The 109,695-nt window shown below is 66.8% G+C and carries 106 protein-coding genes, 1 tRNA gene and 2 pseudogenes (2 of these 109 running past the window's edge); 47 read left to right on the top strand and 62 right to left on the bottom strand.

Annotated features, from left to right (window positions below; translation table 11 throughout):
* From urtD to urtA, 4 genes are all read right to left on the bottom strand, one after another.
* Window positions 1–629: the 5' portion of an urea ABC transporter ATP-binding protein UrtD gene (urtD, locus tag ACFOJE_RS00275; RefSeq protein ID WP_377812221.1), read on the bottom strand. The gene continues 202 nt to the left of window position 1, outside the view; 629 of the gene's 831 nt are visible here — the first part of the coding sequence; its start codon is at window positions 627–629; its stop codon lies beyond the left edge, outside the window.
* Complete coding sequence (gene urtC / locus ACFOJE_RS00280; protein ID WP_377812222.1) at window positions 626–1,705, bottom strand: urea ABC transporter permease subunit UrtC; 1,080 nt, start codon at window positions 1,703–1,705, stop codon at window positions 626–628. The genes urtD and urtC overlap by 4 nt, the downstream gene beginning before the upstream one ends.
* A complete protein-coding gene (gene urtB / locus ACFOJE_RS00285; protein WP_377812223.1) occupies window positions 1,702–3,273 on the bottom strand; it encodes an urea ABC transporter permease subunit UrtB in 1,572 nt (523 codons plus the stop codon). Before urtB ends, urtC begins: the two co-directional genes overlap by 4 nt.
* A 103-nt stretch (window positions 3,274–3,376) precedes the next feature.
* A complete protein-coding gene (gene urtA, locus ACFOJE_RS00290; protein WP_377812224.1) occupies window positions 3,377–4,645 on the bottom strand; it encodes an urea ABC transporter substrate-binding protein in 1,269 nt (422 codons plus the stop codon).
* A 268-nt stretch (window positions 4,646–4,913) separates the two neighbouring features.
* On the opposite strand from urtA, the gene ACFOJE_RS00295 reads away from it, so the two are divergent.
* Window positions 4,914–5,540: a pseudouridine synthase gene (locus tag ACFOJE_RS00295; RefSeq protein WP_377812225.1), complete on the top strand. Its 627-nt coding sequence runs from the start codon at window positions 4,914–4,916 to the stop codon at window positions 5,538–5,540.
* A 32-nt stretch (window positions 5,541–5,572) separates the two neighbouring features.
* On the opposite strand, the gene ACFOJE_RS00300 is transcribed toward ACFOJE_RS00295, so the two are convergent.
* The 5 genes from ACFOJE_RS00300 to ACFOJE_RS00320 form a co-directional block, all read right to left on the bottom strand.
* Window positions 5,573–5,965, bottom strand: a complete 393-nt coding sequence (locus ACFOJE_RS00300; RefSeq protein WP_377812226.1) for a globin — start codon at window positions 5,963–5,965, stop codon at window positions 5,573–5,575.
* A 72-nt stretch (window positions 5,966–6,037) separates the two neighbouring features.
* Window positions 6,038–6,253: a DUF2788 domain-containing protein gene (locus ACFOJE_RS00305; protein WP_377812227.1), complete on the bottom strand. Its 216-nt coding sequence runs from the start codon at window positions 6,251–6,253 to the stop codon at window positions 6,038–6,040.
* 284 nt (window positions 6,254–6,537) lie between these two features.
* Window positions 6,538–7,017: an Lrp/AsnC family transcriptional regulator gene (locus ACFOJE_RS00310; protein ID WP_377812228.1), complete on the bottom strand. Its 480-nt coding sequence runs from the start codon at window positions 7,015–7,017 to the stop codon at window positions 6,538–6,540.
* Between the two features lie 298 nt (window positions 7,018–7,315).
* Entirely contained in the window at window positions 7,316–8,209 is an 894-nt protein-coding gene (locus ACFOJE_RS00315; RefSeq protein WP_377812229.1) for a cation diffusion facilitator family transporter, read from the bottom strand.
* A gap of 99 nt (window positions 8,210–8,308) precedes the next feature.
* Complete coding sequence (locus ACFOJE_RS00320) at window positions 8,309–8,725, bottom strand: polyribonucleotide nucleotidyltransferase (RefSeq protein ID WP_377812230.1); 417 nt, start codon at window positions 8,723–8,725, stop codon at window positions 8,309–8,311.
* 109 nt (window positions 8,726–8,834) lie between these two features.
* Here ACFOJE_RS00320 and hrpB point away from each other — a divergent pair, with 109 nt between their 5' ends.
* Window positions 8,835–11,372 carry an ATP-dependent helicase HrpB gene (gene hrpB, locus ACFOJE_RS00325; protein WP_377812231.1) on the top strand — a complete coding sequence of 846 codons (2,538 nt, stop codon included), beginning with the start codon at window positions 8,835–8,837 and terminating at the stop codon, window positions 11,370–11,372.
* Between the two features lie 7 nt (window positions 11,373–11,379).
* Here the strand turns inward: hrpB and ACFOJE_RS00330 are convergent, their stop codons facing one another.
* Window positions 11,380–12,042 (bottom strand): YciC family protein, encoded by a 663-nt coding sequence (locus ACFOJE_RS00330; RefSeq protein WP_377812232.1) that lies wholly within the window; start codon window positions 12,040–12,042, stop codon window positions 11,380–11,382.
* A 27-nt stretch (window positions 12,043–12,069) separates the two neighbouring features.
* Window positions 12,070–12,900 (bottom strand): substrate-binding periplasmic protein, encoded by an 831-nt coding sequence (locus ACFOJE_RS00335; protein WP_377812233.1) that lies wholly within the window; start codon window positions 12,898–12,900, stop codon window positions 12,070–12,072.
* Window positions 12,901–13,029: 129 nt separating this feature from the next.
* Between ACFOJE_RS00335 and ACFOJE_RS00340 the strand changes: the two genes are divergently transcribed.
* Complete coding sequence (locus ACFOJE_RS00340) at window positions 13,030–14,367, top strand: DEAD/DEAH box helicase (protein WP_377812234.1); 1,338 nt, start codon at window positions 13,030–13,032, stop codon at window positions 14,365–14,367.
* Window positions 14,368–14,399: 32 nt separating this feature from the next.
* On the opposite strand, the gene ACFOJE_RS00345 is transcribed toward ACFOJE_RS00340, so the two are convergent.
* The 3 genes from ACFOJE_RS00345 to ACFOJE_RS00355 are packed head-to-tail and all read right to left on the bottom strand — an operon-like array spanning window position 14,400 to window position 16,895.
* Window positions 14,400–15,629 (bottom strand): TIGR03862 family flavoprotein, encoded by a 1,230-nt coding sequence (locus ACFOJE_RS00345; protein ID WP_377812235.1) that lies wholly within the window; start codon window positions 15,627–15,629, stop codon window positions 14,400–14,402.
* A gap of 59 nt (window positions 15,630–15,688) precedes the next feature.
* Complete coding sequence (locus tag ACFOJE_RS00350) at window positions 15,689–16,606, bottom strand: histone deacetylase family protein (RefSeq protein ID WP_377812236.1); 918 nt, start codon at window positions 16,604–16,606, stop codon at window positions 15,689–15,691.
* A 52-nt stretch (window positions 16,607–16,658) separates the two neighbouring features.
* Window positions 16,659–16,895, bottom strand: a complete 237-nt coding sequence (locus tag ACFOJE_RS00355) for a hypothetical protein (protein ID WP_377812237.1) — start codon at window positions 16,893–16,895, stop codon at window positions 16,659–16,661.
* A gap of 157 nt (window positions 16,896–17,052) precedes the next feature.
* Here ACFOJE_RS00355 and ACFOJE_RS00360 point away from each other — a divergent pair, with 157 nt between their 5' ends.
* Entirely contained in the window at window positions 17,053–17,910 is an 858-nt protein-coding gene (locus ACFOJE_RS00360) for a PA4780 family RIO1-like protein kinase (protein ID WP_377812238.1), read from the top strand.
* A gap of 154 nt (window positions 17,911–18,064) precedes the next feature.
* Window positions 18,065–18,529: a bacterioferritin gene (gene bfr / locus ACFOJE_RS00365; RefSeq protein WP_377812239.1), complete on the top strand. Its 465-nt coding sequence runs from the start codon at window positions 18,065–18,067 to the stop codon at window positions 18,527–18,529.
* Between the two features lie 70 nt (window positions 18,530–18,599).
* On the opposite strand, the gene cueR is transcribed toward bfr, so the two are convergent.
* Window positions 18,600–19,004: a Cu(I)-responsive transcriptional regulator gene (gene cueR, locus ACFOJE_RS00370; protein WP_377812240.1), complete on the bottom strand. Its 405-nt coding sequence runs from the start codon at window positions 19,002–19,004 to the stop codon at window positions 18,600–18,602.
* A gap of 93 nt (window positions 19,005–19,097) precedes the next feature.
* Here cueR and ACFOJE_RS00375 point away from each other — a divergent pair, with 93 nt between their 5' ends.
* Entirely contained in the window at window positions 19,098–19,295 is a 198-nt protein-coding gene (locus tag ACFOJE_RS00375) for a cation transporter (protein WP_377812241.1), read from the top strand.
* On the opposite strand, the gene ACFOJE_RS00380 is transcribed toward ACFOJE_RS00375, so the two are convergent.
* Window positions 19,286–19,972 carry a TetR family transcriptional regulator gene (locus ACFOJE_RS00380; RefSeq protein WP_377812242.1) on the bottom strand — a complete coding sequence of 229 codons (687 nt, stop codon included), beginning with the start codon at window positions 19,970–19,972 and terminating at the stop codon, window positions 19,286–19,288. The two genes, ACFOJE_RS00375 and ACFOJE_RS00380, sit on opposite strands and share 10 nt — an antisense overlap.
* Window positions 19,973–20,155: 183 nt before the next feature.
* On the opposite strand from ACFOJE_RS00380, the gene ACFOJE_RS00385 reads away from it, so the two are divergent.
* A complete protein-coding gene (locus ACFOJE_RS00385; RefSeq protein ID WP_377812243.1) occupies window positions 20,156–21,334 on the top strand; it encodes a Bcr/CflA family multidrug efflux MFS transporter in 1,179 nt (392 codons plus the stop codon).
* A gap of 25 nt (window positions 21,335–21,359) precedes the next feature.
* Here the strand turns inward: ACFOJE_RS00385 and ACFOJE_RS00390 are convergent, their stop codons facing one another.
* Window positions 21,360–21,536, bottom strand: a complete 177-nt coding sequence (locus tag ACFOJE_RS00390; protein ID WP_377812244.1) for a hypothetical protein — start codon at window positions 21,534–21,536, stop codon at window positions 21,360–21,362.
* Between the two features lie 348 nt (window positions 21,537–21,884).
* On the opposite strand from ACFOJE_RS00390, the gene ACFOJE_RS00395 reads away from it, so the two are divergent.
* Both ACFOJE_RS00395 and ACFOJE_RS00400 read left to right on the top strand, forming a co-directional pair.
* A complete protein-coding gene (locus ACFOJE_RS00395) occupies window positions 21,885–22,154 on the top strand; it encodes a PepSY domain-containing protein (protein WP_377812245.1) in 270 nt (89 codons plus the stop codon).
* A gap of 3 nt (window positions 22,155–22,157) precedes the next feature.
* On the top strand, window positions 22,158–22,685 hold the full coding sequence (locus tag ACFOJE_RS00400; protein WP_377812246.1) for a cytochrome b/b6 domain-containing protein: 528 nt from the start codon (window positions 22,158–22,160) through the stop codon (window positions 22,683–22,685).
* A gap of 331 nt (window positions 22,686–23,016) precedes the next feature.
* On the opposite strand, the gene ACFOJE_RS00405 is transcribed toward ACFOJE_RS00400, so the two are convergent.
* Window positions 23,017–23,802 (bottom strand): phytanoyl-CoA dioxygenase family protein, encoded by a 786-nt coding sequence (locus tag ACFOJE_RS00405; RefSeq protein ID WP_377812247.1) that lies wholly within the window; start codon window positions 23,800–23,802, stop codon window positions 23,017–23,019.
* A gap of 126 nt (window positions 23,803–23,928) precedes the next feature.
* On the opposite strand from ACFOJE_RS00405, the gene ACFOJE_RS00410 reads away from it, so the two are divergent.
* The 5 genes from ACFOJE_RS00410 to ACFOJE_RS00430 all read left to right on the top strand — a co-directional run bounded on the left by ACFOJE_RS00410 (window position 23,929) and on the right by ACFOJE_RS00430 (window position 27,957).
* Window positions 23,929–24,312 (top strand): VOC family protein, encoded by a 384-nt coding sequence (locus ACFOJE_RS00410; RefSeq protein WP_377812248.1) that lies wholly within the window; start codon window positions 23,929–23,931, stop codon window positions 24,310–24,312.
* 55 nt (window positions 24,313–24,367) lie between these two features.
* Window positions 24,368–25,231 (top strand): alpha/beta hydrolase, encoded by an 864-nt coding sequence (locus ACFOJE_RS00415; protein WP_377812249.1) that lies wholly within the window; start codon window positions 24,368–24,370, stop codon window positions 25,229–25,231.
* 53 nt (window positions 25,232–25,284) lie between these two features.
* Window positions 25,285–25,944, top strand: a complete 660-nt coding sequence (locus tag ACFOJE_RS00420; protein ID WP_377812250.1) for a glutathione S-transferase family protein — start codon at window positions 25,285–25,287, stop codon at window positions 25,942–25,944.
* A 7-nt stretch (window positions 25,945–25,951) separates the two neighbouring features.
* Complete coding sequence (locus ACFOJE_RS00425; RefSeq protein ID WP_377812251.1) at window positions 25,952–26,755, top strand: DUF4892 domain-containing protein; 804 nt, start codon at window positions 25,952–25,954, stop codon at window positions 26,753–26,755.
* Window positions 26,756–26,877: 122 nt separating this feature from the next.
* Window positions 26,878–27,957: an AI-2E family transporter gene (locus tag ACFOJE_RS00430; RefSeq protein ID WP_377812252.1), complete on the top strand. Its 1,080-nt coding sequence runs from the start codon at window positions 26,878–26,880 to the stop codon at window positions 27,955–27,957.
* A gap of 4 nt (window positions 27,958–27,961) precedes the next feature.
* On the opposite strand, the gene ACFOJE_RS00435 is transcribed toward ACFOJE_RS00430, so the two are convergent.
* Window positions 27,962–28,966 (bottom strand): patatin-like phospholipase family protein, encoded by a 1,005-nt coding sequence (locus ACFOJE_RS00435; RefSeq protein ID WP_377812253.1) that lies wholly within the window; start codon window positions 28,964–28,966, stop codon window positions 27,962–27,964.
* 113 nt (window positions 28,967–29,079) lie between these two features.
* Here ACFOJE_RS00435 and selD point away from each other — a divergent pair, with 113 nt between their 5' ends.
* Window positions 29,080–30,114, top strand: a complete 1,035-nt coding sequence (gene selD / locus ACFOJE_RS00440; RefSeq protein WP_377812254.1) for a selenide, water dikinase SelD — start codon at window positions 29,080–29,082, stop codon at window positions 30,112–30,114.
* On the top strand, window positions 30,114–31,226 hold the full coding sequence (gene mnmH / locus ACFOJE_RS00445; RefSeq protein ID WP_377812255.1) for a tRNA 2-selenouridine(34) synthase MnmH: 1,113 nt from the start codon (window positions 30,114–30,116) through the stop codon (window positions 31,224–31,226). Before selD ends, mnmH begins: the two co-directional genes overlap by 1 nt.
* Window positions 31,227–31,264: 38 nt before the next feature.
* Here the strand turns inward: mnmH and ACFOJE_RS00450 are convergent, their stop codons facing one another.
* The 8 genes from ACFOJE_RS00450 to ACFOJE_RS00485 form a co-directional block, all read right to left on the bottom strand.
* Complete coding sequence (locus ACFOJE_RS00450; RefSeq protein ID WP_377812256.1) at window positions 31,265–32,464, bottom strand: glycosyltransferase family 4 protein; 1,200 nt, start codon at window positions 32,462–32,464, stop codon at window positions 31,265–31,267.
* 211 nt (window positions 32,465–32,675) lie between these two features.
* Window positions 32,676–33,422, bottom strand: coding sequence for a sulfate transporter CysZ (gene cysZ, locus ACFOJE_RS00455; RefSeq protein ID WP_377812257.1), 747 nt, complete (start codon window positions 33,420–33,422; stop codon window positions 32,676–32,678).
* A 220-nt stretch (window positions 33,423–33,642) separates the two neighbouring features.
* Complete coding sequence (locus ACFOJE_RS00460; RefSeq protein ID WP_377812258.1) at window positions 33,643–33,993, bottom strand: HopJ type III effector protein; 351 nt, start codon at window positions 33,991–33,993, stop codon at window positions 33,643–33,645.
* Window positions 33,990–34,283, bottom strand: coding sequence for a DUF1244 domain-containing protein (locus tag ACFOJE_RS00465; RefSeq protein ID WP_377812259.1), 294 nt, complete (start codon window positions 34,281–34,283; stop codon window positions 33,990–33,992). Before ACFOJE_RS00465 ends, ACFOJE_RS00460 begins: the two co-directional genes overlap by 4 nt.
* Before the next feature lie 128 nt (window positions 34,284–34,411).
* Window positions 34,412–34,786, bottom strand: coding sequence for a dihydroneopterin triphosphate 2'-epimerase (folX, locus tag ACFOJE_RS00470; RefSeq protein WP_377812260.1), 375 nt, complete (start codon window positions 34,784–34,786; stop codon window positions 34,412–34,414).
* Window positions 34,787–34,831: 45 nt separating this feature from the next.
* Window positions 34,832–35,542 (bottom strand): dihydromonapterin reductase, encoded by a 711-nt coding sequence (gene folM / locus ACFOJE_RS00475; protein WP_377812261.1) that lies wholly within the window; start codon window positions 35,540–35,542, stop codon window positions 34,832–34,834.
* A 449-nt stretch (window positions 35,543–35,991) separates the two neighbouring features.
* On the bottom strand, window positions 35,992–36,927 hold the full coding sequence (locus tag ACFOJE_RS00480; RefSeq protein WP_377812262.1) for a LysR family transcriptional regulator: 936 nt from the start codon (window positions 36,925–36,927) through the stop codon (window positions 35,992–35,994).
* 174 nt (window positions 36,928–37,101) lie between these two features.
* Window positions 37,102–37,902, bottom strand: a complete 801-nt coding sequence (locus ACFOJE_RS00485; RefSeq protein WP_377812263.1) for a transglutaminase family protein — start codon at window positions 37,900–37,902, stop codon at window positions 37,102–37,104.
* A gap of 98 nt (window positions 37,903–38,000) precedes the next feature.
* On the opposite strand from ACFOJE_RS00485, the gene ACFOJE_RS00490 reads away from it, so the two are divergent.
* The 4 genes from ACFOJE_RS00490 to ACFOJE_RS00505 all read left to right on the top strand — a co-directional run bounded on the left by ACFOJE_RS00490 (window position 38,001) and on the right by ACFOJE_RS00505 (window position 42,336).
* Window positions 38,001–39,020 (top strand): Glu/Leu/Phe/Val dehydrogenase family protein, encoded by a 1,020-nt coding sequence (locus ACFOJE_RS00490; RefSeq protein WP_377812264.1) that lies wholly within the window; start codon window positions 38,001–38,003, stop codon window positions 39,018–39,020.
* Between the two features lie 103 nt (window positions 39,021–39,123).
* Window positions 39,124–40,212: a pyruvate dehydrogenase (acetyl-transferring) E1 component subunit alpha gene (gene pdhA, locus ACFOJE_RS00495; RefSeq protein ID WP_377812265.1), complete on the top strand. Its 1,089-nt coding sequence runs from the start codon at window positions 39,124–39,126 to the stop codon at window positions 40,210–40,212.
* Window positions 40,205–41,191 (top strand): alpha-ketoacid dehydrogenase subunit beta, encoded by a 987-nt coding sequence (locus ACFOJE_RS00500; protein ID WP_377812266.1) that lies wholly within the window; start codon window positions 40,205–40,207, stop codon window positions 41,189–41,191. Before pdhA ends, ACFOJE_RS00500 begins: the two co-directional genes overlap by 8 nt.
* Before the next feature lie 38 nt (window positions 41,192–41,229).
* Window positions 41,230–42,336, top strand: a complete 1,107-nt coding sequence (locus ACFOJE_RS00505) for a dihydrolipoamide acetyltransferase family protein (protein WP_377812267.1) — start codon at window positions 41,230–41,232, stop codon at window positions 42,334–42,336.
* On the opposite strand, the gene ACFOJE_RS00510 is transcribed toward ACFOJE_RS00505, so the two are convergent.
* Complete coding sequence (locus tag ACFOJE_RS00510) at window positions 42,333–42,608, bottom strand: DUF3509 domain-containing protein (RefSeq protein ID WP_377812268.1); 276 nt, start codon at window positions 42,606–42,608, stop codon at window positions 42,333–42,335. The genes ACFOJE_RS00505 and ACFOJE_RS00510 overlap by 4 nt on opposite strands.
* Before the next feature lie 328 nt (window positions 42,609–42,936).
* On the opposite strand from ACFOJE_RS00510, the gene ACFOJE_RS00515 reads away from it, so the two are divergent.
* Window positions 42,937–43,434, top strand: a complete 498-nt coding sequence (locus ACFOJE_RS00515; protein WP_377812269.1) for a phosphate-starvation-inducible protein PsiE — start codon at window positions 42,937–42,939, stop codon at window positions 43,432–43,434.
* A gap of 15 nt (window positions 43,435–43,449) precedes the next feature.
* Here the strand turns inward: ACFOJE_RS00515 and ACFOJE_RS00520 are convergent, their stop codons facing one another.
* The 15 genes from ACFOJE_RS00520 to yaaA all read right to left on the bottom strand — a co-directional run bounded on the left by ACFOJE_RS00520 (window position 43,450) and on the right by yaaA (window position 64,493).
* Window positions 43,450–46,068, bottom strand: a complete 2,619-nt coding sequence (locus tag ACFOJE_RS00520; protein ID WP_377812270.1) for a DEAD/DEAH box helicase — start codon at window positions 46,066–46,068, stop codon at window positions 43,450–43,452.
* Window positions 46,069–46,235: 167 nt separating this feature from the next.
* Window positions 46,236–46,526 carry a hypothetical protein gene (locus ACFOJE_RS00525; protein WP_377812271.1) on the bottom strand — a complete coding sequence of 97 codons (291 nt, stop codon included), beginning with the start codon at window positions 46,524–46,526 and terminating at the stop codon, window positions 46,236–46,238.
* Between the two features lie 109 nt (window positions 46,527–46,635).
* Entirely contained in the window at window positions 46,636–48,072 is a 1,437-nt protein-coding gene (locus tag ACFOJE_RS00530) for a mannose-1-phosphate guanylyltransferase/mannose-6-phosphate isomerase (protein ID WP_377812272.1), read from the bottom strand.
* Between the two features lie 92 nt (window positions 48,073–48,164).
* On the bottom strand, window positions 48,165–48,806 hold the full coding sequence (locus tag ACFOJE_RS00535; RefSeq protein ID WP_377812273.1) for an alginate O-acetyltransferase AlgF: 642 nt from the start codon (window positions 48,804–48,806) through the stop codon (window positions 48,165–48,167).
* Between the two features lie 23 nt (window positions 48,807–48,829).
* A complete protein-coding gene (locus tag ACFOJE_RS00540) occupies window positions 48,830–49,981 on the bottom strand; it encodes an alginate O-acetyltransferase (protein ID WP_377812274.1) in 1,152 nt (383 codons plus the stop codon).
* 12 nt (window positions 49,982–49,993) lie between these two features.
* Window positions 49,994–51,493, bottom strand: a complete 1,500-nt coding sequence (locus ACFOJE_RS00545; protein ID WP_377812275.1) for an MBOAT family O-acyltransferase — start codon at window positions 51,491–51,493, stop codon at window positions 49,994–49,996.
* Window positions 51,494–51,667: 174 nt separating this feature from the next.
* Window positions 51,668–52,786, bottom strand: a complete 1,119-nt coding sequence (locus tag ACFOJE_RS00550) for a mannuronate-specific alginate lyase (RefSeq protein ID WP_377812276.1) — start codon at window positions 52,784–52,786, stop codon at window positions 51,668–51,670.
* A gap of 8 nt (window positions 52,787–52,794) precedes the next feature.
* The gene (locus tag ACFOJE_RS00555) at window positions 52,795–54,237 is read right to left on the bottom strand and encodes an alginate O-acetyltransferase (RefSeq protein ID WP_377812277.1); all 1,443 of its coding nucleotides are present in this window, start codon (window positions 54,235–54,237) and stop codon (window positions 52,795–52,797) included.
* A gap of 13 nt (window positions 54,238–54,250) precedes the next feature.
* The gene (gene algG, locus ACFOJE_RS00560) at window positions 54,251–55,843 is read right to left on the bottom strand and encodes a mannuronan 5-epimerase AlgG (protein ID WP_377812278.1); all 1,593 of its coding nucleotides are present in this window, start codon (window positions 55,841–55,843) and stop codon (window positions 54,251–54,253) included.
* A 28-nt stretch (window positions 55,844–55,871) separates the two neighbouring features.
* The gene (locus ACFOJE_RS00565) at window positions 55,872–57,362 is read right to left on the bottom strand and encodes an alginate export family protein (protein ID WP_377812279.1); all 1,491 of its coding nucleotides are present in this window, start codon (window positions 57,360–57,362) and stop codon (window positions 55,872–55,874) included.
* Window positions 57,363–57,370: 8 nt separating this feature from the next.
* A complete protein-coding gene (locus ACFOJE_RS00570; protein WP_377812280.1) occupies window positions 57,371–58,750 on the bottom strand; it encodes an alginate biosynthesis protein AlgK in 1,380 nt (459 codons plus the stop codon).
* 13 nt (window positions 58,751–58,763) lie between these two features.
* Window positions 58,764–59,927, bottom strand: a complete 1,164-nt coding sequence (locus ACFOJE_RS00575) for a PilZ domain-containing protein (protein ID WP_377812281.1) — start codon at window positions 59,925–59,927, stop codon at window positions 58,764–58,766.
* Between the two features lie 33 nt (window positions 59,928–59,960).
* Window positions 59,961–61,442: a mannuronan synthase gene (gene alg8, locus ACFOJE_RS00580; protein ID WP_377812282.1), complete on the bottom strand. Its 1,482-nt coding sequence runs from the start codon at window positions 61,440–61,442 to the stop codon at window positions 59,961–59,963.
* Window positions 61,443–61,515: 73 nt separating this feature from the next.
* Window positions 61,516–62,826, bottom strand: coding sequence for a nucleotide sugar dehydrogenase (locus tag ACFOJE_RS00585; protein WP_377812630.1), 1,311 nt, complete (start codon window positions 62,824–62,826; stop codon window positions 61,516–61,518).
* Window positions 62,827–63,713: 887 nt separating this feature from the next.
* Complete coding sequence (gene yaaA, locus ACFOJE_RS00590) at window positions 63,714–64,493, bottom strand: peroxide stress protein YaaA (protein WP_377812283.1); 780 nt, start codon at window positions 64,491–64,493, stop codon at window positions 63,714–63,716.
* 151 nt (window positions 64,494–64,644) lie between these two features.
* On the opposite strand from yaaA, the gene dmeF reads away from it, so the two are divergent.
* The 5 genes from dmeF (at window position 64,645) to moaE (ending at window position 68,726) form a co-directional block, all read left to right on the top strand.
* Complete coding sequence (gene dmeF / locus ACFOJE_RS00595; RefSeq protein ID WP_377812284.1) at window positions 64,645–65,763, top strand: CDF family Co(II)/Ni(II) efflux transporter DmeF; 1,119 nt, start codon at window positions 64,645–64,647, stop codon at window positions 65,761–65,763.
* A gap of 301 nt (window positions 65,764–66,064) precedes the next feature.
* Window positions 66,065–67,462 (top strand): PhoH family protein, encoded by a 1,398-nt coding sequence (locus ACFOJE_RS00600; protein ID WP_377812285.1) that lies wholly within the window; start codon window positions 66,065–66,067, stop codon window positions 67,460–67,462.
* 78 nt (window positions 67,463–67,540) lie between these two features.
* Window positions 67,541–68,011 (top strand): cyclic pyranopterin monophosphate synthase MoaC, encoded by a 471-nt coding sequence (moaC, locus tag ACFOJE_RS00605; RefSeq protein WP_377812286.1) that lies wholly within the window; start codon window positions 67,541–67,543, stop codon window positions 68,009–68,011.
* An 18-nt stretch (window positions 68,012–68,029) separates the two neighbouring features.
* Window positions 68,030–68,278, top strand: a complete 249-nt coding sequence (locus ACFOJE_RS00610) for a MoaD/ThiS family protein (RefSeq protein ID WP_377812288.1) — start codon at window positions 68,030–68,032, stop codon at window positions 68,276–68,278.
* A 1-nt stretch (window position 68,279) separates the two neighbouring features.
* Entirely contained in the window at window positions 68,280–68,726 is a 447-nt protein-coding gene (moaE, locus tag ACFOJE_RS00615) for a molybdopterin synthase catalytic subunit MoaE (RefSeq protein ID WP_377812289.1), read from the top strand.
* Between the two features lie 48 nt (window positions 68,727–68,774).
* Here the strand turns inward: moaE and rhlB are convergent, their stop codons facing one another.
* Entirely contained in the window at window positions 68,775–70,211 is a 1,437-nt protein-coding gene (rhlB, locus tag ACFOJE_RS00620; RefSeq protein ID WP_377812290.1) for an ATP-dependent RNA helicase RhlB, read from the bottom strand.
* 148 nt (window positions 70,212–70,359) lie between these two features.
* Window positions 70,360–71,019, bottom strand: a complete 660-nt coding sequence (locus ACFOJE_RS00625; RefSeq protein ID WP_377812291.1) for an alpha/beta hydrolase — start codon at window positions 71,017–71,019, stop codon at window positions 70,360–70,362.
* Window positions 71,020–71,325: 306 nt separating this feature from the next.
* On the opposite strand from ACFOJE_RS00625, the pseudogene ACFOJE_RS00630 reads away from it, so the two are divergent.
* The 3 genes and pseudogenes from ACFOJE_RS00630 (at window position 71,326) to ACFOJE_RS00640 (ending at window position 73,570) form a co-directional block, all read left to right on the top strand.
* Window positions 71,326–72,177: pseudogene (locus tag ACFOJE_RS00630) on the top strand (OprD family outer membrane porin).
* A gap of 142 nt (window positions 72,178–72,319) precedes the next feature.
* Window positions 72,320–72,544, top strand: a pseudogene (locus ACFOJE_RS00635) (GIY-YIG nuclease family protein); the annotation flags it as partial.
* Between the two features lie 90 nt (window positions 72,545–72,634).
* Window positions 72,635–73,570, top strand: a complete 936-nt coding sequence (locus ACFOJE_RS00640; RefSeq protein WP_377812631.1) for a glutathione S-transferase family protein — start codon at window positions 72,635–72,637, stop codon at window positions 73,568–73,570.
* Window positions 73,571–73,592: 22 nt separating this feature from the next.
* Here ACFOJE_RS00640 and ACFOJE_RS00645 read toward each other — a convergent pair whose 3' ends face one another.
* From ACFOJE_RS00645 to ACFOJE_RS00660, 4 genes are all read right to left on the bottom strand, one after another.
* Window positions 73,593–74,411 (bottom strand): polyphosphate kinase 2 family protein, encoded by an 819-nt coding sequence (locus tag ACFOJE_RS00645; protein WP_377812292.1) that lies wholly within the window; start codon window positions 74,409–74,411, stop codon window positions 73,593–73,595.
* 81 nt (window positions 74,412–74,492) lie between these two features.
* Complete coding sequence (gene yejK / locus ACFOJE_RS00650; RefSeq protein WP_377812293.1) at window positions 74,493–75,500, bottom strand: nucleoid-associated protein YejK; 1,008 nt, start codon at window positions 75,498–75,500, stop codon at window positions 74,493–74,495.
* A 70-nt stretch (window positions 75,501–75,570) separates the two neighbouring features.
* On the bottom strand, window positions 75,571–76,884 hold the full coding sequence (locus ACFOJE_RS00655; protein WP_377812294.1) for a TAXI family TRAP transporter solute-binding subunit: 1,314 nt from the start codon (window positions 76,882–76,884) through the stop codon (window positions 75,571–75,573).
* Window positions 76,885–76,954: 70 nt separating this feature from the next.
* Window positions 76,955–77,869: a LysR family transcriptional regulator gene (locus tag ACFOJE_RS00660; RefSeq protein ID WP_377812296.1), complete on the bottom strand. Its 915-nt coding sequence runs from the start codon at window positions 77,867–77,869 to the stop codon at window positions 76,955–76,957.
* A 102-nt stretch (window positions 77,870–77,971) separates the two neighbouring features.
* On the opposite strand from ACFOJE_RS00660, the gene ACFOJE_RS00665 reads away from it, so the two are divergent.
* From ACFOJE_RS00665 to ACFOJE_RS00700, 8 genes are all read left to right on the top strand, one after another.
* The gene (locus ACFOJE_RS00665) at window positions 77,972–78,799 is read left to right on the top strand and encodes a DODA-type extradiol aromatic ring-opening family dioxygenase (RefSeq protein ID WP_377812297.1); all 828 of its coding nucleotides are present in this window, start codon (window positions 77,972–77,974) and stop codon (window positions 78,797–78,799) included.
* A gap of 18 nt (window positions 78,800–78,817) precedes the next feature.
* Window positions 78,818–79,612, top strand: coding sequence for an SDR family NAD(P)-dependent oxidoreductase (locus ACFOJE_RS00670; RefSeq protein ID WP_377812298.1), 795 nt, complete (start codon window positions 78,818–78,820; stop codon window positions 79,610–79,612).
* 46 nt (window positions 79,613–79,658) lie between these two features.
* Window positions 79,659–79,955 (top strand): DUF2218 domain-containing protein, encoded by a 297-nt coding sequence (locus ACFOJE_RS00675; protein WP_377812299.1) that lies wholly within the window; start codon window positions 79,659–79,661, stop codon window positions 79,953–79,955.
* Between the two features lie 85 nt (window positions 79,956–80,040).
* Window positions 80,041–81,261: an exonuclease subunit SbcD gene (gene sbcD, locus ACFOJE_RS00680; RefSeq protein ID WP_377812300.1), complete on the top strand. Its 1,221-nt coding sequence runs from the start codon at window positions 80,041–80,043 to the stop codon at window positions 81,259–81,261.
* On the top strand, window positions 81,258–84,683 hold the full coding sequence (sbcC, locus tag ACFOJE_RS00685; protein WP_377812301.1) for an exonuclease subunit SbcC: 3,426 nt from the start codon (window positions 81,258–81,260) through the stop codon (window positions 84,681–84,683). The genes sbcD and sbcC overlap by 4 nt, the downstream gene beginning before the upstream one ends.
* Before the next feature lie 64 nt (window positions 84,684–84,747).
* Window positions 84,748–85,290 (top strand): hydrolase, encoded by a 543-nt coding sequence (locus tag ACFOJE_RS00690; RefSeq protein WP_377812302.1) that lies wholly within the window; start codon window positions 84,748–84,750, stop codon window positions 85,288–85,290.
* A gap of 111 nt (window positions 85,291–85,401) precedes the next feature.
* Window positions 85,402–86,187 carry an alpha/beta fold hydrolase gene (locus ACFOJE_RS00695; protein WP_377812303.1) on the top strand — a complete coding sequence of 262 codons (786 nt, stop codon included), beginning with the start codon at window positions 85,402–85,404 and terminating at the stop codon, window positions 86,185–86,187.
* A 94-nt stretch (window positions 86,188–86,281) separates the two neighbouring features.
* On the top strand, window positions 86,282–86,521 hold the full coding sequence (locus tag ACFOJE_RS00700; protein ID WP_377812304.1) for a hypothetical protein: 240 nt from the start codon (window positions 86,282–86,284) through the stop codon (window positions 86,519–86,521).
* A 75-nt stretch (window positions 86,522–86,596) separates the two neighbouring features.
* On the opposite strand, the gene rlmF is transcribed toward ACFOJE_RS00700, so the two are convergent.
* The 7 genes from rlmF to ACFOJE_RS00735 form a co-directional block, all read right to left on the bottom strand.
* Window positions 86,597–87,592, bottom strand: coding sequence for a 23S rRNA (adenine(1618)-N(6))-methyltransferase RlmF (gene rlmF, locus ACFOJE_RS00705; protein ID WP_377812632.1), 996 nt, complete (start codon window positions 87,590–87,592; stop codon window positions 86,597–86,599).
* Window positions 87,593–87,667: 75 nt separating this feature from the next.
* Window positions 87,668–87,964, bottom strand: coding sequence for a winged helix-turn-helix domain-containing protein (locus ACFOJE_RS00710; RefSeq protein ID WP_377812305.1), 297 nt, complete (start codon window positions 87,962–87,964; stop codon window positions 87,668–87,670).
* 17 nt (window positions 87,965–87,981) lie between these two features.
* Window positions 87,982–89,343, bottom strand: a complete 1,362-nt coding sequence (gene nhaD, locus ACFOJE_RS00715; protein ID WP_377812306.1) for a sodium:proton antiporter NhaD — start codon at window positions 89,341–89,343, stop codon at window positions 87,982–87,984.
* Window positions 89,344–89,484: 141 nt separating this feature from the next.
* Window positions 89,485–92,316, bottom strand: coding sequence for a valine--tRNA ligase (locus ACFOJE_RS00720; protein ID WP_377812307.1), 2,832 nt, complete (start codon window positions 92,314–92,316; stop codon window positions 89,485–89,487).
* A gap of 161 nt (window positions 92,317–92,477) precedes the next feature.
* The gene (locus ACFOJE_RS00725) at window positions 92,478–92,840 is read right to left on the bottom strand and encodes a DNA polymerase III subunit chi (RefSeq protein ID WP_377812308.1); all 363 of its coding nucleotides are present in this window, start codon (window positions 92,838–92,840) and stop codon (window positions 92,478–92,480) included.
* 5 nt (window positions 92,841–92,845) lie between these two features.
* Entirely contained in the window at window positions 92,846–93,274 is a 429-nt protein-coding gene (locus tag ACFOJE_RS00730; protein WP_377812309.1) for a DNA polymerase III subunit chi, read from the bottom strand.
* A gap of 72 nt (window positions 93,275–93,346) precedes the next feature.
* Window positions 93,347–94,837, bottom strand: coding sequence for a leucyl aminopeptidase (locus ACFOJE_RS00735; protein WP_377812310.1), 1,491 nt, complete (start codon window positions 94,835–94,837; stop codon window positions 93,347–93,349).
* A gap of 139 nt (window positions 94,838–94,976) precedes the next feature.
* On the opposite strand from ACFOJE_RS00735, the gene lptF reads away from it, so the two are divergent.
* Both lptF and lptG read left to right on the top strand, forming a co-directional pair.
* The gene (gene lptF, locus ACFOJE_RS00740; protein ID WP_377812311.1) at window positions 94,977–96,101 is read left to right on the top strand and encodes an LPS export ABC transporter permease LptF; all 1,125 of its coding nucleotides are present in this window, start codon (window positions 94,977–94,979) and stop codon (window positions 96,099–96,101) included.
* A complete protein-coding gene (lptG, locus tag ACFOJE_RS00745; protein WP_377812312.1) occupies window positions 96,094–97,155 on the top strand; it encodes an LPS export ABC transporter permease LptG in 1,062 nt (353 codons plus the stop codon). Before lptF ends, lptG begins: the two co-directional genes overlap by 8 nt.
* A 67-nt stretch (window positions 97,156–97,222) precedes the next feature.
* Here lptG and ACFOJE_RS00750 read toward each other — a convergent pair whose 3' ends face one another.
* Both ACFOJE_RS00750 and ACFOJE_RS00755 read right to left on the bottom strand, forming a co-directional pair.
* Window positions 97,223–97,720, bottom strand: coding sequence for an RDD family protein (locus ACFOJE_RS00750; RefSeq protein ID WP_377812313.1), 498 nt, complete (start codon window positions 97,718–97,720; stop codon window positions 97,223–97,225).
* Window positions 97,721–97,819: 99 nt separating this feature from the next.
* On the bottom strand, window positions 97,820–98,032 hold the full coding sequence (locus ACFOJE_RS00755; RefSeq protein ID WP_012699820.1) for a cold-shock protein: 213 nt from the start codon (window positions 98,030–98,032) through the stop codon (window positions 97,820–97,822).
* A 469-nt stretch (window positions 98,033–98,501) separates the two neighbouring features.
* Here ACFOJE_RS00755 and ACFOJE_RS00760 point away from each other — a divergent pair, with 469 nt between their 5' ends.
* On the top strand, window positions 98,502–99,830 hold the full coding sequence (locus ACFOJE_RS00760; protein ID WP_377812633.1) for a ferredoxin reductase family protein: 1,329 nt from the start codon (window positions 98,502–98,504) through the stop codon (window positions 99,828–99,830).
* Between the two features lie 166 nt (window positions 99,831–99,996).
* Here the strand turns inward: ACFOJE_RS00760 and ACFOJE_RS00765 are convergent, their stop codons facing one another.
* Both ACFOJE_RS00765 and ACFOJE_RS00770 read right to left on the bottom strand, forming a co-directional pair.
* Window positions 99,997–100,545, bottom strand: a complete 549-nt coding sequence (locus ACFOJE_RS00765; protein ID WP_377812314.1) for a M10 family metallopeptidase C-terminal domain-containing protein — start codon at window positions 100,543–100,545, stop codon at window positions 99,997–99,999.
* Window positions 100,546–100,885: 340 nt separating this feature from the next.
* A complete protein-coding gene (locus ACFOJE_RS00770; RefSeq protein ID WP_377812315.1) occupies window positions 100,886–101,068 on the bottom strand; it encodes a hypothetical protein in 183 nt (60 codons plus the stop codon).
* A 352-nt stretch (window positions 101,069–101,420) separates the two neighbouring features.
* Here ACFOJE_RS00770 and ACFOJE_RS00775 point away from each other — a divergent pair, with 352 nt between their 5' ends.
* A complete protein-coding gene (locus ACFOJE_RS00775; RefSeq protein WP_377812316.1) occupies window positions 101,421–101,750 on the top strand; it encodes a four-helix bundle copper-binding protein in 330 nt (109 codons plus the stop codon).
* A gap of 431 nt (window positions 101,751–102,181) precedes the next feature.
* Window positions 102,182–103,204 (top strand): SEL1-like repeat protein, encoded by a 1,023-nt coding sequence (locus ACFOJE_RS00780; protein ID WP_377812317.1) that lies wholly within the window; start codon window positions 102,182–102,184, stop codon window positions 103,202–103,204.
* 168 nt (window positions 103,205–103,372) lie between these two features.
* On the opposite strand, the gene fnr is transcribed toward ACFOJE_RS00780, so the two are convergent.
* A complete protein-coding gene (gene fnr / locus ACFOJE_RS00785; RefSeq protein WP_377812318.1) occupies window positions 103,373–104,158 on the bottom strand; it encodes a fumarate/nitrate reduction transcriptional regulator Fnr in 786 nt (261 codons plus the stop codon).
* Between the two features lie 293 nt (window positions 104,159–104,451).
* Between fnr and ACFOJE_RS00790 the strand changes: the two genes are divergently transcribed.
* Both ACFOJE_RS00790 and ACFOJE_RS00795 read left to right on the top strand, forming a co-directional pair.
* Entirely contained in the window at window positions 104,452–105,339 is an 888-nt protein-coding gene (locus ACFOJE_RS00790) for an EamA family transporter (protein ID WP_377812319.1), read from the top strand.
* A gap of 350 nt (window positions 105,340–105,689) precedes the next feature.
* Window positions 105,690–105,920 carry a hypothetical protein gene (locus tag ACFOJE_RS00795; RefSeq protein ID WP_377812320.1) on the top strand — a complete coding sequence of 77 codons (231 nt, stop codon included), beginning with the start codon at window positions 105,690–105,692 and terminating at the stop codon, window positions 105,918–105,920.
* Window positions 105,921–107,047: 1,127 nt separating this feature from the next.
* On the opposite strand, the gene ACFOJE_RS00800 is transcribed toward ACFOJE_RS00795, so the two are convergent.
* A tRNA-Leu gene (locus tag ACFOJE_RS00800) sits at window positions 107,048–107,134 on the bottom strand.
* A gap of 109 nt (window positions 107,135–107,243) precedes the next feature.
* On the opposite strand from ACFOJE_RS00800, the gene queA reads away from it, so the two are divergent.
* The 3 genes in view from queA to yajC are tightly spaced (at most 38 nt apart) and all read left to right on the top strand, a layout consistent with a single transcriptional unit that may run on beyond the window.
* Entirely contained in the window at window positions 107,244–108,293 is a 1,050-nt protein-coding gene (queA, locus tag ACFOJE_RS00805) for a tRNA preQ1(34) S-adenosylmethionine ribosyltransferase-isomerase QueA (RefSeq protein WP_377812321.1), read from the top strand.
* 5 nt (window positions 108,294–108,298) lie between these two features.
* Window positions 108,299–109,414, top strand: a complete 1,116-nt coding sequence (gene tgt, locus ACFOJE_RS00810; protein ID WP_377812634.1) for a tRNA guanosine(34) transglycosylase Tgt — start codon at window positions 108,299–108,301, stop codon at window positions 109,412–109,414.
* 38 nt (window positions 109,415–109,452) lie between these two features.
* Window positions 109,453–109,695, top strand: the 5' portion of a protein-coding gene (yajC, locus tag ACFOJE_RS00815; protein WP_377812322.1) for a preprotein translocase subunit YajC. The gene runs 93 nt beyond the window's last position; the window shows 243 of its 336 coding nt (coding positions 1–243); the start codon lies at window positions 109,453–109,455; its stop codon lies off the right edge, out of view.

Genomic DNA, 109,695 nt, shown 5'->3' on the forward strand with positions numbered 1-109,695 from the left:
TCGCTCATGCCCGCCACCGGCTCGTCGAGCAGCAGCAGCTGCGGGTCCTGCATCAGCAGCATACCGATCTCGAGGAACTGCTTCTGACCATGGGACAGCAGCCCGGCCGGTCGGTGGCAGTCGTCCTCCAGGCCGACGGTGATCATCGTTTCCTCGATGCGCTCCCGCTGCTCGCCGGACAGCCGCGCACGCAGGCTGGCCCACACGCCCTTGTCGGCCTTCTGCGCCAGCTCCAGGTTCTCGAACACCGACAGCGCCTCGAACACCGTGGGCTTCTGGAACTTGCGGCCGATCCCGGCCCGGGCGATCTCGCATTCGCTCATCCGCGCAAGGTCCAGCGTCTCGCCGAAGAAGGCGCTGCCCGCGTCCGGGCGGGTCTTGCCGGTGATCACGTCCATCAGGGTGGTCTTGCCGGCGCCGTTGGGGCCGATGATACAGCGCAGCTCACCGACGCCAAGGTACAGGCTGAGGTCGGTCAGCGCGCGGAAGCCGTCGAAGCTGACGTGGATGCCCTCCAGGCTGAGGAGGGTGCCGTGGCGCACGTCCAGGCCGGGGGCGGCGGTGCGGCCGAGGCCGATGGCGTTGCGGCTGCCGGCCGGCAGGGGTTCGCGGGCCGTATGGGCGTTCATGCTTCACCTCGCCGTTGCAGCAGACCGATCACGCCCTTGGGCAGGTAGAGGGTGACGAGGATGAACAGGGCGCCGAGGCAGAACAGCCAGTACTCGGGAAAGGCCACGGTGAAGACGCTCTTCATGCCGTTGACCAGGCCGGCGCCGAGCAGCGGGCCGAGCAGGGTGCCGCGGCCGCCGAGGGCGACCCAGACGGCGGCCTCGATGGACTGGGTCGGCGCCATCTCGCTGGGGTTGATGATGCCCACCTGGGGCACATAGAGCGCGCCGGCCAGGCCGCAGAGCACCGCCGACAGCACCCAGACGAACAGCTTGTAGCCGCGCGGGTCGTAGCCGCAGAACATCAGGCGGTTCTCGGCGTCGCGCAGGGCGGCCAGCACCCGGCCGAACTTGCTCTGCGCCAGCCGCCAGCCGAGCCACAGGCTGCCGGCCAAAAGCAGCAGCGTGGCGAGAAAGAGCAGGGCGCGGGTGGCCGGGGCTGTGATGTCCTGGCCCAGGATGCGCGTGAAGCCGGTGAAGCCGTTGTTGCCGCCGAAGCCGGTCTCGTTGCGGAAGAACAGCAGCATGCCGGCGTAGGTCAGGGCCTGGGTCATGATCGAGAAGTACACGCCCCTGATCCGCGAGCGGAAGGCGAACCAGCCGAACGCCAGAGCCAGCAGGCCCGGCGCCAGCACCACCAGGCACAGGGCCCAGAGGAAGTGGTCGCTGCCATACCAGTACCAGGGCAGCTCGTTCCAGGCGAGGAAGCCCATGAACGCCGGCAGGCCGTCGCTCGCGCTCTGGCGCATCAGGTACATGCCCATGGCGTAGCCGCCGAGGGCGAAGAACAGGCCGTGGCCGAGGGACAGCAGCCCCGCATAGCCCCAGACCAGGTCCAGGGCCAGTGCGACTACGGCGTAGCAGAGGATCTTGCCGACCAGGGTCAGGCCGTAGGCCGAGACGTGCAGGGCGTGGTCCGCCGGCAGCAGGTGCAGCAGCGGCAGGGCGGCGAGCGCCGCGAGCAGCGCACCGAGGGCGACGGCGGCAGGTTTCGGGCCGGCCTTCTGGGCGAGCCGGATGGCGAGCGGCTGGTTCAATCGATGACCCTCCCCTTGAGGGCGAACAGGCCCTGCGGACGTTTCTGGATGAACAGGATGATCAGCCCCAGGATCAGGATCTTGCCCAGCACGGCGCCGATCGCCGGCTCCAGGACCTTGTTGGCGATCCCCAGGCCGAAGGCGGCGAAGACGCTGCCGGCCAACTGGCCGACCCCGCCCAGCACCACCACCAGGAAGGAGTCGATGATGTAGCTCTGGCCGAGGTCCGGGCCGACGTTGCCGATCTGCGAGAGGGCCACGCCGCCGAGCCCGGCGATGCCCGAGCCGAGGCCGAAGGCGAGCATGTCCACCCGGCCGGTGGGCACGCCGCAGCAGGCGGCCATGCTCCGGTTCTGGGTCACCGCGCGCACGTTCAGGCCGAGCCGGGTGCGGTTCAGCAGAAGCCAGACGAGCAGCACCACGAACAGGGCGAAGCCGACGATCGCCAGGCGGTTGTAGGGCAGCACCAGGTTGGGCAGCACCTGCAGACCGCCGGAGAGCCAGGCCGGGTTGGCCACCTCGACGTTCTGCGCGCCGAACAGCAGGCGTACCAGCTGGATCAGGATCAGGCTGATGCCCCAGGTGGCCAGCAGGGTCTCCAGCGGGCGGCCGTAGAGATGGCGGATCACCGTGCGTTCGAGGGCCATGCCGACCGCCGCGGTGACCAGGAAGGCCACCGGCAGGGCGGCCAGCGGGTAGAAGGCCAGGGCGTCCGGCGCCAGCTTGCGGAACAGCAGTTGCACGCCGTAGGTGCAGTAGGCGCCGAGCATCAGCATCTCGCCGTGGGCCATGTTGATCACCCCGAGCAGGCCGAAGGTGATGGCCAGCCCCAGGGCGGCGAGCAGCAGAATCGAGCCCAGGGACAAGCCGCCGAAGGCCTGGCCGAGCAGTTCGCCCATCTTCAGCCGGCGTTCGACCTGGGCCAGGCCGGTGGCGGCGGCGGTGCGCACTGCGGCGTCCGGCTCCGCGGCGGGGGCGAGCAGGGCGGCCAGGCGCGCCTTGGCCTCCGGCGCGCCGCTGTCGCCCAGCCGGCGCACGGCGGCCAGCCGTAGCGCCGGGTCGGGGGCGGTCAGTTGCAGGTTGGCCTGGGCCTGCTGCAGGGCTTCGCGCACCGCTTCGTCGCGCTCCTCGGCCAGGCACCGTTCCAGCAGCGGCCCCTGTTCCGGCTGGACGCCGCGCTGCAGCTGCTGGGCGGCGGCCAGGCGCACGGCCGGGTCCGCGGCGAGCAGCCGGTGGCTGGCCAGGGCGCCATTGAGCAGGCCGCGCAGACGGTTGTTCAGGCGCAGCGGGCGCGCTGGGCCGACGGGGGCGGCGGCGTTCTCCAGGCCGCGCCAGGCGTCGCCCTCGGCGAGGAAGGGCCGGCCGTCACCGTCGACCGCGACGCGGCCCTGCTGCAGGGCTTCGAGCAGCGCCAGGCGCGCAGGGTCCGGGGCGGCGGCCCAGGCCTGCAGCAGGCGGGCCTGTCCGGCCGGGTCGGCCGCGGCGTAGTCGCCCGCGTCCCCGGCGCGGGCTGCCAGGGGCAGGGCCAGCAGGGCGAGCAGGCAGAGTTGGCGGAGGGCGGTTCTCATCGTTCGGATTCCCGGAAGGTGCCGGTTTCCTCTCCCGGCGGAGGAGGCGGCGGTCGTCGGGCGGAGCTGGATTCGTCCACCGCGGCGACCCGGTTCGGCGTCGTCAGTGGCTCTTGACCGCGTACTCCGGCTTGCCCTGGTTGCCGGGGAGGTACGGGCTCCACGGCTGGGCGCGGATCGGCGTCTGGCTTTCCCAGACCACCGAGAACTGGCCGTCCTCCTGGATCTCGCCGATCATCACCGGCTTGTGCAGGTGGTGGTTGGTCTTGTCCATAGTCAGGGTGTAGCCGCTGGGGGCGTCGAAGGACTGCCCGGCCATGGCCTCGCGGACCTTGTCTACATCGGTGCTGCCGGCCTTCTCGACCGCCTGCGCCCACAGGTGGATGCCGACGTAGGTGGCCTCCATCGGGTCGTTGGTCACCGCCCGGTCGGCGTTCGGCAGGCCCTTGGCCTTGGCGTAGGCCCGCCACCTGGCGACGAACTGCTGGTTGACCGGGTTCAGCACCGACTGGAAGTAGTTCCAGGCCGCCAGGTGGCCGACCAGCGGTTTGGTGTCGATGCCGCGCAGCTCCTCCTCGCCCACCGAGAAGGCCACCACCGGCACCTCGGTGGCGTTCAGGCCCTGGTTGGCCAGCTCCTTGTAGAAGGGCACGTTGGAGTCGCCGTTGATGGTGGAGATCACCGCGGTCTTGCCGCCGGCGGCGAACTTCTTGATGTCGGCCACGATGGTCTGGTAGTCGCTGTGGCCGAAGGGCGTGTAGACCTCCTCGATGGCGGATTCCGGCACGCCCTTGGCGATCAGGAAGGCCCGCAGGATCTTGTTGGTGGTGCGCGGGTAGACGTAGTCGGTGCCGAGCAGGAAGAAGCGCCGGGCGCCGCCTCCGTTCTCGCTCATCAGGTACTCGACGGCCGGGATGGCCTGCTGGTTGGGCGCCGCGCCGGTATAGAAGACGTTCGGCGACAGCTCCTCGCCCTCGTACTGCACCGGGTAGAACAGCAGGCCGTCGAGCTCCTCGAACACCGGCAGCACCGATTTGCGCGAGACGCTGGTCCAGCAGCCGAAGACCGCCGCGACCTTGTCCTGGGTCAGCAGCTGGCGAGCCTTCTCGGCGAACAGCGGCCAGTTGGAGGCGGGGTCGACCACCACCGGCTCCAACTGTCTACCGTTGACCCCGCCCTTGGCGTTGATCTCGTCGATGGTCATCAGCGCCATGTCCTTCAGCGAGGTCTCGGAGATGGCCATGGTCCCGGACAGCGAATGGAGGATGCCGACCTTGATGGTGTCCGCCGCCTGCAGGCCGAAGGGGAACAGGCCGCCGAGCAGCAGGGCGCTGGCGGCGAGGGTGGACTTCAGAAGAGGGCGGCGTCTCATGGCATGGGCTCCTTGACGGTGCGTTTTTGCTCCGGAGCATCGCAGCTTCTGTGCCAAGTGCTCTGGAGCGCCGGATTTCCGGGGGCTGGGCGAAAGGTGGCGAAAAGCCTCATGACGGAGCCCGCACCGCAGCGGTGCGGCCGGCAGGGGGCCAGGCGGGGGTGCATGCGCCCTTTCGGGGCAAAAGTTGTCCGCTCGGTCAGGCTCTTGCGGGGGCGGCGGGGCGCCCCTAGGATGGGCGCCCCTCCCGTCCGACGAATCCCTGCCGATGGCCCGTCCGCCCCGTCCCGTCTCCCGTCGTCCCGCCGGCCCGGCTCCGGCCCGCCGCGTGCCCAAGGCGCCGCCCGCGCAGCCGCGGCTGATCCTGTTCAACAAGCCCTTCGACGTGCTCACCCAGTTCAGCGACGGGGAGGGCCGGGCGACCCTCAAGGACTTCGTGCCGATTCCCGGCGTCTACCCGGCCGGGCGCCTCGACCGGGACAGCGAGGGCCTGCTGCTGCTGACCAACGACGGTCGCCTGCAGGCGCGCATCGCCGATCCGAAGCACAAGCTGGCCAAGACCTATTGGGTGCAGGTGGAGGGCGAGCCGGACGAGGAGCAGCTCGAACGTCTGCGTCGGGGCGTGGAGCTCAACGACGGCCCGACCCTGCCGGCCGAGGCCCGTCTGCTGGCGGAGCCCGGCCTGTGGCCGCGCGATCCGCCGGTGCGCTTTCGCAAGACGGTGCCGACGGCCTGGCTGGAGCTGATCATCCGCGAGGGGCGCAACCGCCAGGTGCGGCGCATGACCGCCGCGGTCGGCCTGCCCACGCTGCGGCTGGTGCGGGTGCGGATCGGTCCCTGGAGCTTGGACGGGCTGGCGCCGGGGCAGTGGCGGGAGGTGCCGGCGCAGCTGTGAGGCGCCGGCGGGAGCGGTCCAACTACGACTAGTTAGTAGTAGGACTTGATCAGGTTGATGCCCTTGGTCAGAACTTCGCGCCAGGCCACCCCGGTCTGCTCGTCCCAGGCCCTGTCGTGGATGCGGATGGTGCGCAGCAGGGAGTCGAGCCAGAGCTCGTAGAGCTCCGGACGGATGTCCAGGGCGTCCCGCGCATGGCTGCAGCCGAGGGCGCGCAGCTTGGTGTCGGGCATGCCGCGGGCGTAGAGCACCAGATTGAGGATTCCCTGTCGGAGCAGCTGCTTCTGCGCCGTCATGTCGGTATTGGCGAACTTCTCGCGAATCTGGGGCGAGGAGGCGAGGAAGTTCTGGTAGAAATCATCGAAAAAATCGGAACTTGCGCAACATCTTCCATAACTTTGCATGACGCGGTCGGCTGCGTTCATGTTCTCTCCCGGGCAGATGGACTGGCTCGCCGGACGCCCCGGCGGGCGTACGGCAACGAAATTGAAAGATTCCTAGGGTATTACTTGCAGCCCTTCCAGGCTGCCGATGACCAGCGTCTTGATGACGAAGCCGAGCACGCCCAGGCCGAGGGCGAGGAACAGAACCATGGTGCCGAAGCGTCCGGCATGGGATTTCTTCGCGAGGTCCCAGACGATGAACGCCATGAACAGCACCAGGCCGGTAATCAGGCCGGTCATCATCCATTCTTCGAATACTTCCGGATCCATCTCATCTCCTGTGGTTGCAGCGGGTTGGAAACGAGCTCGGCCGGCGCATCGGCCGGTCGCGGGGCGGCACGGGCACGGCATGGCCGTTTCCCGGGGCGGTCGCGGAGCTCGGATTCGATCAGCGGCGGCCTTCAACGGCAGCCGATGACTGCCATGACAGCCGTGGGGAGTTGTTTGTTATCGGGCGCGGGGCGCATCGGAGGAACCACGTGAGGGCACAGCAAGGCGGCGGGCATTATACGTGATGCGCACCATTTGTGAGCCGCCAAAGGGTGAGCTCCGTCTCAGCTGCGCAGATGCTCCAGGGGCAGCTCGGTGCTCGACTGCACCTGGCGCAGGACGAAGCTCGAACGCACGCTGGAGACCCCTTCGATGCGGGTCAGGGTGCCGAGCAGGAACTGCTGGTAATGGTCCATGTCAGGGACCACCACCTTGAGCTGGTAGTCGGCGTCCATCCCGGTGATCAGGCTGCATTCCAACACCTCGGGGCAGCGGCCGATGACTTCCTGGAAGTGCTCGAAGCGCTCCGGGGTGTGGCGGTCCATGCCGATCAGGACATAGGCGGTGAGGGTCAGGCCGAGCTTCTTGCGGTCCAGCAGGGCGACCTGGCGGAGGATGTAGCCGTCGTCCTCCAGCTGCTTGACCCGCCGCGAGCAGGGCGAGGGCGAGAGGCCGATGCGTTCGGCCAGTTCCTGGTTGGACAGACGTGCGTCGTGCTGCAGTTCGGCAAGGATCCGCAGATCGTAACGATCGAGCTTGTTCATGCGTGGGACTTCCCTGAAAAATTGCGCGATATCATGCGTTTCCGGCAGGAAATTGTGCAAGAGCGGCCTGCACGAGAGTGTTTCGCAATCTTTCTCCGCCGCCTCCGGCGTATTCTTTTCTCCAATTCACCGCCCGGCACCATCCGACCGGCACGCCCGACCAGGCCGCCGGCGCCGCCGATCCCACCCGATCGCGTCGGCACCCGGGTACGCAGCGCCCAACCAGGCATGCGGCGAGACGGCGACACGATCGCCGCCAGGGGACCAGAAAAAAAGGGAGGCACATGCCTCCCTTTTCTCATTCGGCCCGCGCCTTCAGGACCTCCAGCGGGTCGGTGTGCACCAGCACCTCGGCCCGTGGGTATTCCTTGCGGATCGCCGCTTCCACCGCTTCCGCATGGTCGTGCGCCTCGATCAGCGACATCCCGCCCGGCAGGCTCACGTGCAGCTGGATGAACCAGTGGGTGCCGGAAACCCGGGTGCGCAGGTCGTGCACATCCAGTACCTGCGGCACGGTCAGGGCCAGCTCCTCAATGCGCTGGCGCAGGTCCTCCGACAGCTCCTCGTCCATCAGCACCGACACCGACTCGCGGCCGATCTGCAGGGCGCTCCAGAGGATGTAGCCGGAGATGGCGATGCCGAACAGCGCATCCAGCCGGCCGAAACCGAAGTTGGCCACCACCAGGGCGATCAGGATGCTGCTGTTGAGCAGAATGTCCGAGCGGTAGTGCAACGAGTCGGCGCGGATCGCCGTGGAGCCGGTCACCCGCACCACATGGCGCTGGAACAGCAGCAGCAGGCCGGTCGCCACCAGCGAGCCGAGGATCACCGCGATGCCCAGTGCCTGTGCGCCCAGCGGCTGGGGGTGGAGCAGGCGGTCGACGCCTTGCACGCCGACGAGGATGGCGCTGACGCTGATGAACACGGCCTGGCCCAGTCCGGCCAGGGCCTCGGCCTTGCCGTGGCCGTAGCGGTGGTCCTCGTCCGCCGGCCGCAGCGAATAGTGCACGGCCAGCAGGTTGATCAGGGAGGCGGCGCCGTCCAGCAGGGAGTCGGTCAGGCCGGCGAGCAGGCTGACCGAGCCGCTGAGCCACCAGGCGACGGCTTTCGACAGGGCCAGGCTGAGGGCCACCACCAGCGCGGCGGCGGTGGCCAGGCGCATCAGGCGGGCATGATCGGGGCGAGTGGGCATGGGTTCGGATCGTCTAGGAAGCTGAATGCGCCATCATAACAGCGAAGCGGGGCGGTTTCGCCGGGCGCCGCGCTTTCCGCACGGGCGCCCGGCCGGCGATCAGGCCGCCGGCGGCAGGCCGTAGGCGGCGAGCTGCTGCGGGCTGCCGTTGTGGCGGATCAGGCGCGGGTCGTCCAGCGGCAGGCTGTGCCCGGTCCGCTCCTCGATCAGCGCCTTGAGCCGTTGCAGGTCCAGGTTGCCGTCGGCGTCGATGCTCTGCTGCAGGGTCTCCGGCGCCACCGTGTAGCGGCCGTGCGGCAGGTAGATGGCGCCGCTGGCGAAGTCGACGCCGAAGGCGATCAGCCCGGGAATGACTAGAAAGAGAATGCCGATCGCGTCCAGGCCGGCCACCACCGGGTCGATCTTGCCCTCGATCTGTCCTCGGCGGTCGGGGTAGATGATGGTGCCGCAGGCGCTCAGCTGGCTGACTAGGGCGACCGCCAGCAGGCCGGCTTGAATACGGAAACGGATACGCATGCTTCCCTCCTCTGGGATCGAAACCGGCGAACTATACCAAGGCCTTCGCTGCCGTGCCGCGGCGGCGTCTGCCGCGCCTTATAATCGCCGGCCTGCCGTGGAGTGCCCGATGAATCCGCTACCCATAGACGCCGTCCTGCCCGCCCTGCGAGAGGCCCTGTCCCTGCACCACGAAGCCGTGCTCGAGGCTCCGCCCGGCGCCGGCAAGACCACCCGCGTGCCACTGGCCCTGCTCGACGAGCCCTGGCTGGCCGGGCAGCGCATCCTGATGCTCGAGCCGCGCCGGCTGGCCGCGCGGGCTGCCGCCGAGCGCCTGGCCGCCGAGCTGGGCGAGGCGGTCGGCGAGACGGTCGGCTACCGCATCCGCCTGGACAGCCGGGTCGGCCCGCGCACCCGTATCGAGGTGGTCACCGAGGGCATCCTCACCCGCCGCCTGCAGGACGACCCGGCGCTGGAGGGCGTCGGCCTGGTGATCTTCGACGAGTTCCACGAGCGCAGCCTGGACGCCGACCTGGCCCTGGCGCTGACCTTGAACGGCCGCGCCCTGCTGCGCGACACGCCGCTCAAGGTGCTGCCGATGTCCGCCACCCTGGAGGGCGAGCGGCTGGCCGCGCTGCTGGACGATGCGCCGGTGGTGCGCAGCGAGGGGCGCATGTTCCCGGTGGAGATCCGTTGGGGGCGGCCCTATCAGCCCGGCGAGCGAATCGAGCCGCGGGTGCTCGCCACGGTGCTGCAGGCGCTCGATGAGGAGTCCGGCAGCCTGCTGGTGTTCCTCCCCGGCCAGGCGGAGATCCGCCGCCTGCACGAGCAGCTGTCCGAGGCGCTGGCCGGACGCGCCGACGTCCTGCTCTGCCCGCTGCACGGCGAACTGGAGCTGGCTGCCCAGCGCGCCGCCATCGAGCCGGCCCCGGCCGGTATGCGCAAGGTGGTGCTGGCCACCAACATCGCCGAGACCAGCCTGACCATCGACGGCGTGCGGGTGGTGATCGACGCGGGACTGGCGCGGGTGCCGCGCTTCGATCCCGGCAGCGGCATGACCCGCCTGGACACCCAGCGCATCTCCCGCGCCTCGGCGACCCAGCGCGCCGGCCGCGCCGGGCGCCTGGAGCCGGGCGTCTGCTACCGGTTGTGGTCGCAGGCCCAGCACGAGCAGCTGGCCGCCCACGACAGCCCGGAGATCCTCGCGGCCGATCTCGCCGGGCTGGCCCTGCAGCTGGCGCGTTGGGGCGTCACGCCGGCCGAACTCGCCTGGCTCGATGCGCCGCCGGCGGCCGCCTACGCCCAGGCCCGCGACCTGCTGGCCCGGCTCGGTGCGCTCAATGCCAACGGCAGCCTCAGCGCCCATGGACAGGCCATGGCCGGGCTGCCGGCGCATCCGCGCATCGCCCATCTGCTGCTGCGTGGCCAGACGTTGGGCCTCGGCGCGCTGGCCTGCGACGTCGCCGCGCTGCTCGGCGAGCGCGACATCCTGCGCGGACCTGACGCCGGCGCCGACCTGCACAGCCGGCTGGTCCTGCTGAGCGGCGCGGAAAGGGCCGGGCGCGGCGCCCAGCGGAGTGCCGCCCAAGGCGGCGTGCAGCGCGCCCGGCAGCTGGCCCGGCAGTACCGCGGCCTGCTGCCGAAGGCGGCGCAGGAGCGCGTTGGCGATCCGGACGATCCGCGCTGGCTCGGCGCGCTGCTGGCCTTCGCCTATCCGGATCGGGTCGCCCGCCAGCGCCGCCCCGGCGGCGGCGAGTACCGCCTGGCCAACGGCCGCGCCGCGCTGTTCGCCGAGCCCGATGCGCTGATTAAGCACGAATGGCTGGTGATCGCCGACCTGGGCAGCCGCCAGGGCCAGCGCGAGGAGCGCATCTACCTGGCCGTCGAGCTCGATCCGGTGCTGTTCGACGGGGTGCTGGCCGAGCAGGTGACGGTGCGCGACGAACTGGAGTGGGACGAGCGCGAGGGCGCGCTGCGCGCCGAGCGCCAGCGGCGGGTCGGCGAGCTGGTGCTGGAGCGCCAGGCGCTGCCGGGGCTGGACGAGGCGGCGCGCGGTCGGGCGCTGGTCGCCCTGGTGCGGCGCAAGGGCCTGGAGCTGCTGCCCTGGACGCCCGAGCTGCGCCAGTGGCAGGCGCGGGTGGCGCTGCTGCGTCGTCTGGATCTGGCGGAAAAGGACGCCAGCGACTGGCCGGACGTCTCCGACGCGGCCCTGCTGGCGGGCCTGGAGGACTGGCTGGCGCCGTACCTCGGGCGGGTTTCGCGGCTCAGCCATTTCGCCGCGCTGGATCTGCCCGGCATCCTCGCCGCGCTGCTGCCCTGGCCGCTGCCGCCGCGCCTGGACGAACTGGCGCCGGTCGCCGTCGCCGTGCCCTCCGGTTCGCGCATCCGCCTGGACTACGCCGAGGAGCCGCCGGTGCTCGCCGTGCGCCTGCAGGAGCTGTTCGGACTGGCCGAGACGCCGCGCATCGCCGGCGGCCGGCTGGGGGTCAAGCTGCACCTGCTGTCGCCGGCGCGCCGGCCGGTGCAGGTGACCCAGGACCTGGCGAGCTTCTGGGCCAACACCTACGCCGAGGTGAAGAAGGACCTCAAGGGCCGCTATCCCAAGCACTACTGGCCGGACGACCCGCTGGTCGCCGAGCCCACCGCCCGGGCCAAGCCGCGCAAGTAGGCCCCGGCTACTGCGGCTCCGGCGCGGCTTCGCGCAGCATGAACAGGCGGAACACGGTCACCGTGCCGAACAGCTGCAGGAAGCTGCTGGCGGCATCCAGCAGCAGGTTCGCGAGCAGCTCCGGGTGCTCGCCGAGCCGTTCGTGCAGCCAGCCGTCGAGCAGCCAGAACGGCAGCGTCACCACCAGCACGCAGAGCAGGATCGGCAGGAAATGCCCGCGGCTCAGGCGGAAGCTCTCCTTGACCGCCTCCAGCGGAGCCTGCCCGCGCAGCACCAGCAGGTAGTCGGCGAAGGCCAGCTTGACCATCACCCAGATCCCCGGCAGCAGCATCAGCGAGGCGCCGAGCATCACCAGCAGGGTGCTCAGCCCGGTCAGCAGCGCCAGCCGCGGCCACAGGCGCAGGGACTGGGCCAGCAGGTCGCCGTCGCGTGTCGGCAAACCGCGGCTGCGGGCGTCGAGATAGAGGATCAGCGCGCCGTTGTAGAGCGGGTAGAACAGCAGGCCGAGCAGGACCTCCTGCAACGGCTCGCTCGAGGTGCCGCGCCAGCGTTCGAAGCCGAGCATGGCCAGGCTTTCCAGGCAGATCAGCGGCAGGCAGAGCCGGGCGATGGCGCCGAGATGGCGGATGTAGAAGTTCCAGGCGTCGCGCAGGATGGAGAGTGGATTCATCGGCAGGTTTCGGGCGGGCTGGGGGCGTCACTGTAGCCCATCGGCCGGCTCGTGGGCGAGCGGCGGCGGCCGCAGCTGGTCGAGCCCGGCCTCGCGCAACACCGCCTGCTCGATCCGCTTCAGATCGCCGTTGCGCTGCATGCGCTGCAGCACCTGCTCCAGCGGCTGCACCAGATCGGCGTGACGCCGGTTGAGCAGGTGATGCATCTGGTAACGCTCCAGTGCCGGCCCCACCGGACGGATGTTCCGCAGGTCGTCGCGCCGGCGCAGCACCAGCATCGCCGAGTAGTACTCCTCCACATGGACGTCGACGCGCCCGGCGGCCAACTTCACCAGGCCGTTCTCCACGCCGTTGGAGGCGGAGTTCCGCGGGTTGCCCTTCAGCCGCAGCGCCGGGCCGACCTTGCCGTGCTCGTAGCCCACCTTGTAGGGCGCCAGGCTCTCCCAGTCGCGCACCTCGAGGGGCCGGGTGGCGAAGGCCACCACATCGGCGTGCCACAGCGGCGGATCGATGCGGATCAGCTCGCCGGCCAGGTCGCCGGTCTGATCGGCGGTCTGCCGCGAGCGGCACAGTTCGCCATCGATGTGGCCCTCGCGGGCTTCCAGCAGGGAGCGGGCGGACGGGCTGAGGTGCACCTGGATGCGGATTCCCAGTTGGCCATAGGCTTCGCGCAGCACCCGTTCGCAGATGCGCACCAGGGGCGTGGAGGTATCCTGGAAGGAACCGAAGGTCAGCAGGCCGTCCGTGCGGGCCGGCTGGGCGGCGGCGGGCAGCGCGCACAGGAGACAGAGCCAGAAGGCCCCGAGGCGGGAGGCCAGGCACGGGTGGCGGCGAAGAGGAGCGTGGACTGCGGACATGGTCGCTCTGCCTGGGATATCCGGAAAGTGTAGCGGGGCCGGGGAGAGGGCGCCGGCCCGCAGCTTTCCCGGCAAGGGGCGAGGCTTCCGGGTACACTGGCGCCCCGTTTTTTCCTGCCGGTTGCCGCCATGACCTTCGCCTCCCTGGGCCTGATCGAACCGCTGTTGCGGACCCTGGAAACCCTCGACTACCGCACCCCGACGCCGGTGCAGAGCCAGGCGATTCCCGCCGTGCTCAAGGGCCGCGACCTGATGGCGGCGGCGCAGACCGGCACCGGCAAGACCGCCGGCTTCGCCCTGCCGCTGTTGCAGCGTCTGACCCTGGAAGGCCCCAAGGTGGCGGGCAACTCGGTGCGCGCCCTGGTGCTGGTGCCGACCCGCGAACTGGCCGAGCAGGTGCACGAGAGCTTCCGCACCTACGGCAGGGATCTGCCGCTGCGCACCTACGCGGTGTACGGCGGGGTGAGCATCAACCCGCAGATGATGGCCCTGCGCAAGGGCATCGACGTGCTGGTGGCCACCCCCGGGCGGCTGCTCGACCTGTACCGGCAGAACGCGGTGCGTTTCGAGCAGCTGCAGGCGCTGGTGCTGGACGAGGCCGACCGCATGCTCGACCTGGGGTTCGCCCGTGAGCTGGACGAGCTGTTCTGCGCCCTGCCGAAGAAGCGCCAGACCCTGCTGTTCTCCGCCACCTTCTCCGACGCCATCCGCCAGATGGCCGGGGAGCTGCTGCGTGATCCGCTATCGGTCGAGGTCAGCCCGCGCAACGCTGCGGCGAAGACGGTGAAGCAGTGGCTGATCCCGGTGGACAAGAAGCGCAAGGCCGAGCTGTTTCTGCACCTGCTGGCGGAGCGGCGCTGGGGGCAGCTGCTGGTGTTCGCCAAGACCCGCAAGGGCGTCGACCAACTGGTCGACGAGCTGCAGGCCCAGGGCGTCGCCGCCGACTCGATCCACGGCGACAAGCCCCAGCCGGCGCGTTTGCGCGCCCTGGAGCGGTTCAAGGCCGGCGAGGTGATGATCCTGGTGGCCACCGACGTGGCGGCGCGCGGGCTGGACATCCAGGACCTGCCGCTGGTGGTCAACCTGGATCTGCCGATCGTCGCCGAGGACTACGTGCACCGCATCGGCCGTACCGGCCGGGCCGGGGCCAGCGGCGAAGCGGTCTCGCTGGTCTGCGCCGACGAGGTCGAGCAGCTGGCGGCCATCGAGACGCTGACCGGCCAGCTGTTGCCGCGCCGCGAGGAGCCGGGCTTCAGCCCCGATCACCGGGTGCCGCAGACCGCCCTCGGCGGCGCCGTGCTGAAGAAGCCGAAGAAGCCCAAGCAGAAGGCCGTCCCCGGCGCGTCTAGCAAGGGCAAGATCCATCTGGGCAACTGGTTCGATGCCAGCGAGAAGCCGGCCGCCAAGGCGGTGCGCAAGGTGCCGAGCCTGTCGGCGCCGCGCCCGGCGAAGAAGAAAAAGCCCTGAGCGCCCTTGGCAGGTAGTTTTTCAACGGCCTGCTAGCGGCCCAGCCAGCGCAGCATCCCCTGCGCCGCGGCGCGGCCGCTGGCGAAGCAGGCGGTGAGCAGGTAGCCGCCGGTGGGCGCCTCCCAGTCGAGCATCTCGCCGGCGCAGAACACTCCGGGCAGGCCGCGCAGCATCAGGTTGTCGTCCAGCGCCGCGAAGGTCACGCCGCCGGCGCTGCTGATCGCCTCGTCCAGCGGCCGCGGGCGGACCAGCGCCAACGGTAGCGCCTTGATCCGCGCCGCCAGGCGCTGCGGCTCGGCGAAGTCTTCCCGGGACGTCAGCTCGCGCAGCAGGGCGGCCTTGGCGCCGTCGATGCCCAACTGGCCGCTCAGGTGCTTGGCCATGGAGCGCGAGCCGCGCGGCTTGGCCAGGGCCTTTTCGATCTTCTCCGGCGCATGCTGCGGCAGCAGGTCGATGAACAGGGTGGCCGCGCCTTCGGCATCGATCCGCTCGCGAATCGTTGCGGACAACGCATAGACCAGGCTGCCCTCGACGCCGCCGGCGGTCAGCACGAACTCGCCGACCCGGGGCGGCAGCCCTTCCAGAGCCAGGGCCACGTTCTTCAGCGGCGCGCCGGCGAACTTCTCGCGCAGGTGTTCGCTCCAGCCGGCCACGTCGAAGCCGCAGTTGGCCGGCTGCAGCGGGGCGACGCTCACGCCGCGCGCGGCCAGCAACGGCACCCAGGCGCCGTCCGAGCCCAGCTTCGCCCAGCTGCCGCCGCCCAGGGCGAGCAGCGTGGCGTCGGCTGGCACGCTGCGCTCGCCCTCCGGCGTATCCAGCCGCAATTCGCCGACTGGGCTCCAGCCCAGCCAACGGTGGCGGGTGTGGATGGCCACGCCGGCTTCGCGCAGGCGCTTGAGCCAGGCGCGCAGCAGAGGCGCGGCTTTCATGTCGGTGGGGAAGACCCGGCCGGAGGTGCCGACGAAGGTGTCGATGCCCAGGTCGTGAATCCACTGGCGCAGCTCGTCGGCGCCGAAGCCCTCCAGCAGCCGCCCGATCTCACCGCGTCTGGCGCCGTAGCGGGAGAGGAAGGGCTCGCGCGGCTCGGAGTGGGTGATGTTCATCCCGCCGACCCCGGCCAGCAGGAACTTGCGGCCCACCGACGGCATGCGCTCGTACAGGTCGACGCGCAGCCCGGCCCGGCTCAGCACCTCGGCGGCCATCAGACCGGCGGGGCCGCCGCCGACGATGGCGACCGAAGGGGAAGAGGGGGCGGCAGACATGGCGGCTCCGGGCAGGCAAGAGGGAGGGGCGCGCATTCTACCCTGTCGGGACGGCCGAGTTAGCCCTGCAGCTCCTGCCAGAGCCGGGCTGCGCTGTGGTGGAGGATGCCGTGGCGGCGGGCCAGCGCGGCCCGGTCCCTGTCGTAGCCGCCGCCGATCAGGCCGACCACCGGGATGTCCCGTTCCAGGCAGTGGCGCAACACGGCCTGGTCGCGGGCGGCGAGGCCGGCGTCGGTCAGCGCCAGGTAGCCGAGGGCGTCGTCCCGGTGCACGTCGACGCCGGCGTCGTAGAGCACGATGTCCGGCTGATAGAGTGGCAACAGGTAGTTCAGGGTGTCGTCGACCACCTTCAGGTAGTCGGCGTCGCCCGTGCCGCGGGGCAGGCCGATGTCCCAGTCGCTTTTGGCCTTGTGCGCCGGGAAGTTCTGCTCGCAGTGCAGGGACACGGTGACCGCGTCCGCCACCTCTTCGAGGATGCGCGCGGTGCCGTCGCCCTGGTGCACGTCGCAGTCGAAGATCAGCACCCGCCCGACGCGGCCGCTTTCCAGCAGGTAGCGGGCGATCACCGCCAGGTCGTTGAAGATGCAGAAGCCCGAGGCATGATCGTAGTGAGCGTGGTGGGTGCCGCCGGCCAGGTGGCAGGCCAGGCCGTGCGAGAGGGCCAGCTCAGCGGCCAGCAGCGAGCCGCCCACCGCCAGCAGGGTGCGCCGGGCCAGGGCCGGCGACCAGGGCAGGCCGAGGCGGCGCAGCTCTTCGCGGCTCATGTCGCCGCTGCAGTAGCGCTCGATGTAACCGCGCTCGTGCGCCAGGGCGAGGATATCCGCCGGGCAGGGCTGCGGGCGGTGCAGGAGCTCGTCGCGGGTCAGGCCGACGTCGACCAGGTGGTCGCGCAGCAGACGGAACTTCTCCATGGGGAAGCGGTGGCCGGGCGGCAGCGGCGGGCTATAGTCGTCGTGGTAGACCAGCGGCAGGGGCATGGCGGGACTCGCGAGGCGGGGGCCGGAGTATGGCGGCCGGCCGCGACCGGACTCAAGCCGACTCGATGCGGATGTCGCTGACCCCGAGTTCGTCCGTGCGGCTCGCCAGGCTCGGCCGGGTGGGCGTCTCCCAGGGCGCGTCCTCGGCGATCTGCAGCTCGGGGATGTGCTTGAGCAGGACCCGCAGGCGCGCCTGGTCCAGGGTCGGCGGCTCGAAGCCTTCCATGTTCAGGGCGTCGGCTCTGCCGTTGATGCAGTAGCGGATGGTGTAATGCTTGAGAGTAGTCATAGGGTACTCCGGTCGGTACGTGTAACATTCGACCCTCTGTGCCATTTCCCTGTGCGGCGACTCATCGATTTTCCGGGCCTGGCGGGTCCATTGCCGTACAAGGGGCGCGTGCCCGCCGACCTAGCCATTGTAAAGAAAGGATTGCAGATTCACGCTGATGAAGACGCCAAAACGCATTGAGCCCCTGATCGAGGAAGGTCTGGTCGATGAAGTGCTGCGCCCGCTGATGAGCGGCAAGGAGGCGGCCGTGTACGTGGTGCGCTGCGGCGACGAGCTGCGCTGCGCCAAGGTCTACAAGGAGGCGAGCAAGCGCAGCTTCCGCCAGGCGATCGAGTACCAGGAGGGGCGCAAGGTCCGCAACAGCCGCGATGCCCGGGCCATGGCCAAGGGCTCGAAGTACGGCCGCCGCGAGCGCGAGGAAGCCTGGCAGAACGCCGAGGTCGCCGCGCTGTTCCGCCTGGCCAACGCCGGCGTGCGGGTGCCCAAGCCCTACGATTTCCTCGACGGCGTGCTGCTCATGGAGATGATCGACGACGGCGAGGGCAATGCTGCGCCGCGCCTCAACGACGTCGAGCTGCACCCGGACGACGCCCGGGAATTCCACGCCTTCATGATCCGAGAGATCGTCAAGATGCTCTGCGCCGGCCTGGTGCACGGCGACCTCTCGGAATTCAACGTGCTGCTCGGCCCGGAGGGGCCGGTGATCATCGACCTGCCGCAAGCGGTGGATGCCGCGGGCAACAACCATGCGTTCCGCCTGCTCGAGCGCGACGTGTGCAACATGGCCGAGTACTTCGGCCAGTTCGCCCCGGAGCTGCGCTATACCCGCTACGCCAAGGAGATGTGGGCCCTCTACGAAGCGGGGGAGCTGACCCCGGACAGCGTCCTGACCGGCCAGTTCGCCGAACCCGAGGATGCCGCCGACATCGAGTCGGTGATGCGCGAGATCAAGGCCGCCCTGGCCGATCAGGAGCGGCGCGAGGCGGCGCAACGAACCGAGGACGAATCTGTCTGAGGCGAGTCGACGCCGCCCTGGCTGCGCGTCTGACCTGGGAAGCTGGCGGCGGGCGATCTATGCTGAGGAGAAGCCCGGCGCGCCGCCACTCTTGACCGCGCAGCCTGCATCCTAGAGGCTTATCGCACTTTTCAAGTGGTTTAATGGGGGAGATATGCAGGGCCAGACGCCAGTCATCGACTATTTCAAGGAACTGCTGCGCGGCGAGCTGGCCGCGCGCGATCAGTACTTCCTGCATTCGCGGATGTACGCCGATTGGGGCTTGACCAAGCTCTACGAACGCATCAGCCACGAAATGGCCGAGGAAACCGAGCACGCCGATGCGCTGCTGCAGCGCATCCTGTTCCTCGAAGGCACCCCGGACATGACGCCCGAGCCGATCAACCCCGGCAGGACGGTGCCGGAGATGCTGCGCAACGACCTGGCCGTCGAGTACCGGGTGCGCGAGGCGCTGGCCAAGGGCGTCGCCCTCTGCGAGCAGCACGGCGACTACGTCAGCCGCAACATCCTCGTCGCCCAGATCGAGGACACCGAGGAAGACCACGCCTACTGGCTGGAGCAGCAGCTCGGCCTGATCGACCGCATCGGTCTGCAGAACTACCTGCAATCGCAGATGTGAGTTTCCGGGGTCGGTTCCGTCCGCCCGAGCCGGCGCGGCGGATGGAACCGTTCCTGCACCTTCTCCTTTCTCAGCCCCCGCAGCAGCCGCCCGCCTCCAGCTCCCGCAGGATCGGACAGTCCGGGCGGTCGTCGCCCTGGCAGTGGCCGACCAGCTCCTGCAGGGTGTCGCGCAGGCTGACGAGCTCCTCGATCTTGCGTTCCAGGGTCTCCAGGTGGGCCGCCGCCAGCGCTTTCACGTCGGCGCTGGCGCGCTGGCGGTTCTGCCAGAGGTCGAGCAGCCGGCCGACTTCCTCCAGGGAGAATCCCAGATCCCGCGAGCGCTTGATGAAGGCCAGGCGCTGCAGGTCGGCCGCGCCGTAATGGCGATAGCCGTTGTCGCCGCGCTCGGCCGGGGCGAGCAGCCCGATGGCTTCGTAATGGCGGATCATCTTGGCCGACAGGCCGCTGTGTTTCGCTGCTTGGCCGATGTTCATGCTGGTGTTTCCGACGTGGATCAGTCCCCGGTGCCCTTGACTTTGCCATGGTGGCAAGCTCGACACTAGGCTCAGTTACAGAGGAGAACTGCGATGCAGACGTTTCAGGTGAAGGGCATGACTTGCGGGCATTGCGCCAAGGCGATCACCCGGGCCGTGCAGGAGTTGGATGCGGCGGCCGAGGTCGAGGTCGACCTGGCCAGGGGCGAGGTGCAGGTGGCCAGCCAGCTACCGGCGGAGCGCCTGATGGAGGCGATCCGCGAGGAGGGCTACGAGGTGGCTCAGGGCTGAGCCGAGGGCTGTCCGCACTGGTCCGATGCGGTCGCAGAGTCGATCAGCGCGGGCCGTTCTGCCGGGGACCAGTCGCGGATCAGGCCGCAGAACAGCGTGTCGATCATCACCGGCGCGTCGGTCAGCGGATCGAACAGGTCGGGATCGCGCAGCACGTCACTGAGCATGCCGACCAGGGTGGCGTGCAGCGTGCGCGCCGCCAGGCGGGGGCTGAGGCCGGGGCGCAGGCGCTCCCGCTCGCGCTCGAACAGCGCCTGGCAGAGGTCGATGAACTGGTCGATGTAGGCCGTGCTGCGTTCTTCCGCGTAGCGCAGCTCCTCGGTGAACTCGCAGCGCCGCAGGAGGATGGTCATGATGTTGCGCTTCTGCGGGTTGCCGGCCAGGTTGGCCATGGCCTCGATGCACAGATCGCGCAGCTCCCGCAGCGGGTTGGCCCCCGCCGAGCCGCTCAGGCGCTGGGCTAGCCGCTCAGGCGGCAGGCGGATCTGGCCGAGCATCTCGTTGAACAGGTGGGCCTTGTTCTCGAAGTGCCAGTAGACCGCTCCCCGGGTCACGCCGCCGGCACGGGCGATCTGCTCGAGGCTGGTATGGGAGACGCCATGCTGCAGGAACAGTCGTTCCGCAGCGGCGAGGATGGCGAGGCGGGTCTTCTCGGCATCTTCCTTGGTTCGACGCATGGCGGAGTTCTGGCTCGGTTCGTGGGGATTTGCAGTTTACTCGAATCTGCCGATTTACAAACAGGGTCGTAGGTAAGAGCATAGTCGCAGAGGGCGTCGCAGCGCTCTCCCGCCCGTACCCCTGTGCGTTCCCCCTGAACCAGGATGTGCCGTGCCCCTCCGGGGCGCGGAGGAGCCCCAATCGTGAACCTGTCCCTGCTGCTGATTCTCGGCGCCCTTTCCGCCTTCGGCCCCCTGGCCATCGATTTCTACCTGCCGAGCTTTCCGGCCCTGGCCCAGGCCTTCGCCACCGACGTCGAGCATGTCCAGTTGTCCCTGGCGGCCTATTTCGTCGGCATGTCCATCGGCCAGCTGGTCTACGGGCCGCTGGCAGACAGCTTCGGCCGGCGCTGGCCGCTGATCTTCGGGGTCGCCCTGTTCAGTCTGGCCTCGCTCGGCTGCGCCCTGGTCGGCAGCCTGGAGCAACTGGTCCTGATGCGTTTCGTCCAGGCCCTGGGCGGCTGCGCCGGGATGGTGATTTCCCGGGCGGTGGTGCGCGATCTCTGCGACGCGCAGGCGGCGGCCAGGGTCTTCTCCCAACTGATGCTGGTGATGGGGCTGGCGCCCATCCTCGCCCCGCTCGCCGGCGGGCTGCTGCTGAGTCAGTTCGGCTGGCCGTCGATCTTCTACTGCCTGACGCTGTTCGGGGCGCTGTCCGGTCTGGCGGTGGCCCTGCGCCTGCCGGAAACCCTGGCCCAAGATGCGCCGCGGCCGCCGTTGTCCGGCAGCCTGCGGCGCTACGGCGGATTGTTGCGCGACCGGGAGTTTCTGGCCTTCAGCCTGTCCGGCGGCGTGGCCATGTCCGGCATGTTCGCCTACATCGCCGGCTCGCCGTTCATCTTCATCGAGCTGTACGGCGTTCCGGCGGAGCATTACGGCTGGTTCTTCGGCGGCAATGCGGCCGGCTTCATCCTGTTCGCCCAGCTCAATGCCCGTCTGGTGGGACGCCACGGACCGGGATTCTGGCTGCGCCGCATGGTCTGGCTGCATGCCGCCAGTGCGCTCGTGCTGCTGCTGGTGGCTGCGTCCCGCCCGGCGTCCCTGTGGCCGCTGCTGCTGCCGCTGTTCGTCTACGTCGCCAGCCTCGGCGCGGTCATTCCCAATGCGTCGGCCTGTGCGATGGCGGGGCAGGGGCGGCAGGCGGGGAGCGCGTCGGCGCTGATGGGGAGCACGCAGTTCAGTCTCGCCGCCCTGGCCTCGGCCATGGTCGGCGTTCTGCACGACGGCAGCGCGATTCCCATGGCGCTGGTGATGAGCCTCTGCGGGCTGGGCGCTGCCGTGCTGGCCTGGTACAGCGGTCAGGTGGACAACTCCGGACGCTGACGAGGCCGGGGCGTCGGCGACCGGCTCAGCTACCGGCGTACTGCTGGGAGGTGGGCCAGGGATGTGGCGCCTTCAGCCGGGTTTCCAAGGTGTTGACGAACTGGCGGGCTTCGTTCTCGCTACGGAAGGTCACCGCGACCTTGCCGAACTGCACCTGCCAGTGGCCCAGGGGACTGCTGATCGGTCGTACGTTGACTTGCATGTTTCCCTCCCGTGATGGCTCCGACGGCTGCCGCCTGCGGATCGCAGAACCGCACGACACCCGGATGCGCTCGAAGCCGGTGGCATGAGCAGGTTGTTATGCCAACCACTTCGAAGAATTCTGGCTGCATGAAGTGTAAGTGCCGGCGTGTCCTTGGCAATAGACGCAAGTCAATTATGTGTCCGCATAATGGCAGAGTGATGGCGCAAGCGGGTCGTCGGAAATCGAACCGTTCGTCGGCTGCGGTGCTGCGATGGGGCCACTTAAGCTTGATTTAACTTTCGTGGTGCAAGGTTGGGACTCGCAACAGCGATTTCCGCAATACCAATCGACAACGAGGGATTCCCCATGCGCAAACTGATCCTGCTGTGCCTTGCCGTCGCCAGCCCCCTGGCTCTCGCCGCCACTCCCGAGTGCACCAAGGCCGACAAGGCCCAGTGGCAAGACCAGGGCAAGTTCCAGGAGCAGCTCAAGTCCGAGGGTTATCAGATCAAGACCTTCAAGGTCACCAAGGGCAACTGCTACGAGATCTACGGGCACGACAAGGACAACCGCAAGGTCGAGATCTACTACGACCCGGTGAGCGGCAAGCCGGTCAAGGAAAAGGTCCAGAAGTAAGCCATGGTCGTCGAAACCCTGCGCCTGTGGGATCCGCTGGTGCGGCTGTTCCACTGGTCGCTGGCCGGCGTCTTCATCGCCAACTACTTCCTCAACGAGCCGGGCGAGTCCTGGCACGTCTGGTTGGGATACTACGCGCTGGCCTGGATTCCCGTGCGGGTGCTGTGGGGCTTCGTCGGCTCGCCGGCGGCGCGCTGGTCGGATTTCTGGCCGACCCGCGCGCGCCTCGCCGAACACCTGCGGGCGCTGATCGCCTGGCGCCCCTATCACCGCCTCGGGCATTCGCCGGTCGGTGCCCTGGTGATGATCCTGATGATGCTGTGCATGTTCGCCCTCGGGGTGAGCGGCTTCATGATGGACCGGATCGACTACTTCTGGGGCGTGGACTGGGTCGAGGACCTGCACGGGCTCGTCGCCGACGCCCTGCTGGTGCTGGTTTGCCTGCACCTGCTGGCGGCGCTGGTGGAAAGCGTCCGCCTGCACGAGAACCTGCCGCTGTCGATGATCACCGGTCGGCGGCGCAAGCTGTAGGCGCCAGGGACTTGCGGCGGTTGGCGATTTTTTGTGCAGGTCGCCGCAGCCTGCATGGATTCTGTTTCCCGACAGAGCATCCCGACGTTGTCCACAGGGTTGTCCCCGCGCTGTGTTGAAAAGCGGGGAAAGTCAGCAAAAACCGCGGCGGCGCTCCGGAAAACCTGTCCGAGCGGTGAAATTTCCTCTGCAATCAGGGCCTTGTTCCCCGTCTCCGGGACGATCGTTCAAAAAATGAACGATCCTTGGCAGGCCAGAGGCCATCGCGATCCCAGCGAGGCATCCCAAAGTTATGCACAATTCGGCTCACAGAGTTTGTGAGTAAGCACGCTCAGTCATATTCCGCCGCTTCGTGCTCGCCCAGCAGCCGGCGCTGGCGCGGCGTGCACGCCGCCAGCACCTCGGGGTTGAAGCGCCAGTGGAGGTACGGCGAGAACTTCTGCGCCACCATCCGCCGGCCGTAATGCACCTGCAGCAGATAGCGGACCTGGTCGGTCGTGCGGTTGCGGCTGCCGGCGTGCCAGAGTTCGCTGCGAAAGAACAGCACGTCGCCGGCCCGGCACAGCACCGGCTCGGCCGCGCGGCCCTGCCAGCGGGTCTCGCCCTCGGCGGGCCGGCGGCCGGCGCGGTGGCTGCCGGGGATGACCAGGGTCGGGCAGAGGTCCTCGTCGATGTCGTCCAGGTACAGATGCGCGGTGCAGATCTGCATGGGCAGGACGAAAGCCGGGTCGGCCAGCAGCTCCGGGGGCAGCTCCATCACCAGGTAGTCCAGGTGCAGGTCGGCGCCGATGAAGCCGGGATGGCTGCGCCAGGCGGTCTGGCCGATCACGTGGCAGTCGTCGCCGAGGGCGGCCTCGGCCAGTTCGATGACGCCGGGCGGGTCGAGGTAGGGCAGCCACAGGGGATCGCGGTTGAACACGCATTTGTAGTGATCGACCAGCCCGGTGTAGTCCCAGTGCTCCGGCTGGAGCCGGTCGATGGCCGTGCGCAGCCGGGCGATCCGCTGCGAGTCCAGTACGCCGGGGAGCAGCATGAAGCCCTGCTCGTGCATGGCCCGCAGGCGCGTCGCGGTGAGTTCCGGGGCGGGGCTGGCGTCGTTCATCGTTGCGTGTCCCATGATGGCGCATCCCTAGTGTAGTCAGATGGCCACGCTGCCCGCCGCGGGGCCGATCCGTTATGCTGCGGACGCCTGTCGCCGACGGGGCGGCACGCGCATGGTCCATCATTCAAGGAGCAGAAACAGATGATCGGTTACATCACCCTGGGCACCAACGACCTGGAGCGGGCGGCAGCGTTCTACGACCAGATCCTGGCCGAGATCGGCGCGGAGCGGGTCTTCGAGCTGCCGCGGATGATCGGCTGGGGCACCAGGCCGGGCAAGCTCAGCCTCGCCCTCATCAAGCCCTACGACGGCCAGCCGGCGACCCCGGGCAACGGCACCATGGTCGCGCTGGCGGCGGAAAACCCGCAGCAGGTCCAGGCCGTGCACGCCAAGGCCCTGGCCCTGGGGGGCAAGGACGAGGGCCCGGTAGGGCCGCGCGAGGCGGTTCCGGGGTTCTACGCCGGCTACTTCCGCGATCTGGATGGCAACAAGCTGGCCGTTTACTGCATCACCAAGGCGGCCTGAGCGAACGAGGTGCTCGTCGCCTCCCCATGACATGTCCACAGGTCCGGGATGGCCCATGACCCTGCACTGCGAAGAAGTTCGTCTCAACCTGCCGCACATCGAACTCGCCGCCCATCTCTACGGGCCGCCGGACGGCCGGCCGGTGCTGGCCCTGCACGGCTGGCTGGACAACGCCATGAGCTTCGCCCGCCTGGCGCCGCGCCTGTCGGGGCTGCGCATCGTCGCGCTGGATTTCGCCGGCCACGGCTATTCCGGGCATCGTCCGGCCGGCGCCGGCTACCAGTTGTGGGACAACGCCTTCGATGTGCTGCAGGTCGCCGAGCAGCTCGGCTGGCAGCGGTTTTCCCTGATCGGCCACTCCCTGGGCGCCATCGTCGCGGTGATGCTGGCCGGCGCCGTGCCGGAGCGGATCGAGCGGCTGGCGCTGATCGACGGCCTGCTGCCGCTCACCCGCGCCGCGGAAGAGGCCCCGGCCCAGCTGGGCTCGGCGCTGCGCGAGCAGCTGAAACTGCCGAACAAGCGCAAGCCGGTCTACGAGGACATCGAGCGCGCCGTGCAGGCACGCATGCAGGGCGCGACCAAGGTGAGCCGCGAGTCCGCCGAACTGCTCGCCGAGCGCGGGCTGATGCCGGTTCCCGGCGGTTACACTTGGCGCGCCGACAGCCGCCTGCGGCTGCCCTCGGCGTTGCGCCTTGACCAGGCCCAGGCCGAGTCCTTCGCCCGGGCGGTGGGTTGTCCGACCTGCCTGGTGCTGGCCCGCGAGGGGCTGCTGAGCGGCCGGCCCGGGGTGGAAGCGCTGCTCCGGGAGCTGCCCTGGAGTTGCCACGAGCTGCCCGGCGGGCACCACCTGCATCTGGACGACGAAGCCGGCGCTCGGGCGGTCGCCGACCGTTTCGCTCCGTTCTTCCGCGTGCCTTGACTTGCCCGGGCCGAGTGCCGATGGTTGAGCGACACGAGCCGAGGAGAACCACGATGATCGACCTGTACACCGCCGCCACGCCCAACGGGCACAAGATCTCCATCGCCCTGGAGGAACTCGCGCTGCCCTACGAGGTGCACGCGCTGTCCTTCGAGAAGAAGGAGCAGAAGTCGCCGGAGTTCCTCAGGATCAACCCCAACGGGCGGATTCCGGCCATCGTCGATCGCGACAACGGCGATTTCGCCGTGTTCGAGTCCGGCGCCATCCTCATCTATCTGGCGGAGAAGACCGGCCGGCTGATGCCCGCGGACGCCAAGGGCCGTTCGCTGGCGATCCAGTGGCTGATGTTCCAGATGGGCGGCGTCGGCCCGATGCAGGGGCAGGCCAACGTGTTCTTCCGCTATTTCCCGGAGAGGCTGCCGAGCGTCATCGACCGCTACCAGCACGAGACCCGCCGCCTGTACGAGGTGCTGGACGGCCGTCTGGGCGAGGCCGAGTACCTGGCCGGGGACTACGGCATCGCCGACATCGCCGCCTACCCCTGGGTGTCCCGCCACGACTGGTCGGGGGTTTCCGTGGACGGGCTGGAGAATCTGCAGCGCTGGCTGAAGGCCGTCGGCGAGCGGCCGGCGGTGCAGCGCGGGCTGCAGATTCCGCCGCGCGAGGAGAGCGCCCGTCAGCTCTCCGCCGCGCAGTCCATGCTGATTCGCTGAGCGCGGGATGCGCCTCCCGGTCCTCCTCGGCCTTCTTCTCTGCAGTGCCGCCCTCCCGGCCGCCGAGCCGCCGGGCAGCCACGACCTCGAGGGGCTGCCGCGCTTTCCCCGCGCCGAGATCGTCGAGTTCCGCCAGGCCAGCCAGGAGCGGGTCTATCCCCTCGGGTCGCTTCTGGAGATCGGCGGCCGCCTGCGCTACGAGGGCGAGGTGGCCGCCGAGGGCGCCCTGACGGCGTTGACCTACCGCCTGCCCGAAGAGCACGGCTCGACCGAGGCCTTCGAGCTGGCCCGCGCATCCCTGCTGGAGCAGGGCGCCGAGCTGCTGTTCTGGTGCCGGGGGCGCGATTGCGGATCGAGCAGCCTGTGGGCCAACGCGGTGTTCGGCGATGCCGGTCTGTACGGCCCGGACAGCCAGCAGGACTACGCCCTGCTGCGCCTGCCGGCGCCGCGCCGGGACAGCCTGCTGGCGCTGTACGGCATCACCCGCGGCAACCGCCGGGCCTACCTGCACGTGGAGCAGCTCGACGCCGGCGCTCCGCTCGGCGAGCTGCTGCCCACGCCGGGCACCCTGCTGGCCCAGCTGCGCGGCAGCGGCCGCCTGCTGCTGCCGGAGCTGGACGGCGAGCCGGACCCGACCTGGGCAGGCCTGTTGGCGCGCAGCCTCAAGCTGGACAGCACCCTGCGCGTCAGCCTGGCCGGGGCGCACGCCGAGGCCTGGCGCGCGGCCCTGGTGGCCGAGGGCGTGCGCGCCGCCCGGCTGGAGCTGGACGGGGACGAGATCGCCGGCCTGCGCCTGACCCTGCTGCGCTGAGCGTCACGCTTTCGCGAGCCGCACGATCGGGCGGCGGGAAGCGCTCAATTTTCGGCAGCTTGTGCGATGCGCTTGGCTCATACTGCGCAGATCAGCGGCTTGCAGTCTTTTGCCGGAGAAACATGGGATTCCAAATGCTCAACGATCGCCTGATGGTGCTGCTTCTCCTGCTGGCCCTGCTGGGGGCCAGCCTGTGGGTTCTGCTGCCGTTCGCCTCGGCGCTGTTCTGGGCGGCCGTGCTGGCCTTCGCCAGCTGGCCGCTGATGCGCATCCTGACCAACTGGCTGAACGGGCGGGAGTCGGTGGCGGCGGCGATTCTCACCGGCGGCTGGGTGCTGCTGGTCGCCGTGCCGCTGCTGCTGCTCGGCCTCAACATGGCCGATCACATCCGCGGCGCCACGGAGCTGATTAACACCATGCGCGTCGAGGGGCTGCCGCCGGCGCCCGGCTGGCTGGCCGGCGTGCCGCTGGTCGGCGAGAGCCTGGTGCGCCTGTGGAACAACCTGGACCAGCAGGGCAGCGCGCTCTTCACCACCATCCGTCCCTACCTGGGCGAGGTCGGCAACTGGCTGCTGGGACGCAGCGCCAAGATCGCCGGCGGTATCCTGGAGCTGGCCCTGAGCTTGGTGCTGGTGTTCTTCTTCTACCGCGACGGGCCGCGCCTGGCCGATTTCGTCGAGGGGCTGCTCGAGCGGCTGATCGGCGATCGCGCCCAGCACTATCTGGATTTGGTCGCCGCCACCGTCCAGCGCGTGGTCAACGGCGTGATCGGCACCGCGGTGGCCCAGGGCGCGCTGGCGCTGATCGGCTTCTGGATCGCCGGGGTGCCGGGGGCGCTGCCGCTCGGCCTGCTCACCGTGGTGTTCAGTCTGATCCCCATGGGGCCGCCGTTCGTCTGGATTCCCGCCACCGCCTGGCTGGTCTGGCAGGGCGAGTACGGTTATGCGGTGTTCCTCGGCATCTGGGGCACGTTCGGCATCAGCGGTGTGGACAACGTGCTCAAGCCCTACCTGATCAGCCGGGGCGGCAACCTGCCGCTGGTGGTCGTCCTGCTCGGGGTGTTCGGCGGGCTCTACGCCTTCGGCTTCATGGGCCTGTTCCTCGGCCCGACCCTGCTGGCGGTGGCCTACAGCCTGCTCAGCGGCTGGGTGAGCGAGGCGCGGACGTCGCGCAAGGCGAAGGAGCCGCACGGGGCCGAATAAGGGCTCAGTGCGCGCGCTCGTAGGCGTCCAGGGTGTCGCTGGCGATCTGCCGGCCGAGGCGGATCAGCGCCGGCGCCTTGTGGAACTCGAAGAAGCGGCAGGCCTGCTTGGGCACGTTGATCAGGATGTCCGGCGGGTAGCCGGCGATCTTGTACTGGGTCAGCGCGGTCTGCATCACCTCGAAGCTCTGGTTGACCAGATCGAGCAGGGTCGCCGGGCCCAGCAGGTCGACCACGGTCGAGCCGCTGGCCGAGGTCGGCGGGCTGTCCAGCTCGGCGGCCAGCGGCTCGTCCGCCAACGTGTCGAGCTGGCGTAGCGGCAGCGGTGCGCCTTCCTGCACCTCGGCCAGTTCCTCGACGCGGCGGCGGAAGGGCAGGCGCGAGCCGAGCGAGCCGAGCACCGCGTCGACCCGTCCCCTGAGCATCGGCGAGCGCTCCTGCGGCGGCAGGCGGTAGTGCTTGGGGTTGCTGGCGCCCAGATCGACCGCGACGATCAGGTCGCAGTGGCTGGAGACCACCGGCACGATCGGCAACGGGTTGAGCAGGCCGCCGTCGACCAGCATGTGCTGGCCCTTGGCGACTGGGGTGAACAGGCTGGGAATCGCCGCCGAGGCGCGCATCGCCTGGTGCAGGCAGCCTTCCTGGAACCAGATCTCCTGGTGGGTGGTCAGGTCGGTGGCCACCGCGGTGTAGGGGATCGGCAGATCCTCGATGTTCAGCTCGCCGACGATCTCGCGGATGCGGGCGAAGACCTTGTCGCCGCGGATGACGCCCATGCTGAAGCTGACGTCCATCAGGCGCAGCAGGCCCAAGTAGTCGAGCCCTTCGATCCACTGGCGGTATTCGTCGAGCTTGCCGGCGGCGTGGATGCCGCCGATCACCGCGCCCATCGAGCAGCCGGCGATGCAGCCGATCCGGTAGCCGCGGGCTTCCAGTTCCTCGATCACGCCGATGTGGGCGTAACCCCGGGCGCCCCCGGCGCCCAGTACCAATGCCACGCGCTTGCCCATGGCGTCCCTCCCCCTGCAAGTATCCCTCGATCCACCCGCGCCGCCGGCCACGGCGCGGGATGCGGCTTTGCTACAATCGCCGCCTGTTTTTCAGTCGCTCCCCGAGGATGACCATGAACGAGCCGATCCGCTTGACCCAGTACAGCCATGGCGCCGGCTGTGGCTGCAAGATTTCTCCCAAGGTGCTGGAGGTCATTCTAGCCGGCAGCGGCGCGCAGAACCTCGATCCCCGACTGTGGGTCGGCAACGCCTCGCGCGACGACGCCGCGGTCTACGCCATCGACGAGGAGCGCGGGGTGGTTTCCACCACCGATTTCTTCATGCCGATCGTCGACGATCCCTACGACTTCGGCCGCATCGCCGCCACCAACGCCATCAGCGACATCTACGCCATGGGCGGCGATCCGCTGATGGCCATCGCCATCTTAGGCTGGCCGATCAACGTGCTGCGGCCCGAGGTGGCCCGCGAGGTGGTGCGCGGCGGCCGCTCGGTGTGCGACGAGGCCGGCATTCCCCTGGCCGGCGGCCATTCCATCGATGCGCCGGAGCCGATCTTCGGCCTGGCCGTGACCGGCCTGGTGGACAAGCGCCATCTCAAGCGCAACGACACCGCCACCCTCGGCTGCCGGCTGTACCTGACCAAGCCGCTGGGCATCGGCATCCTCACCACGGCGGAGAAGAAGTCCAAACTGCGCGCCGAGGACGTAGGCCTGGCGCGCGACTGGATGTGCAAGCTGAACAAGCCGGGCAGCCGCTTCGGCAAGCTCGCCGGGGTCAAGGCGATGACCGACGTCACCGGCTTCGGCCTGCTCGGCCACCTGGTCGAGATGGCCGACGGCAGCGGGCTCAGCGCCGAGATCGACTTCTCCGCGGTGCCGCGCCTGCCCGGCGTCGAGCACTACCTGGAGCAGGGCTGCGTCCCTGGCGGCACCCTGCGCAACTTCGACAGCTACGGCGAGCGCATCGCGCCGCTGCCGGAGCTGTGCAAGCTGCTGCTCTGCGATCCGCAGACCAGCGGCGGGCTGCTGGTCGCGGTCAGCCCGGAAGGCGAGGGCGAGTTCCTCGCCGTGGCCGCCGAGCTGGGCCTGGATCTCGCGCCGATCGGCCGTCTGGTCGAGCGACAGAACTACGCGGTAGAGGTGCTCTGATGCGTGCCGATACCGCCGACTACCGTCAACTCTTCCTCGACGACGTCCCGATGATGGATACCCGCGCCCCGGTGGAATTCACCAAGGGCGCCTTCCCCGGTGTGATCAACCTGCCGCTGATGAACGACAACGAGCGGCAGAAGGTCGGCACCTGCTACAAGCAGCATGGCCAGCAGGCGGCCATCGAGCTCGGCCACAAGCTGGTATCCGGCCGGATCAAGGCCGAGCGCATCCAGGCCTGGGCCGACTTCGCCCGCGCCCATCCCGACGGCTATCTGTACTGTTTCCGCGGCGGCCTGCGTTCGCAGATCGTCCAGCGCTGGTTGAAGGACGAGGCCGGCATTGACTACCCGCGGGTGGTGGGCGGCTACAAGGCGATGCGCACCTTCCTGCTGGAAAACCAGCAGCAGGCGGTGGAGCAGTGCGATTTCGTCCTGGTCGGCGGCCTGACCGGCACCGGCAAGACCGAGGTGATCGCCGCTCTGGGCAACAGCCTCGACCTGGAAGGCCTCGCCAACCACCGCGGCTCCAGCTTCGGCAAGCGCGCCACGCCGCAGCCGGCGCAGATCGACTTCGAGAACCGGCTGTCCATCGAGCTCCTGAAGAAGCGTGCGGCCGGCATCGAGCAGTTCGTCCTGGAGGACGAGAGCCGCCTGATCGGCAGCTGCTCGCTGCCGCTGGAGCTGCACCAGGGCATGCAACAGTTCCCGCTGGTCTGGCTGGAAGACAGCTTCGAGGGCCGGGTCGAGCGCATCCTGCGCGACTACGTGATCGACCTCAGCGCCGAGTTCGTCGCCGCCCACGGCCAGGAGGCCGGTTTCCCGGCCTTCACCGCCCGCCTCCAGCAGAGCCTGGCGAACATCGTCAAACGCCTGGGGGGAGAGCGCTATCAGCGCCTGGCGGCGATCATGGACGCGGCGCTGGCCGAGCAGGAGGCCAGTGGCCGAGTCGACCTGCACCGCGGCTGGATCGAGGGGCTGCTGCGCGAATACTACGACCCCATGTACGCCTACCAGCGCGAGAGCAAGGCCGAGCGCATCGAGTTCGCCGGCGAGCAGGCGGCGGTGCTCGAGTACCTGCGCGAGCGGGCGCGGCGCGAGGTGGCGGCCTAACCGCCGGCGAGGCGGGCGTGCCGCCTGCCTCGCTCCTCCTATCCTGCGATCTTGCTGCCCGGGCCGATGCCGGGGTGCCCGTCGGTCCGCTCGGGAAGGCGGCGCTGGGCGTTTCTCAGGTGTTGCTCGAACAGTTGCACGACACCGTCCCAGCCCTGATGGCTGGCGTGCTGCCGGGCATTCAGGCGGACCCGGCGCAGGTTCTCGTCCTCCTCCAGCAGCCAGATCGCCGCCTGCTGGAAGCCGTGCTCGTCGCCGGGCATGGCCAGGGCGCCGTTGTGCCCGTGGCGGATGTGCTGGGCCGCCGCCGCCTGGTCGTAGGCGACCACGCCGAGGCCGGCGGCGAGGGCTTCCAGAACCACGTTGCCGAAGGTCTCCGAGAGGCTGGGGAAGAGGAACAGGTCGCCGCAGGCGTAATGCGCGGCCAGCGCCTCGTCCCGCTGCATGCCGCAGAACAGCGCGTCCGGCCATTGCTTCTGCAGGCTGGCGCGCAGCGGGCCGTCGCCGACCAGGACCAGCTTCATCCGGCGCTGCGGATAGGCCTCCTGCAGGGCGCGGAAGGTGCTGCCGAGCAGGGCCAGGTTCTTCTCCGGAGCCAGGCGACCGACGTGCAGGACCGCGATGTCGCCTTCCTCCAGGCCCCAGGCGGCGCGCAGTTCGTCCGAGCGCCGGGACGGGCGGAACAGCTGGCTGTCGACGCCGCGGGACAGCAGCTCCAGGCGCTCGAAACCGCGACGGACCAGCTCGACCTGCTGGCCGGGGCTGGGTACCAGGGTCAGTTGGGTGTGGTTGTGGAACCAGCGCAGGTAGCGGGTCAGCATCCGGCTCAGCAGACCGAAGCCATAGTGCCGGCTGTACTGCTGGAAGTTGGTGTGGAAGCCGCTGACCACCGGGATGCCCAGGCGCCGCGCGCAGCGCAGGGCGGAGAGGCCCAGCGGGCCTTCGGTGGCGATGTAGAGGACGTCCGGTCGGTCGTGCCGCCAGCGGCGCAGCAGTTTCTGCATGGACGACTGGCCCCATTGCAGGCCGGGGTAGCCGGGCAGCGGCCAGCCGCGGGTGAGCAGCAACTGGTCGTCCGGCTGGCTGTCCCGGTCGGCGCTCTGGCGCGGGCGGACCAGTTGCAGACGGTGGCCGCGCGCCTCCAGACCCGCGCAGAGGCGGCCCAGGGTGTTGGCGACACCGTTGATTTCCGGGGGGAAGGTTTCGCTGATCAGCGCGATGTGCAGGGAGGTGCTCATGGACGCAGTCTCCGTTGCGACTGTGTCAGGCCTGTGACCCCGCCATGACCTTCCGATGAATGAGCCGCTGGCCGCGCCCGCGCGCCGACGGGTGGCAGATCGCCGATGAATCGATACATCCCTGTACCCTCCTGGTTGCCGAGTCGTCCGCCATATCCATGACTCCCCGTCCGTGGGGATGTCGGCATTCTGGGGGGCGGTCACGCCCGGTTCAAGCCTGTGCCTGCTGTATCCCGCCTTCGCGCACCCAGAGCAGGGTGGCGCCCGCCACCGCCGCCGGCATGATCAGCAGGTTCAGTCCGGGGATCAGCAGCGCCGCGTAGGTGATGCCGCCGAAGCTCAGGCTGTGCCAGCGTCGCCCGCGCAGCCAGGCGAGCATCTCGTCCCAGCCGACCTTGTTGTTGTCCGCCGGGTAGTCGATGTACTGCACCGCCATCATCCACACGCCGAACAGGACCCAGAGGAAGGGTGCGACCAGGTTGGGTCCCGGGATGAAGGAGAGGATCAGCAGCCCCAGGGAGCGGGGCAGGAAATAGGTCAGCTTGCGCAGTTCGCGGCCGAAGGTGCGCGGCGCCAGGGCGAACAGTTCGCCCCAGCGGAAGGGCGGGAAGTGATCCTCGCCGCGCAGTACCACCTCCACCTTCTCCGCCAGCAGACCGTTGAGCGGCGCCGCCAGGGAGGTGCCCAGCAGGGTGAAGGTGAAGAACACGATCAGCACCACCAGCGTTACGAACAGGGGCCAGAGCAGGTACTCGAGAAAGCTCAGCCAGTCCGGCAGGCTGGGCATCAGGGCGTCGACCCAGATGCCGAACTGATGCATGGCCAGAGTGACCAGGGCGACGAACAGGACCAGGTTGACGGCCAGGGGCATGAGCACGAACCGCCGCAGACCGGGGCTGAGGACCAGCTTGAGGCCTTCACGCAGGTACTGGGGGCCGGATAGGACAGGCAGGGGCATGGGGTTCTCCGAAGTGAATCGGCCCCGACCTTACCGGCTTTGCCGCAGCGGAGAAAGCGCCGGGAGACCCTCCGATGGGGAGTCGGCGAGTTCGCCCAAGCGGACAACGACCGCTGCAGGGCGGCTGGGGAATTGGCCGGCGAGCACCGCCACGGTGATGCCCCTGCTCGACTGGCCTTGACGGCGCCGCTCCCGCACGGGGCGGCGCCGGCCGGTGGCGTCAGGCCTTGCGGGTCAGCGGCTGGCGCTCGAAGCGCACGCTGGCCAGGCCGCTGGCCATCAGCGCGCGGATGTTGCCGTGATCGGTGCCGTCCGGGTGGGCCAGCACGGCGCGGTAGTGCTCGCCGAAGGCCAGCAGGGCTTCCTCGACGCTGAAGCCTTCGAGCGTGGCCAGGCCGAGGGTCTTGCAGGAGCCCTCGTTCTGTCCGGCGGCGTTTTCCACCTCGCCGTTACGGAAGGCGCTGGGCTGGTAGTCGTAGTGCGCGGCGATGAACGCCAGGGTTTCGGCGAAGGTGTGCTCCTCGCGGCGCAGGCGGGCGCGGAAGTCCTTCAGATCGTTCGATTCGGTCATTGCTTGCTGCTCTTCTCGAAGGCGGCCTTCTGCTCGGGGCTGGCCTCTTTCTGGTATTTGCTTTTCCACTCGTCGTACGGCATGCCGTAGATCTCCTCGCGCGCCTGCTCCGGCGTCATCTCCACGCCGAGGTCGTCGGCGGCGGCCTTGAGCCATTTGGACAGACAGTTGCGGCAGAAGCCGGCGAGGTTCATCAGGTCGATATTCTGCACGTCCGGTCGGCTGCGCAGATGCTGGACCAGGCGGCGGAATGCGGCGGCCTCGAGTTCGACGCGTTGTTCTTCGGTCATGTTCGTATCTCGGCTGGCGGATCGGTTTACGCTGGAGCAGGCCGCGGCCCGGTGGGCCGGCGGCTGCCGGCGCGATCATACCCGCGGCCCGTGGCCGTCACCAGGCCGCGGGCGTCGGGGGAAGACGGTCAGTCGCGGTGCGCGGCCAGGGTGATGGACACCGACTCGGCGAAGCGCAGGGCGTGGGGCTTGTCCACCTCCACCTCGGCGTAGCGCACCGCCTTGTGGGTCATCACCAGGTCGAGGATCTCCTGGGTCAGCCGCTCGAGCAGGGCGAAACGGTTCTCCTCGACGTGCTGGATGATCGCCTTGGTGATGGTGCGGTAATTCAGCGCCTGGTCGATCACGTTGTCCCGCACGGCTTCCACCGCCGGGTAGATGATCGTCAGGTTGATCAGTATGTCCTGCTTGTTGAGGATCTCGTCTTCCTTGATCCCGATGTAGGTGCGCAGTCGCAGGTCCTTGACCCGGATCCGCGCCATGCCAGATTCCAGTCGCGGCATAACTCGTTGCTCCGTTCGAACTGTTGCGGAAGGGGGGAGGGCATCTTACTTGAGATGGCGTCCGCCGTTGACCGTCAGCGTGGTCCCGGTGACGTAGGGATTGTCCAACAGATAGCGCAGGCTCCGGTAGATCACCTCGGGGCCGGGCTCGATGCCCAGCGCGGACTTGGCCAGGGCCTTTTCCCTATAGGCCTCGTCGTCGCCCTCGTTGAACAGGATCAGCGCCGGGGCGATGCCGTTGACCTTGATGCGCGGCGCCAGGCGCGCGGCGAAGGACAGGGTGAGGTTGTCCAGGCCGGCCTTGCTGGCGCTGTAGGCGATGTGCCGGGCGCTGCCCTTGCGGGTGACGTCGTCGCTGATGTGGACGATGTCGGCCGGGGTGGAGCGCTCGAGCAGTTCCGCGCAGTGCAGGTTGATCAGGTAGGGCGCCAGCATGTGCACGTTGAACAGCCGCTGGAAGGCCAGGGCTTCCTCGCCCGGCGCCTCGCTCAGCCAGTCCGAGGCGTTGTGGACGATGGCGCGCAGGCGGTCGGTATGCTCCCCGACCTGGGCGATGAAGCGGAGGATGCCGGCTTCGTCGCTGAAGTCGGCCTGCAGGGTCAGGGCGCCGCGCTCGCGCAGGCCGGCCAGGCCCGGTCTCTCCCGGCGGTAGCTGACGATCAGCCGTTCGCCGTCGTCGAGCAGGCGCTCGGCACAGTGCAGTCCGATGCGCTGGCTGGCGCCGGAAATCAGGATGGGAGCCGGGGACGCGCTCATGGAGGGACTCGTGCGAATGGGCAGGCGGCCCAGCGACGCAGCGCCCGGGTACCTGACCAGTAGAGGGCGCTGCGTCGACTGAACCGAATTGCAACTTATAGCAGCGCCTGGCTTTGTACAACCAAGTCCGGTTATCTGCTGCGACATTTTTTCCGTTGACAAAGGTTCGCGCTGCGGTCCGCCGATTCCTCGTTTCCGGGCGGGAAAAGGGCGTCTGATCGGCCCGTTTGTGCACGCTGGCCGGCGCGCGGGCAAAAAAAAACCGTTGCCAAGTAAGGTGGCAACGGTCGATACAAAGAACGAAGGAGCTAATTTCGTTCATGGGGAAATTCCGTTCGGATCATCAACGAGCTCGGAATTCGGGGTCAGTATAAGAAGCTGGAATACAAGGGAAAAATCCTAGTTTTGAGGAAGCATCATTGACGAATAGAGAATAATGCCGGCACGGCTCAGGCCCAGTAGGCCGGGTCGTCGAGGATGCGCTGGTCCTGCTCCGCCACCTTGGGCAGCTCCTCCTTGAGGAATTCGATCCAGGTCTTGGTCTTCGCGTCGAGGAAGCTGCGCGAGGGATAGAGCGCGAAGATGCTGCGCTGGTGGATCTGGTAGGACGGCAGCAGGCGCTTCAGGCCGCCGCGGCTCATGGCCCGGGCGGCGACGAAGCTGGGCAGCAGGCAGATGCCCATGCCCGACTCGGCGGCATGGGCCATGGCTTCGGCGACGTTGACCTGGAAGGTGTCGCCGGGGCGGACGATCAACTCCTCGTCGCCGTCCTGGAACACCCAGCGGTCGGAGAAGAGCGGATCGATCAGGCGCAGGCAGCGGTGCGCCTGGAGATCCTCCGGACGCTGCGGCGTGCCGTGCCGCTCGAGATAGGCGGGCGCGGCGCAGACCACGTTGTACAGCTCGGCCAGCCGCTGGGCCACCAGCTCCGAATCGGGCAGGTCGCGACAGGCGGTGATGACCACGTCGTGGCCTTCCTCGATCAGGTCCGGCACGCGCTGCGACAGGGTCAGCTCCAGGGTCACCTCGGGATAGCGTTCGGAATAGCGGCCGACCAGGGGAGCCAGCTGCAGGGTGCCGAGGCTGGTGACCGAATGCACGCGCAGACGGCCGCGGGGCGTCAGGTGCGCGCCGCTGGCTTCGACGGCGGCCTCGTGCACCTCGGCCAGGATCAGTCGGCAGCGCTGCAGGTAGCGCTCGCCGGCTTCGGTCAGCGCCAGGCGCCGGGTGGTGCGGTGCAGCAGCCGTGCCCGCAGGCTGGTTTCCAGGTCGGAGACCAGCCGCGATACCTGGGCGTTGGAGAGATTCAGGGACTGTGCCGCAGCGGTGAAGCTACCGCTGTCGATGACACGCACGAAAGCACGCATCGCTTGCAGTGTGTCCAAAGACTGTTTACTCCAGAAGCAGTAAATGGGGGGAATTATCCTCCTTTATTGAGTGAAAAGACTGTAAAGCGGGCGGTCGAATCTAAAACTTTTGTCTAGGCGCCTTCCGCGACCGGCTGTGCGGCGCGCCGGCCGGCTCCGGGAATGAGGCGCGCCGCCGGGCTCGCGGCAGGTTCAATGCAGGGCCGGCATCGCACCGAGCCGATGCAGCCGCTGGCTCAGCTGCAGGCGTTGCACCGGGTCCTCGCTGAGCAGCAGGGCGCGCTGCAGGTCGAAGCGCTCGCCCTGCGGGCAGTCGAGCAGGCGGTAGAGGTCGGCGCGGGCCAGATGGTCGTCCACCCCGGGCGGGCCGATCAGCAGCGCCCGTTCGGCATCCTTCAGGGCGGCCAGGTGGTTCTCTTCCTGCTGATGCAGCTGGCGCAGCTGGCGCGACAGGAGCAGCAGCAGGCGGCGCGGGGGGCAAGGCTGCAGATGGCCGGCGTTGAGCTGGGCCTGCGGGCCGAGCTGACGGACCAGCATGTCCCGGCAGTCGCGGGTATGCAGGCGGCGCCCGCTGAGGTCGAGCAGATGGTCGGAATTGGCCACGCGCAGCAGGAAGCGGCCGGGAAAGGCGATGCAGGCCAAGGGGATCTCCAGCCGCCGGGCCAGTTCGAGGACGATCAGCACCAGCGCCAGCCCCTGGCCGCGGCGCTGCAGCAGGACCTTGTGCAGCAGCACCGCCTGCACGTACTGGAGCAGCGCTGGCTCCTCCTGGAAGCCCAGGGTCTGCAGCTGGCGCAGCAGCGGCTGGGCCAGCTCCCGCGGCGGCAGGACCGGCAGGCCGGCGGCGACGTCGCGCAGCAGACCGCCGAATTCGTGCAGCACCCGTTCGGGCCGCAGCGACGCGTCGTGTTCGGCGGCTATCCACAGGGCCGCCTCGAAAAAGGCCGGCGGCTCGCGTTCCAGGCAGAGGAGGCAGGCTTGGCGCGGGGTCATGGCACTCATCGCTCCGTGAATCCCTTGTATTTAGCCGTCTCGGCGAGATCCGTCCAGAGGCCGCCTATACTCAACGGTAGTAGCGAGGAGTCATCGTCATGTTCGCCCTGATGGAGGCCGCCCGGCTCGAGGCGCTGCATCTGGCACAGGATCCGGCCACCGGCCTCAAGGTTGTCATCGCCATCCACAGCACCCGTCTCGGTCCCGCACTCGGGGGCTGCCGCTATCTCCCCTATCCGGACAGCACCAGCGCCATTCGCGACGCCATCCGCCTCGCCCAGGGCATGAGCTACAAGGCGGCGCTGGCCGGACTCGCCCTCGGCGGCGGCAAGGCGGTGATCATCCGCCCGCCCCACGTCGGCGACCGGGGCGCCCTGTTCGAGGCCTTCGGCCGTTTCGTCGAGTCCCTCGACGGGCTCTACATCACCGCCGTCGACAGCGGCACCTCGAGCCTGGACATGGACTGCATCGCCCGCCACACCCGCTTCGTCACCAGCACCACCGATGAGGGCGATCCCTCGCCGTACACCGCCCGGGGCGTGCTCCTCGGCATCCGCGCCACGGCCAGGGCGCGCCTCGGCGGCGATGGCCTGGCCGGCCTGCGCATCGCCATCCAGGGACTCGGCCATGTCGGCTTCGCCCTGGCCGAACGGCTCGCCGCCGGCGGCGCCGAGCTCTTGGTCAGCGATCTGGACTACGGCCGCGTGCAGCAGGCGGTGGAGCGGCTGGGCGCGTGGCCGGTGGCCTGCGAGGCGCTGCTCTCCGTGCCCTGCGACATCCTCGTGCCCTGCGGTCTCGGCGGCGTGCTCAGCGGCGAGAGCGTCGCCGGCCTGCGCTGCGCCGCGGTGGCCGGCGCGGCGAACAACCAGCTGGCCACCGCGGATGTCGCCGACCTGCTGCAGGCGCGGGGCATCCTCTATGCGCCGGACTACGTGATCAACGCCGGCGGGCTGATCTTCGTCGCGCTGCACCACCGCGGCGAAAGTCTGGCGGCGATCAACGCCCACCTGGGGCGGATCGGCGAGCGCCTGGACGACATCTACGAGCAGGCCGCGGTCGAGCGGCGCTCGCCGGCGCGGGTCGCCGACGAGCAGGCGGAGCGGCTGTTGTACGGCTAGAGTTGAGGTGAGAGAGCGCGTCTTTCCCCAAACCATCTCCCATCACGACCCCGCGGCCACAAGCGGCGGGCTGATGCGCCCACAAGGCGCGGAGGAGTTGCGCATGACCATCGAGCTTCCCTGCACACGCTATCTCGCGCCCGACGGCCGTCCGCTGGGCGCTCTGCCGGCCTGGGCCGACGACTTCGACCTACTCACCCGGCTCTACCGGCAGATGGTGCTGACCCGCCTGTTCGACCGCAAGGCGGTGGCCCTGCAGCGCACCGGTCGGATCGGCACCTACGCGCCGACCCTCGGCCAGGAAGCCATCGGCGTCGCCGTCGGCAGCCTGATGCGTCCGGAGGACGTGCTGGTGCCCTACTACCGGGACACCGCCGTGCAGCTGATGCGCGGGGTGAAGATGGAGGAGATCCTGCTCTACTGGGGCGGCGACGAGCGCGGCAGCGACTACGCCGATCCGGCGGTGCGCGAGGACTTCCCGATCTGCGTGCCGATCGCCACCCAGTCGCTGCATGCCTGCGGCGTGGCCACGGCGTTCAAGATCCGCGGCGAGCGCCGCGTCGCCGTCACCACCTGCGGCGACGGCGCCACCAGCAAGGGCGACTTCCTCGAAGCGCTCAACGTCGCCGGCGCCTGGCAGCTGCCGGTGGTCTTCGTGGTCAACAACAACCAGTGGGCGATCTCGGTGCCGCGGCGCATCCAGTGCGGCGCCCCGACCCTGGCGCAGAAGGCGGTCGGCGCCGGCTTGCCGGGCGAGCAGGTGGACGGCAACGACATCGTCGCCGTCTACGACCGCGTCGGCAGCGCCCTCGAACGCGCCCGCCAGGGCAAGGGGCCGGCGCTGGTGGAGTGCCTGAGCTATCGCCTGGGCGACCACACCACCGCCGACGATGCGACCCGCTACCGCCCGGACGAGGAAGTCCGCCAGGCCTGGCAGGAGGAGCCGGTCAAGCGCCTGCAGTCCTTCCTGGCGGCCCAGGGCGTGTGGGACGAGAGCCGCGAGCAGGCGCTGATCGCCGACTGCCAGGCGCAGGTGCAGCGGGCGGTGACGGTCTTCGAGGCGGCCGGCCAGCAGCCGGTCGAGTCGGTCTTCGAGCATCTCTACGCCCGCTGGCCGGCGGCGCTGACCGAGCAGCGCGAGATGCTCGCGGAACGGGCGACCCGCGCCCGGGGAGGGGAAAGCCATGAGTGACGGCAAATACAGCCTGGTGGAGGCGGTCAACCTGGCCCTGCACCGGGCGATGCGCGAGGACGAGCGGGTAGTGGTGTTCGGCGAGGACGTCGGGGTCAACGGCGGAGTGTTCCGCGCCACCCTCGGTTTGCGCGACGCCTTCGGCTTCAAGCGGGTGATCGACACGCCCCTGGCCGAGACCATGATCGCCGGCCTGGCGGTGGGCATGGCGGCCCAGGGCCTGAAACCGGTGCTGGAGATCCAGTTCATGGGCTTCATCTACGCCGCCATGGAGCAGCTGGTGTCCCATGCCAGCCGCCTGCGCAACCGCACCCGCGGCCGGCTGGCCTGCCCGCTGGTGCTGCGCGCGCCGATGGGCGCCGGCATCCGCGCGCCGGAACACCACAGCGAAAGCACCGAGGCGCTGTTCGCCCACATCCCCGGGCTGCGGGTGCTGGTGCCGTCCTCGCCAGCGCGGGCCTACGGCCTGCTGCTGGCGGCCATCGACGATCCCGACCCGGTGATCTTTCTCGAACCCACCCGGCTGTACCGGATGAACCCGCAGCCCCTGGCCGACGACGGCCGGCGGCTGCCGCTGGACAGCTGCTTCACCCTGCGCGAGGGCGGCGACGTCACCCTGGTCAGCTGGGGCGCCAGCCTGGTCGAGACCCTGCAGGCGGCCGGCGCCCTGGCCGAGCGCGGCGTCGAGGCCGAGGTGATCGACGTGGCCTGTCTCAAGCCCCTCGACCTGGACACGCTGGAGGCCTCGGTGCGCAAGACCGGCCGCTGCGTGATCGTCCACGAGGCGCCGAAGAGCTGCGCGGTCGGTGCGGAGATCGCCGCCAGCCTCTACGAGCGCGCCCTGCTCGACCTGCAGGCGCCGATCCAGCGGGTCACGGCCCCGGACATCCCACCGCCCCTGTACCGCCTGGAGAGCTACTACATGCCGGGCGTCGCCGACATCCTGGCGGCCTGCGAGACGGTGCTGGAGTACGCCTGAGCGCGCCTCGCGGGGGCAGGACAACAAGGAGAAACGCCATGAAATACTTCAAGCTGCCCGATCTGGGCGAGGGGTTGCAGGAGGCCGAGATCGTCGAATGGCACGTCAAGCCGGGGGACGCGGTGCAGACCGACCAGTTGCTGGTCTCGGTGGAGACCGCCAAGGCGCTGGTGGACATCCCCGCGCCCCATGACGGGATCATCGCCCAGTGCTTCGGCGGCAAGGGCGATCTGCTGCACGTCGGCGACCCCCTGCTGGGCTACGAGGGCGAGGGCGACGCCGGCACCGTGGTCGGGCGTCTGGAGGGCGGTGGGGAAGGGCAGGCGGACCGCTTCTTCGTCGGCGCCGCGCCCTCCACCCGCGAGCACCGGGCACCCCGGGCGACCCCGGCGGTACGCCAGCTGGCCCGCCGGCTGGGCGTCGAGCTGGACGCCGTCGACGGCAGAGGGCCGGACGGCCTGATCACCCGGGCCGACGTGGAGAGGACGGCCCAGGACGCCCGCGAGCGTATCGGCGGGCAGCGTCTGTACGGCGTGCGGCGCAGCATGGCGGCCAACATGGCGCGCGCCCATGCCGAGGTGGTGCCGGTCACCCTGTTCGCCGACGCCGATCTGCACCGCTGGGCCGCGGCCCGCGACCCGCTGGTGCGCCTGGCCATGGCGATCGCCGCCGCCTGCGCCGTCGAGCCGCAGCTAAATGCCTGGTTCGACGGTCGGAATCTGACCATCAAGCGCCACGACCAGCTCGACCTGGGCATCGCCGTGGACACCCAGGACGGGTTGTTCGTGCCGGTGTTGCGCAACGTCGCGGCGCGCAGCGCGGATGACCTGCGCGAGGGCATGGCGCGGCTGCGCGCGGACGTCCAGGCGCGTTCCATTCCGCCGCGGGAGATGATGGGGGCGACGCTCACCCTGTCCAACTTCGGCACCCTGTTCGGCCGCTACGCCAACCCGATCGTAGTGCCGCCGCAGGTGGCGATCGTCGCCGCCGGCCGCCTCCGAGAGGAGCCGGTGGCGATGCAGGGGGAGGTGGTGGTGCATCCGGTGCTGCCGCTCTCGCTGACCTTCGACCACCGGGCGGTGACCGGGGGCGAGGCGGCGCGGTTTCTCAGGGCCCTGGTGGAGGCCCTGGAGCAGCCCGGTTAGCCGTTGAGGACCTGCACGGGGTTGGACATGTTGGCGAGCAGGTCCGGGGTGACCTCGCCCTTCTCGATGGCCAGGCCGAGCTTCACGCTCATGATGAAGCGCTGCAGTTTTTCCGGGTCGCGCCACTGTTCGGCGCTGATGAAGCGCTTGACCGCGACCCCCTTGTCGTTGGAAAGCGTCAGCACGACGCTGCCGTCGGGTCGCTCCACGCTGAAATTCACGTGATATTCCGCCTTGAAGACGTCGGTGATGCTCTGAAAGGGGCTGTTCATCGTTCGTGTCCTGAGCCTGTCTGTTGCCAAGATGGACCGGAAGCCCGACGGCAAGTTCGCCCGATCGGCTGCCCGTCTGCCAGTCGGTCGCAGTGACAGACAGGCGGTGAGTTGGCATCTTTGTACCGTTTCGCCCATGCCGGCCTGGCGAATGATGCCAAGCCAACAAGGCGAAAACCCCGCCTGCCCTGCGCCGAACGCCCGGTCTCCGGGTAATGCGCAGCGGCTATATCGATTCCGGTGAATGGCCTCTATCCTGCATGACCCTTGCGGGGCGATGACCGATCCGGGATCGATACGCAGTACATACGCATTGAGGAGTTGTATCGTGAGCAATAACTGGGCCGACAAGCTGCACCATTGCATCCATGAAGTCGCGGATTCGCTGGGCAACCTGCTGGTGGAGACTTTTCATTACCTGGCGCTCTTCGCCATCGGCGGGGCCACGGCCTGGGCGGCAGTCCATGCCTTTTTCGGCATGATCGAAAAGAGCACCGTCACGGTCGACGACATTCTCCTCCTGTTCATCTATCTCGAATTGGGCGCGATGGTCGGGATCTACTTCAAGACCAACCACATGCCGGTGCGCTTCCTGATCTACGTGGCGATCACCGCGCTGACCCGGCTGATGATCTCGGACATCTCCCACCACCACTCGCCGACCTGGGGCGTGGTCCTGGTGTCGGCGGCGATCCTGCTGCTGGCGGTGTCGATCCTGGTGGTCCGCTACGCCTCGGCGCGCTTCCCTTCGGGGCAGACGGACAATCCGACGCCGCGCCGGCGCATCCTGGTCTCGGAGGACAAGCACCGGATCGAGGGCGAGTAACGTCCGGCGGGCCGCTCAGTCCAGCGGAGCGAACAGCGCGGCGAGGTCCTCCTCGCTCATCCGCGACTCGCCCTGGGCGGCGCCTTCCAGCACATCGCGGGCGAGGCTGGCCTTGGCTTTCTGCAACTGCTGGATCTTCTCCTCGACGCTGCCGCGGGCGATCAGCCGGTAGACGAACACCGGCTTGTCCTGGCCGATGCGGTAGGCGCGGTCGCTGGCCTGGGCCTCGGCCGCCGGGTTCCACCAGGGATCGAAGTGGATCACGGTGTCGGCGGCGGTCAGGTTCAGACCGGCGCCGCCGGCCTTCAGGCTGATCAGGAAGATCGGCAGCTTGCCCGACTGGAACTCCTCCACCGGCGTGCGCCGGTCGCGGGTGCTGCCGGTGAGCAGGGCGTAGGGAATCCGGCGCGCCTCGAGTTCTCTCTCGATCAGTTCGAGCATGCCGGTGAACTGGGAGAACAGCAGCACCCGGCGGCCCTCGGCGAAGAGTTCCTCGAGCATCTCCATCAGCGCGGTCAGCTTGCCGGAGTCCGCCGGTCGGTAGGTCGCCGCCGCCTCGCCGTCCAGCAGGCGCAGGTCGCAGCAGACCTGGCGCAGGCGCAGCAGGGCCTCGAGGATCACCAGTTGGCTGCGGGCCAGGCCCTGGCGCTGGATTTCCGCGCGGACCTTGCTGTCCATCGCCAGGCGCAGGGTTTCGTAGCGGTCGCGCTGGGCCTGGGTGAGCTCCAGCAACTGGGTGATCTCGGTCTTCGGCGGCAGTTCGGTGGCCACCTGCTCCTTGGTCCGGCGTAGCAGGAAGGGTTTGACCCGCGTCTTGAGATGGGCCAGGCGCACGGCGTCACCATGTTTTTCGATGGGCGTGCGGTAGTCGCGCTTGAAGCGCTGCTCGCTGCCCAGCCAGCCGGGCATCAGCAGGTTGAACAGCGACCAGAGTTCGCCCAGGTGGTTCTCCAGAGGCGTGCCGGTCAGGCACAAGCGGTGCCGCGCGGAGAGTTCGCCGGCGGCCTGGGCCGCTTTGCTGCGCGGGTTCTTGATGTGCTGGGCCTCGTCGAGGATGAGCAGGTGGTAGGGCTGCCGGGCCAGCGCCTTGAGATCCCGCGAGAGCAGGGCGTAGCTGGTCAGCAGCACGTCGGCGCCGGCGATCTCCTCGAACAGCGCGCCGCGCTTGGGACCGTGCAGGGCCAGCACGCGCAGCTGCGGGGCGAAGCGGGCGGCCTCGTCCTGCCAGTTGGGGATCAGGCTGGTGGGCATCACCACCAGCGCCGGTGCGGTCAGGCGCCCGGCCTGCTTCTCCAGGAGAATGTGCGCCAGGGTCTGCAGGGTCTTGCCCAGGCCCATGTCGTCGGCGAGCACGCCGCCCACCCCCAGTTCGCGCAGCGTCTGCATCCAGGTCAGGCCCTGGCGCTGGTAGGAGCGCAGCTCGGCGCGCAGCCCAGCCGGCGGCAGCACCTCGCGCTGCGGCAGGTCGCGCAGGCGCTGGGCGAAGCTGCGCAGCGCCTCGCCGCCCTGCCAGTGCAGCGGCAGGCTTTCCTCCAGCGCGGCCAGACGCGCCGCGTCGGGGCGGGCCAGACGCAGGTGTTCGCTGTCGTCGCCCGGCTCGCGGAGGAATAGCTCGCCGAGGTGGTTCAGCAGCGGCTTGAGCCGGCCGAAGGGCAGGGCGATGCGCCGCGCGCCGCCAGCACGCGGCACCGGAACCAGCAGTATTTCATCGTCGCGCCGCTTGGCCAGGGCCTCCGGGGTCAGCAGCCAGGGCGTGTTGCGGATGGCGTAGAGCAGGATCGGCAGCAGGCTGATGCGCTGGCCCTCGACCTCGATGCCCATTTCCAGATCGAACCAGTCCTGCTCGGGACGCTGCTCGAGCTGCAGGTACCAGTCGTCGATATCCAGCAGGTTGAAGTGGAAGTCCGGGCGCATCTCGATGCGCCAGCCCCGTTCGCGCAGCTTCGGCAGTTCCTGGCGGACCAGGTGCAACCAGGCGGCGTCGTCGGGCAGCTCGAACAGTTCGCCGGTCGACTCCGGCAGGGCCTCGCTCTGCCGCAGGGCGACCTGGAAGCCCAGGCTGGCGAGGGTCTGACGGAAGCCCGTCTCGGCCTCCGCGTCGCGGCGGATGCGCAGCACCTCGTCCGCGCGACGCACCAGCAGGTCCTTCGCCGCCTTGCCCGAGGTGCGCTGCTCGCCATAGAGGAAGGCCAGCGCCGCGCGGTGCTGGAGCTGCTCGACCATGCGGCCCTTGCGCGCGTCGTAGTGCATGCGCACGTGGCTGCCGAGGATCAGCAGGGGGATCGGGCGGACGTCGTCGAGCAGACGCTCGGGCAGGGGGGATTCCTGCTCGGGCGGCGGAGCCGGCTGGTTTTCCAGGGCGACCAGGGCCGCCACCACATGTTTGCAGTTGTAGCCCACCGGGCAGCTGCAGGTACCGGCCACCTGCCAGCCACCGGCATGGCGCAGCAGGCGTATCCGCTGGCGGTAGCTCTGTGTGGCCGAGCCCCGGCAACTGGCTTCGAGCAGCTCGGGGGTCAGCTTGAGCAGCGCGCTGCGGCCCTGGGCCGCATAGCTCCGGCCGCGCTCGAGGGTGCCGAGGTCGAACTCTTCCTGCCAGTCCTCCTGGCGCAGCTGAGAGATGTCCGGCTGCATCAGGGACTCGGCAGTGGGCGGTGGAAATGGGGATGGGACATGCTGTGCGGGTACCGGCTGAAGGCTGCTGAACAGCCGATTGTCTCACAGGCGGACGTGCAGGGCAGCTGCCGCGGCGAAACGACGCCGCCGGGTTAATCGTCGTGTCGCCAGGGCCGTGGACTCGCTCAGTCGGCGAAGCGGCCCTGTAGCCGCACGGGCCGGAAGTCGAGGGTTTCCGGTCGGTAGCCGGGACGCAGCGCCGCCAGCGGCCGGTCGGGCGGGCAGCGCTGCGGCGCGTAGTCGAGGCGCAGTTCCAGACGGGAGAGGGCGTGTTCGGTGCGCTGCTCCTGCCAGAGCACGGCGGCGACGACCAGGGCTAGGCCGCAGAGGGCGGCGAAGGAGACCCGCAGGGCCTGTTCCGGATAGCGCAGGAGCAGGACCAGCCAGGTCAGGACGAGCAGGGCGCCGAATAGCATGAACGGTCTCGGGCAGGGCGGTGATCCATCCTAACCCAAAGCCGTCGCCCGAAGAGGCGGGGGAAAACGCCGTCGGACCGCCCCGCGGGGCGATCCGATAGGCGCGGGATCAACCGACGATCCGCGAGGCTTCAGCGGTGCGACCGTAGACGTCTTCCAGACGCTCGATGTCGTCTTCGCCGAGGTAGCTGCCGGACTGCACCTCGATCAGCTCCAGGGCGATCTTCCCGGGGTTGGCCAGGCGATGCACGGCGCCGACCGGGATGTAGGTCGACTGGTTCTCGGTGAGCAGGAAGGTCTTCTCGTTGCAGGTCACCTGGGCGGTGCCGGATACCACGATCCAGTGCTCGGCGCGGTGGTGGTGCATCTGCAGCGAGAGGCTGGCGCCCGGCTTCACGGTGATGCGCTTGACCTGGAAGCGGCCGCCCATGTCCACCGAGTCGTAGGAGCCCCAGGGGCGATAGACCTGGCAGTGGTTCTGGGTTTCCGGACGGGCCTGGTCGTCGAGGGACTTGACCAGTTTCTTGACGTCCTGGACCCGGTCCCGGTGGGCGACCATGGTGGCGTCCTTGGTTTCCACCACCACCACGTCCTCCAGACCGAGCACGGCGACCAGCTTGCCGTTGCCGTGCACCAGGCAGTTGTGGCTGTCGTGCAGGAGCACGTCGCCCTTGACCACGTTGCCGCGCTCGTCCTTGTCGTGCACTTCCCAGATCGAGGCCCAGCAGCCCACGTCGCTCCAGCCCGCCGAGAGCGGCACCACGCAGGCGTGGCGGGTCTTCTCCATCACCGCATAGTCCACGGAGTTGTCCGGGCAGCAGGCGAAGGAGGCCGGATCGATCTTCATCTCCTCGGTACCGCCCTGGCTGCGCTCCAGGGTCAGCAGGCAGTTGTCGTAGATGTCCGGGTCGTGCGCCTGCAGCTCCTCGAGGAAGCGGCTGGCGCGGAACATGAACATGCCGCTGTTCCAGAAGTAGTCGCCGGATTCGACGAAGCGCTTGGCGCGCTCCACATCCGGCTTCTCGACGAACTGCAGGACGCGGTTGACGCCATCCGGCAGGCCGCTGGCGGCCAGGTCGCACTTGATGTAGCCGTAGCCGGTTTCCGGGCGGTCGGCCGGGATGCCGAACAGCACCAGCTCGCCGCCTTCCGCGGCTTTGCGGGCCAGTTCGAGCGAGCGGCGGAAGGCCTCGTGATCGGCCAGCACATGGTCGGCCGGCAGCACCAGCAGCAGCTCGTCGCGGCCCTCGGCGATCAGCTTCATGGCCGCGAGGGCGATGGCCGGCGCGGTATTGCGGCCGAAGGGCTCGAGCAGCAGCGCCTGGGTCGCCAGGCCGAGCGCTTCGAGCTGCTCCTTGACGATGAAGCGATGATCCTGGTTGCACACCACTACCGGGTTCTGCATGCCTTCGAACACCAGGCGCTGCAGGGTTTCCTGGAACATGGTCCGCTCGCCGGTGAGGGCGAGGAACTGCTTGGGAAACTGCTTGCGCGATAGGGGCCAAAGACGCGAGCCACTGCCGCCCGACAAGATCACTGGAATCATTTGCTTGCTCTCCTTAATGAATGGGTCTTGCTTTTCCAATCGCTTATCCCTGCATGCTTCTTTGCGCTGGCTTGTTTTAGGAATGCTTGGCTTCACTCGCGGGCGGGACGCCGGACCCACACCGGAGTGAGACTGCTCGGGCTGCCTGTCACGTACAGGCAAAGGGTTTCCCCACGATCCAGTACGACCGGCTTGAGATCGGCGACCTTCCGCTCGCCGTCGAACAATGCCAGGCCGACCTTCACCGGATTGATCTCGCGCTCCCCTCTCCCGTGGGGCGCGACACTGCTCACGACTTCGGTCCTGCCGTCGGCGGTCTTGAGGGCCAACGGCCTGTCCGAAAGGTTCTGCAGCCGCAGCAGGGCCTTCTGCCGGCTCCTGAAGGGCGGCTCCTCGACCAGTTGCGCGGTACCGGACTGGTTCACCAGGGTGTACTGGCGGTCCGCTTCCAGCACGACCGGCAGCGTCTGGCTGCCGACCCGCACGCCGTAGCGACCCGGCTGGAGATGCGCGTAATCGCCGCTGGCGAAGGGCGCGACTTCGCTCAGCGAGACGGGACCCACCGTGGCACCGGTTTCCTGGCCGCTGGCGTTGTACAGGCGGATCTGGGCCGAGCCCCGGGGCGCGACCGGGGGATACGGCGAGTCGTCGTCGGCCTGGGCCGGCAGGCTCGGCAGGCCGAGCAGCAGGGCGCAGATCCCGGCGATCCAGTGCGGCTTGTGCAAGCGGGTCATGTGCATCTCCATTGCGGTTTTCCTCAGGGGCGAACCTGACGGCGCTGGTTGTCGGCCAGCTGATCCTGGCCGCCGGCGGCCCTGAGCTGGGCGATCCAGCCGGCGTCGAATTCCTTCAGGTCGTTGGCCATCGGCAGGTAGCGTTCGGGGAATTCCCAGATCACCACCTGCGGCGGGGCGTTCTTGAACTCCTCGCTCTGCAGGAACTTGAGCATCGGCAGGATCGGCCCGTGGCCGTCCTCGGCGAAGTTCAGCAGGTCGCTGCCGAGCGCTTGGCGCAGCGCGCCGGCGAAGTTCCAGCGCTCGTCGGCGCTGTAGCTGGTGCCGACCAGGGCCACCGGCACCTGGCTGTCGGCGAACAGGGCATCCGCGCCGGCTCCGACTTCCTCCGCCGGGCGGGTGCTGTGCTGGACCAGCAGGTCCGGCTGCGGCAGCAGCTCCTCGAAGAGCGGGGCGAGCGGGAGGAAATTGGTCAGGTCGCCCTTGTGGGGTTTGGCCTCTCCGGTCTCGGTGACGAAGCGCCGGGTTTCCTCCAGCAGGTCGCGGCGGCTCACCTCGGTGGCCAACTGGTGGGCGACGATCTGCGCGCCGCGCGGCGTCCAGTGGGTGTCGGTGCGCAGGAACACCAGCGAGCGGCCCTTGCCCTGGCGCAGCGGATCGAGCAGGTCGGGCGCGACGATGTCCGCCGCGTGCAGGGCGGCGTGGAACTCCCGGTAGAGCCCGGTGTGCAGGCCCGCCGGGCGGTGCTCGCCCAGGTATTCGGGATAGAGGCGCGCCTTGGCCGGAACGACCGCCATCACCAGCTGCACGCCCTGGTGCGCCAGGGTTTCCCGCACGCCGCGGATCAGTTCGAGGTTCTCCTGCATGTGCCGCTGCCCGCCGACCACCGGCTTGATCTCCTCGTCGCTGTAGAGCCATTCCCGGCTGCCGACCAGCACGCCCGGCCGGCCCTCGCGGAACAGCCGGTAGTCGAGGGCGGCCCAGAGGTTGATGCCCAGCTGCTTGACCGGGAAGCGCTCGTTGAAGTGGCTCTCGAAGGACTGCGCCAGGCCGCCGTCGAGCACGCCGATGTCCGCCGGCATGGCGTAGTCGGGCAGGCCGCGCGCGGCGCCCAGGCCGAGTCCGCCGAGGATGGCGAGGAAGGAGGCGACGTAGAGTTTGCGGTGCAGAGTCATGTCCGTATCTCCTCAGAACTGAAAATAGAGGAAGGGGGAATAGCTCTGCGCGGAGAGCTTGAGGATCGAGGCGCAGAACAGGGCGAGCAGCGCGCCGCGGGTGACGTAGTGCGGCAGGGCGACGATCCAGGCCGGCGGCTCCGCTACCGGCACCGCGGCGCGGCTGGCCGTCGCCGCGGTCGGGGCGCCGGCCTCGGCCTTCGGCGCCTGCTTCGACAGCGGCTGGCTGTAGAAGCGGTAGAGCCCGCAGACGGCCAGGGTGAGGTAGGCCAGGACCAGGGTGGCGATTTGCAATTGGGTGATCTTGGCGCGTCCCAGCTCGGAGAGCTGCCAGCCATCGAAGCTGAACATGGCCCGGTACATGCGCCAGGCGACGTCCAGGTTCTCGGCGCGGAAGATGACCCAGCCGAGCACCACCAGCAGGAAGGCGAAGGCCCACTTCAGCGGGTTGAAGCGCCGCGGCCCGGCATCGATGTTCAGGGCGCGCTCGATGGCCAGCCAGGCGCCGTGCCAGATGCCCCAGATCACGTAGGTCCAGTTGGCGCCGTGCCACAGGCCGCCCAGCAGCATGGTCAGGAACAGGTTGCGGTAGGTGGCGAGGGTGCCGTTACGGTTGCCGCCCAGGCTGATGTAGAGGTAGTCGCGCAGCCAGGTGGACAGGCTGATGTGCCAGCGCCGCCAGAACTCGGTGATCGACTGGCTGATGTACGGCTGGTTGAAGTTCTCCATGAAGCGGAAGCCCATCATCAGGCCGAGGCCGATGGCCATGTCGCTGTAGCCGGAGAAGTCGAAGTACAGCTGTGCGGTGTAGGTCAGCGCGCCGAGCCAGGCGTCGCCGGTGCTGGGGTTTTCCAGGGCGAAGAAGTGATCGGCCAGCGGGGCCAGGGAATCGGCGATGAACACCTTCTTGATGAAGCCCTGCATGAAGCGGGTGCAGCCTTCGGAGAACTTCTCCAGGGTGTGGGTGCGGTGGTTGAACTGGTCGACCAGGTCCTTGAAGCGCAGCACCGGGCCGGCGATCAGGTGCGGGAAGATCGCCACGAAGGCGGCGAAGTCGATCAGGTTGCGCGTGGCGGGGGTGTCGCCGCGGTAGACGTCGATGATGTAGCTGATGGACTCGAAGATGTAGAAGGAGATGCCGATAGGCAGCAGCACGTGGGTGATGACGAAGGGCTGGAGGCCCCAGGCGGCGATGAGGGCGTTGAGGCTTTCCACGCCGAAGTTGGCGTACTTGAAGTAGCCGAGGATGCACAGGTCCACCGCCACGCCGAAGGTCAGCCAGCGCCGGCCGCCCTTGCTGCGCACGCCGGCGGCGCCGATGCGCAGGCCGATCCAGTAGTTGAATACGGTGACGGCGGCGAAGAGGGCGAGAAAGTCGATGCGCCACCAGGCATAGAAGATATAGCTGGCGGTCAGCAGCAATAGGTTCCTATGGCGCGGCGCACTCAGGTAGTAGAGCCCGAGAAATACCGGCAAAAACAGAAACAGGAATACGTTGGACGAAAAAACCATTACCCGTGTCTCTCGCAGTGTCAAATTCCAAGGCTCTCGACGAGCCGGCCATTCCCCCGGATACCGCTCAACGGGATGTCCGCCCGGGCGCGTCTGGTGCGCGGCCCTGGGCATCGGCGACGCAGGCGGCCGGGGCGGACATCCGGGCCCCGGCCGCCGTGTTGCAGCGCCCCTTCAGTCGCGCTTGCCTATCGCCGCCCGGGAGGAGGGGCCGGCGGATTCGAAGATCCGGGTCACGTCCCCGCCCAGGCGGAAGGTCTTGAACGGCCCCAGCTCGGCCTTTTTCTTGCGCAGGGCCGGCGAGCAGGCATAGAGGCTGCAATAGGGCTCGAGCCAGGAGAACTTGGAGTTCTCCTGCAGATCGCTCATGTCCTGCTTCTGGTCCGCACGCTTGGCGAAGGGCGCAGGATTCTCGACACCGGCCAGCACCTTGCTGGCCAGCCGACCGAGCGCGCCGTCGTTCTCGTCGCGCAGGTCCACTCCGTTGGCCTGGGCGAAGGCGGCGATCATCATCAGCGGCGGCAGGCTGTAGTTGTGGTAGGCCAGCGCACGCTGGCGACGGCGGATCTCGTTGGGCAGGTAGCCGTCGCTGTCGACCTGGTTGGCGCCGATGCGCAGCTCTTCCACCGCCCAGTCGAACAGGTCGCGGCGGTCGGTCGCCACGGCGGTCGCCATCACCGACCAGGCCGCCCAGTAGGAGTGGTTGTTGATCTGCTTCAGCGGCAGATCGCTCCAGTCGCGGACCACCTGCTCGCCGACCCTGGCGAACCACTCCTCGATCAGCTGCTGCTCGCGCGGATAGGACTTGAGCGGCTGGCTGGAGGAGAACCTGAGCTGCAGGTAGGCCCCGGCCAGGCTGCCCAGGGCCCATTTGCGCATGGACTTGCCGGTGTGGTTGAACTCGGTGGAGAGCAGAGCCCCGGCCTGGGCCCAGGTCGTCATCCAGTTCAGGGCGCATTCCAGGTACTCCGGCCGGCCCTTTTCCATGTAGTGCTCGACCATCTGGCTGACGCCGCGCTCCAGTTCGTTGATGCTCGCGGTCTGGGCACGGAAGGCCTGTTCCGACTCCTTGTTGAGGGTCGCCCGTGCCGAATCGGAGCCCTCGTACTTGCTGCGGAACACCAGTTTGCCGGTATAGGGCGTGGGAACGGCGGCGCAGGTCTCCCCCTTGCCTTCATGGAGTTCCACCGGGGCGTAATAGCCGTGCGGCGGCACCAGCGCACCGGCGGCACTGGCGCCGTCGGTCAGCAGGAGGCCGAACAGGAAGGGGAGCGCGAGTCGGGATCGGGTCATGGTGCACCTCAGCGGCCGGCGTCGGCGGTGAGTTTGGCCGGGGGGCGATGGTCGTTGCGCTGGCACAGCCGGGCTTCCACCTCGACCGGCTGGGTGAGACCCTCCGGCGTCTGGATCTCCAGAGCCAGGAAGTCCAGACCGCCCCAGTCCCCGTCGTCGCGCAGGTGGAAGGCGAAGCGGCCGTCGGTGTCGGCGGTGTTGGGCTTCTCGAACTTCACCTTTTCCCGCCGGCCGGTCATGTACCAGATGAAGCCCTCGAGGGTTTTCACCGAGGGGTCGCTGAAGCGGATGTCCAGCTGGTGGCGGCTGTTGCTGGCATCCACCAGCTTGCCGGCACCGTTGACCAGCACCTCCTTGCTGCCGCCGCCGGGGTGCAGGGTGGCCTTGCTGGCGAGCAGGGCCGGGCGGCCGTCGCAGGCGTTGTCTTCCAGCAGGGCCAGGAACTGCCGGTGGATCTTTTCCTGGGCCAGGTCGTAGAGCGGGGAGAACTCCCAGATCAGGATCTTCGGCGGATGCGTCTGGAACTCCTCGCTGCCCAGGTATTCCAGCATCGCGCCTTCCAGGCCGCCGCCGGGGAAGGCGACGTTGAGGATGTCGGCGCCGATGTACTGTTCGAGGAAGCCGCTGAAGTTGTAGTTCTCGCCGCTATGGCTGGTGCCGACCAGGGTGATCCGCGGAAGCTCGGCGTTGCCGAAGAGGTCGCCGCTGGCGCTTTCTCCCTTGGGCTCGGTGAAGAACTGGTCGCTGTATTCGTAGGCGTAGCTGGTGCCGCAGATCTGCCCGGCGACGTTGTGCAGGGTGCCGCGCTTGCCCATCAGGCCCTGCTTGCGGGTGACGAACTCCTTGCGCTGAATGCCGGAAAATTCCGGCATGTGCCGCACCGTCTCCGCCACGATCTTCGCGGTGCGCTCGGCGCCGTAGGGCGTCCAGTGCTGGTCGCCGCGGAAGTAGAAGGCGTGCGGCTCCTTCTCGTCGGTCAGGGGCGACAGGTCGGGAACCCGGAAGCCGATCTCCTCGAAGCGCCCCAGGGCCTTGCGGTAGTTCTTTAGCGCCAGGTCGTAGTCGAAACCGGCCTTCTGCTCGGCCGCGAGCTTGCTGCGATTGACCAGGCCGCGGGTCGGTTGATAGACCACCACCAGCTCGACCCCGCGACGCTTGAAGGCGTCGTGCAGTTCGCGGAGCATGCGCCAGCCCTCTTCGCTGGTGCCGAATTCGGTGCGCAGATCCTCGCGGGTGCGGAACAGCCAGTCCTTTTCGCCGCCTTCCACCAGGGTGGTGAAGTTGCGCTTGTAATCGGTGTCGTACTGGCCCGGATCATGGGCGGCGGGGCACAGGCTGCAGCAGGGCTCGGCCCGGTAGTTCGGGCCGGGCGCCGTCTCGGCATGCACGCCGGTCGTTGCCAGGGAAATCGCTGCCGCCAGCGTGGGAAGGACAATCCATTGATTCTTCATGGGCGCTTTCTCGTCAGTTCTGCAGTTCGGCCTGGGTTTCCACGGGGTCGATGAGTACCGCCCGCTTCTTCCTCACCATCAGGTCGAGGATTTCTTCCTGCTTGTCCTGGAGGATGCCGGCGAAGGTGATGCCGGAGCTTTTCGGCGGAGCGAGCATCTGCACCCGGTAGAGCTCCACGCTCAGCGGCGAGTCGATGGCGATCGGCGCCGAGCCGTTGCCGGCCAGTTCACCGCCGACCACGATCATCGACACCTGGGTATCGAAGGGGTCGAGCTTGATGTCCCGGTCGGTCTGGCTGAGATCCTTGATGTGCCCGTACACGCCGGTCAGCTGGTTGCTGGCGATGATGTTCTCGTACAGGCGGGTGTTCACGCTGTTGCGCAGGCGCACCCCGTGGCGGGCGTTGCTGAGGACCCGGTTGCCCCAGATCAGGTTGTTCGAACTCTCGTAGAGGGTGATGCCGTCGGAGCGGTTCTTGTACACCTCGTTGTAGGCGACCAGGTTGTTCTCGCTGTTGCGGTCGAGAACGATGCCCGACAGCTTGTTGTCGTGGGTGCGGTTGTTGATGATCCAGCTGTTGTTGACCTCGCGGGAAACGATGATGCCGTGCTTGACCTTGGTTCCGTAGACGTGGTTTTCCGCGATGATCAGCCGTTCCGAGCGGTCGTGCGGGTCGATGCCGTAGATGATGTTGTCGCGGTAGGTGTTGCCCTTGACCACCACGTCGTCGGCCTCGTAGCAATAGAAGCCGTAGTAGACGTCGTCGAAGGTCGACTCCAGCAGCCAGCCGCTCGGCCGCGGGCGCTTCAGGCGCGCCTGCATGTCCGGCGTGTACTGGCTGATGCTCACGCCGTAGGACTTGCTCGCCTCGTAGCCGAGGCTGGTGAACCGGCTGCGCGAGATGTAGATGTCGGCGCCGCCCCAGGACAGCAGGAAGGGGCGGAAGGCGTGCTTGTTGCGGAAGGTGGCCGGCCCGTTGCTCGCCTCGCGCCAGGCGGTCACGCTGCTGTCGGTGATGAACAGGTGACCGTCGTTGACCAGGAAGGCACCGCTTTCCTCGGACAGCCGCAGGTCCTTGACGCGCTTGTCGATGTGCAGGGTGGCGCCCTGGGCCACGACGATCGGCAGGCGGGCCAGGTAGACGCCCGGTGCGGTCTCGGCGAACTGGCTGGCCGGCAGTTGCCGGGCCAGCTGGTCCAGTGTCACGAAGCCGCCCTCGATGAAGATCGCCTGGGGCATGCCGTGCTGGCGCTGCACCCACTGGCGCAGGCGGTCCTGGCCGCCGGTGAAGTCCTTCAGGGCGTCCTGCTTGAGGATGCGCCGCACGGCGGCCCGTCCGCCCGGCTTGTGCTGGATCTTCGCCAGCACGGCCTCGTGGGTGTAGCCGGACAGGTCGGGCAGTTTCGGCGGGTCCATGTACAGATGATCGGCGGGCGCGCTGGAGACGGTATAGCTACTCGCCAGGCGCAGGCTCTGGGTCGACTTCGGGGCCGGTTCGGCCTTGCCGGCCGCCGGGGCGGCCTGGATGGCCGGACTGCCGGCGAGCAGCAGTCCGAGCATCAACGGCGTGGCCAGGGCTGAGGCGATTCTGCGTTGCATGTTCATCGTCGGTTCCTTTCAGCGTGCCGCCACCTCAGAAGCGCCAGACGAAGTCGAGGAAGACCCGGTACATGGTCGTGTCGGCCTTGCTGGCATAGGCGTTACCGGGGAAGAACAGGCCGCTGCGCAGACGCACCAGTGCGGACTGGTCCTCCAGCCCCGAATCCCAGGCGCCGGGAATGACGCCCTGGCGGAAATAGCGGGCGATGACCAGGTCGACTTCCTGACCCAGGTCCGACCGGCCATCCTGGAGCGCGGGCTTGTTGTTGTAGTTGAAGGGGCTGACGCCGCTGCTGACGATCGGGGCGTTGTCGTCGACCCGCCAGAAACGGTGGTAGATCAGGCTCCCCTCGTAGGTGTCGTTCGGCCGCCAGGAGGTGAAGAGGCTCGCCACCTGGGTGTTGGTCATCTGGCCGCGGAAGGCTTCGCCGAAGCGGTGGATGCGGGTCTGCACGCCGGTGAAGCTGGAGCGGTTGCTCTGCATGCCGGTCTGCACGAACTGGCCGGAGCTGTCGTGGTTGTCGCCGCCCTCGCCGCCGTTCCCGCTGCCGCTGCCGCGGGCGTAGGCCGCACCGAGCTTCCACTGCTCGTTGATGTTCCAGCGCAGGCCGAGGTCGATGGCCCAGGCGTTGACGTCTTCGCCGTACTTGTCGGCGGGGGTGGTGGCGTCGGCGAAGTAGCGTTTCTTGATGTGGCCGGTCAGCCAGGTGAGCTCGCCCCAGTAGTTGACCGGCATGCGCGAGCGGTAGTTGAAGAAGTCGCCGTCCAGGTGCAGGCCGACCCAGGTCAGGTTGCCGGTATAGGGCTTGCTCTGCTGGTCGTTGACCTGCTTGTCGTAGGAACTCGGCAGGTCTCCGTAGTCGTGGACGTGATGGAGCTTGAAGCCCGCCCAGTGGCCTGGATGCCATTGATAGTCGAGGCCGCCGAAGAAGTTGGCGCGCTTCTCGTCGTTGGCGCTGAGGTCGTCGTAGTCGGTGCGGTAGTCGGAGAAGCGCTCGGCGGCGCCCAGCTGGGCGCGCAGCAGGGTGCTGTCGAACATCCAGTTCAGGGCCTCGATGCGGGTGTCCCACCAGGTGCCTTCCGAGGCGTAGACCCGCTGCCGGCCGAAGCGCAGGTGCTCGCCGGGGTAGGGGGTGAGGCCGCGGTAATCGATCCAGAACTCGCGTAGGGCCAGATAGCTCTTGTCCGGATCGCGGCTCTTGTCCCGGTTCGTGAGAGTCTCGGGCTTGAGGTTGGGGGAGATCGGGTCGGTTTCGATGATGTCGGTGGAGGAAACCGCCTGCAGCATGAAGAAGCCGCTCCAGTCGCCATGCCGCCCGTAGACCCAGGGGCGCGCGTCGATCGCCACGCCGCTCACGTCGCCGCCACCGCGGGTTCCGAGATCGCGGTCGTCTTCGAATTGTCCGGTGATCTTCAGGTCCATGCCGATGTTGCGATCCGGGCTATTGGCCGCAAGCAGCGGTCCGTTGCACAGCAGTGTCGCTCCCAGCCCCAGGCCAGCGCCTATCCATTGCTTTTTACTCATGTTCCTTCCTACTTACTTAATTGCACGGCTTGCATCTGGAGTCCGGCTTGCCAGGCGCCGCTGCGCGCCTGCTGTTCCTCGCGCATCAGGCGCTCGGCCTGGATGCGTTCGGCCGGTGAAATCCGGGTTTCGATGTCCTGCATCAGGGCTTCGGTACCCGGCCTGCCCTGGAGCTGGGCGAGGCGGATGAAAACGTAGGCGTTGGCCAGATTGGGCTTGACCCCGCGGCCCTGGGCGAACAGTTGTGCGATGCCGTAATCGGCGTTGGGCTGACCGGCCCGGGCGGCGATCAGCAGATGGTCGAGCGCCTTCTGCGGATAGACCTGACCGAGATAGCCGCGGCGATAGATCTGCCCCAGGTAGTAGTGGGCGCTGGTGCTCGCGTCCGAGGCCTGGAGCAGGTGCTCTTCGGCCTTGGCGGGGTTCTGGGGCGCCAGCTTGCCCTCGTAGTAGAACTTGCCGAGCAGCAGATGGGCGCGCGGCGGATCGGCTTCGCGGCCGCGCTCGACGTAGTCGAGCAACTGGTCGACCTCGCCGAGTGCGGGGAAGTCGTAGAGCAGCTGTGCCAGACTGATCCAGGCGGCGGGGTAGGTCGGGGCGATGTCGGTGAGCAGCGACTGCGCGGTCTTCTCGTCGGTCGGGCCGAGCTGCGGATCGGCGAGCACGGCGGCCACCGATTCGATCCGGCTGGCCGGGACGGCGCCGCTGCGCTGGGCGGCCAGCAGCTGTTTCAGCAGCGCCTGCTGCTGCGCGGTCTGCTGGCGCTTCTGATACACGGTGGCCAGTTCGGCATAGCAGACATCGTACTGGGAGAGCAGGCCCTTGCAGATCTGCTCCACTTCGTCCAGATGCTGGTCGTAACTGCCCTGGGTGCGGTAGAGGACGATCTGCGCCAGGCCGGCCTGGGTATGGCCGGCGGCGCGCCACTGGTTGATGCGCTGCTGCAGGCTCACGTCGGGGAAGCTCTGCGGGTACTGGATGTAGAGCATCGCCAGCGGCAGCAGGACGGTCGGCTCGCCGGCGGCGAAGGCTTCGCCGAGCAGACGTTCGGCTTCCCGCTTCTCCGCCTCGCTGGCATCGGGCTTGGCGGCCAGCAGCTTGCCCAGGCGGGCCTTGGCCCGGGGCGAGGCGTCCAGCGCCAGGCGGTAGGTCTGTTCGGCCTGGCGCAGCTGCACCGGGTCATGGCTGGCGACCTGCAGATCGGCCAGGCCGATCTGGGCATCGGTGTAGCCCAGCGCGGCGAGCTGGCGGAAATGCCGTTCGGCGGTGGCCGTGTCTCCCCGTTGCAGCGCTTCCTGCGCCAGCCGCTGGTCGGGGATGTCGAGATTGGCGCAGGCGGCGAGGCTGCCCAGCGCCGAAATCAGCAGAAATCTAGTCGTCCCTTTCACCTTGAATTCCCTTTCAGAAGCCTGCGGCCAGAGCTTTGTCGATCAGCCAGTCGAAAGAGGGACCGCGGTCGACCTGCACCTCGACCGGCTGGCCGATCAGGGTGCTGTCGAGCGGCTGCTCGGGACGGATGACCACGTGGATCGAGTCCGACAGTTCGGCGTTCTGCAGCGTGCTGCTGACGATCTGGCCGTGGCGCTCCTTCTCCTCGCCCGGCAGGAGGAATTCGACCCGCGTGCCCGGCTTGACCCGCTCGAAGTCGCGGTAGGGGAAGCGCGCCTCGATGTCCGCCTCGCTGTTGCGCGGCACCAGTTCGAAGATCACCGAGCCCTTGGTGGCGTACTGGCCGTCGGCGACCGTCTGGCGGATCACCTTGCAGTCGCAGGGGCTGGTCAGGGTGCCCTTCATCTGGCGGCTGAACAGCTGCTCGACGTTGGCCGGGTTCAGTTGCTCCTCGGTCAGGTGGCCCTTGAGCACTTCCAGCATGGTGGAGGAGAAGGAGGCGATGGGGGCGCCCTTGGCGACGATGCCGTCCGGGCCGACCAGGCTCTGTACGGTGCCTTCGCGCGGCATGGTCACCTGCATGCCCGGCACGCTGATCATGGCCGATTCGGCATGGGTGACGAAGTAGATGCCGTACAGCTCCTTGAGGATCAGGCCGAAGGCGCCGACGCCGACGACCAGGACGCCCAGGCTGAAGGCGATCGCGCGCGCGCGCTCGAGCAGGGTCTGCGGGGCGAGGGTCTTGCCTTTGCGGGACTTGGTGAAATTGTCCCGCTGCAGGGTGCTCATGACGTCGCCGATGGTGACCAGCTCGCCGCTCAGGTGGGCGGTGATCAGGTGGCGCAGGGTCGAGATCTGCCGCGCATCCAGGTTCTGGAACTGGCAACCGGTGCGGCCGCTCTCCGGATCGACCGAGCGCACCTGGAAGTCCACGTCCATGGCCAGGCTCAGGTTGTCGATCTGGAACAGCAGCTTGCCCTTGTGGTGGTCGCCCACCTGGTTGGACTGCGGGGCGGCGACGAAACTGAAGCCGCCGGCGGAGATGTCGATCAGGCGCTGATCGATGGTCTGCCGGTTGTTGCCGACGAAGCGGATCTTCGCCGGCAGCTTGACCCGGGCATGTTGCCGTTGAGCTTCCGACTCGTGGACCACATTGACGTTGACTGCGGTATTCATGGTTGTCTTCCTTCTCGAATCATTCGTGCCCGCTCAGACCGCGACCATCAGCACAGCGATGAATAGGCTGGTTGCGGAGAAAGTCATGGCCCGTGACGACCAGTTGTTGAACCAGCTCTGGAAGCTGGCGAGTTCGCGGTTGAGCTTGGTGTCCTGGCGCGTCCATGACTGCTGGTCGAGGCGGAAGAACACGTGGATCTTCACCAGTGCGCCGACGATCTGGTTGTAGTAGAGGATCAACGGATAGGCCGGTCCTATGTGGTGGCCGGATGCGGAGAGCAGGAGGGTCAGGACGAAGCGCGTCGAGCAGATCCACAACAGGTAGATCAGGAGGAAGACCAGGTTGTACTTGATGCTGGCGATGATCGCCACGCACAGGCCGAGCAGGCTCGTCCACATGGAGAAGCGCTGGTCGAGCAGAACCACCGAGGTGAACCAGCCGAGGCGGCCGACCCCCAGCTTCAGCGCCCGGGAGTTTTGCCGCAGGTTGTTGCCGTACCAGCGGAACATCAGCTTGCGGCTGGCCTTGATGAAGCTCTTCTCCGGCGGGTGCTCGACGGTATGGATCTCCGCATCGGGCACGTAGAAGGTGTCGTAGCCCAAGCGCATGAGGCTGAACCAGCTGGACTTGTCGTCGCCGGTGAGGAACTTGAAGCGGCCGAGGCGCCAGTGGTCGAGGTTATCGCTCTCCACGTCGGCGATGAACTCGGGGTCGGTCACCACCCGGGCACGGAACATGGACATGCGCCCGGTGAGGGTGAGCACGCGATGGGACAGGGCCATCGAGCACATGTTGATGTGGCGCTGGGCGAAGCGCAGCTTGTGCCACTCGCTCATGATGTAGCTGCCCAGCACTTCGCAGAATTCGTTGGTGGTCAGGCCACCCATGTTGGGGAAGATCTTGAAGTAGGGGACCGTCTTGCGCACCACGCCGGCATCCAGCACGGTGTCGCCGTCGATCACCGCGACCACGGCGTTTTCGTCGGGCATGTGCCGGGAGATGGCACGGAAGCCGTTGGCCAGACCGTCGCGCTTGCCGGTTCCGGCGATCCGCACGAAGTCCAGCTTGACCCGCTCCGGCGGGCTCAGCTTGGCCCAGAGGCTCTTGATCAGCAGCTCGTCGGACATTTCCACGATCGAGCAGACCACGGTGGTCGGGTAGCCGCAGTCGATCGCTTCTTGGATCACCGAGCCGTACACCTTGCCGGTGGTCAGGGCGTCGATGCGGAAACTGGTGACCATCAGGAACACATGGGAAGGATCGGCGTCCTTGCCCAGCTTGTGCGCCTTGCGCCGGTAATAGGGGAACACCACGTACAGGAACAGCATCCCGCGCAGGAAGTGGAGGGCGCCCATGGAGTAGCGCCAGATGCCGATGACGCCGATCAGCAGGATGAAATCCTTCGATTGCGCGTCGAAGACGGAGCCGGGCACCGCCAGCGCGAGCAGCATGAGAAAACTGAGGAAGAACAGCCAGCCCGCTGCCTCGCCGAGACCATGCTTTAACCTGTCCATAGCAAATTCCGTTGTCTGTGTCCGAGAGCGGGGAGGCGGAGGCGCTTGCGCGCCGCCGCTTTCCCGTCATGCCTTACCAGCAGATCCCTTCCGCGTTCTCGCGGGTGGTATGCGGCATGAAACCGACCAGATCGATCACCTTCTTCCCGGCCGGCGCCTGCTTGGCCAGCTTCTCGAAGCGCTCGTCGCCGTTACCCAGCACGATGATGTCGGATTTCTCGATGATCTCGTCGAGATCCGAGTTGAGCAGCGAGGAGACGTGGGGAATCTTCGACTCGATGTAGTCCTTGTTGGCCCCGTGCACGCGGGCGAACTCCACGTTGTTGTCGAAGATGCTCAGGTGGAAGCCCTTGCCGATCAGCATTTCCGCCAGTTCCACCTGCGGGCTTTCGCGCAGGTCGTCGGTGCCGGCCTTGAAGCTCAGGCCGAGCAGGGCGACCTTGCGCGAGCCGTGGCTTTCGATCATGTCGAAGGCCTTCTGCACCTGGGCGGCGTTGCTGCGCATCAGCGAGTTGATCAGCGGCGCTTCGACGTCCCACTGGCTGGCGCGATAGGACAGGGCGCGCACGTCCTTGGGCAGGCAGGAGCCGCCGAAGGCGAAGCCCGGACGCATGTAGTACTTGGACAGGTTGAGCTTGTTGTCCTGGCAGACCACGTCCATTACCTCGCGACCGTCGACGCCGGCGGCCTTGGCGATATTGCCGATCTCGTTGGCGAAGGTGACCTTGGTGGCGTGCCAGACGTTGCAGGTGTACTTGATCATCTCGGCCACGGCGATGTCCTTGCGGATGACCGGCGCGTCGAGTTCGCTGTAGATCGCTTCCAGGGCGTCGCCGGACGCCTTGTCCAGCTCGCCGATCACGGTCATGGGCGGATAGTTGTAATCCTTGATCGCGGTGCTCTCGCGGAGGAATTCAGGGTTGACCGCCACGCCGAAATCGACGCCGGCCTTCTTCCCGGAGCAATCCTCGAGGATCGGGATGACCACGTTGCGCACGGTGCCCGGCAGGACGGTGCTGCGGACCACCACGATGTGGCGTTCGCTCTTGTCGCGCAGCGCGTGGCCGATCTCGCGGCAGACCGCTTCGATGTAGGTGAGCTCCAGGTCGCCGTTCTTCTTGCTGGGGGTGCCGACGCAGAGCATGGACAGCTCGCTGTCACGAATGGCATCGGCCACATTGGTGGTGCCACGCAGCATGCCGCTCTCGATGCCCTTGCTCAGCAGTTCCTCGAGGCCCGGCTCGACGATGGGGGATTTTCCCTGGTTGATCATTTCGATCTTGGTCGGGGAAATATCCACACCGATAACTTTGTGGCCTCGTGCAGAAAGGCAACCCGCACATACTGCACCAACATAGCCCAATCCAAAGATGCTGATACGCATCATGATCACCTCTTCCTTTTGCGATATTAAAATAATGGCCATTACTCGCCATCAGTTTTGCTAGTGCCCATCTGAGTGCCGGGATGACGCATGCAGGCAACTAGTGGCCCAAGTTCGGGCGAATTTCAGGCAAAGCATGATTCATGCGTCAAAAGACAGACGCCAAGAAATACAGGTAATCAGGGGGGCCCAGACAATGGAGTCATACTCATTGCGTGGGAGCTTCCGGTAAGTTTCCTTGACTGCAGGACCGTTCCGGTCTGCTTTCCCTGTACTAAGTCTTTGTATTTATGGACTTCCTTCTGTCTTCCTTGAGATGAGAGATTCCTTACTTCCGGAAATGCTGGCAGCTGGCTGGTACTGGCTTGGTAATTCCTTTTAGGAAAGCTCCTTGGGTTGCTCTTTCGATACGAGCGTTCCAATTATTGGCACATTTCGCTCAGTACAGATCATAAGCGTCAAAATTAGTTCCGTGAATATTGGATTGCTATCAATCGTTGATCGGAAAATTGACACTTTGCTTTTTGTGTTGCAGCTCTTGGTCGTCGTTGGGTGATGTTATTTTAATGTCTTGCTATTAGTTTGATATTAAACACTGGTGCTTCGTTAGTTGATGTTAGTGTGACAGTAAGTTCTGCTCGAAGTTTTAAATTAGAACCATGGTGCCAATAATCGAGTGATGGCTCGTCAATAATAAGTCTCACCGAAGTGGCTCTAGTTGGTTCGAGAGTGCAAATAGAGTTTGGTCAAGATTTGAAAATGTGAGGGGCGGGAGAGAAAGAATTTTCCGAGCGGTTGGCTTCGGGAACCGCCGCCGGAAAATGGGCGCTACCGACGGCACCTCGACTCGAGTGGGGCGTGCCGCCGGGAGCGGGGAGGCGCGTCGATCAGGCCTCGGGAGCGTCGCGCAGGAAGACCAGGCTGTCGGGGGAGGATTGTTCGGCGCAAAAGCGGTAGCCCTGGGCATCGAAATCCCTCAGGCCGGCCGGATCGCGCAGGCGTTCCTTGATCACGTAGCGGGCCATCATGCCGCGGGCCTTCTTGGCATAGAAGCTGATGATCTTGTACTGGCCGTTCTTCCGGTCTTTGAACTCGACATCGATGACCCGCGCCCGCAGCGCCTTGCGCTTGACCGCCGAGAAATATTCGTTGGAGGCGAGGTTGAGCAGGATGTCGTCGCCCTGTTCGAGCAGAGCCTCGCTCAGCCAGCCGCTGATGCGCTCGCCCCAGAAGGCGTAGAGATCCTTGCCGCGGGCATTGGCCAGCTTGGTGCCCATCTCCAGGCGGTAGGGCTGCATCAGATCCAGCGGGCGCAGCACGCCGTAGAGGCCGGACAGCATGCGCAGGTGCCGCTGGGCGAAGTCGAAGTCCGCTTCGCCGAAGTCCTCGGCGTTCAGCCCGGTGTAGACGTCGCCTTTGAAAGCCAGCAGGGCCTGCTTGGCGTTCTGCGGGGTGAAGTCCGGCGTCCAGCTGCCGTAGCGGGCGGCGTTGAGCCCGGCGAGCTTGTCGGAGAGCTGCATCAATTCGCCGATCTGCGCCGGGGTCAGCTCGCGCAGCAGGGCGATCAGCTCCTGGGAGGAGTCGAGATGTTGCGGTTGGGTGAAGCGGGGCGTGACCGGCTGGGTCTCGTAGTCGAGGGTCTTGGCCGGGGAAATCACCATCAGCATGTGAGCGTCTCCAGATAATCTGCGGCGATTCTAGGCGCTCGGGCCGCGCGGGCTCCAGTCATCGGGGGCGCCGTCGGCGGACTATCCGCCGATGCTTGACCTTCCCGGCATGGATGGGCACAAACTCGGGCTCCCTCCAGGAGTCGATGCGATGACAGAAACCGAATCGTCCCGCCAGTGCAATCACGACCACTGGCAGCCCTCCCATGACTACCGGCCGCTGGAGCTGGGAAGCGAGCGCCAGGCCTGGCGGGTCATGGTTCTGACCGGCCTGACCATGCTGGTGGAGATAGCGGCGGGCTACTGGTACAACTCCATGGCGCTGCTGGCCGACGGCTGGCACATGGCGTCGCACATGGTCGCCATCGGCCTGACTGCCCTGGCCTATCTGCTGGCCCGGCGCTACGCCCAGGATTCGCGCTTCGCCTTCGGCACCTGGAAGATCGAGGTATTGGCCGGCTTCGCCAGTGCGCTGCTGCTGGTGCTGGTGGCGGCGATGATTCTCGGCGAGTCGCTCTGGCGGCTATGGAGGCCGCAGGCGATCGATTTCGACATGGCCCTGTGGGTGGCGGCGATCGGTCTGCTGGTGAATCTGGCTTCCGCCTGGCTGCTGAGCGACCAGCACGATCACGGACACGCCCATCATCGTGACCACGACCACGACCACGACCACGACCACGACCACGACCACGACCACGACCACGACCACCATAGCCATGCTCGCCACCATCACGGTCACGCACACGGGCATGTACATGGCGGGCGCGATCTCAACCGCCATGCCGCCTATCTGCACGTGCTGACCGATGCCCTGACCTCGGTGGCGGCGATCGTCGCCCTGCTCGGCGGCAAGTTTCTCGGCTGGACCTGGCTGGACGCCCTGATGGGCGTGGTCGGGGCGCTGATCATCGGGTTCTGGGGCAAGGGGCTGCTGATCGACGCCGGCAAGGTCCTGCTCGACCGGGAAATGGACAGCCCGCTGGTGGCGCGGGTGCGTGCTACGCTGGAAAGTGAGCCGGACACCGAAGTCACCGATCTGCACCTGTGGCGGGTCGGGCGTGCCCAATATGCGTGCATCCTCAGTGTGGTGACCCACGGCGATTGCTCGGCGGACCGATACAAGGCCTGCCTGGCGGCGTTCCGCGAGCTGGTGCACGTGACCGTGGAAGTGAACCGCTGCGCCACCGGCCGGCCCGGCTCCGGGGCACCCAGCCTATCGAATGTACCCCCCGCGCAGGGGGACGCCAAATCATATTCTTCGATGGGATAAAAAAAGTCCGGCCAGTCCGAAATGTACTTTTTTCTGTCATCTGTTTTGCGGTATGAACGAAAACAGACCGCCATAGAGGCCACTGGGAATGCGTGGGACGGCTGGGCGGGGAAGCCGGGTTGCGGCGTGATGTCCGCCGACCTTTCGACGTAGTCTCAGGGACCTGCGCACCAGCGAGGGGCTTGGCCATGGGCCCGCTTCTTGCGTGTCTTCTCCTGCCGCCGCAGGAGAAGCCGGCGGTTCACCGGCGGAGCGCCGACTAGGCATTCCGTCGTCTGCCCCCTGAGAAAGGTGACCGAGTATGGATGACCACGGATGCGCCCGTTCCACCCAGTCGACCCTCTACGTCCTCGACACCAACGTTCTGATCCATGATCCCAACGCTCTGCTGAATTTCCAGGAACACCAGGTGGCCATTCCCATGACCGTCCTGGAGGAGCTGGACAAGCTGAAGGCCGGAAAGAGCTCGATCGCCGCCGAATGCCGCCAGGCCATCCGCCTGATCGATCAGGTCCTCGGCGAGGCGACCCCCGAGCAGGTCGAGGAGGGCGTTCCCATCCAGCGCGGCAAGAGCGGTTCCTGCGGCTGGCTGTCGATCCTCATGAGCAAGGGGACCGGGGCCGCCACCTGGCTGCCGGACGACGGCAACAACGACAACAAGATCATCAATCTGGTGGTGGAGCTGCAGGGCCGGCGCCCCGAGATTCCCGTGGTGCTGGTGACCAAGGACATCAACATGCGCCTGAAGGCGCGCGCCTGCGGGGTGGCCGCCGAGGATTACCATACCGACCAGCTGATCGACGACGTCAGCCTGCTGTCGCCCGGTTACCACAGCCTGCCGGGCTCCTTCTGGGATCGCGTGAGCAAGGTCGAAACCCGCCAGGATCACGGCGGACACGCCTGGCACCGGGTGCTGCTCACCGACAACCTGCCGGCGGTGCACATCAACGAGTTCATCCTCGACGAGCAGGGTTTCGTCGGCTGGGTCAAGGGCATCAAGGGCGACGAGCTGCTGATCCTCGACATGCACCAGGAGCCGCTGCTGCACCAGGAGGCCTGGGGACTGCGACCACGGGACATCCATCAGGCCCTGGCGCTGTTCGCCTTGCTCGATCCGGATATCCACCTGGTCAACCTCACCGGCGCCGCCGGCTCCGGCAAGACCATCCTGGCCCTGGCCGCGGCCATCGAGCAGACCATGGTCAGCAAGCGCTACCGGCGCATCATCGCCACCCGCAGCGTGCAGGGGCTGGACGAGGACATCGGCTTCCTGCCCGGCACCGAGGCGGAGAAGATGGAGCCCTGGCTAGGCGCCATCACCGACAACCTGGAAGCGCTGCACATGGACGACGAGAACACCCATGGCAGCGTCGATTACATCCTGCAGAAGGTGCCGCTGCAGTTCAAATCCCTCAACTACATCCGCGGACGCAGCTTCCAGCAGAGCCTGATCCTGATCGACGAGTGCCAGAACCTCACGCCGCACCAGATGAAGACCATCATCACCCGCGCCGGCAACGGCTCGAAGGTGATCTGCCTGGGCAACCTGGCGCAGATCGACACCCCCTACCTGTCCGCCACCAGCTCCGGCCTGACCTACCTCACCGAGCGCTTCAAGGACTTCCCCCTGGGCGTGCACATCACCCTGCAAGGGGTGCCACGTTCGGCACTAGCGGAATACGCCGAGCTGAACATGTAGCGGCCGTGGCGGGAGGCAACCGGGCCTCCCGCCTTTTTGCCTATATAATGGTCGGCATCGTTGCTGGAGATGCCGCTCATGCTCACCCATCTGGATTCCCAGGGCCATGCCCACATGGTCGATGTCACCGACAAGGCCGATACCACCCGCGAGGCCGTGGCCGAGGCTTTGGTGCGCATGCGCCCCGAGACCCTGCGCCTGATCGAGGAGGGCGGCCACCCCAAGGGCGACGTATTCGCCGTGGCGCGGGTCGCCGGGATCATGGCGGCGAAGAAGACCCACGAGCTGATTCCGCTCTGCCATCCGCTGCTCTTGACCGGCATCAAGGTCGAGCTCGAGGCCGAAGGCGAGGATCGAGTGCGTATCACCGCGCGCTGCAAGCTGGCCGGCCAGACCGGCGTGGAGATGGAGGCACTGACCGCCGCCAGCGTCGCTGCGCTGACTCTCTACGACATGTGCAAGGCGGTGGACCGCGGCATGCTCATCGAACAGATCCGCCTGCTGGAGAAGCAGGGCGGCAAGAGCGGCCATTACCGGGCCGATGCCTGATTACTCCGAGACCAATCCATGATCCACGTGCATTACTTCGCCCGCTACCGCGAGACCCTGGGTATCGGCGACGAACGGCTGAACTGGGACGAGAGCTTCGCCCGGATCGACGACCTGCGTCGCCATCTGCTCGACCGCGGCGGCAACTGGCAGGTGCTCGCCGAGCGCAACCTGATGTGCGCCCGCAACCAGGAGCTGTGCGGTTTGGACGAGCCACTGGCCGACGGCGACGAAATCGCCTTCTTCCCCACCGTCACCGGAGGCTGAGATGAGTATCCGGGTACAGACCGCCGCCTTCGATCCGGGAGCCGAGCTCAACGCCCTGCACGCCGCCGACGTCGGCGTCGGCGGCGTGGTCGGCTTCGTCGGCTACGTGCGCGACTTCAACGAGGGCCGCGAGGTCGGCGGCCTGTTCCTCGAGCACTATCCGGGCATGACCGAGAAGGCCTTGGCGAAGATCGCCGACGAAGCCGGACGGCGCTGGCCGCTGCTGAATCTCGAGATTCTCCACCGCATCGGCCGGCTGGAGCCGGGCGAGCCGATCGTCTTCGTCGGTTGCGCCAGCGCCCACCGGCAGGCGGCCTTCGAGGCCTGCGAGTTCGTCATGGATTACCTGAAGACCCGCGCTCCGTTCTGGAAGAAGGAGGACACCGGCGAGGGCCCCCGCTGGGTCGAGGGTCGCGACAGCGATCAGGAGGCGGCCGGGCGCTGGTAGGGTGGACAAGCCGGCGGCGTTGTCCACTCTACAGGGCTCGACGATGCATCAGGAGTGCCGCGGAACCGGCTTGAGCAGTTCGGCGGGCGGGATCTCGCAGTCGATCTTGCGGCCGATCAGCGCCTCGATCGGCGGCAGGGCGAAGGCATCGTCCTCGCCGGCGAAGCTGATCGAGGTGCCGCTGGTGCCGGCGCGGCCGGTGCGGCCGATGCGATGCACGTAGTCGTCCGGGTCTTCCGGCAGGGTGAAGTTGATCACGTGGCTGATGGCATCGACGTGGATGCCGCGGCCGGCCACGTCGGTGGCCACCAGTACGCGGATCTTGCCCTCGCGGAAACCTTCCAGCACCTTGATCCGCTTGACCTGCGGCACGTCGCCGGACATCTGCGCGGCGCTGACGCCGTCCCTGGTCAGACGTTCCTCGATGCGCCGCACCTCGTCCTTGCGGTTGGCGAACACCATCACCCGCGTCCAGTCGTTCTGCGTGATCAGGTTGTACAGCAGCTTGTACTTGTCGCTGCCGGCCACGGCGTAGACGTGCTGCTCGACGGTGTCGCTGGCGACGTTCTCCGGCTCGATCTCGACGATGGCCGGGTCGACCGTCCACTGCTTGGCCAGGTTCATCACGTCGTCGGTGAAGGTGGCGGAGAACAGCAGGGTCTGCCGCTCGCCCTTGTACGGGGTCTGGCGGATGATCTGCCGTACCTGCGGGATGAAGCCCATGTCCAGCATGCGGTCGGCCTCGTCCAGCACCATCACCTCGACCATGTCCAGGTGCACCTCGCCGCGCTGGTTGAAGTCCAGCAGGCGGCCGGGGGTGGCGACCAGGATGTCGCAGTACTTCTCTTCCAGCTGCTTGAGCTGCTTGTCGAAGTCCATGCCGCCGACGAAGCTCATCACGTTGAGTTTGGTGTACTTGGTCAGCGCCGCGGCGTCCTTGGCGATCTGCACCACCAACTCGCGGGTCGGCGCGATGATCAGCGCCCGCGGCTCGCCCATGTAGCGCTCCTTCGGCGGCGGGGTGATCAAGAGCTGGGTGATGATGGAGACCAGGAAGGCGGCGGTCTTGCCGGTGCCGGTCTGCGCCCGGCCGATGGCGTCGCGGCCTTTCAGGGTGTGTCCCAGCACCTGCGCCTGGATCGGCGTGCAGTAGGTGAAGCCGAGGTCGTGGATGGCGTGCATCAGCCGCGGATCCAGGGCGAAGTCGTGGAAGCGGGTCTTGCCCTCCTCGGGTTCGACCTGGAAATCTTCCGGTTTCCACTCGGCTTTCGGGCTGGCCGCGGGCGTTTGGCGCGGCGGCTTGTCGGCCTTCGGCTTGTCGCTACGCGGCGGCTTGCTGGCCTTGTGATCGGCGCGCGGCGAGCGGGTTGGCTTGTCCTGGGATTCGGCGGAGGCGGCGGGGCGCTCGACAGCGGGGAGTTCCGCAACCGGAGCGGGCCTGGCCTCCTCGCCCTTGCCGAAGATTCTTGTGAGTGCTTTCAGCACGGTTATCTCGTCGGTGAATGGGGATGATCGTCCCAGTGTAAAACAAGAAGCCGGTATGGCGAAGAGCCTGCCGACAGTGTTTTCCCGCGAATGTCAATCGGCTACTGATCAGGGTTGCGGAAAATCGGACGAGCTTCCGCCTGGGGGCTCAGCCGAGCCGCTGGCGCAGCCAGTCGGCGATGTCCTGTACTTCCCGGGGCACGACCTCGTGGCCCATCGGGTATTCCCGCCACTCCACCGGCACGCCGCGGGCGGCGAGGAAGTCGTGGGCGGCGCGGCCGAGCGCCATGGGCACCACGTCGTCGTGGCTGCCGTGCAGGTGCAGCACCGGCAGGTGCCGCTTCTCCGGGGCGAGGACGATCTCCGCGGAGAAGGTCGGGGCGTAGGTGGAGAGGGCCATGACCCCGCCCAGCGGCCCGTTCCAGCGCAGGAAGGCCGCGTGCAGGACGACCGCGCCGCCCTGGGAGAATCCGGCGAGGACGATGCGCGCCGGGTCTATGCCGGCATCCCGCTGCCGCTCGATCAGCCCGATCACCGACTGCGCCGACTCCTCCAGCTGCGGCGTGTCGATCGCCCGCGAGGTCGGGCTCATGGCCAGGATGTCGTACCAGCTGGGCATCTCCCAGCCGCGGTTGATGGTCACCGGCCGGCGCGGCGCCTGGGGCAGGATGAAGCGCACGCTGGGCATGACCTGCTGCAGCGAGCGGGCTACCGGCTCGAAGTCGTGGCGGTCGGCGCCGAGGCCGTGCAGCCAGATGACGCAGGCGTCGGCGGCGCTCGTCGGCTCCAGGATCAGGGGTTCGTTCATGGGGGCTCCAGTGCGAGGGCGGGGTGGCCGATGGATCGCCGGTGCGGCGTCGGAACTGCGGCAAGCTTACACAGTTTCGGCTTTTCCGACCTCGCCATACGCGATCGGCGCAGGCGGTGCATTCGGGATGCGGGAGTGGATGGCAGGCCATGCTAGAGCGGCAGGCAGACAGACAAGCCTGTGCATCGCAGGCGGAAGCTGGTGTTTAATGGCCCGGCTTTATGCGATCAGTTTTGACGCCGGATAATTGACCTGCTCGGTTTTCATCCTCTTTCTCCATGATCCGGCGAAGAGTAGTCCCTTCCCATGAGGAAGAGTCGTACGAGTATCACCCGCCTCATCCCGTCCATCGCCATAGCCGCCTGCCTGCCTTCGGTCCACGCCGCCGAATCCGGCTTCCTCGAAGGCTCTTCGGCCACCCTGCAACTGCGCAACGACTATTTCAGCCGCGGTTTCTCCGACATCGTCGGGGCCAGCAGGAAGTCGAAGGCGGAGGAGTGGGCCCAGGGCTGCATCTTCAACTATCGCTCGGGCTATACGCCCGGACCGGTCGGTTTCGGCCTCGACGCCCTCGGCGTGGTGGGCGTCAAGCTCGACAGCAGCTCCGAGCGGACCGGAACCGGCCTGCTGCCGGTGCATGGCGACGGCAAGGCCGCCGACGAATACGGGCGAATGATGCCGACGCTGAAGGTCCGGGCCTCCAAGAGCGAGGTCAAGGTCGGCGGACTGCAGCCGGAGCTGCCGGTGCTCATGTTCAGCGACATCCGCCTGCTGCCGCCGACCTACCAGGGCGCGTCGCTGGTCTCCAACGAGCTTCCCGGGCTGACCCTGTAGGCCGGCCAGCTGTGCTCCTTCAGCCGGCGCGATTCCAGCGACAGCCAGCACTCCTGGCAGGTGCGCGACGACCTCGATTTCGCTTCCCTCGGCCTGCCCGGGCTGAATGCCCCCCTGCGTTACGTCAGGGGCAGCGACGTGCGGACCGGGCGTGGCTTCGAGGGCGAATACAGCGAGCGTGACATCGACCTGTCCTACACGGTGCGCAACGGCCCGCTGAAGGACGTCAGCCTCCGTCTGCGCCATGCCGTGGCCCATGCCAACTACCGTACCGACATCGACGAGAACCGGGTGGTCGTCAGCTACACCATGAAGCTGATCTGACCCGCGGCCGGTTGCCCGTGCCGCCAGTGCGGGCAGCCATGCCCCGCTGGCCCGGACGGCGGGAATTGCCTAAGCTCGGCAGCCCCGTTCCCCGCCAGAGAGCCGTCTTGTCGTCATTCCTCTTCCCCGGCGCGCAGTCCGCATGAACGCACCGACCAAACCCTGGTTCGTCTACCTAGTGCGGGCCGCCAACGGCGCGCTGTACTGCGGCATCAGCGACGATCCGCAGCGGCGCTTCGCCATGCACCGGAGCGGCCGCGGCGCCCGTTTCTTCCATACCAGCCCGGCGCAGGCGCTGGTCTATGTCGAGGCCTGCGCCGACAAGGGCGCGGCCCTGCGCCGCGAGCGGGCGGTCAAGCGCCTGTCGAAGCCGGCCAAGGAGGTCCTGGTGGCCGGGATGGGAACGACGGAGGACGCGCAGGCTCTGAGGAAGACGGATTCCATGGAGGACCCCGGCATGCACGAACTCATCCTGCACCATTACCCCAACTCGCCGTTCGCCGAGAAGGCCCGGCTGATGCTCGGCTTCAAGCAGCTCTCCTGGCGTTCGGTGAGCATCCCGCCGGTGATGCCCAAGCCGGATCTGACCGCGCTGACCGGCGGTTACCGGCGCACTCCGGTGCTGCAGGTCGGCGCCGACATCTACTGCGACACTGCGCTGATCGCCCGCCGCCTGGAGGCGGAGAAGGCGACCCCGCCCCTGTATCCGGAGGGGCTGGAGTTCATCGTCTCCGGCTTCGCCGCCTGGGCCGACCGGGAGCTGTTCCAGCATGCGGTGAGCCTGGCCTTCCAGGACGAGGCCCTGGCCCAGCGCTTCGCCGGGCTGCCGGCGGAGGCGCTGCAGGGCTTCCTGGCCGACCGCGCCGCCCTGTTCAGCGGCGGCACCCTGAGCCGCCTGCCGCTGGTGCAGGCCCGCCAGCAGTGGCCGACCCTGATGGCCCGCCTGCAGGAGCAACTGGGGCGGGAGATCGGCGATTTCCTGTTCGGCGAGGCCTCCCTGGCCGATTTCGCCGTGGCCCATCCGCTCTGGTTCCTCTGCGCCGTCCCCGCCACCGCCGGGCTGGTCGACGCCTATCCGGCGGTGAGCGCCTGGCTCGGTCGGGTGCGGGGCTTCGGCCACGGTTCCCACGACGAACTGCCCGCCCCGGAGGCCATCGAGATCGCCCGCGCCGCCACCCCGGCGCCCCTGCCGGAGGGCGAGGGCCTGGCGCTGGAGGGTTTCGCGCCGGGCCAGCGGGTGCTGGTCGCCGCCACCGACTACGGTGTCGATCCGGTGCACGGCGAACTGGTCCACGCCGGCGTCGAGGCGCTGATCCTGCGCCGCGAGGATCCGCGCGCCGGCGTCGTGCACGTGCACCTGCCGCGCCTGGGCTACCGCATCGAGGCGGCTTAGCGTACCGCTGCCGGCGCCCGGGTCAGGCCCGCTCCAGCTCGTCCGCGGTGAACGGCGGAGGGCGCTGCGGCCAGTCCAGATCGAGCTTCTCCAGTTCCCGCGCCAGCAGGCTGGCGAGCAGCAGATCGCGCAGCCAGCGGTGGTCCGCCGGGATCACGTACCAGGGGGCCTGCGGCCGGTGGCTGACGGCCAGCAGCGTCGACCAGCGCGCCTGGCGCAGATCGAACTGGCGGTGCGCCTCCAGGTCGCCGGCGGCCAGCTTCCAGCGCTTGTCGATCTGCTCCAGGCGCTGATGCAGGCGGCGCTTCTGTTCGTGGCGGGAGATCTGCAGGTAGCACTTGAGCGGTTCGATGCCCTGCGCCGGCAGGTGCTCCTCCTGCGCCAGCACCTGTTCCAGGCGCGCCGGCACCTCGTCCTCGCCGCACAGCCCGTCCAGCGGGTCGCTGATCAGGCCCTCGTACCAGCTGCGGTCGAACACGCCGAGCTGGCCGGGGGCGGGCAGGCGTTGGCGGTAGCGCCAGAGGAAGTCGTGCGCCCGCTCCGCATCGCTCGGCGGCTGGAAGCCGTGCACCGCCAGGGCCCGCGGGTCGAGTCCGGCCAGCACGCGGCGGATGACGCCGTCCTTGCCCGAGCAGTCCGGGCCCTGGAGGATCAGCAGCAGCGCCTCGCGGCGGTTGGCACGGAGTATGGTTAGGCGCTCGCGCAGCCACTCCTTGAGTTCGGCCAGGCGCTCCTGGGCCCGGGCCTTGTCCAGGCCGTACTGGCGCGCCGGGTCGCCGGCCAGCGGCGCGTCGGGGCGGCACAAACAGTCGTCGAGTATCTCGTCCGGCAGGCGGGACATGGAGCGCTCCTGGTCAGGCGGGGAAGGGCGCGGGTGCCTTTCCCCATGAGCGTAGCCGGTGCGGGTTTTTCCCATCGGCGGTCATTCCTTGCGGCGCTTGAGCTGGTCTTTCAGCTGGGTCGGCAGGTTGTGGATGATCAGGGTGTCCTGCGCCTCGTCGTACTCGATCTTCGAGCCGAGCAGGTGCGCCTCGAAGCTGATCGACAGGCCCTCGGCGCGGCCGGTGAAGCGGCGGAACTGGTTGAGGGTGCGCTTGTCCGGCGGGATCTCTGGCGACAGGCCGTAGTCCTTGTTGCGGATGTGATCGAAGAAGGCCCGCGGGCGTTCCTCGTCGATCACCTCGGAAAGCTCCTCCAGGGTCATCGGCTCGCCGCGCCGGGCCTGGTTGCTGGCGTAGTCGACCAGCGCGCTGGTCTTCTCCCGGGCCGCTTCCTCGGCCAGGTCCTCGCTCTCGACGAAGTCGCTGAAGGCCTTGAGCAGGGTGCGCGTCTCGCTCGGCGCGTCGACGCCTTCCTGGCAACCGATGAAATCGCGGAAGTAGTCCGAGACCTTCTTGCCGTTCTTGCCCTTGATGAAGGAGATGTACTGCTTGGACTGCTTGTTGTTGCGCCACTCTGAGATGTTGATCCGCGCCGCCAGGTGCAGCTGGGCGAGGTCCAGGTGCTTGGCCGGGGCGACCTCCAGGCTGTCGGTCACCGTCACGCCTTCGCTGTGGTGGAGCAGGGCGATGGCCAGGTAGTCGGTCATGCCCTGCTGGTAGTGGGCGAACAGCACGTGGCCGCCGGTGGAGAGGTTGGATTCCTCCATCAGCTTCTGCAGGTGCTCGACCGCCTTGCGGCTGAAGGCGGTGAAGTCGGTTTCGCCCTCCAGGTACCGGCCCAGCCAGCCGCTGAAGGGATAGGCGCCGGACTCCTCGTGGAACAGGCCCCAGGCCTTGCCCTGCTTGGCGTTGTAGCTCTCGTTGAGGTCGGCCAGGAGGTTCTCCATGGCCTGGGACTCGGCCAGCTCCGAGTCGCGGGCGTGCAGCACGGCGGGGCTGCCGTCGGGTTTCTTCTCGATCAGGTGGACGATGCAATGGCGTATCGGCACGGCGGTCTCGCATTGACGGGAACGGATGCCGGCAGTTTACCCGAGCGGCCCGCCCGCGGGCGGCGGGCGTTCACTCGGGCGGTGACGGCTTGAGCCCCTTGAGCCGCTCGATCATGTAGCGCACGTGCAGGTGCAGGGCGTACAGCTCGTGGGAGAAGGACAGCGGCACGTCGACCCGGCCCAGCTCCTTCTCGATATCCGCCAGGCGGGCGATCTCCTCGTCCAGGCGCGGGCCGAGGGTGCCGTCGTGGAGCAGGGCGTCGACCTCGTGCAGGTGCCGGTACCAGCGGTAGATCCGCGAGCGCATGCGCCACTCGTAGATCGGCGAGATCAGCTTGGTCAGCGGCAGCAGGACGGCGAGGAAGGGGATCAGGAGAACGATATAACGGTCGACCACCGAGGCGATGCGAAACGGCAGGAAGCGCTGCAGGTAGGGCAGGCCGGTGCGGTAGTAGCTGTCCGCCTCCTTGGTCAGGGGGAAGCCGCTGGGCTCGGCCTGCGGGAAGCGGTCCGGCGGGTCGAGCAGCGAGCCTTCGCGCAGGACCTTGCGCGAGGACTCCAGCAGCAGCGGGGTCAGCGCCGGATGCAGGCTGGCGTTGGCGACCAGGGTGGCCACCGGCGAGAGGGTGGTGAGCGGCCGCTCGGGGCTGTCGTGGGCCAGGTCGAGCAGCCCCGGCGGGACCGTCAGCGCCTGCAGGAAGGGGAAGCGCGCCTGGTAGGCCTCGGCGCGCGGAATGCCGGTCAGGCGCAGCCGGGGATTGCGCGCCAGCTGCTGGATCAGCGGATTCTCCGGCGGGCCGACGAAGAAGGCCGCATCCAGCTTGCCCTGATTCAGCGCGGCGACCGCGTCGGCACTGTCCAGCGGCAGCCAGCCGGGCCGGCGGCCGATGCCGTTGGCGGCGAAGAGGCTCAGCACTACCGGCTGGGTGCCGCTGCCGTCGCTGCCGATGCCTATCCGCTTGTCGATCAGATCGGCCAGTCGGCGGGCCTTCAGCTCGCGGCGCTGGAATAGCCACAGCGGCTCCCGGTACAGGGCGCCGAGTCCGCGCAGGCGCCGGCGTTCCTCCTCGCTCAGGTTCAGCTCGGCGCCGCTCTGCACCAGGCCGATCTGCACCGGGCTGTCCGCCGCCAGCAGGAGCCGGAGGTTGTCCGTGGAGCCGCCGCTGTCGACCAGTTCCAGTTCGATTCCTTCCGCGGCCAGGCGCGCCTTCAGGCGCTCGCCGAAGGCGTGGTAGCCGCCGCCCTCGACCCCGGCGGCCAGGCGCAGATGGCTCGGCGGCGCCGGGTCGAGCGCCCAGACGAACAGACCGACCGCCGCGGCCAGCACCGGCACCAGCCAGAGATGGGCCTTGAGGTAGAGCTTCAGGTCGTGGAAGCGGGTCATGGCGGCGGCTCCCTGCCGGGCCGGGCATATCTGTACCTTAGCCAAGCCGGCGAGCGCCTGCTCGCGCGCCTCAGCGCGCCAGCCAGGGCGGGGGGCCGGCGAAGATCTCGCTGAGGAAGTCGAGCATCGCCCGGACCTTGGCCGGCGGCCGGCGGTCGGGCGGGTAGAGGGCGTGGATGCCGCCCAGGGCGTAGCTCGGCTGGTCGAGCTCCAGGGCCACCAGCTCGCCGCGCTCGAGGGCCTCGGCGACGATGAACAGCGGCTGGTAGATCACCCCCTGGCCACCCAGCGCGGCGGCCAGCAGGGCCTCGCCGTTGTTCGCCGCCAAGTCGCCGCTGATCGGCACGCGCACGGCGCCGTCGCGGCCGAAGGCCCACTCGCTGCTGCCGCACCAGGGCGATAGGGTGTAGCCCAGGCAGTTGTGCTGGGCCAGCTCGGCCACCCGTCGGGGCACTCCGCGCGCATCGAGATAGGCGGGGGCGGCGCAGACCAGCACCGGGCAGTCGCCGAGCCGGCGTGCCTGCAGCGGGCTGTCGACCAGTCGGCCGATGCGGATGGCGATGTCCCAGCGGCCCTCGATCAGATCGACTTGACTGTCGGTAAGGCCCAGTTCGACCCGCACTGCCGGATGCCGCTTGGCGAAGACCGGCATCCGCGGGGCGATGAAGCGGCTGCCGAAGGACAGCGGCATGTTCAGGCGCAGCAGACCGCTGGCCTCGACCCGCTGCGAGGCGACCGCAGCCTCGCTCTCGTCGATGTCGGCGAGGATGCGCTGGCAGGCATCCAGGTACAGGCTTCCGGCATCGGTGAGGGTCAGGCGGCGGGTGCTGCGGTGGAACAGCTTGACTCCGAGGTGGCGCTCCAGGGCATCCACGTGCTTGGTCGCCATCGCCGGCGACATCCCCAGATGCCGCGCGGCCGCGGAGAGACTGCCGGATGCCGCGGCGCGGGCGAACACGCGCATGCCGGTTACGCGATCGAGCATTTAATACTCCTGGTTGAAACCTATCGTCTCGCTTGCCTGATTATCATTTTCCGATTGTAGGCCATACTGCCTGCTTATCCACCCGCAGAGGAGAGTCACCCCATGTATGCCAGCGCACCCGCCGACTCTTCGGGCATACAGCCGACCCTGTTCATTCCCCACGGCGCCGGCCCCTGCTTCTTCATGGACTGGGATCCGCCGACCGCCTGGAACGCCATGGCCGACTTCCTCAGGGGCGTCGCCGCCACGCTGCCGCAGCCGCCGCGGGCCATCCTGATGGTCTCCGGGCACTGGCTGGAGCCGGGCTTCAGCGTCACCAGCGGCCGCCAGCCGGGGCTGATCTACGATTACTACGGGTTTCCGCTGCATACCTACGAGCTGCGCTACGACGCCCCCGGTAGCCCGGAGCTGGCCGCGCGGGTCGCTGACCTGCTGGCGGGCGCGGACCTGCCGGTGCGGCAGGACGGCGAGCGCGGCTTCGACCACGGCATGTTCATCCCGCTGAAGCTGATGTTCCCGGCCGCCGACGTTCCGGTGGTGCAGCTGTCGCTGCGCAACGACCTCGATCCGGCGGCGCATCTGGCGGCCGGCCGCGCCCTGGCGCCGCTGCGCGAGGAGGGGGTGCTGATCGTCGGCAGCGGCATGAGTTTCCACAACATGCGCGGCTACGGCGATCCGCGCTTCGGGCCGATCTCCGACGCCTTCGACCGCTGGCTGACCGCCACGGTGGAGGCCGCACCCGAGGAGCGCCACGCCCGCCTGCTCGACTGGGAGCAGGCGCCGATGGCCCGGCTGTGCCACCCGCCGCGGGCCGAGGAACACCTGCTGCCGCTCTTCGTGGTGGCTGGCGCCGCGGCCACGGATGCCGGCCGGCGGGTATTCTCCGACCGGGTGCTGGAAACCACCCTTTCCGCTTTCCGTTTCGGCTGATCCCACAGGAGTTTTCCCATGCTCATCGATCTTTCCGGCAAGACCGCCATCGTCACCGGCTCCACCGGCGGCATCGGTTTGGCCATCGCCCGCGGCCTCGCCGAGGCCGGCGCCGCGGTGGTGATCAGCGGCCGCGAGCAGGGCCGGGTTGCGGCGGCCTTGGCCGAGCTGCGCGCGACCCGGGGCGGCCCGCTGGCCCGCGGCGTGGTCGCCGATCTTGCCGACGCCGCCGGCTGCCAGGCGCTGATCGCCGCCGAGCCGAGCGCCGACATCCTGGTCAACAACCTCGGCATCTACGGCGCGAGGGATTTCTTCGAGATCGACGATGCCCACTGGGAGGAGATCTTCCAGGTCAACGTGATGAGCGGCATCCGCCTGTCCCGGCATTACGCCAGGGGCATGCGCGAGCGGGGCTGGGGGCGGATCCAGTTCATCTCCAGCGAATCGGCGCTGAACATTCCCACCGAGATGGTCCACTATGGCGTCAGCAAGACGGCGCTGCAGGGGCTGTCCCGCGGGCTGGCCAAGGTCCTGGCCGGCAGCGGCGTGACCGTCAACTCGATCCTGCCGGGGCCGACCCGCACCGAGGGGGTGATCGAGTTCATCGGCGCCATGGCCCGCGAGCGCGGCGTCTCCCAGGCGGAGATGGAGGCCCTGTTCCTGCGCGAGAACCGCCCGACCAGCCTGATCAAGCGCTTCGCCACCCCCGAGGAGGTGGCCAACCTCTGCGTCTACGCCGCCTCGCCCCAGGCCAGCGCCACCACCGGCGCGGCCCTGCGGGTCGAGGGCGGCATCGTCGAGAGCATCGCCTGACATTCGTTCCCGGCCGGTGCGCCGGCGGCTCCAGAGGAGTACCCGCATGACCGTTTCATCCGCCCGGATCGCCTCGCAGGACCCGGCCCGCCTGATCCGTCGCCTGTGCCGGCACTGGGCGCACAAGTTTCCCGTCAGCCTCGACGAGCGGCAGGGCGACATCCGCCTCCCGCTGGGGGATTGCCTGCTGCAGGCCGGCGAAGGGCAGTTGCTGGTCCGCCTGCGGGCCGAGGACGCCGGACAGGTCGCCCAGTTCCAGACGGTGGTCGCCGACCACCTGCAGCGCATGGCCGGCGACGAGGCGCTGGTCTTCGCCTGGCAGGCCGAGGCCCGGCCGGCCTGAGCGGAAGGCCCCGCCCGGGCTTGCCAGTCGGGGCACGGAAGTGCCAAGGTTCCCGGCTCCGCGAGCCACTGGATTCCGCCGCACCATGCGCCTTCTGCACACGTCCGACTGGCACCTCGGCCAGCATTTCATGGGCAAGTCCCGCCAGGCCGAGCACCAGGCCTTCTGCGCCTGGCTGATCGAGCGGGTCCGCGAGCATGAGGTGGACGCGCTGATCGTCGCCGGCGACCTGTTCGACACCGGCACCCCGCCCAGCTACGCCCGCGAGCAGTACAACCGCTTCATCGTCGAGCTGCGCGCCACCGGCACCCGGCTGGTGGTGCTCGGCGGCAACCACGACTCGGTGGCCATGCTCGGCGAGTCGCGCACCCTGCTGGCCTGCCTGGACACCTGCGTGATTCCGGCGGTGGACGACGATCTCACCGCCCAGCTGCAGGTTCTGCAGCGGCGCGACGGTACGCCCGGCGCCATCCTCTGCGCCATCCCCTTCATCCGCCCGCGCGACGTGCTGAAAAGCGAGGCCGGGCAGAGCGCGCGGGACAAGCAGCAGTCGCTGCAGGCCGCCATCTGCGCGCATTACCGCGCCCTGTACGAGCTGGCCGAGGCGCGCCGGGCGGAGCTGGGCGGCGGCCTGCCGATCGTCGCCAGCGGCCACCTGACCACGGTCGGCGCCAGTGCCAGCGAGTCGGTGCGGGAAATCTACGTCGGCGCCCTGGAGGCCTTTCCCACCGGGGCCTTCCCGCCGGCGGCCTACATCGCCCTCGGCCACATCCACCGGCCGCAGAAGGTCGGCGGCCTGGAGCACATCCGCTACAGCGGTTCGCCGATTCCCCTGTCCTTCGACGAGGCGCGCCAGCGCAAGGAGGTGCTGCTGGTGGACCTGGACGAAGGCGGCCTGCGGGCGGTGACGCCGCTCGCCGTGCCCTGCTTCCAGCCGCTCGCCTCGCTGCGCGGCGCGCTGGGCGAGCTGGGCGGGGCCATCGCCGAGGCGGCCGCGCAGGGCAGCGCCGAGCGGCCGGTGTGGCTGGAGGTGCAGGTCGTCGCCGACGACCATCTGGCCGACCTGCAGGCGCGCATCGCCGGGCTCTGCGAAGGCCTGCCGGTGGAGGTGCTGCGCATCCGCCGCGAGCGCGGCGGCATGGCCGCGACGCTCCGCCGCGAGGCCCAGGAGACCCTCGACGAGCTGAGCGCCGAGGATGTGTTCGAGCAGCGCCTGGCCGGCGAGACGCTGGCGCCGCCGCTGCCGGAGCGCCTGCGTGGGCTCTACCGCCAGGTCCTCGGCGAGCTGCGGGAGGGCGAGGCATGAAGATCCTCAGCCTGCGCCTGAAGAACCTCAACTCGCTGAAGGGCGAGTGGAAAATCGACTTTCGCGCCGAGCCGTTCAAGGACAACGGCCTGTTCGCCATCACCGGGCCCACCGGCGCCGGCAAGACCACCCTGCTCGACGCCATCTGTCTGGCGCTCTACCACCGCACGCCGCGCATGGACCGGATCTCCAAGGAGACCAACGAGCTGATGACCCGGCACACCGCCGAGTGCCTGGCCGAGGTGGAATTCGAGGTCCGGGGCGAGGGCTACCGGGCCTTCTGGAGCCAGCGCCGCGCCCGCGACAGGGCCGACGGCGCGCTGCAGCCGGCCACCGCCGAGCTGGCGCACCTGGACGGGCGGATCATCAGCGACAAGCTGAGCGAGAAGCCGAAGGAGGTGGCGCGGCTGACCGGCCTCGACTTCGAGCGCTTCACCAAATCCATGCTGCTGGCCCAGGGCGGTTTCGCCGCCTTCCTCGAGGCCAACGCCAACCAGCGCGCCGAGTTGCTCGAGGAGCTGACCGGCACCGACATCTACGGGCAGATTTCCCAGCGGGTCTATGCCCACGCCAAGCAGGCGGGCGAAGCGCTGGGCCTGCTGAAGGCGCGGGCCGCGGGCGTCGAACTGCTGAGCGACGAGCAGCGGCGGGACCTGGAGGAGCAGGCCGCCACCCTGGCCGCGGAAGAAGCGCCGCTGCGGGCGCAGCAGGCCGAGCTGCAGGCCCAGTGCCAGTGGCGCGAGGCGGTGGCCGGCGCCGAACAGCGCTGCCAGGGCGCGGCGCTGGTCCGCCGGCAGGCCGAGCAGGCGCTGGCCGAAGCCACCCCGCAGCTGCAGCGGCTGGCGGCCAGCGAGCCGGCGATCCGGCTGCGGCCGGCTCACCAGGCCTGGCTGCAGGCCCGACTGCAGCTGGAGCAGGGCGAGCGGCAGTTCGGCCAGACCCGCCAGGAAGAGCATCAGGCCAGAGCCGCGGTGGGCCGCCTGCTCTGGCGCGCCAGCCAGTTGAGCCTGCAGATCGTCCAGACTAGCCGGGAACATGCCCAGCGGCTCGGCGAGCAGCACCGGCAACTGGCGCAGCAACTGATCGAGCAGGCCCGCCATGGCGAGCTGGGCGAGCGTCTCGGCCTCTGGCGCGGGCAGTTCGAGAGTCGTCGTCATTTCCGCGAGGAGATCGCCGCGATCTCGGCGCGCCAGCGCAACGAGCAACAGGCCCTGGAGGCGCTGGGCATTGAGTATCGGCAGCAGCAGGAGCGGTTGCAGGCACAGCAGACGCGGCTGACGGCGGCTCGAGCCGCCGAGCAGCAGGCCCGGGACGCCCTCGCCGCGCTGTTGCAGGGGCAGGACGAAAGCGCCCTGCGCGAGCGCTGGCAGCAACTGCATGCCCAGCGCAGCCTGCTGCAGCAGCTGGAGCAGACCGCCGGTCAGCGCAGCCAGGGCGAGGCGCGCCTCGCCGCGCTCGCCCGCGAGCTGGAGGACACGGAGCGGCGGCACGGCGAGCAGAGTGCCCGGCGTGAAGCCCTGCGCCTGCGCTACAAGGACCTCAACGCCCTGGTGGCGGCCAAGAAGCAGCTGCTGGCGCAGGAGCAGCGGATCCTCGATCTGGAAGCCCATCGCAGCCAGCTGCAGCCCGGCGAGCCCTGTCCGCTGTGCGGCTCCCTCGAACACCCGGCCGTGGAGGCCTATCGGGCGCTGGACGTCTCGGCCAGCGAGCAGGCCCTGCTGGCCTGCCAGGCGGAACTGGACGACGTGCTCCGCCAGGGCGAGGCGACGCGGGATGCGCTAGCCGTGCTTGAGGCCGAACTCAAGACCCTGCGCCAGCGCCGCGCCCAAGACGAGGCCGATCTGGCCCAGCATCGCGAGCGCTGGCGGCAGCTGTGCCGCGAGCTGGGCGTCGAGCTGGCCGACGCCGCCGACCTCGAACGGCGGCAGGGCGAGCTGGCCGCCCAGTTGGAGGCCCAGCAGCAGCGCCTCCAGCAGCTCGAGCACGACAAGCGGGCGCTGGAGCTGGCCGGCGAGATCCGCCTGCAGGAGGAGCGGGGCTGCGAACAGGGCGAGCGGCAGCTGCAGGTGCTCGATGCGCGCCGGCAGGGCCAGGAGAAGGGTCTGGCCGCCCTCGCCGAGCAGCTGGCCGAGCTGCAGGCGACGCTGTCGCGCTGCGAGGAGGGCCTCGCCGCCGATCTGGCCGGCCTCGGCTACGACCTGGCGGAAGCGGGCGGCGACTGGCTCGCCCTCCGCCAGGCAGACTGGCAGGACTGGCAACAGAAACAGAACCGCCTGCAGCAGCTGGAGCGCGAGCGGCTGGCCCAGCGCGCCGCCGTCGAGGTCGCCGAGAAGGAGGCCGAACTCTGGCAGCAGCGCTGGCGCGCTCTGGACGAGGCCGAGCCGGCGTCCCCGGCGGCGAGCGCCGATCCGCAGGCGGATCTGCACGAGGCGGAGGCCGGGCTGAACGTCGCCCGGCAACGGGCCGACGAGCTGGGCGGGCGTCTGCGCTCCCTGGAGGAGCAGCTGGAGCAATATCGCCGGCAATGCACCGCCTGTGTCGAGACCTGGCAGCAGCAGCTGGCGCAGAGTCCGTTCGCCGACGAAGAGGCATTCCTGGGAGCACTGCTCGACGAGTCCGAGCGCGGCCGGCTGCAGGAGCTCCGCCAGCGCCTGGAGCGGGCGCAGACCGAGACCCTGGCCCTGCTCGCCGACGCCGAACACCAGCTCGCCCAGCTGCTCGCCGAGCCGAAGACCGGCGCCGGCCGCGAGGAGCTGGAGCAGCAGCTGCAGGCGCTGGCCGGGCAGCTCAGGACCCTGGCCGAGCGCCAGGGGGAAATCCGCGCCCAGCTCAGGGCCGACGAGCAGCGCCGGCAGAACCAGCAGGCGCTGTTCGCCGAGATCGAGCGCCAGCAGGGCGACTACGATCTCTGGCAGCACCTCAACGGCCTGATCGGCTCGGCGGACGGTGCCAAGTACCGCCGCTTCGCCCAGGGCCTGACCCTGGATCACCTGGTTCATCTGGCCAACCGCCAGCTGGTCCGTCTGCACGGCCGCTACCAGCTGGCGCGGCGCGCCGGCGGCGAGCTGGAACTGGAGGTGGTGGATACCTGGCAGGCCGACGCCGCCCGCGATACCCGCACCCTCTCCGGCGGCGAGTGCTTCCTGGTCAGTCTGGCCCTGGCCCTGGCCCTGTCCGACCTGGTCAGCCACAAGACCAGCATCGATTCGCTGTTCCTCGACGAGGGCTTCGGCACCCTCGACGGCGAAACCCTGGAAGTGGCGCTGGACGCCCTGGACAGCCTGAACGCCAGCGGCAAGATGATCGGCGTGATCAGCCACGTGGAGGCGCTGAAGGAGCGCATCCCGGTGCAGATAAAGGTCAGCAAGGGCTTCGGCATGGGGTACAGTGCGCTGGAGCGGCGTTTCGCCGTGCCGGGATAACAGCAGGGGCGAACGGCATCCGCCCCTCACATGACCGATAACAACAAGAAAGGAGCGTCATTCCATGTTGATGAAAGCCGAAACCTCGGCCTTGCTGATCGTCGATATCCAGCAGAAGCTGGTGCCCGCCCTCGACGGGGCGTCCGCGCTGGTCGAACACAGCCTCTGGCTGAGCCGGGTGGCGCGCCGGCTCGACGTACCGCTGCTGGTTAGCGAGCAGTATCCCCAGGGCCTCGGTCCGACCGTCGCCGAGTTGCAGCCCCTGCTCGATGGGGCCCCGATCCTCGAGAAACTGCACTTTTCCGCGGCCCGCGAACCGGACCTGTTCCTGATGCCCGGCGGCGACCGTGCGCAATTCGTGGTCTGCGGCTGCGAGGCGCACATCTGCGTGCTGCAGACGGTGCTCGACCTGCTCGCCCAGGGGCGGCAGGTCTTCGTGGTCGCCGAGGCGGTCGCTTCGCGCCAGCCGGCGAACAAGGCCCTGGCCCTGGAGCGCATGCGCCAGGCCGGTGCCGCCATCGTTTCGCGGGAGATGGTGGCCTACGAATGGCTGGAGCGAGCCGGCAGCGAGCTGTTCCGTGCCGTGAGTCGGGAATACCTGCGCTGATCCACTGACGCCCGGAACCCGGGCCGCCGCCCGCAGTCTGTGAACCAGTCAGGCGGGTGCCTGGCCGCTCCCGCATTTACCCCCATCCATAACAAGAAAAGGACAAGCTCGATGACGGTTCTGTCAGGGGGCCAGACGGCCCTCCATTACGAATTGATCGACGGCGACACGGACAAGCCCTATCTGGTCTTCCTGCACGAAGGTCTGGGCTGCACGGCGATGTGGAAGGACTTTCCCCGTTCGCTCTGTCAGGCCACCGGCTGCCCGGGGCTGGTCTACGACCGGCTCGGTTATGGTGCATCGCCCGCACTCACCCAGCCCCGCACCCTCCATTACCTGCACCGCTACGCCCTGGACGAGCTGCCGCGGCTGATCTCCAGCCTGATTCCGGAACGCGACTACGTCCTGGTCGGCCACTCGGACGGCGCCAGCATCGGCCTGATCCATGCCTCGGAGCGCCCGGCCCGCCTGCGTGGGCTGGTTTGCGAGGCGGCCCATGTGTTCGTCGAGGCCGAAACCATCAAGGGCATCGAGACTGCCGTCGAGGCTTCCCAGGCAGGCAAATTGCAAGGGCTGGAGAAATATCACGGAAGCAAGACCGCCGGCGTCTTCCGGGCCTGGTCCGAGACCTGGCTGTCGGACTGGTTCCGGCACTGGAACATCGAGTACCTGCTCCCCGCCATCGACTGCCCGCTGCTGGTGGTGCAGGGCCTGGAGGACCAGTACGCCACCCTGGCCCAGGTCGAGGCCATCGTGTCGCAGGCCCGCCACGGCTGGAAGCTGCTGGTGGAGAACTGCGGGCACACGCCGCATCTGGAGCGCCCGGCCGAACTGCTGCAGTTGATGCAGGCGTTCATCGAGGAGCTGCCGCAGACGAGCGCCTGCCTGTCCGGCTGAATCCCTTGCCCTCGGTCATGGAAGATTTTCCGTGACGCATTAACGTAACGAATTCCTTGTAAATAGCTGCCATGGCTATCTGGAGCTGTGTGGTATGTCCCCCCTTATCGAACTCGCCCAACAAATTGAGCAACTCTATCCATTGAAGGACAAGAAAGTCGGCAAGCGTTATCGGGTCGTCAGCGAACTGGCCGGCATGACCGAGCTGGAGGAAATCGGCGGCGCTCCGCGCTATGTCAGCACCGCCGAACTCAAGGACCGCGGCCGCTGGGATCATGCCGTGGCCGAGCGCCGATCCCCCTGGCGCTCCAGCGTCAGTCGCGGTCGGCTCTGAAAGTGGCGGCCCCTGCGCCGCCGTCCGCATCATCGATCGTGCCCCGCAGGGGCATATGTCTATCCTGTTCCACCGTCATCGCCGCTCGCTCGCCTGCCAGCGGGTTTCCCGCCAGAGACGCCGCCCCTCGGCGTCGAGGAAGGTCCAGGCGACGAAGCGGCTCTGCTTCTGTCCCTGGGCCATGGGCACCGTACGCACCTCGCGGGCGCCGGCCTTCTTCAGCGCGGTCTGGACGACCGGCAGGTTGCCGGCCTTGGAGACCAGGCTGCTGAACCAGTAGATCTGTCCGGCGAAATGAGCGCTTTCCGCGATCATGCGCCGCAGGAATCCCGCCTCCCCGCCTTCGCAGTGGAGTTCCGCCCCCTGACCGCCGAAGTTCAGCAGCGGCAGCTTGCGGGCCGGGTCGAGTTTGCCGAGGTTGTGCCATTTGCGTCGGCTGCCGCTCACGGCCTCTTCCTGAGAGGCGTGGAAGGGCGGGTTGCACAGGGTCAGATCGAAGCGCTCGTCCGCTTTCAGCAGGCCCTGGAAGACGTGCCGGGGATCGGCCTGACGGCGCAGCCGGATGGCGTCCTGCAGGCGGTTGGCCTGGACGATGGTCGCGGCCGAGGCCAGGGCGGTCTCGTCGATGTCCGCGCCGAGAAAGCGCCAGCCGTATTCGTGATGACCGATCAGCGGATAGATGCAGTTGGCGCCGACGCCGATGTCCAGTGCCCGGACCGTCGCGCCGCGCGGGATGGCGCCCTCGTTGCCGTCGGCCAGCAGGTCGGCCAGGCCGTGCAGGTAGTCGGCGCGCCCGGGAATCGGCGGGCACAGGTAGGTTGGGGGAATGTCCCAGTGGCGGATGCCGTAGTAATCGGCCAGCAGGGCGCGGTTCAGCGTCTTCACCGCCTGCGGATCGGCGAAGTCGATGCTCTTCTTGCCGTACGGGTTGACGATGACGAACTCCGCCAGGGCCGGGTGCCGGCGGATCAGCGCCGGAAAGTCATAGCGGCCCTGATGGCGGTTGCGCGGGTGCAGCGAAGCCTTCTTCGGCGGCTGGCTGGGCGATGGGGGACGGGACTTGCTCGGCATTGCGGAGATGGCGGCGGTGACGAAGGGGACGGGATTGTCCCACAAGTCGGGCCGGATACGCAGGCGCCGGCCCGCTCAGGGATAGCCGAGCAGGCCCTTGATCCGCGGCAGGTGCTCGCCGATCCAGCGCTTGTCGATGGCGCCCCAGTCGCGGATGCGGTAATGGCCGGCGTTGTGGCGCTCGCCGTCCTCCTGCTCGAACACGCAGTCGATGTCCATATCCGCGAGCGCCGCCAGGGTGTCCTGGGCGGTGCGTCGCGGCATTCCGGTGGCGGCCATCAGCGCCGGGATGTTGGTGGCCGCACCGCTGTCGATCAGCCAGGCCAGGTACAGGCGGCGGTAGAAGCTGGTGCGGGTCTTGCTCGCGTCCATGTGCAGTGATCCGGTTCTCAGGTGAGGGCGTGGAGCGCCAGGTAGGTGGCGACCCCGCCGAAGTAGCCGAGCAGGGCCAGGCCGCTGATGTGCTTGAGATACCAGATAAAGTTGATCCGTTCCATCCCCATCGCCGCCACGCCGGCGGCCGAGCCGATGATCAGGCAGCTGCCGCCGGTGCCGGCGCAGAAGGCGAGCAGCTCCCAGAAGGTGCCGTCGGTGAGAAAGTGCTGCAGCCAGCCGGCTTCGCCACCGGCTGCGGCCACCGCGGCGGCGTCGGCCAGCGGGTACATCTTCATCGCGCCGGCCACCAGCGGTACGTTATCCACCACCGAGGACAGCAGGCCTATGGCGACGTTGATGGCGTAGACGTTGCCCAACTGATCCTTCAGCAGGCCGGCGACCTGGGTCAGGTGCCCGGCGGTGGCCAGACTGGAGACCGCCAGCAGGATGCCGAGGAAGAACAGTACGCTGGGGGTGTCGATGCGGCGCAGCACGCCGACCACCGACAGCGGGTGCTTGTCCTCGTCGTTTTTGCCGCGGTGGATCACCTCGGTGGCGATCCACAGCACGCCGAGACCAAGCAGAATGCCCATGTACGGCGGCAGGTGGGTGACGGTCTTGAACACCGGGGTGAACAGTAGCGAGCCGAGGCCGAGGGCCAGTACCAGGCCGCGCTCGAACGGATTGGTCGGGGCACGGCGGCCTTCCTCGGTCGAGAAGGCCGCTCGCGGGCGTTCGGTTTCGCCGCGCAGGACGAAGCTGAGGACCGCCAGCGGCACCAGCAGGCAGACCAGGCTGGGCAGGAACAGCTGGCGGACGATGCCGGCGGTGGTGATCTGGTTGCCGATCCAGAGCATGGTGGTGGTCACGTCGCCGATCGGCGACCAGGCGCCGCCGGCGTTGGCGGCGATCACCACGATGCCGGCGTAGAACCAGCGCTCGCGCTGCGCGCCGATCAGCTTGCGCAGCAGCGAGATCATCACGATGGTGGTGGTCAGGTTGTCGAGTGCCGCCGAGAGGAAAAATGTAATGAATCCGACAATCCACAACAGTTTGACCCGGTGACGGGTGCCGATTCGGTCGGTGATCACCCGGAAACCCTCGTGGGCGTCGATCAGCTCGACGATGGTCATGGCGCCGAGCAGGAAGAACAGGATCTCGGAGATCTCGCCCAGATGATGGCGCAGTTCCTCGATCGCGCCGTGGCCGCCTTCGACCGCGGAGGCCGGCAGAATGCTGCTTTCGCCCAGCGCCAGCAGGGTCCAGCAGACTACGGCGGTGAGAATGGCCGTGGCGGCCTTGTCGATGCGCAGTGGGTGTTCGAAGGCGATGCACAGGTAACCAACAACGAAGATCAGGGCTATCCAGGCGTACATGGGCGAGCTTCCAGGTTGAGATAGAGAAAACCGGGCATGGCCGACGGGCGTGCCCCGGATCGGGTCTTTGCAAGGACGATGCCGGAGCGGCGGACAGCAAAAGGCCCGCCACCGGGGCGGGCCTTCATCCTGGGCAGGGGCTCAGAGTGTGGCGATGCGCGCGCGCTGTTCGCCCAGCTTGGCCAACGCCTGCTCGGCTTCGGCCAGCTTGGCGCGCTCCTTCTCCAGCACTTCGGCCGGGGCCTTGGCGACGAAGCCCTCGTTGGCCAGTTTGCCGCCGACGCGCTTGACCTCGCCCTCCAGGCGCTGCAGCTCCTTGTCCAGGCGCGCCATCTCGGCGTCCTTGTCGATCAGACCGACCATCGGCACCAGCACTTCCATCTCGCCGACCAGCGCGGTAGCGGCCAGCGGCGCTTCCTCGCCGGCCTCCAGGACGCGGATGGATTCCAGCTTGGCCAGCTTGGCCAGCAGCGGCTCGTTGGCGGCCAGGCGACGGCGGTCCTGCTCGCTGGCGTTGGCCAGGATCACGTCGATGCGCTTGGCCATGGAGATCTTCATCTCGCCGCGGATCTGCCGCACGCCGAGCATCAGCTCCTTGACCCACTCGATGTCGCCCTCGGCGGCTTCGTCGATGCGGCTCTCATCGGCCACCGGCCAGGGCTGCAGCATGATGGTCGGGCCGCTCTTGCCGGCCAGACCCTTGATGCGCTGCCAGATCTCCTCGGTGATGAAGGGCATGAACGGATGGGCCAGGCGCAGGATGACCTCCAGCACGCGCACCAGGGTGCGGCGGGTGCCGCGCTGACGCTCGATGCTGGCGGTCTCGTCCCAGAGCACCGGCTTGACCAGCTCGAGGTACCAGGCGCAGTACTGGTCCCAGATGAACTCGTAGAGCGACTGGGCGGCCAGGTCGAATCGGAACTGGTCGAGGTGGCGGGTGACCTCCTGCTCGCAGCGCTGCAGGGCGGAGATGATCCAGCGGTCCACCGAGGATAGCTCGATCGGTTCGTCGTTGACACCGCAGTCCTGGCCCTCGGTGTTCTCCAGCACGAAGTTGGTGGCGTTCCACAGCTTGTTGCAGAAGTTGCGGTAGCCCTCGACCCGGCCCATGTCGAACTTGATGTCGCGGCCGGTGGAGGCCAGCGAGCAGAAGGTGAAGCGCAGGGCATCGGTGCCGTAGCTGGCGATGCCGTCCGGGAATTCGGCGCGGGTCTGCTTGGCGATCTTCTCCGCCAGCTTGGGCTGCATCATGCCGCTGGTGCGCTTGGCCACCAGGGCTTCCAGATCGATGCCGTCGACGATGTCCAGCGGGTCGAGCACGTTGCCCTTGGACTTGGACATCTTGTGGCCCTGGCTGTCGCGCACCAGGCCGTGGACGTAGACGGTCTTGAACGGGATCTGCCCGGTCAGGTGCAGGCTCATCATGATCATCCGGGCGACCCAGAAGAAGATGATATCGAAGCCGGTGACCAGCACGTCGGTGGGGTGGAAGGTCTTCAGGAAGTCGGTCTGCTCCGGCCAGCCGAGGGTCGAGAAGGTCCACAGGCCCGAGCTGAACCAGGTGTCCAGCACGTCCTCGTCCTGGCGCAGGGCGATGTCGCCGAGGTTGTGCTTGGCGCGAACCTCGGCCTCGTCGCGGCCGACGTAGACGTTGCCTGCTTCGTCGTACCAGGCCGGGATGCGATGGCCCCACCACAGCTGGCGGCTGATGCACCAGTCCTGGATGTCGCGCATCCAGCTGAAGTACATGTTCTCGTACTGCTTGGGCACGAACTGGATGGAGCCGTCTTCCACCGCGGCGATGGCCTTCTCGGCCAGCGGCTTGGTGGAGACGTACCACTGGTCGGTCAGCCAGGGCTCGATCACCACGCCGGAGCGGTCGCCCTTGGGCACCTTGAGGGCATGGTCGTCGATCTTCTCGAGAAGGCCCAGCTGCTCGAAAGCGGCGACGATCTGCTTGCGCGCCTCGAAGCGGTCGAGGCCGGCGAACTGCGCCGGCAGGCTGCCGTCCAGCTCGGTGTTGACGCTGCCGTCGAGGTTGAACACCTGGGCGGTGGCGAGGATCGCCGCGTTCTTGTCGAGGACGTTGATCAGCGGCAGATCGTGGCGCTTGCCGACCTCGTAGTCGTTGAAGTCGTGGGCCGGGGTGATCTTCACGCAGCCGGTGCCGAATTCCGGGTCGCAGTAGTCGTCGCCGACGATGGGGATGCGCCGGCCCACTAGCGGCAGCTCGACGAACTTGCCGATCAGCGCCTGGTAGCGCTCATCCTGCGGATTCACCGCCACGGCCGAGTCGCCGAGCATGGTTTCCGGACGGGTAGTGGCGACGATCAGGTAGTCCTTGCCGTCGGCGGTCTTCGCGCCGTCGGCCAGCGGGTAGCGCAGGTTCCACAGGCTGCCCTTCTCGTCGTGGTTCTCCACTTCGAGGTCGGAAATCGCGGTGTGCAGCTTCGGATCCCAGTTGACCAGGCGCTTGCCGCGGTAGATCAGGCCGTCCTCGTGCAGGCGCACGAAGGCTTCCTTGACCGCTTCGGAGAGGCCATCGTCCATGGTGAAGCGCTCGCGCGACCAGTCCACCGAGGAGCCGAGACGACGGATCTGCCGGGTGATGGTGCCGCCGGACTGCTCCTTCCACTCCCACACCTTGTTCAGGAACTTCTCGCGGCCGAGATCATGACGGCTGACGCCCAGGGCGCCCAGCTGGCGCTCCACCACCATCTGGGTGGCGATGCCGGCGTGGTCGGTGCCCGGCTGCCACAGGGTGTTGCGCCCCTGCATGCGGCGGAAGCGGATCAGCGCGTCCATGATCGCGTTGTTGAAGCCGTGGCCCATGTGCAGGCTGCCGGTGACGTTCGGCGGCGGGATCATGATGGTGTAGGGCTCGCCCGAACCCTGCGGCGCGAAGTAGTTCTTGGACTCCCATTCGGCGTACCAACGGGATTCGATGTCGTGCGGCTGGTAGGTCTTGTCCATGCGGCGGGACCCTTATAAAACGGCTAATCGGGAAAACCAACAAGTATAAAGGGAAAGATGGCCTTATGTATTTATGGCTGCACCGCAGACGGGCGATCGCTGTCGGAGGCGGGCGGCCGAGGGTCTGATGCGGCCCCGGACAGGCAGGAGAGCGAAGGGGGTCAGTCGTTCAGACGGCCGGACAGCAGTCGATCCAGGCGGGCTTCCAGGCGGCGCCGGAGTTCGGCCTCGATCTGCGGCACGAAGTCGTCGACCACTTCCTGCAGGAGCAATTCCGCTTCCTGGCGCAGCGTCCGGTCCAGGCGCAATGGCCGCTGGCTTCCGGTGACCGGTGCCGGCGGGGGAGCGATCGGCTGTTCGTCGGCGGGTTCGATGACTTCCGACAGCAGCGGAATCTCGATCTCCTCGTCCAGAGGCTGGTCGACGAGCAGCGGCGGGAGCAGTTCCTCGGGGTCGTCCAGCAGGTCGCGGATCGATTGCAGATCGTTCAGCAGATAGGCGGTGTGCAGCGGTCGTTTGTCCATCGAAGTCAGATGTGGGTTAAGCGATGATCCTGCAAAGGATATCCCTGTTCGCGATAGAAACGGTAACTCGCCCGGCTGGCCTGACGTATGGTGGGGTCGCTCACCACCAGTTCGGCGATCCGGGCGAAGCGGGCCGAGAAGGGCGGTACCGCGAGGGCCAGGTTGATCAGCAGGTCCCCATGGCTGCCGGGATCGGTACCCAGCCCCAGGGCGACCGGGGCGCTCCCATCCTCTTCGGCCAGGCTGTGGGGCAGGAAGCTTTCGCTTCGGAAGCTCCACATCAGGGCGTCCAGGGTTTCCCGCTGCGCCTCGTCCTGGCAGTGCAGATAGATACGATGCCCCAGGCGCCAGGCCTTCTCCGTCAGCTTGCAGGCGAAAAGCAGGCGTGCGGCCGGATCTGCGCTGGGGAGGATGTAGAAGTCGATCTGGGGCATAGGACATCGATCGTGGATGGGGCTTATGAGGAGAGGCGGGTGGAGGCTGGGCTCCACCCGCTCCTGACGTTGTCAGGCCTTGCAGCGGTCCAGCAGGTACTGGGTCAGCAACGGCACGGGACGGCCGGTGGCGCCCTTTTCCTTACCGCCGCTGATCCAGGCGGTACCGGCGATGTCCAGGTGCGCCCAGTGGTACTTCTTGGCGAAGCGCGAGAGGAAACAGGCGGCGGTGATGGTACCGGCCTTGGGGCCGCCGATGTTGGCCATGTCGGCGAACGGGCTGTCCAGCTGCTCCTGGTACTCTTCGAACAGCGGCAGTTCCCAGGCGCGGTCGGCGGCGGTTTCGCCGGCCTTCAGCAGTTGCCGGATCAGCGGTTCGTGATTGCCCATCAGACCGGAGGTGTTGCTGCCGAGGGCGACGATGCAGGCGCCAGTCAGGGTGGCGATGTCGATCACCGCCTGCGGCTTGTAGCGCTCGGCGTAGGTCAGGGTGTCGCACAGCACCAGGCGGCCTTCGGCGTCGGTGTTGAGGATCTCCACGGTCTGCCCGCTCATGCTGGTGACGATGTCGCCGGGGCGGGTGGCGCGGCCGCTGGGCATGTTCTCGGCGCAGGCGAGCAGGCCGACCAGGTTGATCGGCAGCTGCAGCTCCAGCACCGCGCGGAAGGTGCCGAGGACGCTACCGGCACCGCTCATGTCGAACTTCATCTCGTCCATGCCGGAACCCGGCTTGAGGCTGATGCCGCCGCTGTCGAAGGTGATGCCCTTGCCGACCAGCACGAAGGGTTGCTCGTTCTTGCCGCCGCCGTTGTACTGCAGACTGATCAGTCGTGGCGGTTGCTCGCTGCCGTGCCCGACGGCGAGGAAGGCGCCCATGCCCAGTTCCTTGAGCTTCTTCTCGTCGAGAACCTCGACCTTCAGGTTGTCATGTTCCTTGGCCATGGCCTTCGCCTGCTCGGCCAGGAAGCTCGGATGGCAATGGTTCGGCGGCAGGTTGCCGAGGTCACGGGTCAGGGCCATGCCGTTGGCGATCGCCAGGGCGTGAGTGGCGGCGCGCTCCACATCGGCTTGGTCGGCCTTGTCGCAGAGCAGGACGACTTTCTTCAGCGCCTGGGGATCGGCCTTCTCGCTCTTGAAGCGATCGAACACGTAGCCGCTATCTGCCAGCACCTCGGCCAGCAGACGGGTCTTGCCATAGGCATCGCGGCCTTTGACCTGGAGTTCGTCGAGCGCCACTGCGGCATCACTGCCGCCGAGGGCTTTCAGCGCGCCATAGGTGGCCGTGATCACCTTGCGGAACTGGCGGTCGCTTAGTTCGCGCTCCTTGCCCGCTCCGACCAGCAGCACGCGCTCGGCCTTGAGGTTCGGCAGTCCGTGCAGCAGCAGGGTCTGGCCGGGCTTGCCTGCCAGGTCGCCACGCTTGAGTACCGCCGACAGAGCGCCATTGCTGGCGGTGTCGAGGATCTTGGCCGCGGCGCCCAGCTTGCGGCCTTCGCCGACGGTGACCACGAGCGTGGCGGTTTTCACATTTTCCGGGCTGACGCTTTTGACAACGAATTGCATGGCAAGATGTCCCCGAGACAGAAAGTTGGGTTTGCTGGATAATGCCGGTCTTTTTTTCTAGGCACGTATGCGGCGGCCGGCGGACAGTCGGCTAGTTTGAGCACAGCGGCTTGAGGCTGACAACCCTGGAGTGTCTGGTTTGATCATCTCTCGATATCTTTCCCGTGAGCTGCTGCTGACGCAGTGTGCGGTCAGCGCCGTGCTGCTGGTGATCATCATGAGCGGCCGCTTCATCAAGTACCTGGCACAGGCGGCCCAGGGGCTGCTCGACCCCGGCGTGCTGTTCTCGCTGATGCTCTACCGGATGCCCGGGTTCCTGCAGTTGATCCTGCCGTTGGGATTGTTCCTCGGCATCCTGCTGTCCTTCGGCCGCCTCTACCTCGACAGCGAAATCACCGTGCTGCGGGCGACGGGCATGAGCCAGCAGCGCCTGTTCGGCTACAGTCTGATACCCGCGACGCTGGTTGCCCTGCTCGTCGCCTGGCTGAGCCTGTGGCTGTCTCCCCAGGGGATCGCCGCGATGGAGCTCCTGCTCAACCAGCAGGAGGCCCTCACCGAATTCGATACCCTGGTTCCGGGACGCTTCCAGTCCATGCGGGATGGTTCGCGGGTGACCTATGTCGAGGAGTTGTCCGACGACCGCAGCCAGCTCTCCCGTGTGTTCATTACCGAGAAGCGGGCCGCCGGGGCAGGAAAGGAGGACCGGGGCATCACCGTCCTGGTGGCGAACAGCGGGCGCCAGGAGATCCAGCCCGATGGCGGCCGCTATCTGATCCTGCAGGATGGCTATCGCTACGATGGCAAGCCCGGCCAGGCCGACTACCGGGTGATTCGCTATGACACCTATGGCGTGCTGCTGCCCAAGCCGGCCGCGAGCGGGGAGATCAGCGAGCGCGAGGCTATTCCCACTCGCCAACTGATCGACAGCGATGTGCAGAAGTACAAATCCGAACTCCAGTGGCGGTTGTCGATTCCGGTGCTGGTCTTCGTGGTCACCCTGCTTGCCGTGCCCTTGTCGAAGGTCAATCCGCGCCAGGGGCGCTTTCTCAAGCTGCTGCCGGCGGTTCTGCTCTACATGGCCTATCTGGCCCTGCTGGTCGCGGCCCGCGGCGCCCTGGACAAGGGCAATATTCCTACGGCGCTGGGGCTCTGGTGGGTGCATGGCCTGTTCCTGTTGATCGGTCTGTGCCTGCTGTACTGGGAATCGATCTGTCTGAAGTGGGCGCAGTTCCGTGCAGGACGCCGGGGGGTAAGGCATGCGTAAGCTGGATCGGTATGTCGGGGCCAGCATCTTCTTCGCCATCCTGACGGTGCTCGGGATCATCGTCTTTCTCTCCCTGCTGTTCGCTTTCATCGATGAGCTGAGCGATGTGCAAGGCCGGTACGGGGTGGCCCAGGCCGCCTGGTATGTCTTTCTGACGACTCCGCAGCGGATCTACGAGTTGTTGCCGATGGCGTCGCTGATCGGCTGTCTGGTCGGTCTCGGTACGCTGGCCAGCCATAGCGAGCTGACTATCATGCGCGCCGCCGGCGTATCCCTGGGCCGCATCGTCTGGGCCGTGATGAAGCCCATGCTGGTGCTGATGCTCGTCGGGATCCTCATCGGCGAATACCTGGCGCCCTGGAGCGAAAAGCTGGCACAGGCCCAGCGCTCCATGGCACAAGGCGAAGGCGAGGCGCAGAGCTCCAAGCATGGTCTCTGGCATCGTCAGGGCAACGAGTACGTACACATCAATGCGGTGCAGCCCAGTGGCTTGCTGTTCGGGGTGACTCGCTACCACTTTGACGACAAGCGCCGGCTGCTTTCCTCCAGCTTCGCCAGAAAGGCACAGTTCGAAAACGGTCATTGGCAACTGGAGAATGTGGCGACCACTCATTTCCATGCTCGCAGCACCGAGGTCGTCAGGGCTGACAGCCAGAGCTGGGATATCGATCTGAGCCCGCAGCTGCTCAGCACAGTGGTCATGGACCCGGAAAGCCTTCCGATCAGCGGACTGTGGCGCTACATCCATTATCTGGAAGGGCAGGGCCTGAACAGCGAGCGCTACTGGTTGGCGTTCTGGACCAAGGTATTGCAGCCACTGGTCACGGCGGTGCTGGTGCTGATGGCGGTTTCCTTCATTTTCGGCCCCCTGCGCTCGGTGACCTTGGGGCAGCGCGTCTTCACCGGGGTTCTGGTCGGCTTCGTGTTCCGCATCCTGCAGGACTTGCTCGGGCCTTCCAGCCAGGTATTCGGTTTCTCGCCCCTGCTGGCGGTATTGGTGCCGGCGGCGGTCTGCGCCGTGGTCGGTATCATCCTGTTGCGGCGGGCCGGGTAGGGGGGGCTCGCGATGACTGCCGCAGCAATCGTTTCGGATTACCGCGGCACCGCTTCGAGGTCCTGCACTATTTCTTCTTGTGGATGCCCTTCGGCAGTCGGACGACCTGGCTGTCGGAGTAGATGTCGTGCCATGTCCGTCCCTGCTTGTCCCAGAGCATCCAGAAGTAGCCGAGGCCGATGCACAGGAAGGAGGCAATGGCGACCAGGAAGCGCAGCATCGCCTGCCACAGGCTGATGGCGGTGCCATCGGTATTCTGGATGCGCAGGCCCCAGACCTGCATGCCGAGGGTCTGGCCTTTGTATGTCCAGAACTTGGCGAAGAAGCCGAAGAGGGTGAAGAAAAGGATGGTCGACAGCAGCGGATCTTTATCCAGTGCACCGGAATCCGAGAGCTGCTTCAGTTGCTCGACCCCGATGATGGACATCTGGATCAGCTTGTAGATGAAGGTGACGATGATCAGCAGGGCGACGCAGAGCAGGAAGTCGTAGAACATGGCCGCCAGCCGGCGGATCAGTCCTGCGGTGGGAAATTCGCCTTGGGGGAAAAGTGGGTGTTTCGACATGACGGGCTCACGGTGAGGCAAAGGCCGTCATTCTACGAAATCCGGGCACAAAAAAGCCCCTGATGACTGCCATCAGGGGCTTCGGGTTACAAACTGCAATTAGCCCAGGATCTGGACCTTGTCAGCCTGCATGCCTTTCTGGCCTTGCACTGCTTCGAAGCTGACCTTCTGGCCTTCTTTCAGGCTCTTGAAGCCGGTACCTTCGATGGCGCGGAAGTGCACGAACAGATCCGGACCGCTCTCAGGGGTGATGAAACCAAAACCCTTCTCGTCGTTGAACCATTTGACGGTGCCGGTTTGACGATTCGACATTGTCTTATTTCCTTGAAACTTGAGTTGATGGCAGTCTCTGTGACAACAGGGACTGGAACTGGTTGCAGAGAGTAAGAGAAGTCGAGCGGGATGTAGCGGATCTGTAGGATCTACTGCCACCAGGTCACGATTCAACAGCGACCCTAGCAAACACAGTTTAGATACTCTACGCCAAGTTCTCGGCAAAAGCCAACCCCTGCCGTATTTGAAATCAGCTCGGTCAATTAGAGGCTCGTCACTCGGATCGGCTATCTGTCAGATCTTGCAGAGGATAATTCGGGAGGCTCTTCCCGATGACATGCCTCAAGGCCCGAATATGGGCTTTTCCATATATTGGTAGCACTATGGTACGAAGTGCCGGATGAGAAGAGCACATTACCGCAGTTGGTAGGAGCGGGATTGCCCTTGCTTGTCTCGCTTCTATGCTCTCCGTAGTCGTATCGCCAATCTCTTTGGAAGGCACATGAACATGAAAAACATCAGGCTGACTTACATCGTTTTGCTGATCGGCTTGACCCTGCTGTGGCTGCTTGCCGACGATCTGCTGGCCGCCCAGTACGAATTCTTCAAGCTGCGCGCCTCCATGGTGAACTTCACCGGCATCCTTGCCATGGGGGTGATGAGTGTCGGGATACTGCTGTCGATTCGGCCGATCAGCCTCGAGCCCTTTTTCGGCGGGCTGGATAAAACCTACCGCCTGCACAAGTGGCTGGGAATCACCGCTCTGGTGGTCTCCATCGTGCACTGGCTGTGGGTGAAGGTTCCCAAGTGGATGGTCGGCTGGGGGCTGCTGGTCAAACCTGCCCGTAAAGCGGCCACTGAGCCGAGTCTGGCCCTTTTCCGCTTCTTCCGGGAGCAGCGAGGTCTGGCGGAGCAGGTGGGGGAGTGGGCCTTCTATATTGCCGTCGTCCTGATCGTGCTGGCTCTGATCAAACGTTTCCCTTATCGCCACTTCTTCAAGACCCACCGTATTCTGGCGATCGTCTACCTGACCCTAGTCTTTCACTCCGTGGTGCTGATGAAGACCGACTACTGGAGCTCGCCCATCGGCGTGGTGATGGCGGTGCTGATGGCCGTGGGCAGCGCCGCTGCGTTCGTATCCCTGTTCCGCAAGGTGGGGCATAAGCGTCGGGCCGTTGGTGTGATAGACGAGCTGATGTTGCACAAGGACAACCGGGTGCTGGGGGTAGTCATCCAGTTGAAGGATCGCTGGCCCGGACACAAGGCCGGCCAGTTCGCCTTCGTCACCTTCGATCCGGCAGAAGGCGCGCATCCTTTCACGATTTCTTCCGCCTGGCACGAAGATGGCAAATTGCGATTCCTGATCAAGGGTATCGGCGATTACACGTCCAGGCTGCCCGATACCCTTAAGGTCGGGAATCTGGTTCAGGTCGAAGGCCCTTATGGTTTCTTCAATTTCACCAGCAAGAAGACGAATCAGATCTGGGTGGCCGGCGGTATCGGGATCACTCCGTTCATCGCCCGGATGCAGTCCCTGGCGCATAAGCCCGACGGCAGGAGCATCGATCTTTTCTACAGCACCAGCGCTCCGGATGCCGGTTTCATCGACAAGCTGCAGAAGCTGGCCAAGCGGGCGCAGGTGCGTCTGCATGTATTGGTCAGCGGCAAGGATGGGCGGCTGAGTTCGGATCGTCTGTGCGAGCAAGTGCCGCAATGGCAGTCCGCTGATCTGTGGTTCTGTGGCCCGGCCGGTTTCGGTCAGACCCTGCGCGAAGGGCTGATCGCCAAGGGGCTCGCCGTCGATGACTTCCATCAGGAGCTGTTCGAGATGCGCTAGGGAGCGGGCGCCGGCTCTGCCGGCAGGCGTGATCCATGAACGAGAAACCGGCTCCAAGAACCGGTTTCTCGTTCATGGGCAGGGGAAGATGGGGGCGGGTCAAGGCTGAAACCCAAACGCGACGCGGTCGTCGGCAGAGTCGAGTCGGACGTTGCTTTTCGTCTGGCTAGGCGACCAGATTGTCCAGGGTGAGATAGGCAATTCCAGTAAGTTCGATGGCGAAGTCGGCTTCGTTGTCGTTGTTCACGTTGCCGTAGAGCAATCCATTCTCGAACTTTAATTGTCCTGCCTGGTTAAAGGCCACCCCAGGGCCGATGATCATGTTGAAGGCATCGTCGGTAGGTGTGGTGATATTGGCATCCAGGCCGAATAGATCGATCTTGTCGCTTGCCGGGTTAAAATCGGTGATGACGTCCCGGCTGGCATTATTCACGCCCATTTCCGAGAGGAAGTTGAAGTCGAATATGTCGTTGCCGCTTCCGCCGTTCAGGGTGTCTTTACCATTGCCGCCAATCAGCCAATCATTATCGTTGCCACCAAAGAGCTGGTCGTCGCCGTTGTCGCCATTGAGCAGGTCGTTATTGCTGCCTCCGTAGAGGATGTCGCTGCTGTTATCGCCGTTGAGGATGTCATTGCCGTCGTAGCCCCAGATTCTGTCGCTGTATATGAATCCGTTGAGGGTGTCGGGGCCATTGCTGCCAAGAATATCGGCCATGTCGACTCTCCTTCTTAGGGCGGGATTTATGCGTCGATGACCTTAATCCCGAATAATCAAGAAGTTAATTTCAGGACTATCGGCTGGGTGGAGGGCTGAATATCAAGCATAGTCAATGGAGAGGCGGATCGGCTCGTCAATCGAGACATTTGAAGGACTGTTTGGAAAGGTAGGAATACGGGATTCCAACGGTTTGATGATGGGAATGTGTCTTCGTAATGAGTCTTTGAGGAGTGTTTCTATCTGTCTCAACAGGGAAACCGACGCTTGTTGATGCCGGGGCCGGGGACGCAAGAGCAGTCAACGTGACGCCATCACATCCCTGGCCTCTCATGCGGAATTAGCGACGGTTACTTCCGGGGCTTTGCTGGCCACTTCCGGGAGTTTTTTGTTGCTGTTGACCACCTTGGTGGCCCATGTCCGATGATCTTTCACGCTCCCTATCGATATTGCCGCCTTGACGGCTGGTGTCCTGGGACTTTTCGCGCTCGGTACCTGTGGTGGAGTTTTTCTGAGTGGGCATGATGTGTTTCCTCTACTGCTTTCAGAGTGGATGAGGGGACTTGCCCCTCATCAGGTCTGAATCGTCTCCACGCCAGTAGTTCCGAGGTGTTCTCCGGGAGGATGAGTAGCCGATGAGTGGCTGGCGATACTTGCCCTGATCCCTGGTGGCCACTACACCGACGCGGAATCAGTCGATCGAGCGATATAGCTGGCTGCAATTCACCTGCAGCTATGGGAATTGGCCCGAAAGCGGCATCGGCATCTCCCCATTCATCCCTTCGTGGAAACCTTTCTATCGTCTCTAAAGTCCCCCATAAGGCTGTGCTTTTTTCAGTCTTATCCTGTCCAGTGGCAAACGAGAGGGACGAAGAATGAGCGCTTCCATGAATGAATCCTGTATCCAGGCCTGCAGTAACTGTGCGTTGGCGTGCGAGACCTGTTCTGCCTCTTGTCTACGTGAGAGCGACGTGCAAGCGATGGCGCGCTGCGTTGCTCTGGATATGGACTGTGCAGATTTCTGCAAGGTGGCGGCTACCTTGATGGCTCGAGGAAGTGATTACGCCAAGGCCGTCTGCCAGCAATGTGCTGAAGTGTGCCGCGCTTGTGGCGAGGAGTGCGCCCGGCATGAGGCTGAGCATTGCCAGCGCTGTGCCCAAGCCTGTCGCTCGTGTGCCGAGGAGTGCGAACGGATGGCTGCTTAGCTCCCGCTGTCATCCAGCACTACCTGGTCCTCCCAGGTGCTACCGAGTGCCGGACGGCTTTGCTGCTTACAGGAGCGAATGAGCGCCGCCTGCCTTGCTTGCGCCCTATCATCTCATCGAGGCTTCGCTTCGGCGCGGAATAACCCGGGTTGTCGTCGATCAGGCTCGAGGGGCGCCTGGTTTAGGGGGCCGGCCTCGCCTTGAGCCTGGTCGGAGCGTCACAGGGTTCTTCTAGGCATGTCGCGCCCAGGCGTCGGCTACACGGGATCGGTTTCGTATACCTCTACCGCAAAGGTGTTGTTCCAAGGCCGGACGATTGTTCCGTATTGCGGGGTACCCGTCGGTGATACCCTTGCGCCGCTCGGCCTGTTCCTTCTATCCGGGGATGGTCGAGCTGCCTCTGACAGGAACAATGGAGTCTTCGATCCCCCATGAACGTACGAAACCGCTTACTGCCCCTGATCCTCATCGGGTCAATCCTGCAGGGTTGTTCCTCCCTCGGCCTCGACAAGGAAACCTCTCTTCCCTACTCGCAGGAAACTCTCAGGGATGCCGAAAAGGGTAACAGCGAGGCCCAGTTCGATGCGGGGGTGATGTATTACCAAGGCATTCGTGTCGAGGTGGACAAGGTCAAGGCCGCGGAGTGGTTCCGCAAGGCGGCCGAGCAGGGATATGCCAACGCCCAGTTCGACCTGGGGCTCATGTATGCGAAAGGGGAGGGTGTTGCTCAGGATGACCGGCAGGCTTTCGAGTGGTACCTGAAGGCCGCCGAGCAGGGGCTGCCCGAGGCCCAGGCGAATATCGCGCGGATGTATTCCGAAGGCCGTGGCATCGAGAAGGACATCGGCCAGGCCACCCTCTGGATGCAAAAGGCGGCTCGCCAGGAATACCCGGTAGCCGAGTACAACGTCGCTCTCATGTACGAGCAGGGCAACGGTCTGCCGCAGGATGCCCTGAAGGCCGCGCAGTGGTATGGCCGTTCGGCGGAGCACGGCCTGGCCGAGGGCGCCACCCGCGTCGGCTTTCTCTACCTGCAGGGCGACGGCGTCATGCGCGACGAGCGGCGCGCCGTCGAGTGGTTCGAGAAGGCTGCCAAGCAGGGCGATCCCCTGGCGCAGACCCAGCTGGGCATCATGGCCTGCAATGGCCAAGGCATGAAGGAGAACTACAAGCAGGCCTCCGTGTGGTTCCATCAGGCCGGGGTGCAAGGCTTTGCCGTGGCCCAGGCGCGGCTGGGAGGTCTCTATTACAAGGGGCAGGGGCTCGACAAGGATATGAGAAAGGCCTATGTCTGGCTGTCCGTCGCAATAGCCAACGGCCTCAAGGATGACAGTGGCGAGCTGGCCTCGATGCAGCGCAATGCGGAGGAAAGCCTGACGCCTGCCGAGCTGTCGAAAGCCCGGGGGGTGATCGACCGCTACCTCAAGGCCTACCAGCCGCGCGCCGACTTCTGATCGGTCCAGTTCGCCGGTGCTGCCGACCGGCACCGTGCGAGCATGCGTTGGACGCATGGGGGTGTCTCGCCAGACTGCCCGAAGGGGGCAGTCATTCACCGACGCTCGGTGCCCGAGGTGGCCTGTGAATGGGTAGTTACATAGGGGCGAGCGTATTGCCCTGTCGGTTCATATCGGGCTGCCTTCCAGATGCCAGCCGGCCAGGGTGCTCAGTTCGAGGGGGGCGAGGATGTGCACTTCCTTGCCTTCCGAGGCGATAAGCCTCATTTGCTGAAAACGGGTGAAAACGCGCGATACCGTTTCCACGGCCAGGCCGAGGTAACTGCCGATCTCGTTGCGCGACATGGGCAGGCGGAACTGGTTGGCAGGCAGGTCGCGACTGCGAAAGCGTGCGGAAAGGTCGATCAGAAAGGCGGCAATGCGTTCGTCCGCGTTCTTTTTCGACAACAGCAATCTCATCTGCTGGTTGTCGCGCAATTCGCGGCTCATGCATCTCATCAGCCGGCGACGCAGATGGGGGAGCTGCAGGGGCTGCTCGTCCAGTTGCTTCAAGGGAATTCTGCAGACCAGAGTTTCTTCCAGTGCCAGCGCCGAAACCGGATAGATGTTGCAGCCCATGCCTGAAAGTCCCACCAGTTCGCTGGGCAGGTGAAAGCCGGTGATCAGCTCCTCGCCGTTATCGCTCAGGCCGAAGGTCTTCAATGCGCCGGAGCATACGGCGAACACGCAACTGAATTCGTCGCCCTGTCGATAGAGATATTCGCCTCTCTTGAACGGCCTGCTCCGTTTGACGATCTTTGTTGCGGTCCCGTTGTCATCGAAGCTCGGAAGGCATAAGGCGGCGAGGCTGCAATCCTGACAGTGAGTGCGATGCGGGCTGGTCTGGCATGGCTTTGTGTGCTCACGAGCGCTGCTTTTTTGTGAGAGTTGTACTGCTTGCTCGTCATGGTCCATGGTGGATCTTCCTTTCCCTGAAGTCGCTTGTCCCGATGGGCGAAGTCGCGACCAACTACGGTATGGTGAGTGATGAATCCTATCATAGACATGCTTATCTATGAGGCGATGATTGCACTGCTTTGGTGCGTCTATAGTGGTCCTTTCGAGGTCATAGCCTTTGTTCGGGCCTGGGTGGATCGCCTGCCCGGAGTCGGACGACCAGTCCCTGCCCTGATCTGTTCGACTGAGTAGAGCTTGACGTCCCACTGAAAGAGCCTGAACTTGTGCCATTTTTGGGCGCTGGTCTATTTATGCTCTGGATTCCCTTCACCCTGTTCGCCGCCTTTACCCAAGCGCTGCGCAATGCCCAGCAGAAACAACTCAGCCGAGAGGTGAATGCGTTGGGCGTGACCCTGGCGCGTTTCATCTGGGCTCTGCCGCTGGCCGTGATCTACCTGGGGCTGCTGTACGTCGCCGAGCCGGAGGAACTGCCGCAGTTCAGTGGACGTTTCGTCTTCGCCGTAACCGCCGCCGCCTTCGCCCAGATCCTGGCCACTACCCTGATGGTGCTGCTGTTCCAGCGCCGGAGTTACGCCGCCGGCGTCGGTTTGGCCAAGAGTGAGGCGTTGCTGGCGGCGGTACTGGGTTCGATCTTTTTCGGAGCCGCGCTCGGCCCGATTGGCTGGTTGGGCATAGTGCTCGGCTCGGGAGCGGTCTGGCTGATGAAAGGGCGCAGCGAGCCCGGTTCGCTGGATATCTCGACTCTGCTGCTGGGTTTGGGCAGCGGTTTGTGTTTTGCCCTGACCACCCTCTGGGTGCGCGATGCCTGCCACCAGTTTTCGCTGTCGTTCATGCATACCGCCGCGTGGGCTCTGGTCTGGACCATCAGCATTCAGGTTGTAGCGCTATCCGGTTGGCTGGCTCTGCGTGATCGACAGACTTTGGTGAAACTGTGGAGGCGTCCCTCTCTGGTATTTCGTATCAGTCTCTCCAGTTCCATTGCTTCGCTATGCTGGTTCACCGCCGTCAATCTGGAGGACGTAGGCCTGGTGAAGACCCTGGGTCAGGTCGAAGTGTTCTTCACCTTGTTGCTATCGCAGCACTGGCTCAAGGAGCAGGTTTCGCAACGGGAAAAGCTTGGGCTTCTGCTGATAGTCATCAGTGCGCTGATGGTGATACTGCCGGCAATACCCGCATGATCGGAAGGCCTTGCCTGGGAATAAGCGAATGCCATTCTGTGCGAGCGCTTTTTCCTATGCCAATATCGGCTTTGTCGTCTGAAAGGGGTGGCAAAACAGGATTGCTCGGCACTTCTTTATGGAGCGTCCATATGGGGTTTGTTGGCCGCTCCCGCTCTCTTGGTTCTTAATGCTGTCTGGCGGTCACTGCATTAGCGAGATATTGCGCCATGACTCTGCTACCGCATGTCTACAACTCCGTCCGAATCGATAGGCGGTCAAGGTGGGAAACTAGCGAAGCGGCATAATGACGCTGCCTTTCGGCAATCGATCAACCTCTTCCTCTTATTCCGCAGTTTCGAGCGCCCTTAATGAACACCGAACGACGTTATTCAATCATCCTGGAGAATCGGGCCGAGATACTGCTTGAGAATGCGACCATGGAGCAGGTGGAAGCATTTTGGGATGCCAACGATACGCGCTACTTCGGATTGCGTATGGAAGATGAGCTCAGCGCTCATGCACGGGTTATCGTTACCGATGAAATTCCCGAGGAAGAAGAGATAGGGGATGTTTTCGTAGGCAAGACTGGGATCCTTTAGCGGGCCCGAATCCGCTTCCCATGTTTGGCTTTCGCAGAGACCTGCAATCACTTAAGTCCCAATCCTCGCCAGTGGTCATCGTCAGAGCAGACATCCACGCTTTTACTAGAGCCGTAGTGTAATAGCGGCGCTTGTTCAGTTTGTTCTCAGGTGCAGTCAGCAAATCAGGATGTAAAGGACGAGGAAGACGCACCAGGAGCCGAGAATCACGGAAGCGGGATGCATCACAATCCATTCATGCAGGCGACGCCAATGGGTGCTGTCTGTCGTTGCTGGAGTGAATGGTCTGTTTTTCCAACAATGCTGATCGATTGCTCCGCAGATCAGCCATGCAATCACTGGTAAGACGAGCCCCAACCCCATTCGAACTACTGCTTCCGTGTTCAAGACGCTGCTCCAAGTACTGCTATTTTTTGATGGCCTGATTTCTGGATTGCGAACAGGCTCATTGATGTCTCGATGACATCACGGCGATGAGGCGGCAATTATGACTTGGCGCAACGTTGAGCACGATGGTTCCTGGATCTGCACTGATGAGGCGTCGGCAAAAGGTTAAAGCGCGGATTTTTAGGAAAGGGGAGAGGGGCGTACCCACAGGTGGCGGGCATGTAGCCAACCATCCAAGGGATTGGTCTGTTCCCGGGCGCTACTGAGGCACCTTTCTCGGCACAAACAAGAACGGCGAGGGGTTAGCCTCGCCGTTGATTTTTCCTTCCGTCCTTGTGCTCATCATCCTGACGAGCCGCCGCTTATCCTGCGACTTTCCCTTGGCCGCCATCCTTGGTCAGCCTGCGTCGTTCCTTCGACGTCTTTGTGGGATCCACTGTACCCAGATGGCCGCCCCAAGGAAATTGGAAAGCTCTCGATCTTTTGTAGGTCAGGGCTTACGTAATCGCTTCACGCGTCCGGGTTTGCCAGCAGCTGGAGCTCTAGGTCTATCGCGAGCTCGTCTGGCGCCAGCTTTAGCTGAGCCGCTGCAAGGCCTGCGGCATCTGTTTGGGCCTGTTCCGGGACTTCTTTCTTGGCTAATCGAGCGCCAATTAGGAATCGCAGGCAACAAAAAAACGGCTCTAAGGCCGGTTCTTCGTGGGTTTCGGGCTTGGTTGGGAAGTCCCGAAAAGATTGTATGGTGCCCCGGGAGAGACTCGAACTCTCACTCTGTCGCCAGAAACGGATTTTGAATCCGCCGCGTCTACCGATTCCGCCACCGAGGCACGATGGCGGCGCAGTATAGGGAGGCGGATGCGCTTGGTCAATCAGGTTGCGTGGTCAGTTGAGATGCTTTCCGGTAAGCTTTGCGCCCCGAAAAGCTGACCTCTCACCATGCGCGTCGTCGATTTCCATTTCGATCTTCCCGAGTCTCTGATCGCTCGTCATCCTCTTCCTGAGCGCCGAGCGAGTCGCCTGCTGGTGCTCGACGGGCCGACCGGGGCCCTGGAGCACCGGCGTTTCGGGGATCTGCTCGAGTACCTCGAGCCGGGCGATCTGATGGTGTTCAACAACACCCGCGTGATCCCTGCACGCCTGTTCGGCCAGAAAGCCAGCGGTGGCAAGCTGGAGATTTTGGTCGAGCGGGTGCTGGACAGCGAGCGGGTGCTCGCCCACGTGCGTTCCAGCAAATCGCCCAAGCCGGGCTCGAAGATTTTCGTCGAGGGTGGGGGCGAAGCCGAAATGCTGGCCCGTCACGATGCTCTGTTCGAGCTGCGCTTCAGCGAGCCCGTTCTGCCACTGCTCGAGCGTAGCGGGCACATGCCGCTGCCTCCTTATATAGATCGTCCGGACGAGGCTGCCGATCGCGAGCGCTACCAGACGGTTTATGCGCAGCGTGCGGGTGCGGTGGCAGCGCCCACTGCCGGTCTGCATTTCGATGAGGCGTTGCTGGAGGCGATCCGCGCCAAGGGTGTGGAGACCGCCTTCGTGACCTTGCACGTGGGGGCGGGTACCTTCCAGCCGGTGCGCGTCGAGCGGATCGAGGATCATCACATGCACCGCGAATGGCTGGAGGTCGGCCAGGATGTAGCCGACGCCGTCGCTGCCTGTCGTGCCCGCGGCGGGCGGGTGATCGCAGTCGGCACCACCAGCGTGCGCTCCCTTGAAAGCGCGGCACGCGATGGCGTGCTCAAGCCGTTCAGCGGCGATACCGATATCTTCATCTACCCGGGCCGCCCGTTCCATGTGGTCGATGCCCTGGTGACCAACTTCCACTTGCCCGAATCCACCCTCCTGATGCTGGTGTCGGCCTTCGCCGGTTACCCGGAGACCATGGCCGCCTACGCCGTGGCGGTGGAGCAGGGCTACCGTTTCTTCAGTTACGGTGATGCCATGTTCATCACCCGCAATCCGGCGCCGCGTGGCCCCGAGGAGCACGCATGAGTCACATGTCCTTCGAACTGCTGGCGACCGACGGCAAGGCCCGTCGTGGGCGCCTGACCTTCCCCCGCGGCGTGGTCGAGACCCCGGCGTTCATGCCGGTGGGCACCTACGGTACGGTGAAGGGCATGCTGCCGCGTGACATCGAGGGGATCGGCGCGCAGATCATTCTCGGCAACACCTTCCACCTCTGGCTGCGTCCCGGCACCGAGGTGATCAGGCGGCATGGCGATCTGCATGATTTCATGCACTGGAAGGGGCCGATCCTCACCGATTCCGGCGGTTTCCAGGTGTTCAGCTTGGGTGCGCTGCGCAAGATCAAGGAGGAGGGGGTCACCTTCGCCTCCCCAGTGGACGGTGCCAAGGTGTTCATGGGGCCGGAAGAGTCGATGCAGGTCCAGCGCGATCTGGGGTCGGACATCGTGATGATCTTCGACGAATGCACGCCTTATCCGGCCGACGAGGAGGTGGCGCGACGCTCCATGGAGCTGTCGCTGCGCTGGGCCAAGCGTTCCAAGATCGCCCATGAGGGCAATCCGGCAGCGCTGTTCGGCATCGTCCAGGGCGGCATGCACGAAAACCTGCGCCTGCGCTCGCTGGAGGGACTCAATGAAATCGGCTTCGACGGTCTGGCCATCGGCGGGCTGTCGGTGGGCGAGCCCAAGGAAGAAATGATCCGCGTACTGGATTTTCTGCCGCCGCAGATGCCGGCCGACAAGCCGCGCTACCTGATGGGCGTCGGCAAGCCGGAGGACCTGGTCGAAGGCGTCCGTCGGGGCATCGACATGTTCGATTGCGTGATGCCGACCCGCAATGCCCGCAACGGCCATCTGTTCGTGGACACCGGTGTGCTGAAGATTCGCAACTCGGTACACAAGAATGACGAGTCGCCGCTCGATCCGACCTGCGACTGTTATACCTGCACACACTTCTCCCGCGCATATCTTCACCACTTGGACAAATGTGGCGAAATGCTGGGCAGCATGTTGAATACGATCCATAACCTGCGGCATTACCAGCGCTTGATGGCTGGTTTGCGCGAGGCTATTCAACAGGGTACATTGGCCGTCTTTGTCGATGCCTTTTATGCTCGGCGTGGCCTGCCGACCCCGCCGTTGGGCTGAATCGTTTCTTTTTTGAGTCCTTTTGACTGGAGTGCTACATGAGCTTTCTGATCCCTGCTGCCTACGCTGACGCCGCCGCTCCGGCTGCTGGTCCCGCCGGCACCGGTTTCGAGTGGATCTTCCTGGTCGGTTTCGTGGTCATCTTCTACCTGATGATCTGGCGTCCCCAGGCCAAGCGTGCCAAGGAGCACAAGAATCTGCTCGGTAGCCTGCAGAAGGGCGATGAAGTGGTGACCACCGGCGGTATCGCCGGCAAGGTGAGCAAGGTGTCCGACGACTTC

This window comes from Azotobacter bryophylli (assembly GCF_042643485.1).
GTDB classification, from domain to species: domain Bacteria; phylum Pseudomonadota; class Gammaproteobacteria; order Pseudomonadales; family Pseudomonadaceae; genus Azotobacter; species Azotobacter bryophylli.

Excerpts from the sequence above, each read along its gene's own strand:
- ACFOJE_RS00645 (WP_377812292.1), bottom strand. The coding sequence starts at position 74,411 with ATGTCCCGCCTGCCGGACGAGATACTCGACGACTGTTTGTGCCGCCCC.
- ACFOJE_RS00310 (WP_377812228.1), bottom strand. The coding sequence starts at position 7,017 with ATGAACAAGCTCGATCGTTACGATCTGCGGATCCTTGCCGAACTGCAG.
- ACFOJE_RS00640 (WP_377812631.1), top strand. The coding sequence starts at position 72,635 with ATGCACGAACTCATCCTGCACCATTACCCCAACTCGCCGTTCGCCGAG.
- ACFOJE_RS00770 (WP_377812315.1), bottom strand. The coding sequence starts at position 101,068 with ATGCCCACTCAGAAAAACTCCACCACAGGTACCGAGCGCGAAAAGTCC.
- ACFOJE_RS00415 (WP_377812249.1), top strand. The coding sequence starts at position 24,368 with ATGACCCTGCACTGCGAAGAAGTTCGTCTCAACCTGCCGCACATCGAA.
- ACFOJE_RS00535 (WP_377812273.1), bottom strand. The coding sequence starts at position 48,806 with ATGACCCGCTTGCACAAGCCGCACTGGATCGCCGGGATCTGCGCCCTG.
- ACFOJE_RS00485 (WP_377812263.1), bottom strand. The coding sequence starts at position 37,902 with ATGACCCCGCGCCAAGCCTGCCTCCTCTGCCTGGAACGCGAGCCGCCG.
- ACFOJE_RS00345 (WP_377812235.1), bottom strand. The coding sequence starts at position 15,629 with ATGTCTGCCGCCCCCTCTTCCCCTTCGGTCGCCATCGTCGGCGGCGGC.
- ACFOJE_RS00395 (WP_377812245.1), top strand. The coding sequence starts at position 21,885 with ATGCGCAAACTGATCCTGCTGTGCCTTGCCGTCGCCAGCCCCCTGGCT.
- ACFOJE_RS00750 (WP_377812313.1), bottom strand. The coding sequence starts at position 97,720 with ATGTCGAAACACCCACTTTTCCCCCAAGGCGAATTTCCCACCGCAGGA.
- hrpB (WP_377812231.1), top strand. The coding sequence starts at position 8,835 with ATGAATCCGCTACCCATAGACGCCGTCCTGCCCGCCCTGCGAGAGGCC.
- ACFOJE_RS00670 (WP_377812298.1), top strand. The coding sequence starts at position 78,818 with ATGCTCATCGATCTTTCCGGCAAGACCGCCATCGTCACCGGCTCCACC.
- ACFOJE_RS00795 (WP_377812320.1), top strand. The coding sequence starts at position 105,690 with ATGAACACCGAACGACGTTATTCAATCATCCTGGAGAATCGGGCCGAG.
- moaC (WP_377812286.1), top strand. The coding sequence starts at position 67,541 with ATGCTCACCCATCTGGATTCCCAGGGCCATGCCCACATGGTCGATGTC.
- folX (WP_377812260.1), bottom strand. The coding sequence starts at position 34,786 with ATGCCGCGACTGGAATCTGGCATGGCGCGGATCCGGGTCAAGGACCTG.
- ACFOJE_RS00505 (WP_377812267.1), top strand. The coding sequence starts at position 41,230 with ATGAAATACTTCAAGCTGCCCGATCTGGGCGAGGGGTTGCAGGAGGCC.
- ACFOJE_RS00655 (WP_377812294.1), bottom strand. The coding sequence starts at position 76,884 with ATGACCCGCTTCCACGACCTGAAGCTCTACCTCAAGGCCCATCTCTGG.
- ACFOJE_RS00320 (WP_377812230.1), bottom strand. The coding sequence starts at position 8,725 with ATGCGTATCCGTTTCCGTATTCAAGCCGGCCTGCTGGCGGTCGCCCTA.
- ACFOJE_RS00760 (WP_377812633.1), top strand. The coding sequence starts at position 98,502 with ATGAAAAACATCAGGCTGACTTACATCGTTTTGCTGATCGGCTTGACC.
- pdhA (WP_377812265.1), top strand. The coding sequence starts at position 39,124 with ATGACCATCGAGCTTCCCTGCACACGCTATCTCGCGCCCGACGGCCGT.
- selD (WP_377812254.1), top strand. The coding sequence starts at position 29,080 with ATGAACGAGCCGATCCGCTTGACCCAGTACAGCCATGGCGCCGGCTGT.
- nhaD (WP_377812306.1), bottom strand. The coding sequence starts at position 89,343 with ATGTACGCCTGGATAGCCCTGATCTTCGTTGTTGGTTACCTGTGCATC.
- moaE (WP_377812289.1), top strand. The coding sequence starts at position 68,280 with ATGAGTATCCGGGTACAGACCGCCGCCTTCGATCCGGGAGCCGAGCTC.
- ACFOJE_RS00665 (WP_377812297.1), top strand. The coding sequence starts at position 77,972 with ATGTATGCCAGCGCACCCGCCGACTCTTCGGGCATACAGCCGACCCTG.
- ACFOJE_RS00500 (WP_377812266.1), top strand. The coding sequence starts at position 40,205 with ATGAGTGACGGCAAATACAGCCTGGTGGAGGCGGTCAACCTGGCCCTG.
- ACFOJE_RS00625 (WP_377812291.1), bottom strand. The coding sequence starts at position 71,019 with ATGAACGAACCCCTGATCCTGGAGCCGACGAGCGCCGCCGACGCCTGC.
- ACFOJE_RS00565 (WP_377812279.1), bottom strand. The coding sequence starts at position 57,362 with ATGAGTAAAAAGCAATGGATAGGCGCTGGCCTGGGGCTGGGAGCGACA.
- ACFOJE_RS00390 (WP_377812244.1), bottom strand. The coding sequence starts at position 21,536 with ATGCAAGTCAACGTACGACCGATCAGCAGTCCCCTGGGCCACTGGCAG.
- ACFOJE_RS00510 (WP_377812268.1), bottom strand. The coding sequence starts at position 42,608 with ATGAACAGCCCCTTTCAGAGCATCACCGACGTCTTCAAGGCGGAATAT.
- ACFOJE_RS00380 (WP_377812242.1), bottom strand. The coding sequence starts at position 19,972 with ATGCGTCGAACCAAGGAAGATGCCGAGAAGACCCGCCTCGCCATCCTC.
- ACFOJE_RS00430 (WP_377812252.1), top strand. The coding sequence starts at position 26,878 with ATGGGATTCCAAATGCTCAACGATCGCCTGATGGTGCTGCTTCTCCTG.
- dmeF (WP_377812284.1), top strand. The coding sequence starts at position 64,645 with ATGACAGAAACCGAATCGTCCCGCCAGTGCAATCACGACCACTGGCAG.
- ACFOJE_RS00375 (WP_377812241.1), top strand. The coding sequence starts at position 19,098 with ATGCAGACGTTTCAGGTGAAGGGCATGACTTGCGGGCATTGCGCCAAG.
- ACFOJE_RS00530 (WP_377812272.1), bottom strand. The coding sequence starts at position 48,072 with ATGATTCCAGTGATCTTGTCGGGCGGCAGTGGCTCGCGTCTTTGGCCC.
- ACFOJE_RS00775 (WP_377812316.1), top strand. The coding sequence starts at position 101,421 with ATGAGCGCTTCCATGAATGAATCCTGTATCCAGGCCTGCAGTAACTGT.
- ACFOJE_RS00330 (WP_377812232.1), bottom strand. The coding sequence starts at position 12,042 with ATGAATCCACTCTCCATCCTGCGCGACGCCTGGAACTTCTACATCCGC.
- ACFOJE_RS00585 (WP_377812630.1), bottom strand. The coding sequence starts at position 62,826 with ATGCGTATCAGCATCTTTGGATTGGGCTATGTTGGTGCAGTATGTGCG.
- ACFOJE_RS00790 (WP_377812319.1), top strand. The coding sequence starts at position 104,452 with ATGCTCTGGATTCCCTTCACCCTGTTCGCCGCCTTTACCCAAGCGCTG.
- ACFOJE_RS00360 (WP_377812238.1), top strand. The coding sequence starts at position 17,053 with ATGAAGACGCCAAAACGCATTGAGCCCCTGATCGAGGAAGGTCTGGTC.
- ACFOJE_RS00755 (WP_012699820.1), bottom strand. The coding sequence starts at position 98,032 with ATGTCGAATCGTCAAACCGGCACCGTCAAATGGTTCAACGACGAGAAG.
- ACFOJE_RS00525 (WP_377812271.1), bottom strand. The coding sequence starts at position 46,526 with ATGCTATTCGGCGCCCTGCTCGTCCTGACCTGGCTGGTCCTGCTCCTG.
- urtA (WP_377812224.1), bottom strand. The coding sequence starts at position 4,645 with ATGAGACGCCGCCCTCTTCTGAAGTCCACCCTCGCCGCCAGCGCCCTG.
- ACFOJE_RS00610 (WP_377812288.1), top strand. The coding sequence starts at position 68,030 with ATGATCCACGTGCATTACTTCGCCCGCTACCGCGAGACCCTGGGTATC.
- ACFOJE_RS00425 (WP_377812251.1), top strand. The coding sequence starts at position 25,952 with ATGCGCCTCCCGGTCCTCCTCGGCCTTCTTCTCTGCAGTGCCGCCCTC.
- yaaA (WP_377812283.1), bottom strand. The coding sequence starts at position 64,493 with ATGCTGATGGTGATTTCCCCGGCCAAGACCCTCGACTACGAGACCCAG.
- ACFOJE_RS00305 (WP_377812227.1), bottom strand. The coding sequence starts at position 6,253 with ATGGATCCGGAAGTATTCGAAGAATGGATGATGACCGGCCTGATTACC.
- rlmF (WP_377812632.1), bottom strand. The coding sequence starts at position 87,592 with ATGCCGAGCAAGTCCCGTCCCCCATCGCCCAGCCAGCCGCCGAAGAAG.
- ACFOJE_RS00660 (WP_377812296.1), bottom strand. The coding sequence starts at position 77,869 with ATGCTCGATCGCGTAACCGGCATGCGCGTGTTCGCCCGCGCCGCGGCA.
- ACFOJE_RS00350 (WP_377812236.1), bottom strand. The coding sequence starts at position 16,606 with ATGCCCCTGCCGCTGGTCTACCACGACGACTATAGCCCGCCGCTGCCG.
- ACFOJE_RS00405 (WP_377812247.1), bottom strand. The coding sequence starts at position 23,802 with ATGGGACACGCAACGATGAACGACGCCAGCCCCGCCCCGGAACTCACC.
- ACFOJE_RS00765 (WP_377812314.1), bottom strand. The coding sequence starts at position 100,545 with ATGGCCGATATTCTTGGCAGCAATGGCCCCGACACCCTCAACGGATTC.
- ACFOJE_RS00725 (WP_377812308.1), bottom strand. The coding sequence starts at position 92,840 with ATGGACAAACGACCGCTGCACACCGCCTATCTGCTGAACGATCTGCAA.
- ACFOJE_RS00550 (WP_377812276.1), bottom strand. The coding sequence starts at position 52,786 with ATGACCCGATCCCGACTCGCGCTCCCCTTCCTGTTCGGCCTCCTGCTG.
- tgt (WP_377812634.1), top strand. The coding sequence starts at position 108,299 with ATGTCCTTCGAACTGCTGGCGACCGACGGCAAGGCCCGTCGTGGGCGC.
- bfr (WP_377812239.1), top strand. The coding sequence starts at position 18,065 with ATGCAGGGCCAGACGCCAGTCATCGACTATTTCAAGGAACTGCTGCGC.
- ACFOJE_RS00710 (WP_377812305.1), bottom strand. The coding sequence starts at position 87,964 with ATGGACGCGAGCAAGACCCGCACCAGCTTCTACCGCCGCCTGTACCTG.
- ACFOJE_RS00450 (WP_377812256.1), bottom strand. The coding sequence starts at position 32,464 with ATGAGCACCTCCCTGCACATCGCGCTGATCAGCGAAACCTTCCCCCCG.
- ACFOJE_RS00520 (WP_377812270.1), bottom strand. The coding sequence starts at position 46,068 with ATGCAGCCGGACATCTCTCAGCTGCGCCAGGAGGACTGGCAGGAAGAG.
- ACFOJE_RS00340 (WP_377812234.1), top strand. The coding sequence starts at position 13,030 with ATGACCTTCGCCTCCCTGGGCCTGATCGAACCGCTGTTGCGGACCCTG.
- ACFOJE_RS00300 (WP_377812226.1), bottom strand. The coding sequence starts at position 5,965 with ATGAACGCAGCCGACCGCGTCATGCAAAGTTATGGAAGATGTTGCGCA.
- ACFOJE_RS00720 (WP_377812307.1), bottom strand. The coding sequence starts at position 92,316 with ATGGACAAGACCTACCAGCCGCACGACATCGAATCCCGTTGGTACGCC.
- ACFOJE_RS00410 (WP_377812248.1), top strand. The coding sequence starts at position 23,929 with ATGATCGGTTACATCACCCTGGGCACCAACGACCTGGAGCGGGCGGCA.
- algG (WP_377812278.1), bottom strand. The coding sequence starts at position 55,843 with ATGAACATGCAACGCAGAATCGCCTCAGCCCTGGCCACGCCGTTGATG.
- ACFOJE_RS00735 (WP_377812310.1), bottom strand. The coding sequence starts at position 94,837 with ATGCAATTCGTTGTCAAAAGCGTCAGCCCGGAAAATGTGAAAACCGCC.
- ACFOJE_RS00355 (WP_377812237.1), bottom strand. The coding sequence starts at position 16,895 with ATGACTACTCTCAAGCATTACACCATCCGCTACTGCATCAACGGCAGA.
- queA (WP_377812321.1), top strand. The coding sequence starts at position 107,244 with ATGCGCGTCGTCGATTTCCATTTCGATCTTCCCGAGTCTCTGATCGCT.
- ACFOJE_RS00730 (WP_377812309.1), bottom strand. The coding sequence starts at position 93,274 with ATGCCCCAGATCGACTTCTACATCCTCCCCAGCGCAGATCCGGCCGCA.
- ACFOJE_RS00780 (WP_377812317.1), top strand. The coding sequence starts at position 102,182 with ATGAACGTACGAAACCGCTTACTGCCCCTGATCCTCATCGGGTCAATC.
- folM (WP_377812261.1), bottom strand. The coding sequence starts at position 35,542 with ATGAGCGCGTCCCCGGCTCCCATCCTGATTTCCGGCGCCAGCCAGCGC.
- sbcC (WP_377812301.1), top strand. The coding sequence starts at position 81,258 with ATGAAGATCCTCAGCCTGCGCCTGAAGAACCTCAACTCGCTGAAGGGC.
- sbcD (WP_377812300.1), top strand. The coding sequence starts at position 80,041 with ATGCGCCTTCTGCACACGTCCGACTGGCACCTCGGCCAGCATTTCATG.
- ACFOJE_RS00435 (WP_377812253.1), bottom strand. The coding sequence starts at position 28,966 with ATGGGCAAGCGCGTGGCATTGGTACTGGGCGCCGGGGGCGCCCGGGGT.
- ACFOJE_RS00690 (WP_377812302.1), top strand. The coding sequence starts at position 84,748 with ATGTTGATGAAAGCCGAAACCTCGGCCTTGCTGATCGTCGATATCCAG.
- cueR (WP_377812240.1), bottom strand. The coding sequence starts at position 19,004 with ATGAACATCGGCCAAGCAGCGAAACACAGCGGCCTGTCGGCCAAGATG.
- ACFOJE_RS00315 (WP_377812229.1), bottom strand. The coding sequence starts at position 8,209 with ATGCCCACTCGCCCCGATCATGCCCGCCTGATGCGCCTGGCCACCGCC.
- urtB (WP_377812223.1), bottom strand. The coding sequence starts at position 3,273 with ATGAGAACCGCCCTCCGCCAACTCTGCCTGCTCGCCCTGCTGGCCCTG.
- ACFOJE_RS00600 (WP_377812285.1), top strand. The coding sequence starts at position 66,065 with ATGGATGACCACGGATGCGCCCGTTCCACCCAGTCGACCCTCTACGTC.
- ACFOJE_RS00465 (WP_377812259.1), bottom strand. The coding sequence starts at position 34,283 with ATGACCGAAGAACAACGCGTCGAACTCGAGGCCGCCGCATTCCGCCGC.
- cysZ (WP_377812257.1), bottom strand. The coding sequence starts at position 33,422 with ATGCCCCTGCCTGTCCTATCCGGCCCCCAGTACCTGCGTGAAGGCCTC.
- ACFOJE_RS00545 (WP_377812275.1), bottom strand. The coding sequence starts at position 51,493 with ATGGTTTTTTCGTCCAACGTATTCCTGTTTCTGTTTTTGCCGGTATTT.
- fnr (WP_377812318.1), bottom strand. The coding sequence starts at position 104,158 with ATGGACCATGACGAGCAAGCAGTACAACTCTCACAAAAAAGCAGCGCT.
- ACFOJE_RS00575 (WP_377812281.1), bottom strand. The coding sequence starts at position 59,927 with ATGAATACCGCAGTCAACGTCAATGTGGTCCACGAGTCGGAAGCTCAA.
- alg8 (WP_377812282.1), bottom strand. The coding sequence starts at position 61,442 with ATGGACAGGTTAAAGCATGGTCTCGGCGAGGCAGCGGGCTGGCTGTTC.
- lptG (WP_377812312.1), top strand. The coding sequence starts at position 96,094 with ATGCGTAAGCTGGATCGGTATGTCGGGGCCAGCATCTTCTTCGCCATC.
- ACFOJE_RS00420 (WP_377812250.1), top strand. The coding sequence starts at position 25,285 with ATGATCGACCTGTACACCGCCGCCACGCCCAACGGGCACAAGATCTCC.
- ACFOJE_RS00540 (WP_377812274.1), bottom strand. The coding sequence starts at position 49,981 with ATGACTCTGCACCGCAAACTCTACGTCGCCTCCTTCCTCGCCATCCTC.
- ACFOJE_RS00490 (WP_377812264.1), top strand. The coding sequence starts at position 38,001 with ATGTTCGCCCTGATGGAGGCCGCCCGGCTCGAGGCGCTGCATCTGGCA.
- ACFOJE_RS00555 (WP_377812277.1), bottom strand. The coding sequence starts at position 54,237 with ATGAAGAATCAATGGATTGTCCTTCCCACGCTGGCGGCAGCGATTTCC.
- ACFOJE_RS00675 (WP_377812299.1), top strand. The coding sequence starts at position 79,659 with ATGACCGTTTCATCCGCCCGGATCGCCTCGCAGGACCCGGCCCGCCTG.
- ACFOJE_RS00335 (WP_377812233.1), bottom strand. The coding sequence starts at position 12,900 with ATGTCCGCAGTCCACGCTCCTCTTCGCCGCCACCCGTGCCTGGCCTCC.
- ACFOJE_RS00700 (WP_377812304.1), top strand. The coding sequence starts at position 86,282 with ATGTCCCCCCTTATCGAACTCGCCCAACAAATTGAGCAACTCTATCCA.
- ACFOJE_RS00460 (WP_377812258.1), bottom strand. The coding sequence starts at position 33,993 with ATGACCGAATCGAACGATCTGAAGGACTTCCGCGCCCGCCTGCGCCGC.
- ACFOJE_RS00695 (WP_377812303.1), top strand. The coding sequence starts at position 85,402 with ATGACGGTTCTGTCAGGGGGCCAGACGGCCCTCCATTACGAATTGATC.
- mnmH (WP_377812255.1), top strand. The coding sequence starts at position 30,114 with ATGCGTGCCGATACCGCCGACTACCGTCAACTCTTCCTCGACGACGTC.
- ACFOJE_RS00295 (WP_377812225.1), top strand. The coding sequence starts at position 4,914 with ATGGCCCGTCCGCCCCGTCCCGTCTCCCGTCGTCCCGCCGGCCCGGCT.
- ACFOJE_RS00400 (WP_377812246.1), top strand. The coding sequence starts at position 22,158 with ATGGTCGTCGAAACCCTGCGCCTGTGGGATCCGCTGGTGCGGCTGTTC.